A 115,343-nucleotide genomic window follows, 5' to 3' on the forward strand; every position below is an offset into this window, starting at 1 on the left:
TCTCCCGCCCGTGCTGCCTCCTGGCTCACGTAGTCCACGAGGTCGTGCACGTGCAGCACGTTTCCGCAGGCAAAGATGCCCGGGACGCTCGTCATGAGGGAGTCGTCCACCACCGGCCCGCGCGTCGTCGGCGAGAGCTCGACGCCCGCCGCGCGCGAGAGCTCGTTCTCCGGCAGCAGGCCCACCGAGAGCAGCAGCGTGTCGCAGGGGTAGCGCGCCTCGGTCCCGGGAATCGGCCGCCCGGCGCCGTCCACGCGCGAGACCTCGACGGCCTCCACGCGCCGCCGGCCCTCCACGCGCGTCACGGTGTGCGAGAGCAGAAGCGGGATGCCAAAGTCGTCGAGGCACTGGACCACGTTGCGCTTGAGCCCGCTCGAGTACGGCATGAGCTCGGCCACGCACGCCACGTGCGCGCCCTCCAGCGTGAGCCGCCGCGCCATGATGAGCCCGATGTCGCCCGACCCCAGGATCACGACCTCGCGCCCGGGAAGCAGCCCCTCGCAGTTGACCATCCGCTGCGCGCAGCCGGCGGTGTAGACGCCCGCGGGTCGAAAGCCCGGTATCCCCAGCGCCCCGGCCGGACGCTCGCGGCAGCCCATGGCCAGCACCACCGCGCCGGCCTCGAGCCGCTCGACGCCGCGCTCGGCGCTCACGCACGTGACGCCCGGCCCCTCCGGCCCCGCGGACACGTCCAGGACCATGCTGCCGAGAAGGACCTCCACCCCGGCCTCGAGCGCGGCGTCCGCCCAGCGCGCCGCGTACTCCGGGCCCGTGAGCTCCTCGCCAAAGGTGACAAGGCCAAAGCCGTTGTGCACGCACTGGTTGAGTATGCCGCCGAGGGCGTCGTCGCGTTCGACCACGGCCACGGAGCACCGCCCGCCGGCCCGCGCTGCCACCGCCGCGGCGAGGCCCGCCGGGCCGCCGCCCACCACCACGACGTCGTAGCGCCTCATCGCGCCTCCCCCTCTCCGGCGGGCGCCGGTGCCCCGGCCCAGGCGTCCTTGTCCGCGCCGACGGCGAGCTCGCTGCCCGGCCCGGCCAGCGTCACCGCGGCGAGGTCGCAGCCCAGCTCGCGCGCGAGGATCTGCGCCACGCGCGGCGAGCAGAACCCGCCCTGGCACCGGCCCATGCCGGCCTCCACGCGCCGCTTCACGCCGTCGAGCGAGCGCGCGCCGAGGGGGCGTCGGACGGCATCGACGACCTGGCCCTCCGTGACCGTGCGGCAGCGGCAGACCACGCGCCCGTACTCCGGGCGCTCCTCCACGAGCGCCGACCACGCCTCGGGCGAGAGGCGCGCGACGTCCGGGATCGGCGCGGGCCGCGGGAGCAGCTCGTCCTTCTCGGCCGGGTTGCCCAGCAGCTCGCAGACGATGCCGGCCACCATGCGGCCGATCGCGGGCGCGGCCGAGAGCCCCGGGGACTCGATGGCAGCGCAGTCCACGAAGCCCGGCGCGCCCGGGACCTCGCCGATGACGAAGTCGTGCCCCGGCTGGTGGGCGCGCAGCCCGGCGAAGGTACGGATGCGCTCGGAGAACGGGACGTCCCGCACCGTGAGCGCCGCCTTGCGCATCACCTCGGCGAGGCCGTCTGCCGTGGTGTCGACGCCGTCCTTGTCGTCGATGTCCTCGGCCGTGGGGCCCACGAGCAGGTTGCCGCCCGTGGTGGGCGTCACGAGCACGCCCTTGCCCAGGCGCGTGGGCAGCGCAAAGACCGTGTGCCGCACGTGCGCGCCGGCCGTGACGTCGAGCACGTGGTACTGGCCGCGCCGGGGAAAGATCTCCAGACGGTCGTCCGGCGCGCAGACGAGGTTGTGCAGCTCGTCGGCGTGGACGCCCGCGGCGTTGACTACCACGCGGGCCTCGAGCGCGCCGGCGGGCGTGGCAACGTCCCAGAGCCCGTCGGCGCGGCGCGCCACCTCCGTCACGGGCGAGCAGAGCCTGAACTCGACGCCGTTCACGGCCGCCGTCTCCGCCAGCGCGGCGGTGAGCTGGAAGGGGTTCACGATCGCGCCCGTGGGCGCCCAGAGCGCGGCGACGGCGGGCTCCGCGACGTTGGGCTCCAGGCCCCGCAGCTCTTCTCGCTCAACGATGCGCAGGCCGGGGACGCCGTTTGCACGTCCACGGGCGAGAAGGGCGTCGAGCCCGCGGCGCTCCGCCCTGGCGACGCACACCACGAGCGACCCGATGCGCTCGTAGTCCACGCCGAGCTCCTCGCAGAGCGGTCCCATGAGGCGCGAGCCCTCCACGTTGAGGCGCGCCATCAGGGTTCCCGTGGCCGCGTCGAAGCCGGCGTGCACGATCGCGGAGTTTGCCTTGGACGTGCCGCAGCAGACGTCCTCCTCCGCCTCGAGCACGCAGGCGCTGACCCGCCGGCGCGAGAGCTCGCGGGCGATCGCGCACCCCGAGACCCCCGCCCCGATGACGATGACGTCGTAGCAGCTCCCGCCCATGGATCCCCTTTCGCCGTTAGGGTCATCGTTCCCGCGCGCCGGCGCGCTCAGTCATGCCGCGCGGCGAGCGGTCGGGGCGGCAAGCGGACGCGCAGCGCGCTCCTCTCGGAGCCTTTTGTCAAACTGTTCGCGTTGGCGAACAGCTCCTCTGCTATGCTGGCAGCGTCAACGGGAGGTTGTCATGGAGTTCATCACCGCAGGCGAGGCCGCGCGCCGCTGGGGCGTCTCGGAGCGCCGCGTCCAGCACCTCTGCGCCGAGGGTCGCGTCCCGGGCGCCGAGCGCTTCGGCCGCGCGTGGCGCATCCCCGCCGCCGCGCCCAAGCCGGACGACCCGCGCCGCGCCGCCTCCCCGTCCCCCGCGAGCCGTCCCGCGCCGCGCCTCAGCGCCGCCCTCATGCCGCTCACGAGCTCGTCCTTCTCGCCCGGCCATGCCCGCGAGTACGTCGAGTCCCTGGAGGGAGGGCCTCTTCGCGACGTCGCCCTCGCCGAGCTCGCCTACTTCACCGCCCGGCACGGCGACGCCGTTGACCTGGCGGCACCCCACATGGAAGACGACGACCTCGGCGTGCGCCTCTCGGCCTGCCTGATCTGCGCCTATGCCAACCTTCCGCTCGGGCGCATCGACCGCGCGCTCGCCGCGCTCGAGGGCGCCCGCGGAGCGGCCGCGCACGCGGCGGAGCGCGACCCGCGCCTGCGCGCCGCCGAGGGCTTCGTCGCGCAGGCGGCGAGCGTCCTGCTCCACCTCCCCGCGCCCGATGAGGTCCCGGAGCCCCGCGACGTCCTGCCGCTTTTGCCCCCGGGGCTGCGTGCCTTCGCGTGCTACGTGCAGGCGCATGCGATCTACCTGGACGGGGACTATGCCCACAGCCTCGGCATCGCGCAGACCGCGCTCGTGATGCAGGGGCAGACCTACCCCATCCCCACCGTCTACCTGCACCTCGTTGCCATCATGGACCTGATGTCCCTGCGCCGCGCAGACGAGGCCCGCGAGCACCTGCTCGCCGCGTGGGAGCTCGCCCGCCCGGACGACCTCGTCGAGCCCTTCGCCGAGCACCACGGCCTTCTCGGCGGCATGCTCGAGGCGGTGATCAAGCCCGCGTGGCCCGAGGACTTCCGCCGCATCATCGACATCACCTACCGCTTCTCGGCGGGCTGGCGCCGCGTCCACAACCCCGCGACCGGCGAGGACGTGGCGGACAACCTCACCACCACGGAGTTTGCGGCCTCGATGCTCGCCGCGCGCGGCTGGACCAACCAGGAGATCGCCGAGCACCTGGGCGTCTCGGCCCACACCGTGAAGAGCTACCTCTCCTCCGCGTTCTCCAAGCTGGGCGTCACGCGCCGCAGGGACCTCGAGCGGTTCATGCTGGCGTAGGCGGGCGGGGTCGACCGCTCTTCTCGTCTGCGCGATTCTCCGCGAAATTATCGCAGTCCATGGGCTCTGTTAACGTACCCAACTGCGATTTCTTCGAGGAGAACGGAGCGGAGGCGCGTCGCGGGGCGAGAAGAACGTGCCGAGAAGAACGTGCCGAGAAGAACGTGCCGAGAAGGACTTCGCGGGACGAGAAGGGCGCGCCGTCGGTGGGAGTTTTTGGCTCCGCCCCCCGAATTGTCCGTAAATCGGGTGATGTGCTCACCCCCCACCCTCGCCGATACTTTTGGTTGAACAGTTATGCCTGACGGGCGTACGTCGGCCGAGGGGATGGTGGCTTATGAGAAAACGTCTGCTTCTGATGCTGGGTGCCGCCCTGCTGTGTCTGGGCATCATGCCCGCGAGTGCGTATGCCGCGGGTTCGGAGGGGTACGAGGTGTCGACCGACTGGGTCACCGGCACCACGACGTACCGGTTCACCGACCTCGAGAAAGTCGAACATTTCTCAGTGAAGCCGGAGGGTGACGCGATCCTCGACTTCACGAGGTGCATGGAGCCGCCGTCGGGCACGTCGAAGCATCTCATCATTTCACCTGAGGATGGAAAAGCCCATATTACGGTGCGAGGCACGTCGGGCGTCAGCTACGGATTTCTCCACCTGAGCGTGAGCTCCAACATCGCCGGCCTTATGCTCCAAGATTTCCGGACTGAGAGCAGCCTCTTCCTCGACTACGATGAAGACACGTGTGAGATTGTTTACGACGGCGATTGCGCCGTCAATCAGCTCCAGTTCGACGATGCCGCCTACACGGTGCGCGCTGCGGACGACGCGTCCCGCCTCGACCTTGGGTTTGCGTCGCAGGACGAGAAGGGCAGCGTGACGTTCTCGGGCAACCTCTCCGTCGAAAGCTCACTGAGGGCCGCCACCATGACCATCAGGGATGCCTTTGTAAGCTTTGGAAAGACCTATCTTGGCAGCGCAATCGTTTCCCCGCAGCTGACCATCGAGAGCTCCACCATCAACGGCGTCGGGCACATCAACTCGTTCGAATATCCCTCGTACGAAACCGTCACTTTTGACGCCTTTCACGGCTCGTTCATCACGATTGACGACTCCCAGATCTCTTTTGATGCGGACGTGGGGGGAAACGGCAGTGCCACGGTGCTGGGAAACTCGGAGACCATCACGATTAAGGGCAGCGTCGTCTCCGGCATCGAGGTGACCAGCGGCTATGGGTGTCTCGGCGGAATCTTTGAGAGGGTGACCATCGAAGGCTCCGAGGTCTACGCGAAAAGTGACCATGATGCCGCCATCGGTCCCAACGACTCCGCATACGGACAATCCGGTTTCTCGAAGTTCGGCATTACGTCACCGTCCATCACCATCGAGGACAGCGTCGTCGAGGCGGCGAGCACGTACGGCGCGGCCATCGGCATGCCGCGGCTCTCTGAATCGCTTCTGGAAAACTATCGCCCGGCGCTGAGCATCATCATCTCCGGCAAGAGCGACGTCACCGCCACGAGCGTCCGCTCCGCCGCCATCGGCGCGAGCTCAAGCAAGAGTGCCGGCGGTGACGTCGATGGCGTCGAGATCGAGGTGGGCGCGGGCGACATCACCTGGGGTCGCTCGTCCGACGTTGGTCTTCTTGGCACGCTTCTCAACGTGTTGGGGCTCGACAGTGGCTCGGCGCCTGAGCGCGACCTCGCCGACGCCGCCGGGCTGCTGAGCGGCTGCACCGTCACCATCAAGGGCTCCCCCACCATCAGCGCCAAGTCCGGCGTCATGGCCGTCTACGCCGACACCGTGAGCGTGGAGGGCACCAACCTGGTGCAGGACACCATGGTGATCGCGGACGGCAGCGACAAGTACTCCGTCTACCCGATGGAGACGCCGGGTGCCGTGACGATTGGCTCGGAGACCATCGGCGAGCTCGGATACGGCTATGCCTCGGTGGCGAGGACGGGCGTTTCCGAGCAGTCGAGCGCGGCGATGGCTTTCGGTGACTCCCCTCTGACCGACGCCTTGATCGGCGGCACACGGTTCACCGTTTCCCAGGCTGGCGTCCACAGCTTCTTTACCACCCCGAGGCTCACGCTCTCCGGCGCGGTCAGCATCACCGGTGCGAGCAACGGGACAGCCTCGGTAAGCACGGTGCTGAATCTCAACCTGAACGAGCTTGCGCCGGCAAGCGCCGTCACGAACCCCGCTGACAGCCTGACCTTTGCGTGGCAGCGCGACGGTGAGGAAGTCTCCGGTGCCACCTCACGCACCTACCTTCTCACGGACGCCGATAACGGCAAGGTCATCACCTGCGTCGTGTCCGGCGAGAGATTCTTCGAGGGTAGCGTGACGAGTGACGCGGTTCTCGTGAGCTCCTCGAACCCGGTAGCCGCGCCGACCCTTGGCAGCCGTACCAAGAACAGCATCACGCTCAACGAGAAGGGCGTGGACTACGAATACCGTCTCGTCGGAACGGATGAATGGCAGGACGGTACGACGTTTGGGAACCTCGCGCCCGGCACGACCTACGTCTTCCAACAGAAGGATCCCTCTGACAACGTCAGCGCGCCCGCGTCCTTCTCGACGCTGTCCGAGGCGCCCAATTCAAACGACTTTAGAATCGACTACGTGAACGAGACCCTGTCCTTCCCGAGCGGCGTCCACCTCTACAGCGATAGCAACTGCACGGACTGCCTCAACAAGAACTCGTCCAAGACAAGCATCAGCATAAGCGAGTTCATCGACCCGAGCGGCGCTACCCTCTACGCCCGCTTCGCGACGGCTGACCCAACGGACACGGAGTCCGTGACCACGATTACCATCCCGGCGCGCCCGGAGGCCCCCACGCTGACCGACGAGGCGATTACGGTGACGTCTGACAGCGTCAGCTTCGTGGGCACAGAGGGCGTGTCCTACCGCCTGCTCGCGGGCGGGCGCGTGCTCAAGACGGAGACGGGTGACGGGCAAGCCACCATCACGTTTGGCAGCCTCTCCCCCGCTACGAAGTACTCTATCGAGATGCGCGTCGAGGCAAGCAACGAGACGTCCACCTTCCGCTCGGGGGTGGCAGAGCAGAGCGTCACGACCGATTCCGCCGAGCCCATTGCCCCGACCCTCTACGTTCAGGCAAAGCCCGAGGGCGCAGGATACGAGTCCGTGCGCGTCGGCTTCTCCTGGGAGCGGCCCGTGACCAACGGCGCCGACATCACCGGTTACGTGATCTATGCGCAGGCGGACGAGGGCTCGTCGGTCGAGGTCTGGAGCTCCGAAAGTGCTGACGTGACCTCGTGCGAGGTCGTCACGGGCGAGTCGGGTGTTGCGCTGCTGCCCGGCGAGACCTATACCTTCACCCTGCAGGTGAACTGGTCTGCGGGCGAAGAGACTAGCAAGGTGACCTCTGAGGGGGCGCAGGCAATGCTTCCGAGTCTGTCTCCCAATCCTGATGGCTTTACGATTGATTACTTCAATGAGACGCTGACCGTCCCTGAGGGCGTGAACCTCTACAAGGACGAGAGCTGCACTGACCGGATCGTCGTTGCAAACAACAAGCTCAGCATCACGGAGTTCATCTCTGACTATGGCAAGGAGCCGCAGTCGCTGTATGCCTGCTACGCCTCTGCGGGGAATGACGCCGACGCCGTCACGGAGATTCCGATCCCCGCTCGTACGTACGTGGCCACGGTGCGTGAATCGGATATGACCCTGACGCACAACTCTCTTTCGCTGCGAAAAGAACATCTTAAGCTTGATACATACGATTATGAATTGAGGCTGGGCAGCGATCCTATCGATCTTGCGTCTGACAACGGCTCCTATTTGAAATACGAGGGCCTGACGCCCGAAACGGCCTACTCACTCGTCATCACGAAGCGTGCCACCGCGGAGTTGTTCAAATCCTCCATCGTGCAGACGATCACGACCAAGAGGGCGATCGCGAAAAGAGACACCCTGCTGGTGCCTGCGTCGGAGAGCTCCTACGCCAGGGCGATTTCCTATGATATTTCTTCACTGTTGGACGGAGCAAAGATTACGGACGTGAGCGAGGAAAACGACGACGCTGGAATCCTAACGTCTCGTAATTGGAACAACACGGTTGTCAGGCTCGGGTTCCTATCGGCTTCCGTTGGCCAGTCCGCCACGGTCGAGGTCGAGGCGCAGCTCCCGGATGACGGGGACTACCTCGTCCTCACCCTCACGCTCAAGGTCGTCGACGTGATGGCCGAGGGTACGGACGGCACCTATTGGGTGCATGACGAGCTTTCGGAAGATGAGGTTACTTCGGTCGACGCTGCCCTCGAGAATCTTCCTGACGGCTCGCAGCGTCTTGACGCCTTTGACCTCAGCCCTCTCAATTCCGTAGGCGGCACCGCCGCTACCAACGCGGCGTCGGCGAAGGCCACGTGGGAGTTTTCCAAGGATATAGAGACGACGGGCACCTTCGACGTCTATCGCATCGAGAACGGCGCCGCGACTAAGCTCGATGGCGTGACGAAGACGGACACGGGCATTACGTTCGACGTCCAGGGGGCATCCGCCTGCTACGCCGTGGTCTATACGAGCCCGAAGCCCGAGACGTTCCAAGTCACGGCAGCCCCGGCACAAAACGGTTCCGTCGAGACGGACGTGCAGACGGCAAGCGCGAATGATACCGTCACCGTTACGGTCACTCCCAGCCAGGGCTTTAAGCTCGATGCTCTCAACGTCATTCTTGCAACCGGTGATCCCATCACACCGGCACTCCAGACCGACGGCACCTATACCTTCACGATGCCCGCGGCACACGTGACCGTCTCCGCCAAGTTTGTCCCCATCACGCCCGTGTTCTCCACCTTCAGCGCCACGTACAATGGCGACAAGAGCACGGTGGACGTCACCTGGACGCTTGAGAACAACGGCGCGGCCATCACGAAGTACAGCCTTGCGGTCACGCTTGATGGCAAGCCTATCAACGGCTCCCCCTTCTCGCCCAACACGAACGAAACGTCTTACAAGCTGACCGGTCTCAAGCCGGGAACGTACAGTCTCGTGCTGACGGCGACTAACAACGGTATGACTGCGACGTCCGAGGCTGTCACGGTGACAGTGCCCGAGCCCGAGCCGCTCACGTACACCGTGACCGTTGAACCCGCCGAGAACGGGTCCTTCTCGGCATCCCATTCAACCGCCGAGGCGGAAACGACGGTCACCATCACGCCCGATCCCAACGAGGGCTATGAGACGGCGTCGGTCATGGTGAAGGGCGCCAACGGCGAGGTCGTGACTGCGACCCCGAACGAGGACGGCACCTACGCCTTTGAGATGCCCGCCTCCAACGTCACCGTCTCCGGCACCTTCGAGAAGGTCGCGGACGATGACGAGCCGGCCGAGGACGACCTCAACGCCCTTCTCAAGAAGACCTTCGAGGAGAACGATGACTTCGAGGCCGTCATGCTCACCAAGGGCACGTACAGGCTGACCGACGACCTCTCCATCGCCGATCTCAAGAAGGAGAACGGGAGAACCAACCTCAAGACCACGAGCCTCTACATTGGCAACGACGCGGACGGCGCGACGGTCGAGCTCGACCTGCAGGGTCACACGCTGGATGCCGAAGACTGCGCGCTCATCGTGACGGAGGGGTCTACGCTCAACCTCACCGACTCGGTCGGCGGCGGCTCCATCAGCGGCAGGAAGGGCCTCTCCTACACGGACACGACCACCGGCACGAAGTACGCCTACGCGGGCGGCATCGCGGTCTACGGCACGCTCAACATGAGCGGCGGCTCCATCACCGGCAACCAGGCCGCGGGCGAGGGAGTGCTCGGCTACGGCGGGGGCGTCTACGTCTTTGGCGGCGGCACCTTCAACATGTACGACGGGACGATCTCCGGCAACACGGCCTCGACGCGTGGCGGCGGCGTGGCGGTGCGCTCCGCCACGGACGCGACGCCCGTGCCCAACCCACTATATGTGGGAGGCGCCGAAATCACGGACTGGAACGAGGTCGACGGCGGCGACGTTGACGCGGATCTCTCGGTCGGGCTGCTCGGCTCGCGTGTGGGAGAGGCCGCAGGTAGCTCCGCCGGCACGTTCAACCTCTACGGCGGGGCCATCACCGGCAACTCCGCGCCGGTTGCCGGAGGCGTCTACGCGGGCGGCGTTGTGAAGATCGGTGAAGACAGCAACCTGCCCGCGGCCATATCCGTCACCGGCAACACGTCCGGGAACCTGTACGTTCCTTCCGGCGCCACGGTCACGCTCCTGGCGAAGCCCGCTGAGGGGTCGAGGATCGGCGTGACCATGGAGAAGGCGCCGGGCCTGTTCGCGAAGGCGGACGAGAACGCGGCGAGCGACGTCGCGGGCACCTCTCGCGCGAGCTTCACGAGCGACAGCGGCGCGTACTACGTGACCACTCAGCAAGACGGCCTCGCGCTGGCCTACGTGCCTTCGGCGCCCACCTACGAACCCGAGATCGTGGTGCCCGGGGGCGGCGGCACCGTCACGACCGACCCGCGCTATCCCGAGCAGGGCGACGAGGTCACGATCACGCCCGAGCCCGACGAGGGCAAGGTGGTGGACACGGTCGAGGTCACCGACAAGGACGGCGAGCCCGTCGAGGTCACCGACAATGGCGACGGCACCTGGACGTACCGGCAGCCGGCCGGCTCGGTAACGATCACGGTCACCTTCGCCTGCGACGGCGGCGCGCTCTGCCCGAGCGAGCCCTACCCGGACGTGGACCAGTCCCAGTGGTACCACGCGGCCGTGGACTGGGCGATCTCGGGCGGCGTCATGACCGGCTACGGAGACGGGACCTTCGGGCCCGACCGCTTCGTGACGCGCTCCGAGGCCGCGGCGGTGCTCTGGAATGCCGCGGGCAAGCCCGCGCTCGAGGTCGACGAGTCCGCGCTGCCGGCCGACGTGCCCGCCGACGAGTGGTACACCGGGCCCGTGGCCTGGTCGCTGGCGGAGGGGATCTTCAACGGCAACGGCGACGGGTCCTTCGCGCCCGCCGGGGAGCTCACCCGCGAGCAGGCGGCCTGCGTGCTCTACAACCGGGCCGCCGCGGCCGGCGAGGACGTCTCCGCCCGCGCGGACCTCTCGCGCTTCGGCGACGCCGCCTCCGTCTCCGGCTGGGCCGCCGACGCGATGTCCTGGGCCGTCGCCGAGGGCGTCTTCAACGGCAACGGCCAGGGGCTGCTGGAGCCCGGGCGCGCGATCGCCCGCTCCGAGCTCTGCGCCGTCCTCATGAACTGGGAGACCAGGGAGTAGGTCGCGCGATCTTATCGCCCCTCTCGACCAAGGCGGGACGGATGCCCTCGGGTGTCCGTCCCGCTCTCATGCGGAGTGCACTTGACGCGCCCGTGCGCTCAGTGTACCGCGTCCCTCTCGCCTGCCCTCTTCGTCGGGCATGCTGTATGTGACGGTATTGCCAACCACGAGGTGCCGTTCCGTCTCACATGTCATGCTGGGCACTCTATGAAGCTGAGAATAACGTCTGAAATATGCTACATTAACCTACATAGAGACACATAATCAAGACGTTAGGATGATATGAAGCGGCCAATTCCCATGCGCACCATGCTCGCTGCCCAGCAGATAGGCGAGAACCTGGCCACATGGCGCAAGATGCTCGGCCTTACTGCGGAGCAGGTCGCGGTGAAGGCCGCCGTGTCTCGCAGCACGCTCTCGCGCATCGAGAACGCAGACCCCACGGTGAGCTTTGCGACCTTTCTCAACGTGTGTCGCACGCTTGGTATCCTCGATCTTGTGACCGAGGCAACCGACCCGTACGAGACCGAGATCGGCCGCATCCGCGCCGATCGCGCCCTTCCCCAGCGCGTGAGGAGAAGGTCATGATCCCGTCGGTTGACGTCTATCCGATTCATAACACAGATGACCATCTCAGGAACATCGGGCTCGTCCGTATGGGGCATGCTTGGAGGCTTGCCCCCTGCTTTGATGTCAACCCAAACCCTGCGCTCTCGGAGCCTCGCGTCACAGGCGTCTTTGGCGAGGTCGGTTCCGCCGAGGTGGAGGGGCTTCGCGCCTTGGCACCCATATGCGGGCTCTCTGAGCGCGAGGCCGCGGGGTGCGTCTCTCGGGTTCTCCGGGCGCTTGGCGGCTGGAAGACCGCGGCGATGCGGCTGGGCTGCCCGCGGTCAGAAGTCGAGCTGTTCGCCCCCGTCTTTGCGGACCGCTGCGAGGGGCTGACCGCGGCGTTCCGGTAGTGAACTGCGCGTCGGTGCTTGAGCCAGCGACTGCGACCGCCCTTCTCGCCCGCACTCATGAGTGCGGACATCGAGTGCGGGCGGTTTTGGGTCCACTGTGCATCGAGTGCGCGGTCCTTCTCGCCATATGCCGAGAAGTGCGCGCATCCAATGCGCGCCGGCCCGCACTTGATGTGCTGAGGCGAGAAGTGCGGGCTTGCTCCCGGCGTCGCGCGAGAAGTGCGGGCCGGCGCACGCCGCCCCCTACACGTCCAGCCCCAGCCTTTCCGCCAGCTCCAGCCACTCGTCCTCGAGCGCCGCGCGCTCCGCCAGGCACACGTCGAGCGCCTCCTGCGCGGCCATCAGCGCGGCGTAGTCGCTCGCGTCCACAGATCCCATCTCCGCGCGCAGCCGGTCGGGGTCGCCGGCGGTCTTCTCGAGCCGGCGCGCCACCGCGTCGAAGCGCTTCTTGAGCTCGCGTCGCTCCTGGTTGGTGAGCCCGCCGCCCGCAGCGGCCACCGCCCCCGCCTCCGGGCGAGAAGTACCTGCCCCCGCGGCCGCAGGCGCCGAGCCCGCCGACCCTGCGCCCTTCTCGGCCGCCGCGAGCAGCCGCAGGTACTCGTCAACGCCGCCGGGAACGTGGCGCACGTGCCCGTCCAGCAGCGCAAACTGGTCGTCGGTCACGCGCTCCATGAGGTAGCGGTCGTGGGAGACCACCAAGAGCGTCCCCGGCCAGCTGTCGAGCAGGTCCTCCATCACGGCGAGCATGTCGGTGTCGAGGTCGTTGCCCGGCTCGTCGAGCACGAGCACGTTGGGCTCCTCGAGGATCACGCACAGAAGCGCCAGGCGCCGGCGCTGCCCGCCGGAGAGGTCGCGAATGAAGTTCTGCAGCTCGCGCTGCTCGAAGCCCAGACGCTCGATGAGCTGCGTGGGGCTCTGCATCTTGCCGCCCACGAGGTAGCTGCGCTTGTAGCGGCCGAGGACCTCCAGCACGCGCCAGTCGTCCTTCTCGCCCAGCGCGTCGAGGTGCTGGCTCATGAAGCCAAAGCGCACCGACGCGCCGATTTTCACGGTGCCCGACGTGGGCGTGAGCGCGCCCGTCATGAGCGCGAGCAGCGTGGACTTGCCCGCGCCGTTGGCGCCGAGGATGCCGTAGCGGTCGCCGGGGCCGATGAGCCAGTCCACGTCCTCGATCACGCGCGGGCCGTGCCCGTAGGCAAAGCTCACGTGGGACATCTCGATGACCTGCTTGCCCAGGCGGCTCACGGCGAGGCGCTTGAGCTCGAGCGGGTTTCTGAGCGGCGGGTCGTCGGCGATGAGCGCGCGGGCCGCCTCGACGCGGAACTTGGGCTTGCTCGTGCGCGCCTTGGCGCCGTGCGCGAGCCAGTTGAGCTCCTTGCGCAGGGTGTTCTGTCGGCGCTCCTCCATGACGGCCGCCTGGCGCTCGCGCTCGACGCGCTGCTGGATGTAGGCGGAGTAGCCGCCCTCGAAGGGCTCGATGTGGCGGTCGTGGACCTCCCACATCTGCTCGCAGACCTCGTCGAGGAACCATCGGTCGTGCGTTACCACCAGAAGCGCGCCCTCCCCCGCCGGCCAGCGGCGGCGCAGGTGCTCGGCCAGCCACTCGATGGCCGCGAGGTCAAGGTGGTTGGTGGGCTCGTCCATGAGGACGACGTCCCAGGTGTGGCAGAGCACGCGGCAGAGGTCCACGCGGCGACGCTGGCCGCCGGAGAGCTCGCCGACGGCACCGTCGAGGTCGAGGTCGCCCACGAGCTCGTCCAGGATCGCGCGGATGCGAGCGTCCGAGGCCCAGGTGTAGTCCGGCACGTCGCCAAAGATCGCGCGGCGCACGGCGTCGGCGTCGGCGAGGTCGTCCGCCTGGCCGAGGTAGCCCACGGAGAGGTTGCGGCGCCAGGTCACGGCGCCCGCGTCGGGCTCGAGCACGTGGCCCACGATCTCCAGCAGCGTGGACTTGCCGTCGCCGTTGCGCCCGACGATGCCGATGCGATCGCCCTCGTTGATGCCTATGGTCTGGTCCTCGAGCACGCGCTTGCCGGGCCACTCGTGGCCCACGTGCTCAAGGCCGATGAGGATTCCCATGCCGACCTCCCGTGTCTTTCCGTCGATAGTATACGGGCCGCGCGTTATTCTCGCCTGGCGCGCGACCGGCCGGGCCCATGCGATTACCTACTTCAAAACCATGTGGCAACGAGGGTCTCGGCGAGATAATCCGGCGCTGGATGCCCGTTGCCACATGGTTTAGAAGTAGGTAACGCCGCGACCAGCCGAGAGGGGCGTCACGCCGAGAAGGGCGTGCGTCCGCTACTCCCCCGCCGCCAGGCCGCGGAGCAGCGCGATCTCGGCCGCCCAGCCGTCGAGCCCCGCCTGCGGGGTCTCCAGCACCATGGGCAGCCCGGCCAGGCGTGGCTCTCGGACCACGGCCCGGAAGGTGTCGAGGCCGAGCGTCCCCGCGCCGATCCTCTCGTGGCGGTCCTTGTGGCTGCCCAAGGGGTTCTTGGAGTCGTTGAGGTGCAGCGCCTGCAGGCGCTCGAGCCCGATCACGCGGTCGAACTCGTCGAGCACGCCGGCGAGGTCGCCCACGATGTCGTAGCCCGCGTCGGCCACGTGGCAGGTGTCCAGGCACACTCCCAGCAGCTCGTCGTGCTCCACGCCGTCGATGATGCGCGCGAGCTCCTCGAAGCTGCGCCCGACCTCGGTGCCCTTGCCCGCCATGGTCTCGAGCAGCACCGTCGTGGCCTGCCCCGGGACCAGCACCTCGTTGAGCCCCTCGCAGATGAGGCGGATGCCCTCGCCTGTGCCCTGCTTGACGTGGGCGCCGGGGTGGAAGTTGTAGAGGTGGCCGGGCAGGCGCTCCATGCGCGCCAGGTCCTCGCGCATCGCGCGGCGCGCGAACTCGACGGTCTCGGGCTTGGCGGAGCAGAGGTTCATGGTGTAGGGCGCGTGCGCCACGAGCGGCCCGATCCGGTGCTCCTCGAGCGTGGCGAGAAACGCGGCGAGGTCGGCGTCATCGAGCTCGCGCGCGTTGCCGCCGCGCGGGTTGCGCGTGAAGAACGCGAACGTGGTGGCGCCGATGGACACGGCGTCGGCCGCCATCGCGGCATACCCCGCCGACGTCGAGAGGTGGCAGCCAATCCTGAGGTCGGGCATCTTCGCTCCTGTCATTTGGGGACGTGTTATATCGTGCAGACGTTTTGGGACAGGTTATCGGGCAGGTGGGCGGCAACTGAAACGTGACGTCTGCGGCATTCGCCACCACGCAATAACCTGTCCCAAAACGTCTGCACGAAATAACACGTCCCCAATTAGCACCCAATTAGCAGAGCGCGGCGACGCGGTCGAGGATCGCGTCGGCCACGTCCGCCAGCGGCATGGTCTCGAGCTGCTCCACGCCTGCCGCGCTCACCAGCGCCACGCGGTTGGTGTCGGCCCCGAAGGTGGACTCGGGGCGGCTCACGTCGTTGGCGACGATGAGGTCGGCCCCCTTGCGGCGGAGCTTCTCGGTCGCGTGGGCGAGAAGGTCGTTGGTCTCGGCGGCAAAGCCCACGACGACGCGCTCCCCCTTGCGCTCGCAGAGGTCGGCCAGGATGTCCGCCGTCTCCGTGAGCGGCACGCAGTCCAGGTGCTCGCGAGACTTCTTGAGCTTGTGGTCGGCCGGCGCGGCGGGCGTGTAGTCGGCCACGGCGGCGCTGCAGATCGCGGCGTCGGCGCCCTCGAAGGCCGCGACCATCGCGTCGTGCATCTGCGCGGCGCTCTCCACGTCCACGCGGGTCACGCCCGCGGGCGTGGCGAGCGCGGTGGGCCCGGAGACGAGCGTCACCTCCGCCCCGCGGCGGGCCGCAGCCTCCGCCAGCGCGTAGCCCATCTTGCCGGTGGAGCGGTTGGCGATGTAGCGGACCGGGTCAATGGCCTCGTGCGTGGGCCCGGCGTTCACGAGCACGCGCAGCCCGGCGAGGTCGCGCGGTGAAAGAAGCGCGAGCGCCGCGGCCACGATCTCGTCCACGGCCGCGAGCTTGCCCTCGCCCACGTCCCCGCAGGCCAGCCGCCCGCTGTCGGGGCCGGAAAAGCGCACGCCGCGCTCGCGCAGGCGGGCGACGTTGGCCTGCGTGGCGGGGCTTTGCCACATGTGGACGTTCATGCCGGGGGCCACCAGCACCGGGCAGCACCCCCAGCAGGCCAGAAGCGTCGTCGTGAGGCAGTCGTCGGCGATGCCGCAGGCCATCTTGGCCATCACGTTGGCCGTGGCGGGGACCACCACGGCGGCGTCCGCCCACTCGGCGAGCTCGATGTGCGGGATCGGCGAGCCGGGGTTGCCGTAGAGCGAGGTTGCCACCGCAGAGCCGGAGAGCGCCTCGAAGCTTGCCGCGCCCACGAACCGCTCGGCGTCCGCGGTCATGGTCACGCGGACCTCGCAGCCCGCCTTCTGAAGGCCCCGCAGCACCTCGCAGGCCTTGTACGCGGCGATGCCCCCGCACACGGCGAGAAGGACGCGCGGCCGGCGCTCCCCCGCACGCGCGGACCCGCCGCTCACGCCTGACCCTCCTCGGAGGTGATGAGGATGCGGTGGCAGTACGGGCACTCGGTGATCTCGTCGCCGTGGGCGAGGTCGTGGAAGGAGCTCGGCTGCAGCTTCACGCGGCAGACGCTCGGCACGTTGCCCGCCAGGCGCTCCACCGCGAGGCCCTTGAAGCGCTTGCGCGCCTTCTCGTAGGCGGCGAGGTGCTCGGGCGAGACGCCCTCAGCCGCGCGCTCGCGCTCGCGGCTGAGCTCGACGATGCGGGAGCGCAGCGCCTTGGAGCCCTCGGTGAGCGCGGACTCGGTAGTCGCGCGCTCCCCCTCCAGGCGCTCGGCGGTGAGGCGCGCGTTCTTCTCGGCGCGCTCGAGGCGCTCCAGGCGCTCGGTCAGCGGGCCGATCTGGAACTCGCACTTCTCGATGCGCTTGGCGAGCGAGGTGAGCTGCTGCTCGAAGTCGCGGATCTCGCGGTGGGTGTGGCCGCCGGCGTCGGCCAGGGCTTGGACCTCCGCGGTCTTCTCGCGATAGTGCGCGAGGTCGGCGCGGGTGTCGGCGAGCTCGAGCTCGGCGTCCTTGCGCTGGCCGACGATGCCGGTGAGCTCGCTGGCGACCTTCCTGGCGGCCAGGCCGATGGTCTTGAGGCGCGCCTGCTGCGGCATGGATGCGAGCGAGGAGGCGCACTTGAGCAGCTCGAGGTCGAGCTCCTGGAGCCTCATGAGGGCGGTTGCTTCAGTCATCTCTGTCCTTATTCTCTTGGGCGCCGCGCGCGGGCGCCCCCGCGCTCGGCGACGATGGTGATGAGCGTGTCGGCGAAGCGCTCGAGGTCGCCCTCGTCCACGCGCTCGTCGAAGGAGATCCTCAGGGAACCGAGCGCCTCCTCGCGGGGGATGCCCATGGCGAGAAGGACGTGGCTCGCGTCAAGGGAGCCAGAAGAGCAGGCCGAGCCGGCGGAGACCTCAAAGCCCGCCTGGTCGAGGGCCAAGATCATGGTCTCGGAGTCAAGCCCGGGGGCCATGACGCTCACGATGCCGGGCAAGCGGTCGACGCGGGAGGCGACCGTTGCCACGATGCCGGTGCCGGGGGCGCAGAGGCGCCCGACGAGCCTCTCGGCGCGGCCCGCGACGAGCTCGCGCGTGGCGTCGAGCCCCGCGTGGCAGGCCTCGGAGACCGCGGCGAAGGCGAGCGCCCCGCGAACGTCCTGGGTGCCGGCGCGCCGGCCCTGCTCCTGGCCGCCGCCAAAGGAGAGCGGTCGCAGCGGCACGCGCCCGCGGCAGACGAGCGCGCCCACGCCCACGGGGCCGCCGAGCTTGTGGGCGGCCACGCTCACGGCGTCGACGTCGGCGAGCTCCAGCGGCACGTGACCGAGGGCCTGGACGGCGTCGGTGTGGAAGAGCGCGCCGGCGGCGTGGGCCGCCCGCGCGAGCGCGGGGACGGGCTGGATGACGCCGGTCTCGTTGTTGGCGTACATGACCGAGACGAGCGCGCAGTCCCCGTCGAGGACGGCCTCCAGGGCGCCCGCCTCGACGATCCCCTCGCGGCTCGGGCGGACGAGGTCGACCTCGAAGCCGCGCTCGTGCAGGGGCCCCACGAGGTCGAGGACCGAGTCGTGCTCGATCGCGGAGAGCACCACGCGGCGCCTGCGGGACTCGCGCCCGCGCGCGCCCTCGGCGAGCCCGATCACGGCGAGGTTGTTGGACTCGGTCCCGCCGGAGGTGAAGGTCACGTCCGAGGGGCGGAAGCGCCCGCCGAGGACGCCGACGAGCGCGCGGCGCGCCCCGTCGAGCTCGCGGGCCGCGGCGCGCCCGAGCGTGTGCAGCGAGTTGGGGTTGGCCCCCGCGACCTCGCTCTGGTCGTAGGCGCGCTCGGCCGCGAGCGCCTCGGGGCGCAGCGGCGAGGACGCGGCGTGGTCGAGATATACGGCTCTTCCCGTCATGGGCTAGGCCATCTTGGAGACGCCGGACTGGCCGGCGGCGCGCAGGGCGGCGATGGCGGCGGCGCGGTCGGCGGCGCCGAAGACGGCGCTGCCGGAGACCAGCACGTTGGCGCCGGCGGCCGTCACGAGCGGCGCCGTGGCCTCGGTGATGCCGCCATCGACCTCGATGAGCGGGTTCACGCCGTGCTCGTCGCACATGCGGCGCAGGCGACGGAGCTTGCGCGGGGAGCTCTCGATCAGCGCCTGGCCGCCGAAGCCGGGGTCGACGGTCATGACCAGGATCATGTCGAGCTCGCCGAGCAGCGGCTCGAGCAGGCAGACGGGCGTCGCGGGGTTGATGGCCACGGCGGCCTTGGCGCCGCGGTCGTGGATGTAGGAGACGATGCGGTGCGCGTGCGTGGCCGCCTCGTAGTGAAACGAGACCATGTCGGCGCCTGCGTCGAGGTAGCCGCGGACCGCGACCTCGGGGTTGGACACCATGAGGTGGACGTCGACCGGCAGGTCGGTCGAGGCCTTCACGGCGCGCAGCACGTCAGGCCCGAAGCTGATGTTGGGGACGAAGTGCCCGTCCATGACGTCGAAGTGGATGAGGTCTGCCGTGGCGACGTCGGCCACGTCCGCGCCGAGGCGGGCGAAGTCGGCGGCGAGCACCGACGGGGCGATCTTGATCTCCTCGAGCATCAGTTGCTCTCCTTCTCCTGTGTCGAGATTCCGTAGAACTCCTCGCTCGGGCGTCGCCCGAGCAGCATGTCCGTTGCCTCCTGGACGTCCACGCCGTCGTGCAGGACCGCGTGGACGGCGCTCGTGATGGGGACCTCCACGCCGTGGGCGCGCGCGAGGGCGAGCACGCTCTCCGCGGCCCGGACGCCCTCGACGACGACGTGCTCGCGCGCCTCGAAGGCCTCGAGGGTCTCGCCGCGGGCGAGCGCCTCGCCGAAGGTGCGGTTGCGCGAGTGACGGGAGGTGCAGGTGGCCACGAGGTCCCCCATGCCGGCGAGGCCCATCGGGGTGAGCGGGTCGGCGCCGAGCGCGGCGGCCACGCGGCCGATCTCGGCGAGGCCGCGCGTCATGATGACGGCGAGCGTGTTGTCGCCCGCACCAAAGCCCACGGCGGCGCCGCAGGCGATGGCCACGACATTCTTCACGGCGCCGCAGACCTCGACGCCGGTGACGTCCTGCGAGACGTAGACCCTAAAGGACGGGCTCACGAGCAGCCGCTGGAGGCGCAGGGCGACCTCGGGGTCCTCGGAGGCGAGGACCGCCGCCGAGAGCTTGCCGAGGCAGACCTCCTCGGCGTGGTTGGGGCCCGATAGCACGGCGACGCGCCCACGTCCGCCGAGCTCGTCGGCCGCGACGTCGAGCATGAGCTCGTGGGTCCCGAGCTCGACGCCCTTGCTGAGCACCAGGACCGGCGCCTCGGGCGGCACGAGCGAGGCCATGCGCGCGCAGGTGGGGCGCAGGTAGGCAGAGGGCACGGCGAGCACCACGACCTCGGCCCCCTCGAGCGCGTCCGCCGCGTCGTGGGTCGCGCGGACCGGCGCGGGCAGCTCGTAGGAGCTCAGGTGGCGCGGGTTTCTCCGGGTGGCGTTGAGCTCGTCGGCGAGCGCGGCGTCGCGGCACCACAGGGCGACCTCGCCGGCGCGGGCAGCGAGAAGCCCCGCCATGGCGGTGCCCCACGACCCCGAGCCGATGACGGCGACCTTGCCCACGCGCGCGCTCACCTGGCCTCCCTCTCGACGGGGTCGTTCTTCTCGCCCTTCTTGTGGAACGAGAAGCGACGCTCCTCGCCGTGGGCGAGCCGGCGGACGTTGTCGCGGTGCGACCAGATGACGACCACGGCCGCCACGGCGACCGGCGCGATCGAGACGGGCGGGAAGCCAAAGACCGCGCACCACACGGGCAGCGACGCCGCCGCCGCGACCGAGCCGAGCGAGACGTAGCGCGTGGGGATCACGAGCAGAAGGAACAGCGCGAGCAGGCCGGCGCCGATGGGCCAGTAGAGCCCGAGCGCCGCGCCAAAGCCCACCGCGATGCCCTTGCCGCCGCGGAAGCGCAGGTAGGGGCTAAAGACGTGGCCGAGGATGCAGCCGAGGAAGACGCAGGAGAGCGTCGTCCCGAAGACCGTGGTGTGGTCGAGGGAGGCCGCGTCCCCGCCGAGGGCGAGCGCGGCGATGGCCCAGCGCGCCACGAGCATCCAGACGAGGCCCTTGGCGGCGTCGAGCAGCAGCGTGAGGCCCGCGGCCCCCTTGCCCACGGAGCGCGCGACGTTGGTGGTCCCGATGTTGCCCGAGCCCACGGTGCGCACGTCGACGTGGCCCATGGCCATGGCCACGATCAGGCCGAAGGGGATGCCGCAGACGAGGTAGGCGCCCGCCGTGAAGACGACGGTCCAGACGGCGAGCTCGCTCACGCGCGGTCGCCCCCCTCGGACTTGCGGCGGAACTTCAGGCGCACGGGCGTGCCCGTGAGGTCGAAGCGGTCGCGCAGGCGGTTCTCGAGGAAGCGCTCGAAGTTGTCGTCCACGAGGTCGGGGGCGTTGCACCAGAAGGTGAAGACGGGCGGCTTGGAGCCAGTCTGCGTGGCGTACTGGATCTTGAGGCGCCGCCCCTTCTCGGAGCGGGTGTGGCCGCCCTCGCGGATCTGGGCGAGAAGGTCGTTGAGCTCGGAGGTCCTGGTCTGGGAGGCGTGGGCCTCGGCGGCGCGCACGGCGAGCGCGAGGACCTTGTCGGTGGCGCGGCCGGTGAGCGCGGAGACGTTGACGGTGGGGATCCACGGCGCGAAGGCGAGGCGCTTGTTGATCGAGGCCACGATCTCGTCGCGCTGCTGCTCGGTCTCGACGAGGTCCCACTTGTTGAGCACGAGCACCAGGCCGCAGCCGCGGTCGATGGCCATGCCGGCGACCTTCTGGTCCTGCTCGGTGACGCCCACGGTGGCGTCCACGACGAGCAGGCACACGTCGGCGCGGTCGATGGCCTGCAGGCCGCGGACGAGGCTGTAGTACTCGACGTCCTCGTGGACCTGCGTCTTCTTGCGCATGCCGGCCGTGTCGACGAGCTTGATGGGCTGGCCCTTCCACTCGATCACGGTGTCGATGGCGTCGCGCGTGGTGCCGGCGACGTCCGAGACGATCGAGCGCTTCTTGTTGGCGAGGCGGTTGGCGAGGCTGGACTTGCCCACGTTGGGGCGGCCCACGATGGCCAGGGAGAGGATGTCCTCCTCGGGCTCCTCCTCGACCTCCTCGGGGAAGGCGGCGACGATGTCGTCGAGCAGGTCGCCGGTGCCGTGGCCGTGACCGGCCGAGAGCGGGCGCGGCTCGCCGACGCCCAGGGAGTAGAAGTCCCACAGGCCGTCCTGCTCGCGCGAGGGGTCGTCCTTCTTGTTGACGACGAGGAAGACGGGCTTGTCGACGCGACGGACGATGCGGGCGACCTCCTCGTCCTCGTCGGTGACGCCGGTGGTGCCGTCGACCACGAAGACGATGACGTCGGCCTCCTCGCAGGCCATGAGGGCCTGCTCGCGAATGCGCGGGGCGAAGACGTCCTTGGACTTGACGGACTCGATGCCGCCGGTGTCGATGAGGGTGAAGTCGCGTCCGTTCCAGTCGGCGTCGTGGTAGGAGCGGTCGCGCGTGACGCCGCGCGACTCGTGGACGATGGCGTCGCGACTCACCGCGATGCGGTTGACGAGCGTGGACTTGCCGACGTTGGGACGGCCGACCACGGCGACTACGGGCTTGGGCATCTCGCCTCCTTGCTATTCGTTTGACCTGCAAATCTTACCATGAGCGGTTGGTTTTGGCCTGTGAGCGCGAGAAATCCACGGGTCGTCCGCTCGTCGCGGCGCTGCCTGCATCCGGCGCTCGGACAGCTTGGCGAGAAGGACGCTCGCCAAGAACTCGCGGCGGACGCTGGCAGCGCCGCGACGAGCTGCTGTTGCATAATCGGCCGCCCGCGTCGGGCGCGTTACAGATCGAGGGCGGCGAGAAGGGCGTCGAGGTAGTCGCCGGGGTTGGGGACGCTGACGGCCGTGAGGGCCCCGCGGCGGCGGAGCTCCTCGAGGATGCGCCCCTGCGAGTCTCCGTCGAGGGTGAGCCTGTCAAAGTTGAACATCACCTCGGGAAGGACGACGAGCGTGCCCGCGAGGTCGGCCGGGAGCTGGGCGAGCAAGTCCTCGCTCACGATGAGCCCCGTCACGTTGACGTCTCCGCCGAAGTAGTCGTTGCGGATCGCGCGCGTGCGGAGCCGGCCCTCGGGCGAGGCGAGCGCGCAGAGCCCGTCGATGGTCTCGCGGGCGGCCTCGCCGCAGACGAGCTCGGCGACGAGGTCCTTCTCGGCAAGGGTCGCGCCTATGCGGGCGAGGTCGCCGGCGCGCTCGCTCGCCACGAGCGCGGTCTCGTCGAGGAAGCTCCGCAGCATGCCGATGCCGTCGTAGAACTGCGGGTAGCCGTCGTAGGTCTCGGCAGGGGGGACGGGCAGGCGCGCGTCGACGTAGAACTCGTCGGAGAGCTGGAAGCGCGTGATGCCGAGTGTCCTTCTCGCCCGCTCCTGATAGGGCTCGAGCAGGCGGACGACCGCGCGCGACGCCTCGGGGTCGTCCGAGTAGGAGCTCTTGAAGCGGCGGCTGTGCTTGGTGTAGCCGAGCGGGACGATGGCGAGCGAGGTGATGCCCGGGCGCGCCTCGACCCAGTCGAGGGTGGCGCGGAGCTCGTCGCCGTCGTTGATGCCGGGGCACAGGACGATCTGCGCGTGCACCTCGACGCCGCCTGCGAGCAGGCGCTCGAGGACCTCGATGCCGCGGTCGGCGTGCCGGCCGATGAGCGAGCGGCGCACCTCGGGCGTGATGGCGTGGATGGAGACGTTCATCGGCGAGAGGCCGCAGGTCACGATGCGCTCGGCCTCCTCGTCGGAGACGTTGGTGAGCGTCACGAAGTTGCCCTGGAGAAAGGACAGGCGGTAGTCGTCGTCGCGCAGGGTGAGCGTGGCGCGCGCCTCGGGCGGAAGCATCGCCATGAAGCAGAACTGGCAGGCGTTCACGCAGGTGCGGATGCCGTCGAAGAGCACGTCGGTGAAGTCGACACCCCAGTCCTGGCCGGGCTCGCGCCAGAGCTCGCAGGGCGTCGTGGTGCCGTCGCGCGGGTCAAAGACCTCGAGCTCGCAGGTTCCGCCGTCGGCCTCCCAGCGCCAGTCGATGAGGTCGCGCGGAACCACGCCGTTCACGCGCTCGACGCGCATGCCGGGCTCGATGCCGGCCTCCCAGGCGGGGCTGCCCTCCTCGACCGAGGCGACCCAGGCGCCCGTGGCCTGGGGCCTGGTCGACGCGTAGTCGGCGCGCTTCTGCTCAGCCATGAGGTCCTTTCGGGTCGCGTTTCTCTCGCCGCCATTGTGCCACAGGGACGGGCTCGCGCCCTCGCGTCGAGGCGCTTCTCGGCGCGCCCTACTCCCCCGCCAGCTCGGCGATGCGCCCGCGGACGGCCTCGATCTGGCTCGCGGGCGTGGACGCGCCCGCGGTGATGCCGATGACCCGCGCGCCCTCGAACCACGAGGGACAAAGCTCGTCGGCGCCCTCCACGTGGTGCGTCCGCGGGCAGCGGGCGGCGGAGATCTCGGCCAGGCGCGTGGTGTTGGCGGAGTTTCGCCCGCCGATGACGACCATGACGTCGGCCTCGCGGGCGAGCTCGTCGGCCGCGGCCTGGTGCCCCGCCGTGGCCTCGCAGATGGTGTTGACCACGCGCACCTCCTCGGCCACGCCCAGAAGCTCCCCCACGACCTCGGCGAGAAGGGCGCGGCGCGCGGTGGTCTGCACCACCACGCCGACCTTGCGGGCGTGCGGCAGCGCGGCGGCCTCCGCGGCCGACCCGATCACGACGGCCCCCGGCGCGTGGGGCAGGGTCGCCTCCACCTCGGGATGACCCGCCTCCCCCACCACCACGACCTGGTAGCCCTCGGTGGAGAGCCGCTCGGCGGCGAGGTGGACCTTCTTCACGAAGGGGCAGGTGGCGTCGAGCACGCGCGAGCAGAGGGACCGCGCCCGCGCCTCCTCGTCCGGCGTGACGCCGTGGGTGCGCAGCAGGAGGGCGTCGCCGGCCGCCTCTTCGGGCGAGGAGACCACCGTGACGCCGCGCTCCTCGAGGCCGGCCACCACGCGCGGGTTGTGGATGAGCGGGCCGAGCGTGTGGACGCGCCCCGCTCGCTCGTCGGCGGCGGCCTCGACCATCTGGAGCGCGCGCTCCACGCCGTAGCAGGCGCCCGCCTCGCTCGCCACGCGGATCTCGACCATGGCTACTCGACCCCCGGGTGCTCGCGGCGAAGCTCGTCGCGCAGCTCGTAGACGCGTCGCATGCCCTCGCGCTCCATCTCGGCGAGCTGCTCCTTGCGCTTCTCGGAGGAGAGCTCTGACCACTCTATCGGCTCGCCCACGTCGACGAACACCCGGCTGCGCGGGCGCAGGCGCCGGGCGCCGATCATGGCGACGGGCTGCACGGGCGCCTTGGCGAGCTGGGCCATGATGGCGTAGCCGCCGTGGGGCTTCTCGTCGGCGTCGCTCCGGATGCGGGTGCCCTCGGGGTAGATGAGCACGCACTCCCCGCGCATGAGCATCGTGCGGGCGCGGCGCACGGTCCTCATGTCGGCCGTGCCGCGCTCCACGGGAAAGCCGCCGGCGCGCGAGAAGAGCCAGGCGGCCGGGCGAATGCGGTCGAAGTCGCTCTTGTAGACGATGCGCACCGGGACGCCGGCGCGCCACATCGTGACGACCACGATCACCGGGTCGAGCATGGACTGGTGGTTCATGATGACCACGCGGCCGCGGGGGTCGGCGAGCAGGCGCTCGGCGTGCTCGATCCTCCAGGGCCACAGGATGCGCGTGACGACCCACAGGATGTTCACGACGGCGCCGATGAACAGGCGCCCCGGCAGCGGGTGCTCGCTCAGCGCGTGGTCGTAGTAGTCGTCGAGGGTGTTGCCGGCAAAGGCGCGCATGCGGCCCTGGGAGGCGGGGGCGCCCTGGGGCTCGTTCTTCTCGGTCATCGCTGCCCCCTCTCGGCGCGGGCGGAAAGCTCGGGCGAAAGCGCGATCACGGCCCGGACGACCTCCTCGAAGGGAAGCTCCGAGGAGTCGATGCGGGCGGCGTCGGCGGCCGGGCGAAGCGGCGAGGCGGCGCGGGAGGAGTCGTAGGCGTCGCGCCTCACGAGGGCCTCGAGGACGGCGCGCTCCTCCTTTGCGTCGACGTCGGCGCCCACGCCGCGGGCGAGGTCCCCCCCGCCGCGCTGCACCGCACGACGCCGCGCGCGGGCCTCGGGCGAGGCGCTGAGAAAGACCTTGACGTCGGCCGCCGGGAACACGACGGTGCCGATGTCGCGCCCCTCGGCGATGACGTCGCCGGTCTCGCCGAAGCGGCGCTGCGCGGCGACCATGGCCTCGCGCACGGCGGGGTTGGCCGAGACGGGCGAGACGGCGCGCTCGACCTCGGGCGTGCGGATCTGCGCCGTGACGTCCTCGCCGCCCGCGATCACGCGCTGGCCCTCGCCGTCGGGGAGAAACTCGATCGCGAGCCCGCGGGCGACCTCGGCCGTGGCCGCGTCGTCCGCCGGGTCCACGCCGCGCTCCAGGCAGGCGTGGGCCACGGAGCGATACATCGCCCCGGTGTCGAGGTAGGTGAGGCCGCAGCGGCGGGCGACCTCCCGCGCGACGGAGGACTTCCCGGAGCCCGAGGGCCCGTCGATGGCAACGATCATGCGCACTCCTATCTGCTCACGAGCGCCTCGAGCGCGGCTACCTCGGCCTCGTCGAGGTCGCGCCACGCGCCCTCGACGAGACGCGTGAGCCTGAGCGGCCCGAAGGCGTCCCGGTGCAGCCGCAAGACCTTGTGCCCCACGGCCTGCATCATCTTCTTGACCTGGTGCTTGCGCCCCTCGTGGATGGTGAGCCCCACCACGGCGTTGCGCTCTCCCCCGCCGGTCCGCCCCGGCCCGCGCGGCGCCACCACCGAGAAGAGCGGGTCGCCGGGCGAGAGCAGCTCGGCGCGCGCGGGGGCGCTCACGCCCTCGTTCTCGAGCTCGACGCCGCGGCGCAGCCGCTCGAGGTCGCGCTCGTCGGGGGTGCCCGAGACCAGGGCCACGTAGTGCTTGGTCACGTGCCGGGAGGGGTGCAGCAGCGCCTGGCCGAGGTCCCCGCTCGTGGTGAACAGCAAAAGGCCCGTGGTGTCGAGGTCGAGCCTGCCCACCGGGTAGAGACCGGGCGCCTCGTCGCAGGGCACGAGGTCCGCGACGGTGGGGCGTCCGTGGGGGTCGCTCATGGTGGTGAGGCACCCCGCGGGCTTGTAGAGCATGAGGTGGCGCGGGCGCTCCTCGATGCGGGCGGGCCGCCCGTCGACGGTCACCACGTCGCGCGCGGGGTCGACCTTGCTGCCGAGCTCGGTCACCACCTGGCCGTTCACTCGCACGCGCCCGGCGGTCATGAGGCGCTCGGAGCCGCGCCGGCTCGCGACGCCCGCGCGGGCGAGGAAGCGCTGGAGCCGCATGGGGTAGAGCCCGTCCGGGCGGAGGGGGTCACTCATGGGCCTCGCCGTCCTTCTCGGCGGCCTTGACCTCGGCGTCCGCGAAAGTCTCGATCTCGACTTGAGCCCAAGTCTCGACCTCGGCCTCAGCCTCAGGCGAAGCCTCGACCTCAGCCTCAAGCGAGGCCTCGGCGTCGAGGCCGGGCGCGTCCTCTTCCTCGATCAGCGGGCCCACGGAGCGCCCCGAGAGGCGCTCGCGGATGAAGCGGCGCGACTCCTCGTCTGGCGCGAAGTCCTCGAGCGGCGGCAGCTCGCGGATGCTCCTCAGCCCAAAGTGCTCGAGGAACAGGCGCGTGGTGCCCCAGAGCTGCGCCTGCCCGCGGTCCGAGGCGCGCCCGACCTCGCGGACGAGGCCCTTCTCGCGCAGGGAGGCGATCACGCCGTCGGAGTTGACGCCGCGGATCGCGCGGACGCCCTCGCGCGTGACCGGCTGGTGGTAGGCGATGACGGCGAGCGTCTCGAGGGCGGCCTGCGAGAGGCGGCGCGTGTCCCAGCTCATCACGTAGTCGGCCACGCGGTCGTGATGGGCGGGGTGGGTGAACAGGCGCCACCCTCCGGCGACCTCGCGCAGCTGGAAGCCGCGCTCGGCGTCGGCGTACTCGGCGGAGAGCTCGGCGAGGGCCGAGGCGACCTCGCCGGGCGTCGCGTCGCAGGCGCGCGCGAGGTCGGGCGCGCTGACGGCGTCGTCCGAGACGAGCAGCAGGGCCTCGAGCAGGCCCTTGAGAGATCCCGAGTCCAGGCGGTCCAGGTCGGTCATGAGAGGCTTCCTTCCTCCTGCGTCCCGATGTCGAGCGGGTCCTCGCCAAAGTCCTCGCGCAGCTCCGCGAGGACCGAGTCGTCAAGCTCGTAGGGGTCGGCCCCCTCGACGTGCGCGATCTCGATGTCGCCGAAGAGCTCGTCCTGGCGCACGCTCACCAGCCCGCGCTTGTAGAGCTCGAGGATGGCGAGGAAGTTGGCCACCACCGCCTCGGGCGGGTCGTCGTCATCGACGAGGTCCGAGAAGCACAGGCGCCCGCGACCGCGCACGAGGCGGTCGACGGAGGCGATGGTGAGCGCGACGGGGAGCCGCCTGGGCGCCACGTGCTCGGCCTCGAGCAGGAAGGTCTCCCGGCGGCTGTCGATGTCGGCGCAGATGACGGCGAGGCTGCGCAGCGTGATCCCCTCGAGGTAGTCGGGCATGAGGCCGAGGAACTCGGGGTCGGCGCCCACGGTCCTCGGGTGCATGCGCCCCTCTGCCTCTCCGCGCGCGGCGAGCGCCGCGGCGGCGCCGCGGAACTGCTTGTAGGCGATCAGTCGCGCGACGAGCACCTCGCGGGCCTCCTCGGGCGTGAGCCCCTCGAGGTCGAGGTCTTCCTCGTCGTCGACCGAGGGGCGCGCGAGGGGCTCCTCCGGGACGAGCGAGGCCGCCTTGATGTCGAGCAGCGTCGAGGCGACCAGGACGAAGTCGCTCGCCACGTCGAGGTCGATCTCGCCCATGCGGTCGACCTCCTCGAGGTACTGGTTGGCGACCTCCGAGATCGAGATGGACCCGATGGTCACCTTCTGCCTGCTCACGAGCGTGAGGAGCAGGTCGAAGGGCCCCGAGTAGGCCTGGGTGCGGACGCGGTAGGACATCGTCAGAGCACCGCCCCGATCAGGGCCGCGTAGAGCCGCCCGGCCGTGGCGCCCAGGTAGGCGCCGAGCGGGTCCACCCTCAGCAGGCCCGGCAGCACGTAGAGCGCCGCGAGCAGGATGGCCATCGAGTAGTTCTGCAGCTCGTAGTACTTCTGGCGCGCAGGGCCCTTGAGGAAGTAGAGGATCACCTTGGAGCCGTCGAGCGGCGGCAGCGGGATGAGGTTGAAGAAGCACAGCACGAGGTTGACGTAGACGTAGGTGAGAAGGCCGTCGAGCACCCACCACGCGGGGCCGTCGGCATAGGCCGCAGAGCCCAGCCCTCCCGCGAGCAGCGCGCCAAAGACCGCGGTGCCGAGAAGCGCCTGGAGCAGGTTGGACGCCGGGCCCGCGAGCGCCACGAGCAGCTCGTCGCGGCGGGGCTTGCGCAGGCGGTAGGGGTTGTAGGGCACGGGGCGGGCGAAGGCGAAGACCGGTCCGCCGAGAAGCGCCATCATGAGCGGCAGCAGCACCGAGCCGAGCGGGTCGAGGTGGGCGCGCGGGTCGAGCGTGAGGCGCCCGGCCTCCTTGGCGGTGTCGTCGCCGCACAGGTGAGCCACGAAGCCGTGGGCCACCTCGTGGACCATGGCGGAGAGCATGACGAGGGCGACGGTCACGGCGACCGAGACGAGCCCCTCGAGCGTGGTTGGCATACCCCTCCTTCTTCGGGCGCTTCTTAGGCTGACGACGCGGGTTGACAATGTCGTCAGACGCCAGCGTCAACATTGGCAATGTCGTCTGACGCCAGCGTCAACCACGGCGCAGCGAGGCGGACGCGCGGCTCAAGATGCAGTCGAGCACGAGCAACACTATAGCAAGAGCGGCGAAGTCGCCGCGGAAGGCGCCCCCGAGGGGCGTCTGGAAGACGAAGAGGCCCGAGAGCGCCCCCGGCACCAGGCGCGTCACCGCGCCGTTGAGGCCGAGCAGGTAGGTGCGCGCGCCGGCGGGCAGGACGGCGTCGGCCACGACGAGCAGGGCGAGGACCCACGCGGCGACGCTCAGCGCCAGGCCGGCGACGCGCAGGGCGGCCGCGGCCGGGGAGCCCTGCCGCCGTGCGGGGGCGCTACGCATCGAGGGCCCCCTCGATCTTCTCGGTGAGCTCGAGCCACTCCTGCTCGAGCGCGGGAACCTTCTTCGAGAGCGCGGTGTACTCGGTCATGCACTCGTCGAAGCGCCTGGCGTCCGCGTAGAGCTCCTCGGTCGCCATGAGCGCCTCGAGCTCCGCGAGGCGGGCCTGCGCGGGCTCGAGCGCGGCCTCGACCTGCTTGAGGCGGTCGCGCTCGGCCTTGAGGGCGCGGTTCCTGCGGTTGCGCTCCTCGGCCTCGGCACGGCGCTGCTCGCGCGTCTTGACGTTGCGGCCGCCCGGGGCCTGGGGCGCGTCCGCAGCGGGCGCGCCCGGGCGGGCCGGCGCCTGGGCCTGGGCGGCCTGCTGCTCCGCGGCGCGGCCCTCGAGCTCGGCGCGCTTGAAGAGGTAGTAGTCGTAGTCGCCGTCGTAGACGGTGACCTTGTGGTCGCGCACGTCAACGACCTTGTTGGCCACGGCGCGGACGAGGTGCTCGTCGTGGGAGATGAGCACGATCGTGCCGGCAAAGTCCACCAGGGCGCGCTCGAGCACGTCCACCGAGTCGATGTCCAGGTGGTTGGTGGGCTCGTCGAGCAGCAGCAGCGGGTCGGGGGCCACGAGCATCTTGGCGAGCGCCAGGCGCGCCCGCTCGCCGCCGGAGAGCACGCTCACGCGCTTCTCGACGTCGTCACCGTGGAACAGGAAGGCGCCGAGCAGGCGGCGCTCCTCGGAGGTGGTCCAGCCCGCCGCGACGGTGTCCATCTCGCCGAGGACGGTGTTGGCCTCGTTCAGCTGCTCGAGCTGGTGCTGGGCGTAGTAGGCCATCGTGACGCTCTTGCCCAGGGACACGCTGCCCGCGTCGGGCGCGAGCTGGGCGTTCATGAGCTTCATGAGCGTGGACTTGCCCGCGCCGTTGGGGCCCACGAGCACCACGTGGTCGCCGCGGTAGAGCGTGAGGTCGACGTCCGAGTAGACGTGGTTCTCGCCAAAGGACTTGGCGACGCCCTCGAGCTTGATGACCTCGTCTCCGGTGCGCGGCGGCTCGGGGAACGAGAAGTGCACCTTCTTGGTACCCTCCGGCAAGATCACGAGCTCGCTTTTGATCTGCTCGATCTTCTTCATGCGCTCCTGGGCCTGGGCGGCCTTGGTGGGCTTGTAGCGGAACTTGTCGACGAAGACCTGCATGTGCGCGATCTCGCGCTCCTGGGCGGCGCGCTTGGCGCGCATCTGCTCGAGGTTGTCCTCGCGCTGCCTGAGGTAGCTCGAGTAGTTGCCGGCGTAGGTCGTGATGCGGCGGTTCTCGACGGCCGCCACGTGGGAGACGCAGGCGTCCATGAAGGCGCGGTCGTGCGAGACGAGAAGCACGGCGCCGTCGTAGCCCGCGAGGAACTGCTCGAGCCACTTGACGCTCTCGAGGTCGAGGTGGTTGGTGGGCTCGTCCAGAAGCAGCAGGTCGGGGTGACGAAGCAGCAGCTTGGAGAGGGCGATGCGCATCTGCCAGCCGCCGGAGAAGTCGCAGGCGGGCTTGTCGAAGTCCTCGACGGGAAAGCCCAGGCCCGCCAGGATCTGGCGCGCGCGGCTCTCGAGCTCGTAGCCGCCCAGGCGCTCGAAGCGGTCCTGGGCGTGGCCGTAGCGCTCGAGCAGCGCGTCGAGCTCGGGGCCGGGGGCGGTGGACGAGATCTGCCGCTCGAGCTCGGCCACCTGCCGCTCGACCTCCTTCACCTCGTGCGCGGAGTCGACGACCTCGGCAAGGGCGCTCTTCTGCCCGGCGAGGTGGGTCTCCTGCTCGAGGTAGCCGATCGTGGCGTCGCGCGCGAAGCTCACGGTGCCCTCGTCGGCGCTCTCCTCCCCCATGATGATCTTGAGCAGCGTGGTCTTGCCCGCGCCGTTGGGGCCCACGAGGGCCCAGCGCTCGTGGGCGTTGAGCTGCAGCGTGGCGCCCGAGTACAGGACCCGGCCGCCAAAGGACTTGGTGATCTTGTCTGCGAGTGCTATCACGTGCGTCTTCCCTGGCTCTTCTTCGTACAAACCAACTCAGTATAGGCGAGGCGGCGCCCGAGCCCGCGGCCGTTTGGCATCTCACAATCTTCCCAGCTGCCGGCGCCGTCTTGCGCGGGGCTGCCCGGGCGCTCCCCGGCGGGCGGCGGCTCGCTCGTGGTGCGATTGTCAACTTGGCGTTGGCTTGGCGTTCGCGGCCCCCGGGGACGCTAGAATGGGACGAGAAAATCCCGCGGCCGAGCGCCACGACACAACCGAGGTACCACGCAATGCCAACCACCAGGAAGGTCCCCGCCCTTGACGGGCTGAGGCTCATCGCCATCGCTGCCATCGTGATCTACCACGCCAACCCCACGTGGCTCCCGGGCGGCTACTTCGGCGTGACCGTCTTCTTCGTCCTCACGGGCTACCTCACGACGCTCTCCCTCGAGCGCATGATCGCGCGCGACGGCGGTCTCGACTACCCGCGCTACGTCATCGGGCGCGTGCGGAGGCTGCTGCCCTCGATGCTCGTCGTCGTGGGGGCCGTGGCGGTGCTCGCCGCGATCTTCTCGCCCGCGCTGCTCCCCAAGGTGAAAAGCGACGCGGTGCCCGCACTGCTGTTCTTCGAGAACATCTACTACATCGTGCGCAACGTCTCCTACTTTGCCGCGGCGGGCCTCCCCTCCCCGCTCACGCACCTGTGGTTCGTGGGCGTGACGATGCAGTTCTACCTCGTGTGGCCGCTGCTGCTGTTCCTGCTCACGCGCGTGGCGCGCCGGCGCGTCACGGCCGAGCGCGTGGTCGCCGTGCTGGCCGTCGCCTCGGCGGTGGCGATGGCGGTGCTCTACGACCCCGCCGGGGACACCAACCGCATCTACTACGGGCCGGACACGCGCGCCGCGGAGCTGCTCGTGGGAGCGCTCGTCGCGCTCATGACGCGCGGCCGCGGCTGGGAGATCGCGCTGCCCTCCCAGGGTCGGCGCGCCGCGCGGCGCACGGTGCCCGGCTGGGTCTTCGAGCTCGCCGCGCTCGGCTCCGTGGCGGGCCTCGGCGCGATGATGGTGCTCCTGAACGGCTACTCCGAGTTCGCCTATCGCGGGGGGATCTTCCTCGCCGCCGTGCTCTCGGGCATCTTGATCGGCTCGCTCGCGCGCCCCTCGAGCCTGCTTGCCCGGATCGTCGGAGCCCGGCCGCTCGCGCTTGCCGGCGCGCGCGGGTTTGCCGTGTACCTCTGGCACTACCCGCTGCTGCTCATCATGAACCCCGCCACCCGCACGACCGAGCTGCCGTGGTGGGGCTGGGTCCTGGAGCTGCTCGTCATCGTCGTGGTGTCCGAGCTCACGTTCCGCGTGGTCGAGCGCGGCGTGGGCGCGCCGATGCTGCTCGGCCAGGCGCGCCCGGCGCTCGTGGCCGAGGCCGCCGCGCTGCTCGCGGTGATCGTGGTCTCGCTCGCGCCCATCTCAGCGGAGCAGACCGGCGTCCCCACCGCCGAGCAGGGCGCCGAGTCTCAGGTGGTGCAGTTCAACCCCGAGACCGATGGGTATGACGTCTCGGGGACCTATCTCGCGGGGACCGGCTTCGCCTCGGCGGTGGACACGATCAACCGCCTCAACTACGACGTCGACGTCGAGACCGGCGCCACTGACGCCGGCGTGCTGCTCGTCGGCGACTCGGTGTCGCTCGGCGCGGCGACGCAGTTCCAGCGCGTCTTCCCCAACGGCTGGATCGACTCGGCCGTGGGCAGGCAGCTGCCCGTGGGGCTTGAGGTCTACAACCAGTGCGTGGCCGACGGGCACGGCGCCGACGTGGTGGTCTTTGCCCTGGGCAACAACGGCGTGGCGCGCGAGGACCAGGTCCGGGCGCTCATCGACGCGGCGGGCCCGGACAAGAAGGTCTATCTGGTGACGGTGCGCGTGCCGCAGGCGTACCAGGACATGAACAACCAGCTCTTCCGCGACGTCGCGGCAACCTACGACAACGTCCAGATCATCGACTGGTACGGCGAGAGCGCCGGCCACGACGAGTACTTCTGGGCTGACGGCACGCACCTTCGTCCCGAGGGCGGCGAGGCCTACGTCATGATGCTGCGTCGCGCGATCACGGGACGATAGGGTCCCTCGACGGGCGCCGGCGCTTGGCCTTCGCCGCAATCATCCCGGTTTGTCGTGATTTCAAAAAAAGTCGTGCCATGCGGTGCGAGTTCTGATAAGATGCTCTAGCGCAAGCAAGGGCGATTGGCTCAGGGGTAGAGCACTTCCTTCACACGGAAGGGGTCGCTGGTTCGAATCCAGCATCGCCCACCATTGGGGATATAGCTCAGTTGGGAGAGCGCGTGACTGGCAGTCACGAGGTCAGGGGTTCGAACCCCCTTATCTCCACCATGACAGATCAGGCCGTCGGGCAGGTGCCCGACGGCCTTTTTCGTCTCATGCCCCGGCGCCTCGGCGGCAATGTCCATGCGCTCGCGCGGGCTCATCCGCGGTTGTAGGTCGTTTTTGGGAACTCCTCTCGTATGGGCTGCCCGGGCCACGACAAAATGGCAGGTACTGAAATGGCATGTCGCCGGTAGTACTTCGGTGTCCCGCAAAAAACTGCCTACAACGCAACGCGCTCGCGCGGAGGGCGCCGCATCAAGGCCTCGTGCGCGCCACAGAACGCATGCGCCGCCCCCGCCTGCCCCGCGGAAGCGATAAGAGAACGTTCCCACCCCGTCTCCGCCCGCTCGGGGAAAACATCGCCCGCAGCCGGGCGCCGCGTCATAGAATGTGCCCGATATGATAACGTTCCCACACTCCGGGACCTGAGAGAGGGGCCGAGAGGATGCCAAGAAAGAACACCCCGGACGCGACCTCCGCCGACGAGGTCTTTCTCCGTCGCCTGCGTCGTCACCACGACGAGCTTCGCTGGCTCTACATGGAGCTCTACGACAACGCGGACATGTTCGGCGAGCTCGTGAGCCAGCTGCGCCGCTTCTACGACGAGCGCCCCGACGCCCTGCGCGCCCTCGACGCCGAGCGCGAGGCGCAGGGCGCGTGGTATCGCAGCCGCGACCTGCTTGGCATGCAGATGTACGTCGACAACTTCGCCGGCAACCTCAAAGGCGTCGAGGATCGCCTCGACTATCTCGAGCGCGTGGGCGTCAACTACCTGCACCTCATGCCGTTTCTCGACACGCCCGCGGACAGAAGCCGCTCCGACGGCGGATATGCGGTCAGCGACTTTCGCCGCGTGAAGCCCGTGCTCGGCACGATGGAGGACCTCTCCCGCCTCGCGAGGAAGTGCCACGGCCGCGGCATCAGCCTCTGCATGGACTTCGTCATGAACCACACCTCCGACGAGCACGAGTGGGCGCGCCGCGCCCGCGCCGGCGAGGGCGAGTACATGAGCCGCTACTTCTTCGTGAGCGACCAGGGCGTCATCGACCGGTACACGCGCGACGTCCCCCAGGTCTTCCCCACCACCGCGCCCGGCCACTTCACGTACCTCCCCGAGCTCGGCCAGAGCGTGATGACCCAGTTCTATCCCTACCAGTGGGACCTCAACTACCGCAACCCGCGCGTCTTCAACGAGATGATGTACAACTTCCTCTACCTGGCCAACCAGGGCATGGACATCATCCGCATCGACGCCGTCCCCTACATCTGGAAGCAGCTCGGCACCAACTGCCGCAACCTCCCGCAGGTCCACACCATCGTGCGCATGATGCGCATGATCGGCGAGATCGTGTGCCCGGGCATCGTGCTGCTGGGCGAGGTCGTCATGGCGCCCGTCGAGGTGGTCCCTTACTTTGGCACCGTCGAGAAGCCCGAGTGCCACATGCTCTACAACGTGACCACGATGGCGACCACCTGGAACGCCGTGGCCTGCCAGGACACGCGCCTGCTTCGCGGCCAGCTCGAGGCCGTCTGCGGCCTGCCGCGCGAGTACACCTTCCTCAACTACCTGCGCTGCCACGACGACATCGGCTGGGGCCTCGACTACGCGACGCTCTCGACCTGGGGCATGCAGGAGGTCCCGCACAAGGCCTACCTCAACCGCTACTTCCAGGGCCTCGAGCCCGGCAGCACGAGCCGCGGCGAGCTCTACAACGCGGACCCCGTGACGGGCGACGCGCGCTTCTGCGCGACCACGGCCTCCATGTGCGGCGTCGAGGCGGCGGGCTTCGAGGGCGACGAGGCGGCCATGGAGGTGGCCGTGCGCAAGGACGTGACGCTGCACGCCTACCTGCTCGCCCAGTCTGGGCTCCCTATTGTCTACAGCGGTGACGAGGTCGCCCAGGTCAACGACTACTCCTACAAGGACGACCCCGAGCGCGCGGAGGACTCCCGCTACATCCACCGCGGCCGCTTCGACTGGTCGCTCGTCGACCGGGCCGACGAGCCGGGCACGGTGCAGGCGCGCGTCTTCTCCGCGCTCCGCGCGCTCGAGGCCGTCCGTCGCGCGCAGGAGGTCTTCGACGCCGGCGCGGAGGTCACGATCGTCGACTACAGCGACCCGGCCGTCCTGTGGATCCGCCGCCGCGCGGGCGAGAAGACCCTCGACGCCGTCTTCAACTTCTCGGGCGAGGACCGGACGCTCTGGATGCCCACGCGGGCCATGTACGAGGACCTCGTCGCCGGCGCCGCGGCCGAGTTCCAGACCTTCGAGCTCGCCGCCTGGGACTTCCGCTGGTACCTGAGCGCCTAGCCGCCGTCCGCGCGCGGTCCGCCGCCGCGCCTCACGCCAGGCCGTACCGCTCCATCTGGGCGAGGACCAGCTCCGCGCGGGCCCACGCGAGCGCGGGGTCCGCGGAGAGCGCGCTCGGCGCGTTGGGCAGCCCTGCCATCAGGGCGCACTCGCCCTCGGTCATCTGGGACGGCTCCTTGCCCAGGTACCCGCGGGCGGCCGGCCCGATGCCCGTGCGGCCGTCGCCGAAGTACGAGGTGTTGACGTAGAGCTCCAGGATCTCGCCCTTCTCGTACGACGCCTCGAGGTCGAGGGCGAGAAGGACCTCCGCCACCTTGCGGCTGAAGTCCTTCTCCTGCGTGAGGAAGAGGTTCTTTGCGAGCTGCTGGGTGATCGTGGAGCCGCCCTGCTCGAGCGAGAGCGTGGTGAGGTCGTGCCAGGCGGCGCGGCAGATGGCTATGACGTCGAAGCCGGGGTGCTCGTAGAAGCGGTGGTCCTCGATGGCCACGACCGCCCTCAGGTAGAAGTCGGGGAGCTCCTCGACGCGGACGTAGCCCTCCGCCGAGCGCGCCTCCTCGACCGCCTCCTCGACAGGCCGCTCGGCAAGGACGTCTCGATAGAGCGCATAGCCCCGCACGGCCACGATGGCGGCCGCGACGGCGCCGATGGCGACAAGGACGAGAAGAACGCGCCGAACGACCCTCAGAACCGCTCTCATGGCCTCGCACCTCCCTTTGCTTGTTCCATTGTACGGTGCCGAAGGCGCGGCCGACAGGGCTCGCCCTTATCGGCAGGTGACGATTTCGCAAGGCGCCGCGCACGCGGCGACGTCGTGACGCGCAAAAAAGCTCAGAGACCCGAATGGCCTCTGAGCTGGTCTTTTGGTGGGCCCAGCAGGATTCGAACCTGCAACCCAGGGATTATGAGTCCCCTGCGCTAACCGTTGCGCCATGAGCCCGTGATATGAAAAAGGCGGCGACCGAAGCCGCCGCCAGCAATTTCATGGTGGAGATAAGGGGGTTCGAACCCCTGACCTCGTGACTGCCAGTCACGCGCTCTCCCAACTGAGCTATATCCCCGTGCGTTGGTGCGAAGAGAATATTACCAGAGTGAGCGATGCGGTCAACCCCCAATTTTGATTTTGTCGCGGCGTCGCCGGGCGCCCGCGCCTCCCCTACCCCCAGAGCATCTCGCGCGAGATCCGTGCCACGGAGGACGCGCCGCACATCTCCATGGCGTCGGCGAGCTCGGAGCGCAGCTCGCGGAGGTAGGCGCGCACGCCGTCCTCTCCCCCGCCAAAGGTGGCCACCACGAAGGGGCGGCAGACGAGGCAGCCGCGGGCGCCCAGCGCGAGCGCGCGGAAGACGTCGAGGCCGCTGCGGATTCCGCCGTCCACGAGCACCTCGACCCCCTCGCCCGCGGCGTCGACGATGCCCGCAAGGACCTCGGCCGTGGCGGGCGTGCCGTCCAGGACGCGGCCGCCGTGGTTGGAGACCACGATCGCGTCCACGCCGGCATCCGCCGCCCGGAGCGCGGCACGCTCAGTCATGACGCCCTTGAGCACGAAGCGCGCGCCCGCGTCGTGGCAGCGCGCGGCGACCCGCGCGATCTGGTCGGCCGACTTGGCGCCCGCTGGCGGCTGCTGGCCGCGCAGGAAGGGCAGGCCCGCGGCGTCGATGTCCATGGCGACGGCGGCGGGGCGCGCCGAGAGCGCCTCGTCGAGCTTGCGCGAGAGCGTGGCGTCGTCCCAGGGCTTGACCGTGGGGACGCCGGCGCCGCCAAGCGAGCCCACCAAGCCGCACGCCTCGGTCATGATGGAGGCGTCGAGGCCGTCGCCGGTCCAGGCGAGCGTGCCCTCGGCGGCCGCCGCCTCGAGCACGCAGCGGTTGTAGCCCACGGTGTCGTACCTCTCGCCATAGTGGCGCTGGACGTCGCCCACGGGGCCGACCATCACCGGCAGCGAGAGCTCGCGCCCGAGCACCGTGGCGCGCGTATCCGCGGAGAAGGTCTCGTGCAGCGTGTCCATGTTCACGCGCAGGGCCTGCCAGGCCTCCCAGTTGCGGTGCGCCACGCGCCCGACGCCCTTGTCGCCAGGTCCTGGCATGACGCCGGCGCACGCGCGCCCGTCGCAGACGGGGCACGCGCGGCAGTGGGGCCCGATGTTGCCGCGCGCGGCGGCCGCGAGCTCTGAGTAGGTCATGGGACGTCCTTTCGATACAAGAGTGCCCCGGCGAGAGGGGCCGGGGCACGCGGGGTCACGGCTTAGGCGCGGGCGGGGACGACGCGCTCGGAGATCCAGGAGACGAGCTCGTCCATCGGCACGTCGAGGCGCTCGCCGGTCTCGCGGACCTTGACCTCGGCCATGCCAGCGGCGACGCCTCGCTTGCCCAGGATCACCTGGTACGGGATGCCGATGAGGTCGGCGTCGGCGAACTTGACGCCCGGGCGCTCCTTGCGGTCGTCGAGAAGCACCTCGATCTCGGCGGCGGAGAGCTCCTCCACGACCTTCTCGGCCACCGGGGCCACCACGTCGTCGCCCACGGCCAGCGGCACGACCTCGACCTCGTAGGGCGCCACGCAGACGGGCCAGCAGATGCCGTGCTCGTCGTTGTGCTGCTCCACGACGGCGGCCAGCGTGCGGGAGACGCCGATGCCGTAGCAGCCCATGAGGAAGGGACGCTCGACGCCGTCCTCGTCGGCGAAGGTGGCTCCCATGGACTCGGAGTACTTGGTGCCGAGCTGGAAGACCTGCGAGATCTCGATGCCGCGGGCGCTCTTGAGGGCCGCGCCGCAGTGCGGGCAGGGGTCGCCGGCCTTCACGCTCACGAGGTCGGCCCACTCGTCGACCTCAAAGTCGCGGCCCGGACGGGCGCCCGTGAAGTGGTAGTCGACCTCGTTGGCGCCGCAGGTCCACGACACGCTCTCGCGCAGCGACTCGTCGCAGACCAGGCGCACGCCCACAGGCAGGCCCACGGGCCCGATGAAGCCCTTGTGCAGGCCGGCGAGCTCGAGCTCCTCGTCGCTCATGAGGTGGTAGGCGCCAAAGAGCTTGCCCGCCTTGATCTCGTTGAGCTCGTGGTCGCCGGGGACGATGGCGACGACGCTCGTGCCGTCCTCGGCCACGAGCGCGAGCGACTTGCGCGTGCCGTTCTCGGGGAAGCCGAAGAACGCGGCCACGTCCTCGATGCTGCCGAGGCCCGGGGTGTGGACCTTCTCGAGCGTGCCGTCGCCGGGACCCTCGGTCACGGGGACCTTGGTCGCGGCGGCCTCGACGTCGGCCGCGAAGCCGCAGTCGCAGTAGACGAGCTCGGCCTCGCCGGAGTCGGCGAGCGCCATGAACTCGACGGAGGTGTCGCCGCCGATCTGGCCGGAGTCGGCCACGACGGGCAGCGCGTAGATGCCGCAGCGCTCGGCGATGCGGGCGTAGGCGGCCTTCTCCTGCTCGTAGCACTCCTGCAGCGACTCCTGCGTCGCGGAGAAGCTGTAGGCGTCCTTCATGATGAACTCACGGCCGCGCATGAGGCCAAAGCGCGGGCGCATCTCGTCACGGAACTTGTCCTGGATCTGGTAGAGCGTGCAGGGCAGCTGCTTGTAGGAGCGCAGCTCGTTCTTCACGAGGTCGGTGAAGGTCTCCTCGTGCGTGGGGCCGAGGGCGAACTCGCGGCCGTGGCGGTCGGCGATGCGCATGAGCTCGGGGCCGTAGGCGTCCCAGCGCCCGGACTCGTGCCAGAGCTCGGCGGGCGTGAGGATGGGCACCATCATCTCCTGGGCGCCGATGCCCTCCATCTCGTCGCGGATGACTGCCTCGATCTTGCGGATCGAGCGCCAGGCGAGCGGCAGGTAGCTGTAGAGGCCGGCGGCCGTCTTGCGGATCATGCCGGCGCGCAGCAGCAGGCGATGGCTCGCGAGCTCGGCCTCGGCGGGGTCCTCCTTGAGCGTGGGGGCGTAGAGCTGGGACATCTTCTGATAACGCTTCACGTGCGTATCCCTTCTGTTCAACGTGCAACGCCCATGATTCTACGACATACGGCCGAGAAGAACGGTCGAGGCCGCAACTCAACCTCCGCCTGCCCGGCGGGGCCAACCCCCGGCGCTCGGACAGTCCTCGCTCGCTGCGGAACTCGCGGCGGGGGTTGGCCCCGCCGGGCAGGCGGCCAAGACGTCACGCCATCGATAGTTGCGCTCGGTTGACGTAGGCCCAGCGGCGACCGCATATGTCCCGCCGCGAGTTCTTGCCGAGCGTCCTTCTCGGCAAGCTGTCTGAGCGCCGGGGCATATGCGGCCACCGCTGGGCCGGGCGTTCTAGGTGAAGCGCCGCTCGATCTCGGCGAAGAGCTCGTCGACGGCGTCCGCCTCATCGACGGTGCGGATCTTCTCGCCCGCGGCGAACAGCACCGCCTTCCCGCGGCCGCCCGCGAGGCCGATGTCGGCGCCCTTGGCCTCGCCGGGGCCGTTCACCACGCAGCCCATGACGGCCACGGTGATGGGCGCGCGCACGCCGGCCAGGCGCCGCTCGACCTCGGCGGCGACGCCCATGAGGTCCCACTGGCAGCGGCCGCAGGTGGGGCAGCTCACGAGCTCGGGGCGCAGGCGGCGCAGCCCCACGGCGGAGAGCAGGTCCCAGGCCACGTGGACCTCCTCGACCGGGTCGGCCGTGAGCGAGAGGCGCATGGTGTCGCCGATGCCCTCCATGAGCAGGGCTCCGACGGCGGCGGCGTTCTTGACGGTGCCCTGGCGGGCGGTGCCGGCCTCGGTGACGCCGATGTGGAGCGGGACGTCGGGCAACTCGCGGGAGAGGGCGCGGTTGACCTCGACGGTCGTGGGGACGCCGTGGGCCTTGGCGGAGAGCACGATGTCGCGGAAGCCGCGCTCGCGGAAGTGCGCGACGAACGAGGAGGCGGAGCCCACGAGCTTCTCGACCTGCGTGAGGTCGGGCCGCTCGGCGTAGGCGGGGTCGAGCGAGCCGGCGTTGACGCCGATGCGGATGGGGATGCCCGCCTGCCCCGCCTCGTCGATGACCGCGTCGACGCGGTCCCAGCTGCCGATGTTGCCGGGGTTGACGCGCAGCGCCGCGGCCCCGCGCCGGCAGGCCTCGATGGCGAGGAGATGGTCGAAGTGGATGTCGGCGACCACGGGCAGCGGGGAGTCGGCGCAGATGCGCTCGAAGCCGTCGAGCGCGCCGGCGTCGGGGACGGCCACGCGCACGATCTCGCAGCCCGCCTCCGCGAGCCGGCCGATCTGCTCGAGCGTGGCCTGGGCGTCGGAGGTGGGCGTCGTGCACATGGACTGGACCGAGACGGGGGCGCCCCCGCCCACGGGGACCTCCCCCACCATGACCCGGCGCGTCAGCTCGCGCGGCGCGGGGCGCGCATTGTTCTCGCTCATGGAATCACCTAGCCGATCACAAAGCGGACGAGGTCGTTTTTGAGGACGACGACAAAGACGAAGAGCATGAAGGCCACGCCGACGTAGCTCAGGCCGAGCTGGACGCGCTGGGGCAGCGGGCGCCTGATGACGAGCTGGATGAGCTCGATCAAGATCTTGCCCCCGTCGAAGGGCGGCACGGGGATGAGGTTCATGAAGCCGAGCGACATCGAGAGCGCCGCGGCGAGGATCAAAAGCGAGGAGAGGCTCTCGGAGGCCGCCTCGGAGGCCATCGCCGAGATGCCGACGACCGAGCTCGACTGGTCGAGGACCTCCATCGTGTGGCTCGGGTTGAGCAGCTGCGCCACGTAGGAGGCGACCTGGCCGGTGTAGTCGAAGGTGGCCTGGACGGCCTGGGCGGGCGTCAGGCGATAGCTCGCCACCGAGGAGAGGATGCCAAAGAGCTCGGTCGCCTCGCCGTCCGGCAGGTCGACGAGGGTCGTGCGCTGCTGGCCGTCGCGCTCGAAGGTGAGCTCGAAGTCGGTGCCGCTCGAAAGATAGGGCTCGAGCGCCTCGACGAGACCGTTCCAGGTACTGACCTCGGTGTCGCCGACGGCGGTGATCTGGTCGCCGGCGGCAAGGCCGGCGGCCTCGGCGGGGGTGCCCTGCTCGACGCCGCCGATGACGCTCACGTCGGGAACGTAGCTGAACTCGCGCACCATGTACGAGCAGGTGATGATCGCAAAGGCGAGGACGATGTTGACGAGCGGGCCGGCCACCAGCATGACGATGCGCTTGAGCGCGCCCACGCCGAGGTAGGTGCGCGAGCGCTCGTGGGCGAGGAACTCCTCCGGCGTCATGCCGGTGTCGTGGGGCTGGCCGGCGGCGGTGGAGCCGGGCAGCGCGAAGTCGTGGCCCCGGTCGTACTCGGTGAGGTGGGCGCCGTCGCGCGGGGTCGTCTCGAAGGCGGCGGGCCAGGTGCTCTGGGAGGGCTTCTCGCCGAGCTCGGCGTCGTAGTAGGGGCGGATCGCGGCCCAGTCGCTCAGGGTGGCGAGCAGGTCGTAGGCGCGGTCGACGTCGCAGCCGAGCTCCTCGGCGACCTCTTCGGCGCGCACGCGGCCCCGCCTGGTGACGAGGTCGAGGGCGGGCGCGAGCAGCTCGTCGTCTGTGCCCTCCATGCCGCAGATGCGGGTGTAGCCGCCAAGAAGGATAGGCGTCACGCCAAACTCGGTGCCCACCGAGCGGCTCTTGCGAGAGAGCTTGAGCGGGCAGGGCAGGCCGAGGAAGAACTCGGTCGCGCGCACGCGCAGGGCGCGGGCGGCGAGGTAGTGGCCGCCCTCGTGGACGAAGACGAGGGCGGAGAGGACCAGAAGCCCCCAGAAGACGGCTGAGAGAAAGCCGATGAGCGCGGTCAAATGCGAACCTCCATGAGCTCGGCGCGGGCCAGCTCTCGGGCGCGTGCGTCCACCTCGTCGAGCTGCGAGACCGACTCTACCCGCTCGACGGGCGTGCGTCCCATGACGGCGGCGACGACGCGCTCGATGTCGAGGAAAGAGCACAAACCTTCGCGGAAGGCGGCGTTGGCGACCTCGTTGGCGGCGTTCATCGCGCAGGGCAGCGTGCCGCCGGCACGCCCCGCCTCGCGGGCGAGCGCGAGGCAGCCAAAGGCCCGCTCGTCGGCCTCGCCAAACGTGAAGGGGTCCTCCGCGCACCAGTCCACGCGGCGCGCCGTGGCCTCCCAGCGCTCGGGGTAGCTGAGCGCGTACTGGATCGGCGCGCGCATGTCCGAGCTGCCGAGCTGGGCCTTGACGACCCCGTCGACGAACTCGACCATCGAGTGGATCTTGCTCTGGCGGTGCACGAGGACGCGGATGGCGTCGACTGGCTGGTCGAAGAGGTGGTGCGCCTCGATGACCTCGAGGCCCTTGTTCATGAGGGTCGAGCAGTCGATCGTGATTTTGGCGCCCATGGTCCAGGTGGGGTGCGCGAGCGCCTCGGCGGCCGTGACGCGGGCGAGCTCGTCTCTGGTGCGGCCGTAGAAGGGGCCGCCCGAGCAGGTGAGCCAGATGCGCGCGACGTCCTCGGGCTTCTCCCCCACCAGGCACTGGAAGATGGCGCTGTGCTCGGAGTCGACGGGCAGCAGCCTGCCCGGGCGCGCGAGCGGCATGAGCAGGTCGCCCCCGCACACGATCGACTCCTTGTTGGCGTAGGCGAGCGACTTGCCGGCGAGAAGGGCGGCGTGGCCGGCGTGGATGCCGGCAAATCCCACGAGGGCGTTCACCACCACGTCGACGTCGGGCAGCGTCGCGAGCTCGGTGACGGCCTCGGGTCCGCTGCCGAGCGCGCAGCCCGCGGGAAGCTCCCCGAGCACGGGGTCGGCCGCGTGGGCGGGGTCGGCGACGGCCACGTGGGCCGCGCCGAACTCCCGGGCGGCGGCGACGAGCGCGCCTGTCGAGGAGCTCACGGAGAGCGCGACCACGCGGAGCCTGTCGGGGTGGCGGCGGCAGACGTCGAGGGTCTGGGTGCCGATGGAGCCGGAGCAGCCGAGAACGGCCACGCGCAGCGGCTCGCCGTGGCGCGCCGGCTCGCCGGCGCGGCTCATCTCTGTCACAGGATGCCTCCAAAGCGAAGCAGGAAGAACGCGGCCATGCCGCCGAAGAGCATGGAGTCGCTGCGGTCGAGCAGCCCGCCGTGCCCGGGGATGAGGTTGCCGGAGTCCTTGACGCCCGCGCCGCGCTTGATGCGCGACTCGAAGAGGTCGCCAAAGACGGCGGCGATGCCGACGACCAGACCGCATCCCGCGGCGAGCGCGACGTCGAGGGTCGGCACCAAGAACAGCGCCACCAGCACCCACACGAGCACCGAGCCCACGAGGCCGCCGACGAAGCCCTCGACGCTCTTGCTGGGCGAGATGCGCGGAGCGAGCTTGTGCGCGCCGATCGCCGAGCCCACGAAGTAGGCCATGGCGTCGTTGCCCCAGATGGAGAGCATGACGGTGAGGGCGAGCAGCGCGCCGGTGAGGCCGGCGTCGGAGGCGCGGATGAGCACGACGCTCGAGAAGGCGAGCGAGGTGTAGACGGGGCCGAACGCGGTGACCGCGACGTCGGCGATGTTGGCGCGCGGCGTGAGGACGTACCAGACCGCGCAGGCCATGAGCAGCATGAAGATCACAAGCGTGAGGGCGAGAAGCCCGTTGGCGTAGGCGGCCAGCGGGAACAGCAGCGCCGCGGCGAGGCCCACGACCTCGTTGGGCATGCGGCCGCCCATGCGGCAGATGCGGAAGAACTCGGAGCAGCACAGCCACGCCTCGGCGGCGATGAGGACCGTGGTCGTGAACGGTCCCACGAACAGGCACACGAGGGTGGCCAGGGCGTAGATCGCGCCCGACATGGTGCGGGTGAGCAGGCGCTCGGCCGAGCTCCTGGCCTTCTGCCCCTTGAGGTCCCCGGCGGCGCGCGCCTCCTCCTTCGAGGCGCGGCGGTCCTCGAGGCGCTCGATCTGGCGGTCGAGGCCGGCGGAGGCGTTCTTGTCGGCTCTCTTGGTCATGAGGCCACCACTCCCCCGAAGCGGCGCGAGCGCCCCTGGAAGGCGGCGACGGCCCTCAGGAACTCCCAGCGGTCGAAGTCGGGCCAGAGGGTGGGCGTCACGTAGAACTCGGTGTAGGCGAGCTGCCACAGGAGGTAGTTGGAGAGGCGCATCTCGCCGGAGGTGCGGATGAGCAGGTCCGGGTCGGGCAGGCCTGCGGTGTAGAGGCGCTCCGACACCGCGCGCTCGTCGACGCCCGCGGGGTCGATCAGGCCCTGGGCCGCCTCGAGGGCGATCTGGCGCGCGGCGCGGGCGATCTCGGCACGCGAGCCGTAGTTGACCGCGAGCGCGAAGGTCATGCCGTCGTGGTCGGCTGTCTCGTCGAGGCCGCGCTGGAAGACCGTGCGCGTGCGCTCGGGGAGCGCGTCGATGTCGCCGAGGAAGCGCAGGCGGACGTTCTCCTGGTGGAAGAGCGGGAGCTCCTTCACCAGCGTCGTCGCGAACAGGTGCATCAGCAGGTCGACCTCGTGCTGGGGGCGCCTCCAGTTCTCGGTCGAGAAGGCGTAGACGGAGAGCGCGTCGAGCCCGAGCCGCACGCTCGTGGTCACGGCCTCCCGCAGCGAGTCGACGCCGGCGACGTGCCCGCGCGAGCGGTCGAGCCCGCGGGCCGTGGCCCAGCGTCCGTTGCCGTCCATGATGATCGAGACGTGCGCGGGGATGCGGTCGAGGTCGATGTCGCCGAGGGAGATGTCCTCGGGCGCGTCGGAGTAGTAGGCGCGGAGCTTTTCGGTGTCGAGGCGCACTAGATCTCCATCACCTCGGCGCTCTTGGCCTTGAGCAGCTCGTCGATCTTGGCGACGTAGGAGTCGGTGACCTTCTGGACAGCCTTCTTCTCGCGGGACTGCTCGTCGTCGGAGAGCTCCTCGTCGCGCTCGATCTTGCCGTTGACGTCGCGACGGACGTTGCGGACGGAGACGCGGGCCTCCTCGGCGAGCTCCTTGCACTCCTTGACGAGCTCGCGGCGGCGCTCCTCGGTGGGCTTGGGGAACGGCAGGCGGATCGAGACGCCGTCGTTGGAAGGCGTGATGCCGAGGTCAGAGCTCTCGATGGCCTTCTCGATGGCGCGCAGGGCGCTCTTGTCCCACGGCTCCACCACGAGCATGGAGGCCTCGGGGACCTTGATGCCGGCGAGCTGGGTGATCGGCGTGGGCTGGCCATAGTAGTCGACCATGATCGGGGCGAGGATCTGCGCGTTGGCGCGGCCGGTGCGGACGCGTGCGAAGTTGGCCTTGAGCGTGTCGAGGCACTTGGCCATGTTCTTCTCGGCGCGGTCGGTGTAGGTGCTCATTGTCTAGTCCTCCTCGACGACGGTGGTTCCGACGTTGTCTCCGCTGACGGCCTTCATGAAGACGCCGGGCTGCTTGATGTCAAAGACCATGATGGGCATCTTGTTGTCGTGGCACAGCGCCGTGGCGGTGGCGTCCATTACCTTGAGGTCGCGGTTGAGGACCTCGCGGTACGAGATGGTGTCGAAGCGCCTGGCGTCGGGGTTGGTGCGCGGGTCGGCGTCGTAGATGCCGTCGACGTTGGTGGCCTTCATGAGCACCTCGGCGTTGATCTCGCAGGCGCGCAGAGCCGCGGCGGTGTCGGTGGTGAAGTAGGGGTTGCCGGTGCCGGCGGCGTAGATGGTGATGCGGCCCTTCTCGAGGTGGCGGATCGCGCGGCGGCGGATGTAGGGCTCGGCGATCTGGCGCATCTCGATGGCGCTCATGACGCGGCAGTCCATGCCGTTGCGCTCGAAGCAGTCCTGGAGCGAGAGCGAGTTGATGACCGTGGCGAGCATGCCCATGTTGTCACCCTGGGCGCGGTCCATGCCGGCCGCGGCGCCGGCCAGGCCGCGGAAGATGTTGCCGCCGCCCACGACGATGGCGACCTGCACGCCCGCCTCCCAGACGGGCTTGATCTCCTCAGCGAGGCGCTGCGGGACCGCCGGGTCGATGCCGTAGGCCTGGTCCCCCATGAGGGCCTCGCCCGAGAGCTTGAGAAGAACGCGCTGATACTTGATGTTTGCGTCAGACAAGCCGACCTCCACTCCTCGTTGTGCGCTCCCGTGATTCTACCAGAGCGCGCGGGCCGTGCCGCCGGTGCGTGCGCGACCGCTCTCGCTTCTCACGCGAGCGGGCGCGGGCGAGAAGGACCTGCGGCAGCAAAAGGGGCCGGCGATCGTTCGCCGGCCCCCGCAAGAGCTCTGGGTTGCGCGCTACTCGCCGAAGGTGTAGCGGACGAAGCTCATGACCTCGACGTCGTCGCCGAGGGACTTGCTCACGTTCTTGGCGAGCTGGCCGATGGTGAGGGAGCTGTCCTTGACGAACTCCTGCTCGGTGAGGACGCTCTCCTTGAAGTACTTCTCGAGACGGCCCTGGGCCATCTTCTCCTGGATGGCCTCCGGCTTGCCGGACTCGGCGGCCTGAGCCTTGTAGATGGAGAGCTCGTGCTCGATGACGTCGGCGGGGACGTCGTCGCGGCGGGCGGCCACGGGAGCGGCGGCGGCGACCTGCATCGCGACGTCGTGCGCGAAGGTCTTGAACTCGTCGGCCTGGGCGGTCTCGGCCTTGCCGAGCTTGAAGGTCACGATGTCGGCGAGCTTGCCGCCCAGGTGGACGTAGCTGCCGAGGGCGCCCTCGTCGGCGGTGACGCGCTGGAAGCGGGCGATCTTCATGTTCTCGCCGATGACGTGGATCATCTCGGTGAGCTCGGCGTCGACGGTGGAGGCGCCCATCGCGCAGGCCTTGAGGGCGTCGACGTCGGCGGGGTCGTTCTCGGCGACGACCTTGGCGAGCTCGAGCGCGAAGCCGGTGAACTTAGGGTTGGTGCCCACGAAGTCGGTCTCGCAGGTGAGCTCGAGGATGGCGCCGAGCTTGGAGTCCTCGGAGACGTAGGTGGCGATGGTGCCCTCGTTGGTGTCGCGGCCGGCGCGCTTGACGGCCTTGGCGACGCCCATGGTGCGGAGGATGTCGACGGCCTTGTCGATGTCGCCATCGGCCTCGACGAGGGCCTTCTTGCACTCCATCATCGGGGAGTCGGTCATCTCGCGGAGCTGCTTGACGAGGGCGGCGGTAACCTGTGCCATGGTGGTTCTCCTCTTGGTCGTGGGTTCGTTACTCGGCGGCGGGAGCCTCGGCCTCGGCCGGGGCAGCCTCGACGGCGGGCTCGGTGGTGCCGGCGGCCATCTCCTCGGCCGTGATCTGCTCCTTGCCGGAGCCGGCGAGGACGGCGTCGGCGGCGAGCTCGCACATGAGGGAGACGGAGCGGATGGCGTCGTCGTTGGCGGGGATGCCGTAGTCGATGACGTCGGGGTCGGAGTTGGTGTCGAGCAGGCTCACGACGGGGATGTGGAGGCGGTTGGCCTCACGGATGGCGATCTCCTCGCGCTTGGAGTCGACGACGAAGATGGCCTGCGGAAGGGCGGTCATGGTGCGGGCGCCGCCGAGGTTGGCCTGCAGCTTGTCGAGCTCCTTGCCGAGCACCGCCTGCTCCTTCTTGGGGAGAAGGGCCATGCGGCCGTCCTCGACCATGGCCTCGAGCTCCTCCATGCGCTGGATGCGGGAGCGGATGGTCACGAAGTTGGTGAGCATGCCGCCGAGCCAGCGCTGGTTGATGTAGGGCATGCCGCAGCGCTCGGCCTGGGCCGCGATGGGCTCCTGGGCCTGCTTCTTGGTGCCGACGAACAGCACGGTGCCGCCCTTGGCCGCGGTCTCCTTGAGGAAGGTGTAGGCCTTGTCGGCCCCGAGCATGGTCTGCTTGAGGTCGAGGATGTAGATGCCGTTGCGCTCGCCGAAGATGTAGGACTTCATCTTCGGGTTCCAGCGACGGGTCTGGTGGCCGTAGTGGCAGCCGGCGTCGAGCAGGGTCTGGATAGTGATCTTAGCCATGGTAACCTCCTGTGGTTGGTCCTCCGCGCGAGTCATCCCCGCTTCGCCACCCAGGACCTGGCTGAGAGCCCTGGGCACCACGGCGGGCGGGTCGTCGCGCGTGCGAGATGGTGCCGCGCGGTCACGCGACATGCCGTGCTTGTGCACAACGAATAGGTAGTATAGCGGGCGGCCTGCGCCTTGTCGAGGGCTTCACGCGCCGCTCACAGGCTCTTCTCTGCGACCCAAATCCTCGATTGGGTCGGCGCCGCGCCCGCACTCGATGCCCGCACTCGTGGGTGCGCTCATCGAGTGCGGGCGGTTTAGGGCCCGAGGCGCATCGAGTGCGCGGCCCTTCTAGGCCACTGTCGCCAAGTGCGCGGATCCAGTGCGCCCCGGCCCGCACTGGATGCGCCGGGCGAGAAGTGCGGGCGCGCTCCCGGCGGACGTCGCCGAGTGAGGTTGAGCCCGTCCGTCAGGACGGGCGGCGCGTCAGGCGCGCGGGTGGGCACGGGCAGCGGCCTCGCGGAGGCGCTCGACGGAGAGGTGCGTGTAGACCTGGGTCGTGGAGAGGCTCTCGTGGCCGAGAAGCTCCTGGACGCTCCTCAGGTCAGCGCCGCCGCCGAGCAGCTCGGTGGCGAAGGTGTGCCGCATCGCGTGGGGCGAGAGCGCGCCGTCGAGCCCGGCCTGCCGCACGCGCCGCTCGAAGACGGTGCGCAGCGCGTCGGCGCTCATGGGGTTTCCCCGCGTCGAGAGGAAAAGCGCCTCCCCCGCCGCGTCCCCGCGGGCCGCGAGGTCCGGTCGGCCCTCGTCGAGGTAGCGCCGGGCCCAGTCGAGGGCGCTCTCGTAGACGGGGACGATGCGCTCCTTGGAGCCCTTGCCAAACAGGCGCGCCTGGCCGCGGGCGAAGTCGAGGTCGCCCACGCGAAGCGACGCCATCTCCGAGACGCGCGCGCCGGTCGCGTAGAGCAGCTCGAGGAAGGCGCGGTCGCGAAGGCCCACGGGGCCGTCCGCGAGGCAGGAGTCGAGAAGGGCGCCCGCGTCCGCGTCGCTCATAGTCCTCGGGAGCGACCGGGGCACCTTGGGGCTCGCGAGCGCGGCGACGGTCCCGTCGTCGCAGAGCCCCTCGCGCGCCATCCAGCGGAAGAGCCCGCGCAGCGACGAGAGGTGGCGGTTGACGGTCCGCGGCGAGTAGCCGGCGCGCGTCAGCTCGGCGAGGTAGGCGCGCAGCTCGCGGTGGGACGCCGTCAGGGGGGCGACGCCGCGCCGCCGCGCCCAGGCGAGGTAGGCCTCGAGGTCGCAACGGTAGCCCCGGACGGTGTGCGGCGAGAGGTTGCGGACCGCCGCGAGGTGGTCGCAAAACGCCGGGATCGCGCGCTCGAGCGCGCGCTGCTCCGACTCGGCGCGCCCGCCCTGCCCGGCCGCCCCCATCAGGCGCCCGCGAGCAGGTCGGGGCGGCTCGCGAGGTAGGCGTCGAGGTCGGCCCTGGCGCGGGCGGCGAGCGCCTCGCGGCGGGCCGCCTTGTTGCGCGGGGGGTCCGCGAGCGGCGGCACGAGCCCGAAGTTGACGTGCATGGGCTGGTAGTCGGAGGTCGCCGGGTCGGTCGCGTAGGCCACGAGCGCGCCGAGGGCGCCCGTGGCGGGGAGCCTCACGGGCTCTTTTCCGGAGAGCTCGGCGGCGGTGTTGAGCGCGGCGAGCAGGCCGGAGGCGATGGCCTCGACGTACCCCTCGGTCCCCGTGATCTGGCCGGCGAGCCTGACGGAGGTTCCGGGGACGGCGAAGGTGGCGTCGAGCGCGCGGGGGGCGTCGACGAAGGAGTTGCGGTGCATGACGCCGTAGCGCAAAAACTCCGCCTCCCCCAGGCCGGGGATCATGCGAAAGACGCGGCGCTGCTCCGGCCAGGTGAGGTTGGTCTGGAACCCCACGAGGTTGTAGGCGGTGCGGGAGGCGTTCTCCGCCCGGAGCTGGACGGCGGCCCAGGGGCGCCGGCCCGTGCGCGGGTCGGTGAGGCCCACGGGCTTGAGCGCGCCGAAGCGCAGCGAGTCGTGCCCCGTGCGGGCGACCTCCTCGACCGGCTGGCACGCGCAGAAGAGGTCCGCCTGCTCGAAGTCGCGGGCGATCACGCGCTCGGCGCCCAGGAGCGCCCCCATGAAGGCGTCGTACTCCTCGCGGGTCATCGGGCAGTTGAGGTAGTCGCCGCTCCCCTCCTCGCCGTAGCGCGACTGCTCGAAGACGAGCGAGCGGTCGAGGCTCTCGGCGTCGACGATCGGGGCGGCGGCGTCGAAGAAGCTCATGCGCTCGCCGCCCACGACCTCGGCGATGGCCGAGAAGAGCGCGTCTGAGCACAGCGGCCCCGCGGCGATGACGCAGGGGCCCTCGGGGATCGTCGTGACCTCCTCGCGGACGAGCTCGATCAGCGGGTCCGCGGCCACGCGCTCGGTGACGGCGCGCGAGAAGAGCTCGCGGTCGACGGCGAGCGCCCCGCCCGCCGGGACCGAGCACTCCCGCGCGATGCGCAAAAGCTCGCTTCCCAGCCGCTCGAGCTCCCACTTGAGCAGCCCCGCCGCGGTGTCGGGCTTGGTGGACTTGAGCGAGTTGGAGCAGACGAGCTCGGCGAGCCCGGCGCCGTGGTGGGCGGGCGAGGGCCTGGTCGGGCGCTGCTCGAAGAGCCTCACGCGAACGCCCCTGCGGGCGAGCTGCAGGGCGCACTCGCTGCCGGCGAGCCCGCCCCCCACCACCGTCACGACCTGTTCCATGTGCGTCCCTTCCGGCGCCCGGGCGCCAACGCGTCAACTCATCCCATTGTGCCCCAAGACGTAGGCCCGCGTGACGGAGTATCTTCCGTCGGGGAGCCGCTCGACCTGTCCGCGGGCCTCATAGTCCGTGAGGGTCCTCAGGACGGTGAGCACGCTCTCGCCCAGGCGCGCGGCGAGCTCGTCGGGCCGCGACGGCGAGGCCAGAAGCGCCCCGAGCACAGGTCCCGCCGCCTCCCTCCCCCACGCCTCCCGGAGCTCCGCGTACCCGTAGTCGAGCGACAGGGCCACCGAGAGCGACTGCTCGTCGGGGATGACGCGCGCCCCCTCCGCTATGAGCCGGTTGGTCCCCGCGGAGTTGGGCGAGAGGATCGACCCGGGGATGGCGTAGACGACCCTGCCGAGCTCCGCCGCGGCCTCGGCGGTGGAGAGCGTGCCCGAGCCGATGCCCGCCTCGGTCACCACCAGGACGCGCGAGAGGGCGGCTATGAGGGCGTTTCTCTTGGGGAAGACCCAGCGCCTCGGCCCCGCGCCCCAGCGCTCCGCGGAGACGACCGCCCCCGCGCGCACCGCGCCCTCGTAGACGTCGGCCGAGGAGAGCGGGTACACGACGTCCGCCCCGCACCCGGAGACCACGACGGTCCTCCCGCCGGCCGCGAGCGCGGCCGCCCCCGCGGCATGGTCGCACCCCATGGCGCCGCCGGAGACCACCGTCACCCCGTGGCGCGCGCCGGCGCGGGCGGCCATCTCGGCGATGGCGAGCCCGTAGGGCGTCGCTCGGCGCGCGCCAACTACCGAGAGGCACGGGCCCTCGAGCGCCGCGGGGTCTCCCCTGCCATAGAGCACCTCGGGCGGCCGCTCGAGGTCGAGAAGAGCCGCCGGGTAGCCGCTCTCACCCGGGCGAAGCTCCCATCCGTCGTCAGGTCGCGCCATGCTGCCTCACCTCATCCCATCGACCTCGACCGAAAGCCGAGCGCCTCGACGACGTCCTCCTCGCTCACGCGGTCGCGCCCCTCGAGGTCTGCGATCGTGCGCGCCACGCGTGCGACGCGCGCGATCGCGCGCCCTCCGAGTGCGAGCCCCTCGGCGAGCCCCTCGAAGGTCGCGCGGGCGCGGTGGTCGAGGGCGGCCTCGGCGATCGGGTCGGCCGCCCGGCGCGAGCGCGCCTCCCTCTGCTCGCGGAACTCCCGCGCCGCGGCGACGGCCTCGGCCATCTCGCTCGAGCCCAGGCCGCGCCGCCCCTCAATCACGCGCGACGAGCTCGGGCGGGCCACGTCGACCACCACGTCGATGCGGTCCATGAGCGGGCCGCCGATGCGCCCCTGGTACGCGGACACGCGGGCGGCGGAGCACGTGCACTCGTGGCCCGGGTCGCCGAGGTGGCCGCAGGGGCAGGGGTTGGCCGCCGCGACGAGCTGGAAGTCGCAGGGAAACGTGCAGACGCCGTCTGCCCGGGCGATCCTCACCGTCTTGTCCTCCATGGGCTGGCGCAGCGCCTGGAGCGACCCCCGGGGGAACTCGGGGAGCTCGTCGAGGAACAGCACCCCCTCGTGCGCGAGCGAGATCTCGCCCGGGGTCACCGGCCTGCCCCCGCCCACGAGCCCGGCGCTCGATATCGAGTGGTGCGGGGCCCGAAACGGCCGCTCCCCCCGAGAGAGCGCCTCGAGGTCCTGTCCCGCCACCGAGTGCACGAGCAGCGCCTCCGCCTGCTCGTCGTCGGTGAGCGGAGGCAAGATCGTGGGGAGGCGGCGGGCGAGCATCGTCTTGCCTGCCCCGGGAGGCCCCACCATGAGGAGCCCGTGGCGCCCCGCGGCCGCGATGGCCATCGCGCGCTTGGCGAGCTCCTGGTCGATCACCTCCGAGAAGTCCGGCGTCGCGTGCGGCTCGTCGTCCGCCGTGGGGCGGGCCTGCGCCCTGATCGCGGGGAGGTCCCCCACGCCGCCCCTGAGCTGCCAGAGGCCCCCCACGCCCCGCGCGACCGCCTCCCACCCGCCGGCAAGCCGGCTCTCGTCGGAGGCGACGAGGGTCAGGTCCAGGTTTCTGGCGAGCAGGGCGTAGGCCATCTCCCCGCGCACGGGGCAGACCGACCCGTCGAGGCCGAGCTCGCCGACGAACAGGGTGTCGCGCGCGAGCTCCGGCGAGAGCTGGCCCGTGGCGATGAGGATCGCCACGGCGATGGGAAGGTCGAACCCGGTCCCCGACTTTCTCACCTCGCCGGGGGCGAGGTTGATGGTCACGTGGAGGCGGGGCAGCTCGAACCCGCAGGAGCGCAGCGCGCAGCGGACGCGCGAGCGCGCCTCGAGCACCGCGTGGTCCGGCATGCCCACGACGTCGAGGCCGGGGATGCCTCCGGAGGTGCTGACCTCGACCGTGACCGGGGTCGCGTGCACGCCGCTCAGGTTCGCCGCCCGCACGAAGGCGCCCCCGGGGCCCATCAGCTGTCCATCGAGTAGGCGCCGAAGAGGTGGCGCAGCCGCGCGCCGCCCTCGCCCATCACGTTCAGGGCGATGACGTCGAAGCGTATCGAGCGCACCTCGCCGTGCTGCATGAGGTATGCGAGCGCGCACATCCGGTAGCGCTCGCGCTTGGCCTCGTCGACGGCGAGCTCGGGCATCCCCTCGCGCCCGCCCAGCGCGAGCCTCGTCTTGACCTCCACGAGCACGACGGTGTCGGAGAACTCCTCCTCGCGCGCGATGATGTCGACCTCGCCAAAGCCGCAGCGCCAGTTGCGCTCGAGCAGCTCCCAGCCCTTCCGCTCGAGGTAGTTCGCCGCCATCTCCTCCCCTCTCGCGCCGAGCTCCTGCGGCGTCATGTCGCGCACGGAGCAGGGCCGCGCCGGCCGCCCCTCGCCCGTCTCGCCCCGCCGCGGGTCATCGGCGCGCATGGCGTCGTCGCGGTCCCGCCCAAGCTCCTGAAGCTCCCTCTCCATGTGCCCCTCCGTTCGTCGCCCGTGATGGCAAGAGCATGGCAGGGGCGGCTTTCGGCGAGCGAAGGCCAAGCTGACGCGCCGCAGACGGACGGCAGACGCCTCAAACTCCCGAGGCACCCGCGCCCGCGACGGCCTTGGGGCGCGTCATGGGTGACGAAATGGGTTCAAAAGCCGGGGATCTAGAAAAGGGTGAGATTCTCCACGAAGTTGCCACAGAAGGAGACGCGATGGATCGGCGAGAGGCCCTTCTCGCGAATGGCGGCGATGTGCTCGGCGGAGCCGTAGCCCTTGCACTCCGCGAGATGGTAGCCGGGATACTCCTCGTCGAGGGCGACCATGAGGGCGTCGCGCGTCACCTTGGCGACGATCGAGGCGGCGGCGATGGCGGCGATGCGGGCGTCGCCTTTGACCAGGCACTTCTCGGCGGGATGCGCATGCACGGGATTGCCGTCGATGAGGACGCAGTCCGGGTCGAGTCCCGTGTCGGCGACGGCGCGCGCCATGGCGAGGCGTAAGGAGGCGGCCATCCCCACGGCGTCGATGGAGGCGGGCTCGACGTGCGCGATGCCCACGGCGACGGCGACCTCGGCGATGCGCGCGGCGAGCGCCTCCCTGCGGGCGGGGGTGAGCTGCTTGGAGTCGTTAATGCCCCAGACGACGGGCTCCCGGGGCAGGCAGACAGCGGCGACGGTGAGCGGCCCGGCGATCGCCCCGCGGCCCACCTCGTCGACGCCCACGACGACGCCGGAGCCCCCGAGCTCGAGCTGCAGGGCATACATGCCCTCGACGCGCTCACGCTCGCGCTCCTCGCGCTCGATGCGCCTGCGCGCCGCGCGCACCGCCGCCGCGACCTGCTTGCGCGGGTCGTCCGCGTAGCGCTCCACGAGCGCTCTGGCCTCCTCGAGCGGGGCGTCGGCGAGGGTCGCGGCGACCTCCCTTGCCGTGACGGGGCGCGTGGCGGACATGGCACCTCCCGATACAAGAAGGCCGCCCCCGAAGGGGCGGCCGTGACGTGCGTGGATGCGAGGCTAGTCGCGCTTCTCGCGGATGCGGGCGGCCTTGCCGACGCGGTCGCGCAGGTAGTAGAGCTTGGCGCGACGGACGTCACCGTGACGGACGACCTCGAGCTTGGCGATCTTGGGGCTGTGCAGCGGGAAGGTGCGCTCGACGCCCACGGAGAAGCTGATCTTGCGGACGGTGAAGGTCTCGCGGGAGCCCTCGCCGCTCATGCGGATGACGTCGCCCTCGAAGACCTGCTCACGGGTGCGATCGCCCTCGACGATGCGGTAGTGGACCTTGACGTGGTCGCCAACCTTGACCGCGGGGATGTCCTCGCGGATCTGCTGACGCTCGATGGCGCGGATGTAGTCCATGCTCAAACCTCATTCTTCCTAGAGGTGCCGACGCTCCTGCGAACGACACATAGCTTTACACACAGCGAGTGATTATAAGCCAGCCACTACCTCTAGACAAGAAGCACACAACATTTTGTGCCTGCTCGCCGCAGTACGCGCCCCGGCTAGAGGCACATGCCCACGACCACGCCCGCCTCGTCAGTCGCGAGCGCCGTCACGCACGGGTACCCCGAGGCCATGACCTGGTAGAAATACGAGGCGTCCTGCCCGGTGTAGCTGTAGGGATAGGCCGTCCGGTACCACCAGGCGACCTCCGTGCCCCCATACGAGAGCGAGAGGACGCCCGCGGGGTCGGACGAGCCGCTCACCCCGGCCAGGGCAAAGTACTCGTACTGGGCGCCCTCGGCGGCGAGCAGCGCGTCATAGACGGAGAAGTCGACGTAGCCGGTGTAGGGGTTGGGATCTTCCCCGTACTCCGCGACGAACCAGCCCGGCGCTCCGCAGACCTCCGATGCCGAGAAGAGCCACAGCTCGTCGGCCGTCTGCGTCACGGAGGCGGCGTCCGTAGTGACCCCGGCGTTGTTGGTGGACTTGGACACGGCCAGAAGCGAGCTCGCGAGGCCCTCGGGCAGAAGGGAGCGCCCCTCGCCCGCGAGCCAGGCACGCAGCGAGCAGGCCTCCCAGCCGCCGGCGTTGGTCAGGGCGTCGTTCACGGGCCGCAGGGAGATCGGCGAGCTCATGAGCGTGAGTCCCGCGACGCCCGTGCCGTCGGCGCGCCGGTCCGCGCGGATGCCCACGACGGTGAGCGTCGCCGCGCGCCCGTCGTCGAGCGGCAGCGCCCGCGTGTCGCCCACGGCGACGCCGTAGCTCTCGGCGACCGCGCGGCCCTCGTCGTCGGTCGACGCCGCCGCGATGAGCCGGGCCACCTCGGCGAGCTCCTCCCACGAGTACTCGTCGAACGACCTGGGCTCGAGCGCGCCCTCGACCTGCGTCTGGGTCGTCTCCGTCACCTCTGGCGCCGTCGCTTCCCCGCCCGTGAGGACGAGCCACAGCGCCGTCGCCCCCAGCGCGCACACCGCCAGAGACAGCACGAGCGCGACGACCGTCAAACCACCGTCTTTGCTTCTACTCAAATACGTTCCCCCCAAGCTCGACGTGGCGAGTCTACCAGAGTGGGGCACGACGAGCCCAGGCCCGCCGTCCTTCTCCGGCGCTCAGACAGTCCTCGCCTCGCTGCGCTCGGCTGCGGAACTCGCGGCGGAGAAGGACGGCGGGCCGAGGCAGGACCCGTTACCCCCTCCTCCAGGAGCGAGGCACCTTGAGGTCCTCGTAGACGCGCACGGCATAGCGGTCCGTCATGCCGGAGATGAAGTCTGCGACCTGGACCTCGGGCTTGTCGCCGTCGTGGAGGCGATACTCGTCGGGCACCTCGTCGAGATGCTTGACGTAGTGGTCGAACAGCTCGCCGATCATCACGTAGGCCTTGGGCTCCTCCCACTTTGCGTCGCCGGTGGAGTACAGGTTGGCAAAGAGGAAGGAGCGCATCGCCATCATGGCGTCCCAGACGGGCTCGGACATGCTGACGTCGCCGGTTGCGGAGCTTCTCGTCACGACGTCGTGGACCATGGTCTCGATGCGCTCCGAGGAGCTTGCGCCAAGGATGCCGCGGGCGTCGGCGGGGAGGTCGCCCTCGTGCAGCAGGCCGGCGCGCTCCGCGTCATCGATGTCGTGGCAAACGTAGGCGATGCGGTCCGAGAGGGCGACGACCCTGCCCTCGAGCGTCTGCGCTCTCAGGGACCCGGTGTGGTTGCGTATGCCGTCCACGACCTCACGGGTGAGGTTGAGCCCGTGCCCGTCACGCTCCAGAAGATCCACGATGCGCGCGCTCTGCTCGTTGTGCGCAAAGAGCCCGTCGCCGGAGTCCTGAGCGCGATAGCGCGCTATGGCGTGGGAGAGGGCCCGCTCGCCGACGTGCCCGAAGGGGGTGTGGCCGAGGTCGTGGCCGAGGGCGATCGCCTCGGTGAGGTCCTCGTTGAGGCCGAGGGGCCGCGCGATGGAGCGCGCCACCTGCGAGACCTCGAGGGTGTGTATGAGGCGCGTGCGGTAGTGGTCCCCCTCGGGGGCGAGAAAGACCTGCGTCTTGTGGGCGAGGCGCCGGAAACTCTTGCTGTGGAGGATGCGGTCGCGGTCACACTGGTAGCAGGTGCGCAGGGGGTCGGGCGCCTCGGGCGTCAGGCGGCCGAGCGAGGCGTCGGAGAAGGCGGCGTCCGGGGAGAGCCGGGCGCGCTCGGCGAGCTCAAGGTCTGCCCTCGTGGAAACCCTCATTCTTCGACCTCCCCGGCCCATCAGGGCATCTGTGAATTGGGGACAGTCCCCGATTCACAGGTCGCGGCGGGGACCTGCACGTTGGGGACTGTCCCCATTTTACAGAAAAAGGGAGGGAGACGAAGCCCCCTCCCCCAGCAAACAGGCGTTATGCCGGCTTACTTGGCGACCTTGGCAGCGCCGCCGTTGGACTCGATCTTGGCCTGGGCAGCCGCGAGGCGCGCGATGGGCACGCGGTACGGCGAGCAGGACACGTAGTCGAGGCCGAGGTCGTAGTACATGTGGATGGACTCGGGGTCGCCACCGGTCTCGCCGCAGACGCCGCAGACGATGTCCGGGTTGCCGGCGTGGCCGCCCTCGACGCCCATCTTGACGAGCTTCGCGACGCCCTTGTCGAGCGTGGCGAACGGGTTCGTCTTGCAGATCTTCTTGTCGAGGTAGAGCGGCATGAAGGCAGCCTCAACGTCGTCACGGGAGAAGCCGAGGCCCATCTGCGTGAGGTCGTTAGTGCCGAAGGAGAAGAAGTCGGCGTGCTTGGCGATGTCCTCGGAGGTGATGGCAGCGCGCGGGATCTCGATCATGGTGCCGACCGGGATGTCGAGCTCGACGCCGTACTCCTCGGCGACGGCCTTGATGTTCTCCTCGACGACCTCGCGGACGAGGGCGAGCTCCTCCTCGAAGGCCACGAGCGGGATCATGATCTCCGGCTTGGGGTTGAGGCCCTGCTTCTGGAGCTCGGCGGTGGCGGAGGCGATGGCCTTCACCTGCATGACGTTGAGCTCGGGGTAGACCAGGCCGAGGCGGCAGCCGCGCAGGCCGAGCATCGGGTTGGCCTCCTGGAAGGAGTCGAGCTTGGCGAGAAGGGCCTTCTTCTCGGAGACGTCCTTGCCGGCAGCCTCCTCCTTGGCGATCTCGACGTCGAGGTCGCGCGGGTCCTCGAGGAACTCGTGCAGGGGCGGGTCGAGCAGGCGCACGATGACGGGCATGCCGTCCATGGCCTTGAACATCTCGAGGAAGTCGCCCTTCTGGGCGGCGCCGAGCTTCTCGACGGCGTCGGCCTTGACGGCCTCGTCGTCGGCGAGGATGAAGTTCTGGATGAGCTGCTTGCGCTCGCCGAGGAACATGTGCTCGGTGCGGCAGAGTCCGATGCCGGAGGCGCCGTTGTCCTTGGAGAGCTGGGCGTCGGCCGGGTTGTCGGCGTTGGCGCGGACGCCGATCACGCGACCGCGGTCAGCGTCGAGACGGACCTCGTCGGCCCAGTCGAGGATGGTCTGGAGGTCGCCGCCGAGCTCCGGACGGACGAGGGCAACCTCGCCGAGGATGACGTCGCCGGTGGTGCCGTCGATGGAGATGACGTCGCCCTCGTGGAGGGTGATGTCGGTGCCGGCGACGGTGCAGACCTTGTTGACCGCGTCGATCTGGAGGGCGTCGACGCCGCAGACGCAGGGGGCGCCCATGCCGCGGGCGATGACGGCCGCGTGGGAGGTCTTTCCACCGTGAGAGGTCAGGATGCCCTCGGCGGCGACCATGCCGTGGAGGTCGTCGGGCGTGGTCTCCCAGCGCACGAGGATGCAGGGCTTGCCGGCCTCTGCGTAGGCCTCGGCGTCAGCGGAGGAGAACACGACGGCGCCGACGGCAGCGCCCGGGGAGGCGTTGAGGCCCTTGGCGATGACCTTGTAGTCGGCCTTGGGGTCGAACTGCGGGTGGAGGAGCTGGTCGAGCTGCTCGGGGGCAACGCGCATGACCGCCTCCTCCTTGGAGATGCGGCCCTCCTCGTACATCTGGATGGCGACCTTGAGGGCGGAGAGGGCGGTGCGCTTGCCCACACGGGTCTGGAGCATCCAGAGCTTGCCCTGCTCGATGGTGAACTCGAGGTCCATCATGTCAGCGTAGTGGTCCTCGAGGATCTCGAAGACGCGGAAGAGCTCCTTGCCAGCCTCCTCGAGGCCCGGGACCTTGGGCAGGTCGGCGATCGGCTCGGTGTTGCGGATGCCGGCCACGACGTCCTCGCCCTGGGCGTTGACCAGGAAGTCGCCGTAGCGCTCGTTGGTGCCGTCGGCGGGGTTGCGCGTGAAGGCGACGCCGGTGGCGGAGGTGTTGCCCTTGTTGCCGAAGGCCATCACCTGGACGTTGACGGCGGTGCCGAGCTCGTCGGGGATCTTGTTCTGCTTGCGGTACAGGATGGCGCGGTCGGTGTTCCAGGAGCCGAAGACGGCCTGCTCGGCGAGGCGCAGCTGCACCAGCGGGTCGTGCGGGAAGGCCACCTTGCCGTCAACGACGACCTCGGGGTACTTCTCGGCGTCGACGTTGTCGACGAAGATCTGCTTGAAGGTGGCGACGAGGTCCTTGAGGTCGTCGGCGTCGAGCTCGGTGTCGAGCTTCACGCCCTTCTCGGCCTTCTTGGCGGAGATGGCGTCCTCGAAGAGCTGGCCGGAGACGCCCATGACCACGTCGGAGAACATCTGGATGAAGCGACGGTAGGAGTCGTAGGCGAAGCGCGGGTTGTCGGTCTGCTTGGCGAGGCCCTGGACGGAGTCGTCGTTGAGGCCGAGGTTGAGGACGGTGTCCATCATGCCCGGCATGGAGAAGGGGGCGCCGGAGCGGACGGAGACGAGCAGCGGATCCTCGGAGTCGCCGAGCTTCTTGCCCATGCGCTCCTCGAGGTCCTTGCGGTACTCGTCGATCTCGTCGAGGACGCCCTCGGGCCAGACGTTACCGGCGCTGGAGTAGGCGACGCAGGTCTGGCAGGTGATGGTGAATCCGGGAGGGACGGGAAGGCCGATGTTGGCCATCTCGGCAAGGTTGGCGCCCTTGCCACCGGTGATCCACTTGGCCTCCGCAACGGACTCGCCCGCGACCTCGGTCACGTTGTTGCCGTTGGCGTCGAAGCCGAAGCGGTAGACGTGCTTTTCTGCCATGTTTACCCCTTGCTTTCCTTGGGTTCCTAACGCCGGGCCCTCGGCCTGGCGCACTGACTTGGTCGCGCACGGCACTCTCGCGACCATTGGTCAGTTTAGCAACCTCTCGTGAGAAGGAAAAGGCATTCCGCCATTCGGTCAGCGTCGCTAGGTAAGCGGTGAGCGGCAACAAAATATGGGGCCGTGCCCCGCGGCACGACCCCAAAGATAGTATCATCAGAGACGAATTGGCCGTTTTGGCCGACCATCCCCTCCTACTTGTACAGAGCGCCGATCTCTCGCGTGGGCTCCTCGCCCGTGAGCGTCGAGAGGACCGTCACGGCCGGGCCGAGAAGGTCGATCGAGGGGATCCCGCGGCGGTCGAGCTCGCGACGGATCTCGCGGCGCAGGGTGCCGTTGGCGAAGGTGTGGAACACGGCGCAGGGGCGGCTCTCGTCGTAGTTCTCGTCGAGGAAGGCGCGGACGGTGTCCACGTCCTTGACGTTGGAGAGACGCTCGATGTCGACGGAGCCCTCGCCGAACTGGGCGGCGGCGGCCATGACGACCGTGTTGGCGGTCTCGCCGCGGGCGTCGGACAACACGAAGATGAGGGGGACGACCTGACCGAAGATGTCGTCATCCAAATCGAGCTTGGCCATCACGAGACCTCCTATGCTTCTCGGCTCTTTCGGGGATGGTACCCGCTGTCGTACGTATCTTACTTCTTTTTCGAGAGCGCGCCGATGTCCGCGACGCCGGCAAAGACGCTGACGAAGCGATTGAGCAGGCGAAGGCGGTTCTCTCTTACCGCAGTATCCTCGTCCATGACAAGAACGTCATCGAAGAATCGGTCGATGGGCGCCCTGAGTTCGGCAAGGGCGGTGACGGCGCCCGCGTAGTCGTCGCGCCCGAGCGCCTCGTCCACGCAAACGCGACCCTGCTCGCAGGCATCAAAGAGGCTCTTCTCGGCAGGTCCGAGAAGGGCGGTGTCGACCTCGGAGCCCAGCTCCGGGTCGCCCAGGTGGGCGGCGCGGGCGTAGGCGACGGCGAGGTCCTCGAAGAGCTCGGGGCTCTGGGAGCGGGCGTCCTCGAGGGCGTGCGCGCGGGCCATGAACTCGGTCGGGTCGATGACGCCGACGGCGGAGACGGCCTCGATGGTGTCGGGGCGCAGGCCCTCGTCGCGGGCGATGCCGACGAGGCGGCCCTGGAAGAAGCGCACGACCGCGCAGGCGACGGACTCGAGGTCGAACTCGAGGCCCTGCGCCTGGTAGGCGCCCAGCGAGAGCCCGACGAGCTGGCGCAGGTCGGTGCCGGGCATCGTGCGCAGCATGGCGATGATGCCGATGGCCGCGCGGCGCACGGCGTAGGGGTCGGAGGAGCCGGTGGGCGGCTCGTCGATGGCGAAGATGCCGCAGACGGTGTCGAGCTTGTCGGCCACCGCGACGCAGCGCCCGCAGACGCCCGACGGCAGCTCGTCGCCGGCGAAGCGCGGGCGATAGTGCTCGCGGATCGCGTCGCAGACCTCCGGCGCCTCGCCGGCGGCCGCGGCGTAGTAGCCGCCCATGACGCCCTGCTGGTTGGTGAACTCCACGACGGCCTGGGAGACGAGGTCGGCCTTGGCGAGGTGCGCCGCGCGGGCCGCGGCGGCCACGCCCGCCTCGCTCTCCCCCGCCTGCCTGGCGACGGCGGCGGCGAGGCCCTCCATGCGCTCGACCTTCTGGAGCACCGTGCCCAGGCGCTCCTGGAAGGTCACGGTGCCGAGGCGCTCGACGAACTCCTCCATCGGGCGCTTGAGGTCCTCGTCATAGAAGAACTTGGCGTCGTCGAGGCGCGCGCGCACCACGCGCTCGTTGCCCGAGACGACGGTGTCAGAGACGCGCGGGTCGGCGTTGGAGACCACGATGAACTCGCGGGTGAGCTCGCCGGCGGCGTCGTAGATCGGGAAGTAGCGCTGGTTGGAGAGCATCGACTCGCAGATGATCTCGTGCGGGACCTCGAGGAAGGACTCGTCGAAGGTGCCCACGAGCACCGTCGGCCACTCGCAGAGGTTGACGACCTCGTCGAAGATTTTCTTGGGGGTGTCGACGTGGGCGCCGCCGCGCTGTCGCTCGACCTCGGCGATGCCGGCGCGGATCTTCTCGGCGCGACGCTCGGCCGAGAGGACGAAGGCCCGCTCGAGCGTGGCCTCGTAGTCGGCCGGGGAGCTCACGACGTGGTCGCCGGGCGCCAGGACGCGGTGGCCGCGCGTGGTGTTGCCGGAGGTGACGTCGGCGTAGGTCACGGGGACGACCTCGGTTCCGAGAAGCGCGCAGATCCAGCGGATCGGGCGCACGAAGGTGGCGTGCTCGGAGCCCCAGCGCTGGCTGCGGTAGTTGGGCCACTGGAGCCCGCCGATGACCTCGGCGCCGAGCTCGGAGAGGATGGGGGCCGCCGGGCGCGAGGGGACGTTGCGCTCCGCGAAGACGTACTCGTTGCCGTCGGAGTCGACGCGGCGCACGAGGCTCGCGGCGTCGGCGCCGAGCTTGCGCGCGAAGCCGAGCGCGGCCTTGGTGGGCTGGCCGGACTCGTCGAAGGCGATGGCCGCCTTGGGGCCGCGCCTCACCTCGTGGACCTCGTCGGTGGCGACGGCGACGTCTGCCACCAGGGCGGCGAGGCGCCTGGGGGTGGAGATGACGCGAACCTCGCCGCGGGAGAGCCCGGCGGCGTCGAGGCCCTTGGCCACGAGCCCGCCGAGCTGCTGGGCGGCGTTCATGAGCGGCGCGGAGGGCATCTCCTCGCAGCCGATCTCGAGCAGGAAGTCACGGGTCTCGGCCATCTAGGCCACCTCCCCCTTCTTGGCATCGTCGTCCGTCTTGGAGGCCACCTCCGCGAGGTAGGACTCGCAGCAGAGCTTGGCGATGGTGCGGACTCGCAGGATGTAGTTGGCGCGCTCGGTGGCCGAGATGGCGCCGCGGGCGTCGAGCAGGTTGAAGGCGTGGGAGCACTTCATCACGCAGTCGTAGGCGGGAAGCGGCAGGTGCGCGTCGAGGCAGGCGTGGCACTCGCGCTCGTAGTCGTCAAACTTCTGGCGCATCATCTCGACGTTGGCGACCTCGAAGTTGTAGGTCGAGAACTCGTACTCGTTCTCATGGAAGACGTCGCCGTAGGTCATCGGGGTGCCGTCGGGCAGGTAGGACCAGATGACGTCATAGACCGAGTCGACGCCCTGGGCGTACATGGCGATGCGCTCGAGGCCGTAGGTGATCTCGACGGGCACCGGGTCGACCTCGATGCCGCCCACCTGCTGGAAGTAGGTGTACTGGGTGACCTCCATGCCGTCCATCCAGACCTCCCAGCCAAGCCCCCAGGCGCCCAGCGTGGGGCTCTCCCAGTCGTCCTCGACGAAGCGGACGTCATGCTCGGCCGGGTCGAGGCCGATGGCCGCGAGCGAGCCCAGGTAGAGCTCCTGGGAGTCGGCCGGGCACGGCTTGAGGATGACCTGGAACTGGTAGTAGTGCTGCATGCGGTTGGGGTTCTCTCCGTAGCGGCCGTCCGCGGGGCGGCGGCAGGGCTGCGGGTAGCAGGTGCGCCAGGCGCCGGGCCCGAGCGAGCGCAGCGTCGTGGCGGTGTGGAACGTGCCGGCGCCGACCTCGGAGTCATAGGGCTGCATGACGGTGCAGCCCTGGTCCGCCCAGTAGCGCTCGAGCGCGAGGATCATGTCCTGGAACGTAAGCGCGTCTTCCCTCATGTGTCCTTTGCCCTTCCTTCTTGCCTCGACGGGGCTAGAGCGCCCCGACGTGGTCCAGCGGCCAGTAGATGAAAAGCGCCCTCGATGTTACGTCATCGAGGCTCACGGCGCCAAAGTAGCGCGAGTCCTTGGAGTCGGTGCGGTTGTCCCCCATCACCCAGACGCACCCCTCGGGGACCACGTAGGGGTAGGTGACGCCCGCGGAGCCCGGGAGGTCCGAGAGCGAGTAGGTGGGGCGGCCCTCGACGTAGGGCTCGTCGAGCGGCTCGCCGTCCACGTGGACGGCGCCGTCCACGAGCTCGATCGTCTGCCCGCCCACCGCGACGACGCGCTTGATGAGCGTCTCGCCGTCGAGGGGGCTGTCGAAGGTGACGACGTCGCCGACCTCGGGATCGCCGAAGTAGAGGCTCACGCGCTCGCCGAGGAGCACGTCCCCCTCCATGATGGTGTCCCGCATCGAGCCGGTGGGCACGACGTAGGGGGTGACGACGAAGGTCTTGACGACAAGCCCGACCGCCACGGCGGCGACGAGCCACAGGGCGAACCAGCCCCAGCCGGAGCGCTCGCGCCTCTCGGTCGCGTCCGGCGCCTCATGCCTGGCCATGGCAGGCCCCCTCTCCCTCTGCGTCCGCGCGGCGCGGGGACGGCCCCCTCGCCGCGATCTCGCGGGCGAACGCGCGCTCCTCGTCGCTCAGGTCCGCGCCCTCGATGAGGTCAGGGCGCCACAGCGCGGTCCGCTCGAGCGCGCTTCGCCTGCGCCAGGCGTCGACGCGCGCGTGGTCGCCCGAGAGCAGCACCTCGGGCACGTCCATGCCCCGGAAGCTCGCGGGCCTCGTGTACTGGGCGTACTCGAGCAGCCCGGCGGACGAGAAGGACTCGTCGACCGCGCTCATCTCGTCGCCGAGCGCTCCGGGCAGAAGGCGGCAGACCGCGTCGATCACGACGAGCGCGGCGAGCTCCCCGCCCGTCAGGACGTAGTCGCCGAGGGAGAGGACCTCGTCGGCGAGCGCGTAGGCCCGCTCGTCCATCCCCTCGTAGCGACCGCAGACGAGCAGCAGCCGCTCCATGCCGGAGAGGCGCTCGGCGAGGCGCTGGTCGAAGCGACGTCCGCAGGGCGAGAAGAACACGACGTGTGGCCTCGGCCCGGAGCCGGCGATGTCCTCGACCGCCTCGAAGATGGGCTCGGGCTTCATGAGCATGCCCTGGCCGCCCCCGAACGGGGCGTCGTCGACCGTGCGGTGACGGTCGTGGGTCCAGTCGCGCAGGTCGTGGGCGCAAAAGTCGAACACGCCCGCGCGGCGCGCCCGCCCGAGGACCGAGACGCCCAGGTAGGGCTCGAAGACCTCGGGAAAGACGGAGAGCGTCTCACAGAGCATCTTTGGCCCCCTTAGGCTCGAGGCCGGCGGGCACGCGGACCGTGACGGGCCCGCTCTCCCCCACCTCGCCCACGACGTCGTCGATGACGGGCAGAAGCGTCTCGCCCGCGGCGCCCCGCACGACCCAGACGTCGTTGGCGGGCCCGCGCATGACCTCCTCGATCGAGCCGAGCGCCCCGAGGCGCTCGTCCACGACCTCGCGGCCGATGAGGGAGCGGGGGTCGTGGAGCTCGAGGTCCTCCGGAAGGTCCGATCGGCGCGCGAGCAGGGTCTTTCCGACGAGCAGCTCCGCCTGGGAGATGTCGTCGACCCCCGAGAGCGCGACGAGCTGGCCGCCCCGGTCGTCGGACGTGCACGAGACGACGGTGCGCCAGCGCGGCCCGGTGAGCTCCGGGGGCAGGGGCGCCACCTCGAGGCCCTCGCGCACAAGAGAGGGAAGGCCGTGGACGGAAACCGTCACGACCTCCCCTCGCCTCCCGTGGGCCTTCGCCACACGGGCTATGGTTCTGTAGCGCTCGCGCATGAGCCTAGCCCACGACCTCGACCTCGACCGAGGTGCCCACGCGCTGTCCGAGCGCGCGGGCGAGCGTCCTGATGGCCTTGATCGTACGACCCTTGCGGCCGATGACCCGGCCCGCGTCCTCCTCGGAGCAGCTGACCTCGATCAGCGAGGAGCCCTCGCTGTCGGTCACGTCGAGGGAGACGGAGTCCTCGTCGTCCACGAGGCCGCAGACGATGTACTCGACCAGGTCCGCAACGCGGTCAGAGGGGAGCTCGGTCTCGTCGACCGTGGCGAGCGTGCCCTTCTCGGCCTCCATGGGACGCCTACTCGGCGTCGGCCTCGGCCTCGGCGGCCTCAGCGGCGGCCTCAGCGGCGGCCTCGGCGGCAGCGGCGGCCTTGGCAGCGGCCTTCTTCGAAATCTTGGCCTTCTTCTCGACGACGGGCTGACCGTTGCGGACGACGTCGATGAGGTGGGCGACGGCGTTGGTGGGCTGGGCGCCCTTGGCGATCCACTCGTCGACCTTCTCGAGGTTGATGTCGATGACCTTGGGGTTGGTCAGCGGGTTGTAGCGGCCGACGAGCTCGATGTAGCGGCCGTCGCGGGGCATGCGGCCGTCAGCGACGACGACGCGGTAGTACGGACGCTTCTTGGCACCGTGACGGGCCAGGCGAATCTTGACTGCCAATGAAAACTCCTCCGTTCGGGCGGTGCGCGGGGTAGTTGGGTTGGCCGCACCGCAGAGCCACAAAACGACTATTCATCATACGACTCTTGCTCGTGGCCGCAAGGTGCAGTTTTTGTGAACGTGCATTGTCAACTTCCTGAATGGGCCCCTGTTCAGGAGATATTCAGGGCCGGTGGGTAGGATAGGCGTCGAGGCGGCCCTCCTGCCGCCCGCGACCGCAAGGGAGTCCACCCATGAACATTCTGGTTGTCGAGGACGAGCGCAACCTCGCCGACGCCATCGTCCACATTCTCGAGAACGCCTCGTGCCACGCGGAGGCCTGCTACGACGGAAGGGTCGGCCTGAGGTCGGCCCTGTCCGGCGCGTTCGACGCCGTCGTCCTGGACGTCATGCTTCCGGGTATGGACGGCCGGGAGGTCGTCCACGAGCTCCGTCGCCGCGGCAGCTCGGTGCCCGTGCTCATGCTCACGGCCCGCACCTCCACGCAGGACAAGGTCGAGGGCCTCGACGCCGGCGCCGACGACTACATGACCAAGCCCTTCGAGGCGCCCGAGCTGCTCGCTCGCCTGCGCGCGCTGACCAGGCGAAGGGGCGACGTGATGCTCGACGAGGTGACCTTCGCCGACGTGAGGCTCGACCTCGCCACGCACGACCTCTCCTGCGGCGAGGCCTCGGTCCACCTGTCGGGCAAGGAGTTCGAGGTCATGAGCATCCTCATGGGCTCGAGCTCGCGCGTGGTCTCCAAGCAGGACCTGCTCTCGCGCGTCTGGGGCGGCTCGGAGGCCTCCGAGAACTCGGTCGAGGCCTACGTCTCGTTCCTCCGCAAGAAGCTCGCCCACATCGGCTCCAAGGTCCAGATCACAACGCTGAGGATGCTCGGGTACCGCCTCGAGGTGTTCTCCGAGTAGGGGGCGCCCATGCTCAGGCGGCTCCGCCGACAGTTCATCGCCATCACGATGCTGCTCGTGGGACTGGTCCTCGCGGGCGTGCTCGGCTCGTCGTTCTTCTCGAGCGCCCTGACCCAGCGCGGCATCGTCACGCAGATCCTCGAGCGCGCCCTCTCCGACGGGGTCGCCGCCGCCACCATCGGCGACTCGTCGGGCGAGCAGAGCGCCGAGCTCATGCTGGCCGTCGTCGTCGACGTCTCGCCGGACGGGGCCGTCTACGACCGCACGAGCCTGTTTGCCAGCGTCTCCGACGAGACCCTTCGGGCCGTCGTCAGCGACGCGCTCTCGAGCGGGGACAGTTCGGGCCGCTGCGCCGACTACCCCATCGCCTGGATGAGGACGCAGACCGCCTGGGGCTGGCGCATCGCCTTCGTGGACACCTACCTCAGGGGCGCGACCCTGAGGGCGCAGGCGCTGAGCAGCCTGCTGATCTTCGCCATCTCGATGGGGGCACTCTTCGTCGTGTCCTACGTTCTCTCCGGCTGGGCGCTGCGCCCCGTGCAGCGCGCCTGGGAGCAGCAGCGCCGCTTCGTGTCCGACGCCTCCCACGAGCTCAAGACGCCGCTCGCGGTGATCTTGGCCAACGCGCAGATCCTCGAGGACGAGAGGGACCTCCCCGAGGGGGCGCGGCGCTGGGTCGAGAGCACCTCGGACGAGGCGCGCCACATGAAGGAGCTCGTCGAGGACCTGCTGACCCTCGCCCGCGCCGACGAGCAGGAGGCGACGGGCGGGCCGGGAGCCGTGGCGCTCTCGCCCGTCGAGCTCTCCGGCCTGGTCTCGGGGTGCGCCCTCGAGTTCGACGCCGTGGCCTTCGAGCGGGGATGCTCGCTTTCGTGCGAGCTCGAGGGGGACGTGCGCGTGATGGCAGAGCCCGACCGCACGCGCCGCGTGGTGCGGACGCTGCTCGACAACGCGACCAAGTACGCCGAGGAGGGCACCGAGGTCCGCGTCCTTCTCGCCCGCGAGGGGAAGCTGGCGAGGCTCGCCGTGACCAACCGCGGGGAGGTCATCTCCCCCGAGGCGCTCGAGCACCTCTTCGACCGCTTCTATCGCACCGACGACGCGCGCGAGCGGCAGGCCTCGGGCGGCTTTGGCCTGGGGCTCGCCATTGCCAAGAGCCTCGTGGAGTCCATGGGCGGCACGATCGGCGCCGCCTCCTCGGAGCGAGACGGGACTACCTTCACGGTGAGCCTGCCGCTCGCCGGCAGGGCCTCCGAGCCCCCGCGCCTCCCCCAGCCTTGACAATGTCGTCAGGTTATATTGTCAACCCGCCTGCTTGACAATCTCGTCAGGTCGTTGCGCCAACCAAGAGACCCGCTCACGCGTCCTTGTGCATCGGGGCGGTGTCCGAGGTCCTGTCCTTGAAGCGAAGATCACGCCCGTATCCCACGGCGTCGTCCCCAAAGCGCTCGCGCAGTGCGTCGGCGACCCGCCCGAGGGCCGAGCGGTCGCGCCCCTCCCCTGCCTCGTCCGCCCCGCCGCCGAAGAGGCTCATCTGCGCCGGGCGGTCGTCGTCGAAGCCCGAGACGCCCACGCCGAGCAGGCGCACGCGCATGCCCGGCTGCCACAGCTCGTCGAGAAGCGCCAACGCGACGCGCCCGAAGACGCGCTCGTCGTCTGTGGGCTCCGCAAGGGGGCGCTGAGCGGTGCGCGCGTGGGTCGCGTCGTACTTGACCTTGAGCGTCACCGTGCGCCCGCGCAGGCCCTTGCGCCGCAGGCGCCGGCCCACCATCTCCGAGACGTGCGCCACGCCGGCGCGGACCTGGTCGCGCTCCGTGAGGTCCTCTGAGAACGTGCGCTCGTTGGAGACGGACTTCACGTCCTCCGGGGCGGCGGCCTCCGCCACGGAGCTGCGCTCGAGCCCGGCCGCTCGCAGCGCCATCCGCGGCCCCAGCACCCCGAAGGTCCGCTCAAGCTCGGCGGCGTCCGCGCGCGAGAGCTCCCCGAGCGTGCGTATTCCCATCCTCCTCAGGCGCTCCTGCGTCGCGGGCCCCACCCCGCTCATCGCGCCGACCGGCAGCGGGGCGAGAAACGCGCGCTCCGTGCCCGGGAGCACGGCGGTAAGCCCGCGGGGCTTCTCGCGCTCCGAGGCGATCTTTGCCACGGTCTTGTTGACGCCGAGGCCGATCGAGCAGGTCACGCCGAGCTCCGCCACGCGCCGCTGGACGCGCCGGCAGATCTCGATGGGGCTCTCGCGCGAGTAGCGGCCCGGCGTCACGTCGAAGAACGCCTCGTCGATGGAGACCTGCTCCACGAGCGGCGTCTCGTCGCCGAGGATGGCCATCACCTGCGCGCTCATCTCGCGGTAGCGCGCGAAGTTGCCCCTGGTCCAGATGGCGTCGGGGCAGAGGCGCCGCGCCGTCGCCGAGGGCATGGCGGAGTGCACGCCATAGCGGCGCGCCTCGTAGGAAGCCGTCGAGACCACGCCGCGACGGTCGGCCGAGCCGCCCACGATCACGGGGCGCCCGCGCCACTCCGGATGGTCGAGCTGCTCGACCGAGGCGAAGAAGGCGTCGAGGTCGAGAAGTCCCACGGCCGGTCCGTCCCACGCGAGCGGGTCGGGACTCTGTAAGTTGGGGACTGTCCCCAATTTACAGACGTCGGACATGCTAGGGCTCGAGGTCGAGCTCGACGCGGGGCGCGTCCCCCCAGAGCGCCTCGAGGCGGTAGAAGTCCCTGGTCTCGGGCTTGAAGACGTGCACGACGACGCTGCCGTAGTCAATGAGGACCCACGAGAGCCCCTCGCGCCCCTCGCAGGACAGCGGGGAGACGCCGCAGTTGGCGCCGACCTTCTCGCGAATCTCGTCGACGATCGCGTCGACCTGGCGCGGGTTGGCGCCCGTGCAGATGAGGAAGTAGTCGCAGACGTCGGTCTTGGACGAGAGGTCGAGAAGAACGAGGTCGGTGGCCTTCTTGTCGTCGGCCGCGTAGGCGGCGACCTTTGCGAGCTCGAGCGGGGTTACGGTCATGCTTTCTCCTTAGCTGCGCGCCTGGCGCGCCGTGCCGCGAGGGCGTTGTAGACGTCGATGGTGCCGGGATAGAGGTAGCGGCCCCCCTCCAGCACATAGGTTATACCCCCGACGAACGACTCCCAGAACAGGTCGTCGAGGGAGGCCTTGCCCACGAGCGAGCGGCTGCGCTCGATGCCGGGGGTGCGGGGGCGCAAAGGCTCGATTCCGTCGGCGACGAAGAGGACCTCGTCGAGGGCGCTCATGTCGGCGCAGGCGGAGGTGTGGACGGCGATGGCGTGCCACACGGCGGGCGGGAGCTCCGGGTAGCGCGCCGGGAGCTCCCGGGCCGCGATCATGCCGTGCAGGAGCGAGTGCACGAGCTCGAGCTCGACGCCGAGGTCGATGCCGAGCTCGCGGGCGCGGGCGAGCTGCTCGGAGGTCGAGCGGGCCTTCTCCCAGTCGTGGAGGATGCCGGCGGCGCGCGCGAGGAAGGGGTCCGCCCCGTAGGTCAGCGCGAGCCGCTCGGCCGTCCGCGCGACCGAGAGCGAGTGCGCCAGGCGCTTGGGCTTGGCGCTGAGCTGGACCGCGAGGTCCGCCTCGAGCTTGCCGAGAAGGACCTCCTGCTCGGGCGTGTAGGAGGCCTTTGCCTCGCGCTCCCTCTTCCTGCCCATCTAGTCGACCGCCTCCCCCGTCTGCCCGTAACGGCTTCTGCGCGCCCCGTAGAGCCCGTGCTTGTGGAGGTAGCCCGTCACCTGGTCGGGCGTGAGGTAGCGCAGGCTCTGGCCCGCCTCCACGCGCTCGCGCAGGTAGCTCGAGGAGATTGCGAGCGCGGGGACGGAGAGGTAGGTGACGTCGAAGTCTATGCCCGACGAGTCGATGATGTCCCAGGCGCGGTCGAGGTCGTAGCCGGGTCGCGTCGCCGCGACGAGGTGCGCGAGGCGGGCGATGTCGGCGGCGTCTCGCCAGGTCACGATCTCGGTGATGGCGTCGGCGCCGGTGATGAAGTAGAACTCGACGTTGTCAGGGTAGAGCGAGTGCAGCAGGCGCAGGGTGTCGGCGGTGTAGGTGACGCCCTCGCGGTCGATCTCGAATCGGGAGGTCACGAAGTGGGGGTTGTCCGCCGTCGCGAGCAGCGTCATCGCGAAGCGCTCCTCCCCCGAGGTGACGCGCTTGTCCTGCTTGAAGGCCGGTCGCCCGGCGGGCATGAAGACGACGAGGTCAAGGCCCAGGTCGTCGAAGGCCTGCTCCGCCGCCACGAGGTGCCCGTTGTGGATGGGATCGAAGGTGCCGCCCATGATGCCCAGGCGATAGGTGCGCGACGGGTCCGCTCCGAGCGGCGGGAGGTCGTGTTCCCTCAGGGCGTCGAGGTCCATGCCTACCTCACCTGCCCGCTCCCGCGCACCACGTACTTGACCGAGGTGAGCTCGCCGGCCCCCATGGGCCCGCGGGCGTGGAGCTTCTGCGTGGAGATGCCGATCTCGGCGCCCAGCCCGAAGACCCCCCCGTCGGTGAAGCGCGTCGAGGCGTTGGCGTAGACCACCGCGGCGTCGACGCCGGCGAGAAACGTCTCGCAGGCGTCATAGGAGTCGGCGACGATGGCCTCGGAGTGACCGGTGCCGTAGCGGTTGACGTGCGCGATGGCCTCGTCGAGCCCCGAGACCACGCGGACGCTCATCTCGAGGGCGAGATACTCCGTGCCCCAGTCACGCTCGGTGGCCGCGACGGCGCTGCCGTCGGGAAGCCCTCCCGCGAGCGCGAGGGACTCCTCGTCGCAGTGGAGAAGGACGCCGGCCCCGGCGAGCTCGGCGAGCATGACGGGGAGAAACGCGGGCGCCACCGCGCGGTCCACGAGCAGCGACTCCGCCGCGTTGCAGACGCCGACGCGCTGGGTCTTGGCGTTCATGACGATGGCGCGCGCCCGGTCGAGGTCGGCGGACTCGTGGACGTAGACGTGGCAGTTGCCGGTGCCCGTCTCGATGACCGGGACCTTGGCTCCCTCGACGCAGGCGCGGATCAGGGCCGCCCCGCCGCGGGGGATGAGCACGTCGACCAGCCCGGTCGCCTCGAGGAGCTCGGCGGTCTGGGCGTGGACGGCGTCGTCGTCCACGTACTGGAGCGCGTCCTCGGGAAGCCCCGCCTCCCTGAGCGCCTCGCGGCACGCTCCGACGATGGCCAGGCACGACTCGCGCGCGGCGGAGCCGCCCTTGAGCACGCAGGCGTTGCCGGAGCGCACGCACAGGCCGAAGGCGTCGGCGGTGACGTTGGGGCGCGCCTCGTAGACCATGGCGACGACGCCGAGCGGCACGGTGACCTTATCGATGCGAAGCCCGTTTCCGAGCGTCGAGCCGCCCACGACGCGACCAAGCGGGTCGTCCTGGCGGGCGATGTCCTCGAGCGACCCCGCGATGGCGCAGAGGCGCGCGTCGTCGAGCAGGAGGCGGTCCTGAAGCGGCGCGCTCATGCCCGCCTCGCGCGCTCGGGCGAGGTCCCGCGCGTTGGCCTCGAGGATCTGGTCCGCCCGGGACCGGACGGACTCGGCGGCGAGCAGAAGCGCCCGCTCCCGCTGCCCGCGCGAGGCGGCGGCGAGCGCGGGCGCGGCGGCCTTGGCGAGCGATGCCTTCGTTCGTGCCTCACCCATGGTGTCCCCTTTCCTCAAAGACTAGAAGACGAGAAGGTCGTCGCGGTGCACGGCGGGCTGGGCGCGGTCCTGCCCGAGGAAGCGCGCCACGACGTCGAGGTGCACCCCCCGGACGCGGGCCATGTCGTCGGAGGAGTAGCGCGCGATGCCGCGCCCGATGACGTCGCCCGTCGACGCCCTGACGTTCACGACGTCGCCGGCGGCGTAGGTGCCCGTGGTCGAGATGACGCCCACGGGAAGGATGGAGGCCCCTCGCTCGAGGACGGCGCGCGTGGCGCCCTCGTCGAGCGCGATGGTCCCGCGCGGGACCTCGGCGAGGCCGATCCAGAGCTTGCGCCCTCCCTCGTGCGCCGCGCCCGCCGGGGCCTCGAAGCGCGTGCCCACCGCCTCGCCGTGCGCGACGTCGAGAAGGACGCGCTCCCGCCGCCCCCTGCAGATGGCCGTGGGGATGCCGGCGGCGAGCATCGCCCGGGCGGCGCGCAGCTTGGAGGACATGCCCCCGGTCCCGAAGGAGGTGCCGGCACCTCCCGCCATGGCGGACAGGCGCGCGTCGACCTCGCTCACGCGCTCGATGAGGCGCGCGTCCGGGTCCTCCTGGGGGTTGGCGGTGAAGAGCCCGTCCACGTCCGAGCAGATCACGTAGAGGTCGGCTCCGGCGAGGGCGGCCACGAGGGCGCCGAGCATGTCGTTGTCGCCGAAGGCGAACTCGGCGGTCGATACGGTGTCGTTCTCGTTGACCACGGGCACGGCGCCGAGCTCGAGCAGGCGTGCGAGCGTGGTGCGGGCGTTCAGGAAGCCGTCCCGGTCCATGACGTCGCGGCGGGTGAGCAGGACCTGGGCGCAGGGGATGCCGCGCTCCGCGAGGACGTCGGCGTAGGCCTGCGTGAGGCGGGCCTGCCCGGCCGCGGCGCAGGCCTGCAGCGTCGCGATGTCGGAGGGGCGCTCGGTGAAGCCGAGTATGTCGCGGCCGGCGGCCGCGGCGCCGGAGGAGACCACGATGACCCGCGTCCCCTCGGAGACGAGCTGGGCCACCTGGTCGCAGAGGCTCCGGATGAAGCGGCGGTCGAGGGCCCCCTCGCCGTCGACGAGGGTCGAGGAGCCGATCTTGGCAACGAGGAGCCTCGGCGGGGTCATGTCAGGACTCCCCTCCCTCGTCGAGGATGACGCCGTCCTTCTCGACCTCGTCGACCTCATCGAAGTCGGGGGCGTCGTCTGTGCCCTCGAAGGTGAAGGCGAGCTCGAGGATGCGGACCTCGTCCCCGTTGACGGCGCCGGCCTTGGCGAGCGCGTCGTCGAGGCCGCAGCGGTCAAAGCGGTGCTGGAGGTAGGCCACGGCCTCGTCGTTGTCCCAGTCGGTCTGGATGACCATGCGCTCGACCTGGGCGCCGGTGACGCGCCAGGCGTGGCGCTCCTCGCGCCTCACGGAGATCTTGCGGTCGCGGCGCTCGCGCTCGCGCTCCCAGCGCTCGGTGAGGTCGAGGGCGGGCCCTGCCTCGACCGCCTCGGCGCGCAGGCGCGCGACCTCGGCCGCGCAGGTCGAGACGAGCGCGTCGAGCCCCAGGCCCGTCGCCGCTGAGACGGCGAAGAACTCGTGCCCGTCGGCCTCGGCGGCCGCGCGCAGGCGCTCGACGGCGTAGGCGGTGTCGGGCAGGTCGCACTTGTTGGCGACGACGATCTGCGGGCGCTCGGCGAGCTCGGATGCGTAGGCGGCGAGCTCGGCGTTGATGGTCCGGTAGTCCTCGACGGCGTCGCGGCCCTCGTAGCCTCCCGTCACGTCGACGACGTGCAGGATGAGGGCCGTGCGCTCGATGTGGCGCAGGAACTGGTGCCCGAGGCCCCTGCCCTCGCTCGCGCCCTCGATCAGCCCCGGGACGTCGGCGGCGACGAACGACTGACCGCTCGCGGCGCGGGCGACGCCGAGGTTGGGCACGAGCGTCGTGAAGGGGTAGTCGGCGATCTTGGGCCGTGCGGCGCTGATGCGGGCGATGATCGAGCTCTTGCCCACAGACGGCATGCCCACGAGCGCGGCGTCCGCCATGAGCTTCATCTCGAGCTCGATCCAGTGCTCCCGGGCGGGCTCGCCCTTCTCGGCAAACGCCGGCGCGCGGCGCACCGAGGTCACGAAGTGGATGTTTCCGCGGCCGCCCGCCCCTCCCGGCGCCACCACGACGCGCTCCCCGGGCTGGGTGAGGTCGGCGATGTCATAGGCGGGCGTCTGGGTCTCGGGGTCGAGCTCGCGGATGACCGTGCCCACCGGCACGCGCAGCACGAGGTCGGCGCCGTCCTTGCCGTGACGCCGCGCGCCCTGGCCGTGCGTGCCGCGCTCCGCGCGGAAGTGATGCTTGTAGCGATAGTCGATGAGCGACGAAAGCTGGGGGTCTGCCTCGACGATGACGCTGCCGCCCCGGCCGCCGTCGCCGCCGTCAGGCCCGCCCTTGGGGACGAAGGCCTCGCGCCGAAACGACATGCACCCCGCGCCGCCGTCACCGCCGCGGACGTTGATGTGGGAAAGGTCGGTGAACGTGTTCTCCACGCGTGTCTCCTTTATCTCGGGCTTCCATGGTACGGCAACCGCGCGGGCCCGTCCAACCTCGCGCGGGCGTGCGTAACAGCGGCGTCAAGACACAAAAAGAGCCCCGGTCGAAACCGGGGCCCGAATCGTGCGAGTTGTGGGACGAGACCGAGCGGTTACGCCTCGCGGACGTGAACGCGGTGCTTGACGCCCTTGGTGAACTCGACGGTGCCGGCGGTGAGGGCGAAGAGGGTGTCGTCCTTGCCGATGCCGACGTTGTCGCCGGGGTGGATGTGCGTGCCGCGCTGGCGGACGAGAATCTCGCCGGCCTTGACGGTCTGGCCGCCGTAACGCTTGGTGCCGAGACGCTGGGCGTTGGAGTCACGACCGTTTCGGGACGAGCCGAGGCCCTTCTTGTGTGCCATGGTGGTACCTGCCTTCTGTATGCCGAGAGAGGGGAACTACGCGGGAAGCTCGACGACCTTGATCTTCGTCAGGCTCTGACGGTGGCCGTTGGCGCGGTGATAGCGCTTGCGCTTCTTGAGCTTGAAGACGAGGACCTTCTCGCCCCTGAACTGCTCGAGAACCTCGGCGGTGACGGTCTTGTCCTGAAGCGGGGCAGAGCCAACGATGGTCTTGTCGCCGTCGTTGAGGAGAAGGACGGGGAGCTGGACCTTGTCGCCAGGCTGCGCGTCGAGCTTCTCGACGTCGATGACGTCGCCCTTGGCAACCTTATACTGCTTGCCACCAGTTGCTACGATTGCGTACATGTGCGAAACCCTTCATTGCTGGCGTGAATGCAACAGTTGCTTATATTACTAGCAGCGCCTTGGCTCGTCAACAGGATAGTTGCCGTGACCTGCGGATTCCGCAAGGGAAAAGACGGATCGCAGGCCGCGCCGAGGTGATGCGACCTTGCTCAGGATAATGGTGTCCCGTCCTTCTCGCAAAAGGGTCCAAAAGGTTCCACAAGACGCCCATTTTCCTCGTGCGCCTGGCGCACGCGACGCACGCGCAGCGCCGACGCGCGGGGCAGGCCCAGGGCGTCGGTCGCGGCGTCGAGAAGGACCTGGGGGCGCAGCGCGCAGCCGGCGAGGCGCGTCTCGAGGCAGACCTCGACGCCGCCCTCGACGTCGCGGGCCTCGAACCCCACGAGCGTGGAGGCCACGTCGACGCGCTTGGCCTTCTCCCCTCTCATATACGTGAGCTCCCCTCGCTCGCGCACCGCCTCGACGCCCCGCGCGATCTGCGCCGCGTCAAGGCCCGCGCCCGGGACGAGAAGCTCCCAGCTCGAGCGGTCGAGCCACGCCTCGAGCGCGGGGAGCCGGCCGGGGACGTAGGCGGCGCGGACGGGCCTGAGGGCGGAAGGCGTGGCGCCGCGCAGGGCGCAGAGCGCCTCGTTGGGGTCCACGTGCTCGGTGAGACGCAGGTCAAAGTACTCGCACGCGGAGCTCGCGCCCACGGGAAGGGCGCTCGTGAACTGAATGCGCACGCGGCGGGCGAAGCCGTTTCCCACCGAGAAGGGCAGGCCCGCGCGCCGGATGCAGCGCTCGACGGTGGCGATGAGGTCCAGATGGCCGAGAAACGCGAGCCGGCTGTCCTTGACGTACTCCACGCGCAGGCGCGGGAGCTCCGCCTTGACGGGTAGGTCCTGGGGCCTGGCGTCGGTGGGCTGAGGCCGCGATCCGCTCATGAGCGCACCCCCTGGATGACGTTGTGGACGCGAAGCGCCGGGCAGACGCCGCAGTCGGCGCAGGTGTCGCGCGTGCAGTCGGGGGTCGTGACGCCCTCGGCCGCGCGGAGCCACTCGCGCTGCAGATATCCCTTGGAGACGCCCGGGGAGGTGTGGTCCCAGGGCAGGGCCGCGGCGAGCGGGAAGTGCTCGCAGGCGACGTCGGCGAGGTCGAGTCCGCACTCGGCGGCGGCGCGCTCCCAGAGGTCGAACCTGAACTCGCTCGTCCAGGCGTCGAAGGAGCACCCGAGCTCCCAGGCGCGCCGCACGAGCGAAAAGCCCGCGCGCCCCATCTTGGAGAGCGCCCCCTCGACGAGCGAGACGCTGGCATCGTGGTAGGAGACGCGGATGGCGCGGTCGCGGATCTCGGAGAGCAGGAGCTGCTGGCGGCGGCGCACCTCGTCGGGGTCGAGCTGGCCGCACCACTGGAAGGGGGTGAAGGCCTTGGGCACGAGCACGGCGACGGATATCGAGACCGAGACGCCGCTCTTTGGCCCGCGGCCCACGACCTCTCGGCCGATCTCGAGCACGTGCTTGGCCATGCGCGCGATGCCGACGACGTCCTCGTCGGTCTCGGTGGGAAGGCCCATCATGAAGTAGAGCTTCATCCGGCGCCACCCCGCCTCGAAGGCGTTGCGCGCGGCGGCCTCGAGGTCCTGCTCGGTCACGTTCTTGTTGATGACGTCGCGAAGCCGCTGGCTGCCGGCCTCGGGGGCAAAGGTGAGGCCGCCGCGCTTGCCGCCCGCCACGGCGGCCGCCATCTCGACGCCAAAGGAGTCGAGCCGCTGCGAGGGTATGGAGACGCGGATGCCCTTGCCCTCGAGCTCGGAGTTCATGCGATTCAAGATCTGGGCGCACTGTGAGTGGTCGGTCGTGGAGAGCGAGGTGAGCGAGATCTCGTTGTGACCGCTGGCTAGAAGCCCCTCCACGCTGCAGCGAACGACCTGGTCGGCGGGGCGCTCGCGCACGGGGCGGTAGGTCATGCCCGCCTGGCAGAAGCGGCACCCCCGCGCGCAGCCGCGCAGGACCTCGACGGAGAGGCGGTCCTGGACGATGCCCATGTACGGGACGATGCGCTGCGCCACGGCCGGGGTGGCCGCGAAGTCATTCACGCAGCGCTTGAGGACGACCTCGGGGACGTCCTCCCCCGCGCGCGGGACGGCGCGACCCCAGCGCGTGGTCGACTCGTCGACCACGACGTCGTAGAGGGAGGGGACGTAGGTGCCCGGGACGCGCGCGAGCCGTCGCAGGGTCTCGAGGCGCGTGAGCCCGCGGGCGCGGGCGTCGCGTATGCAGGCGCAGGCCTCGACGATCGACTCCTCACCGTCGCCGAGAAGGACGGCGTCGAAGACCGGGGCGAGCGGCTCGCAGTTCCAGGCCGAGGGGCCGCCTGCGAGGATGATGGGGTCGTCCTCGTCGCGCTCGGCCGAGGTGAGGGCGATGCCGGCGAGGTCGAGGGTCTCGAGGACGTTGGTGGCGATCAGCTCGTGGGCGAGCGTGAACCCGATGGCGTCAAAGGAGGCGAGCGGCGAGGCCGACTCGAGGGAGAGCAGCGGCACTTCGTTCTCGCGCATGAGGGCGGCCATGTCCTTCCACGGCAGGTAGCAGCGCTCGCAGCTCATGCCCTCCTGGGCGTTCACCTGGTTGTAGAGGATGGCGACGCCGAGGTTGGGCTGGCCGACCTCGTAGACGTCGGCATAGACCATGCAGAGGTGGAAGGGACCGTCCTGCTCCTGGACGGAGCCCCACTCGTGATCGAGGTAGCGGGCGGGGTGCTCCACGTGGGCGAGCAGCGGCTCGAGCAGGTGGAAGAGGCTCTCGCGTCTCGCCCTCATGCGCGCCCCCCGCCGATGGTGACGTAGTCGTCGGCGGGTGCCGGGGCGCCGAGGCCGGCTGCCGGGCGGCGCTCGGGCGCCGGCGAGGCCGCGCGGTCGGGCGCGGGACGGTCCTCGAGCTCAAAGCGCAGGCGCAGCGCGTTTCCGATGGCGATGGTGCCCCCGTAGCCAATGCCCGCCTTGAGCAGCGCGCCGACGCCCGGGACCGCGCCCGCCGCCGCGCGGGCGATCGCGCGCCAGCCGAGCCCGCCCGCCACGACGCCGCAGAGCTCGAGCGCGCGGGCGGGGTCGAGATCGCGCCCGTAGGCGGCGGCGAGGTCGAGGGCGAGCTTCGCCTGGTTGGCGGTCATGATCGGAAAGTCGGAGCCGGGGATGAGGCTCACGGCGCCGACGACGGCGTTCTCGGTCGCGCAGCGGGAGATGAGCGCCTGGGCGACGGCCGCGCGGCAGAAGGGCAGGCCCGCCGCGAGGGCGAGCGACTTGTCGCTGGACGAGGCGAGCCAGGCGGCGAGCCGGTCCGGGACGTCCCCGGCGTCGGCGCAGGCCACGACGCCGACGAGCCGCTCGGCCTGCTCCGGCAGATCGAGCCGGGGCGCGTCGAGGGCCCCCTCGACGACCAGGCAGACGGAGACTCCCGCGCGGGCGTAGGACTCGACCAGCGCGGCGCAGCTCGCGGGACCCACGAGCACGACGGCGACGTCGGGGAGCTCCCCGGCGGGCGCCTGCTGGCGGAGCCCGAGCACCTCGACGACGACGCCGGGGCGCTCGGGGACGAGCGCGCCCTTGACGGCGAGGGCGACCTCGCGCGGGCAGTCCGGGTCAACGTGGACGCGGACGACGACCCGCTCGTCCCTGCCGCGCAGGGCGCTTCTTCCCGAGGCGAGCACCTCGAGGATGCGCCCGGCGGATACGTTTCTCGAAGCCATGGCGGCCTCCTCCTCGCGGCGAGCGCCGCGCTAAGCGACCTTCTGACGATGATGCCACACGGACTGTACCACGCCGACGGCCGCGAGCTGGGTGACCATCGAGGAGGAGCCGTAGGTCATGAACGGGAGCGGGATGCCGGTGATGGGCATGATGCCGATGCACATGCCCACGCTCTCGAGCACCTGGAAGGTCCAGAGGGCAGCGCATCCCACCAGCACGAGCTTCGAGAAGGTCGACTCGACCTTCATCGCGAGCAGGATCGTGGCGATGATCATCCACGCAAACAGCGCGAGCAGGACGACGGACCCGAGAAAGCCAAACTGCTCGGCAAAGGTGGCAAAGATGAAGTCGGTCTGGGCGGCGGGCAGAAACCCCGAGAGCGCCTGGGAGGCGTTCCCGAAGCCCTTGCCGAGCAGGCCGCCCGAGCCGATGGCGATCATGGCCTGCTGGAGGTTGTAGCCGTCCTCGGAGGCCGTGCCCTCGGGGTCGAGAAAGACCGTGAGTCGGTTGAGCTGGTACTCCTGGAGGATGTGCGGGAGCCCCTCGATCTGCGAGGTGATGATCACGAGGGCCGCGACGCCCACGATCAAGGCTATGGTCGCCAAGATCCAGGAGCGGGGCGCGCCGCTGCAGATGATGATCGTGGCCCCGGTGAAAAAGATCATGAGGCCGGTGCCGAGGTCGGTGACCAGGATGATGAGCAGCGGCACGAGCAGCGTCGCGCACAGGCGGGCATAGTCCCTGAAGGTCTCGATCTTGCCGTTGTACTGGCCGCAGGCCGACGCCATGAGCGCGATCACGACGAGCTTGGCGGGCTCGGAGGGCTGGAAGCGGAACGGCCCGATGCGCGCCCAGCCGAGTCCTCCCAGGCCGCCCTCGACGCCGATGCCCGGGATGAGAGGCAGGGCGAGAAGGACGCAGGCCAGCACGAACAGCGCCGTGGTGAGGTTCGCGAGGTTGCGATGGTCGTAGCGCCACACCACGACGCCCGCGGCGATGCCGATCACGATGCCGGCGAGGTGGCTCGTGAAGCTGACCGCGTCGAGTGCGAGGGCGCAGGACCACATCGTGATGACGCTCAGGATGAGGATGAGCAGGGTCGGGATGAGCTGCGTGAGGTAGACGCCCTCGAGCGGACCCTTCTTTCCGACGTGCGAGCCCCCGGAGGATGTCCCGGTGACGCGCTGCGCGATGCCTGCGAGTGGCCCCTGGGCGGTGCCGGGGCCGGTCATCTCACGTGCCAAGCCTGCTCCTCCCTAGTCGACGGATGTCGAGACGCCCGTTGCGGTGTCGGGCTGGTCGTAGATGGCTCCAAAGACGTCGCGGACCACGAGCAGCGACGAGGAGCCGCCGGAGACGACGCCGTCCATGTTCGCAACGACGACGTAGCGCGGGGTCTCACCCTCCCCTGCCGGCCCGTACGCGCCGAACCAGCCGATGGCGCGGTCCAGGCTGATCTGCTCGCCGGTTCCGGTCTTTCCGCGGACGGTGACGTCGAGGTTGGTCCAGTGCTGCGTCTGGGTGGGGTCCTCCTCGTAGACGACGCCCCACATGCCCCGTGCGACAATGTCGCGGTAGGCCTCGTCCTCCTCGACGTCGCGGATCTGCTCGCAGCGGTACTCGGAGACGTAGCCGTCGCCCATGCGGGAGCGCACACCGCGCATCACGTGTGGGCGCCAGACGGGGCCCTTGTTGGCGAGGCTGCAGTAGGCGCAGGCCATCTGGATGCAGGTCACGAGCAGGTCGCCCTGGCCGATGGCGAGGTTGCAGTTCTCGCCGCCCTGCCAGACGGCGTCCTCCTCGGAATAGCCCATGCTCTTGTAGTACTCGCGCTTCCAGGCGGCGTCGGGGACGCGTCCCACCTCCTCGCCGGGAAGGTCGATCCCGGTGGCGGAGCCGAGCCCGTAGCGGCGGAAGGTCTCCTGCATGCCCTCGGAGTTCTGGTTGTAGAACCCCTTTCCGATCTCGTAGAACACGACGTCGCAGGAATAGGTGATGCCGCTCACGAGGTCCACGTCGTAGTGCGTGCTCCAGCAGCCCATGCCGTTACGGTCGTTCTGGTCCCCCGACCAGCTCCACCAGCCGCTGCAGTACCAGGAGTCGGAGGCGGTGGCGATGCCGTAGTCGAGCGCCGCCATCGTGGTGAGCGGCTTGATGATCGAGCCTGAGGGGTACTGTCCCGAGATGGCGCGATTGAGCATGGGGAAGTTGGCGTCCTCGGCCTGGAGGGCGTCCCAGTCGGCCGTGGAGATGCCGCCGACGAACGAGCTCGGCGTGAACGTGGGGTAGCTCGCCATGGCGATGACCTCGCCGTTGGTGCAGTCGAGCGCGACTACCGAGGCGCCGGCGGCCACCTTGCCGAGGTCGCGCTGCTGCTGGATGACCTTCACGAGCGACTCCTCGGCGGCGCGCTGGACCTTGATGTCGAGCGTGAGCTCGAGGTCCGAGCCGCTCTGGGGCTCGAAGCCGGAGGACTGCTGGCCGGTCACGTTGCCGTGGGCGTCGACGTAGACGACCTGCTCGCCGCGCACGCCCTGCAGCACGCTCTCATAGCGCTTCTCCACGCCCGTCTGACCGACGATGTCGCCGGAGCGGTAGGTGATCTGCCCGTCCTCGGCGTTCTCGCTCTCCTCGAGCTGCTCCTGGGTCACGGTGCCGGTGTAGCCGACCACGTGGGCCGCGAGCGAGCCGTGCGGGTAGGAGCGCTGGGCGCGGGTCTCGACGGAGACGCCCGGGAACACCTCGGGGTGCTCCCCGATGTAGGCCACGACGCGGCGCGAGACGTCGACCGAGACGGTCCTCAGGCTCTGGTAGCCCTGTGTGGTGTCCTGGAGCTTCCTGCGGACGGCCTGGGGGGGCATGCCGATGAGGTTGGCGAGCAGCGTGACCTCGACCTCGTCGTCAAGGACGTCGGCCTGGCCGGTGACGGTGAGGCTGCTGCGGTTGGTCACGATCTCGTCGCCGTTGCGGTCGAGGATGCGCCCGCGCGGGGCCTGGGTGTAGATCGTGCTCGTGCGGTTTGACTCGGCCTGCTCGGCGTACTCCTCGCTCGAGACGAGCTGCATCGTCCAGAGGCGCGCGACCAGAAGCGAGAAGATGCCTCCCACCGCGGCGGCGAAGCCGATGAGGCGCGAGGAGAGGGTCTTCTCGGACGAGGAGTCGGAGCCGCCCGAGGCGCGCGGCGAGGCTCCGCCGATGTCGAGCGTGAAGGCGCCCTCGGAGCGGCCGAAGACGATGAAGACCACGATGAGCGCAACGGCGAGCACCGCGCAGACGATGACGATGATCAGGGAGAGGTCCATGGCGCCACCCTAGAGGCCGCGCCTGGTGAAGTGCGTGCCGCCGTGGCCGCTGCCGCGCGTGAGCGTGCCCGGGCCGCCGATCCCCGCCCCCGTCGCGCGGACGCGCGAGTAGTAGTAGGCGAAGGGGACGAAGAAGACGATGGTGAGGAAGGCGGTGGGCAGGGTGCGGAAGACGATGACGTCGATCAGCGACCCGCCCTGGCCCACGAGCAGCATGGCGAGGTGGTAGACGAGCGAGACGGCAAGCGCCGAGGCGCAGAAGTGGGCCATGGATGAGGCGAGGTCGCCGGCCATGCGGTTGCGCTGCTCGATGCCGAGCACAAACGACGAGACCGTGAGGCAGAAGGCCATGAGGCCGACGGGAGAGGTCGCGGAGAGATCAAAGACCAGCCCGGCGAGAAAGCCCGCGACGACGCCGCGCGAGCCGCCCGTCTGAAGCGCGACGCACGCGGAGAAGATCATGGCGAAGTTGGCGTGACCGTTTCCGAGGGCGACGTTGGGGGCGACGGCAAGCTGGAGCACGAGGCAGACGGCGGCCAGAATGACCGTGCCGCGAACGTCCCTGCCCTTGTCTGCGACCTGCATGCTCTCCCCTCCCTACTCGCTCGTTCCGTCGGTCTGGTCGGTCTCTCCGGTATCGCTCGCGTCGTCGGCGGAGCCGTCGTCTTGCCCCTGCTGGTCCTGGGCGTCGGCCGCGGCGATGTCCTCGGCGGTCGCGCGCTGCTCCTCGGTGAGCGAGGTGATGACGAGCACCTCCTCGTAGTTCTCGGCGTGCGAGAAGGGCTCCACGACGATGTCGAGGAAAAGCGCCCCCGGCGCGCTCTCGACGCTCGTGACCTCGCCGAGCGGCAGGCCCTTGGGAAACACGCCGCCCAGCCCGCTCGTGACCACGACGTCACCGACGTTGACCTCCTGCTCGGTGCCGATGAGCGTGAGGTTGAGCTGGCCGGTGACAGATCCCGTCAGCATGCCCTGGACCCGGCTCGACTGAATCATCGCCGATATGGAGGAGTTCTCGTCGGTCAGCATGCGCACGGTGGAGGTGGTGGCGCCGCTGTCGATGACCTGCCCCACCACGCCGCTCGACGCGGTGACGGGCATGCCCGCGGTGACCCCCGACGAGGTGCCCTTGTCGATGGTGACCGTGGTGCTCCACGAGTCGGAGGCCCCCGAGATGATGCGGGCGGCCGTGGACTGGAGGTCGTTGGCGTCCTGCAGGTCGAGCAGTCCCTGGAGGCGCTCGGCGGTCTGCGCCGCCTCCTCGAGCTCGACGTTTCTGGCGCGCAGCTCGTCGTTTTCCGCGCGCAGCTCCGAGAGGGTCTGCTGGTCGGCGGTGAGGTTGGTCACGACGTTGCCGATGCCGCGAAACGGCGCCGCGACCGTGGCCCCGAGGTAGCGGACCGGCGAGGTGACCGTCTGGAAGGCGCCGCGCACGGCGCCGAGCGGGCCCTCGTCGCCCATCCTGCTGCTCGCGGTGAACAGGGCGATCGAGATGATGACGCAGGCGACGAGGGCGCGGCCGCCGCTCGACTGCCTGCTTGTTGAGAGTGCCGACCTCGGCTGTCGGCGCGAAGGGGTGAGCGGCATGCTCGCTAGTTCGCCGTCTGGACGAAGCCGCCGGAGAGCGCGTTGGCCTCGAGGACCTTGGCGCAGCCGTTGACGACGTTTTCCAGCGCGGTGGGGCTCACGTTGACCGGGACGCCGGTCTCCTCGCGCAGGCGCTGGTCGAGGCCGCGGAGCAGGCCACCGCCACCGGTGAGGAGGATGCCGTAGTACATGAGGTCGGAGGCGAGGTCGGGGGGCGTCACGTCGAGCGCGTCCTTGACGGCCTTGGTCACCTCGTCGAGCGGGCGGTCGAGGGCGCGGCGGATCTCCTCGCTCTCGATGCGCACGGACTTGGGCAGGCCGCTCATGACGTCGCGGCCGTTGACCTCGACGTCGAGCTCCTCGGCGAGCGGCGCCGCGGAGCCGACCTTGATCTTGATGTCCTCGGCCGTCCTCTCGCCGATGGAGAGGTTGTAGGCGTCACGGACGTGCTGGAGGATGGTCTGGTCGAACTCGTCGCCGGCGGTCCTGATGGACTGGGAGACGACGATGCCGCCCATCGAGATGACGGCGACCTCGGTGGTGCCGCCGCCGATGTCGACGACCATCGAGCCCGTCGGGTCCTCGATGGGCAGGTCGGCGCCGATGGCCGCGGCCATCGGCTCCTCGATGAGGTAGGCCTGGCGGGCGCCGGCCGAGATCGTGGCCTCGAAGACCGCGCGCTTCTCGACGGAGGTCACGCCCGAGGGGACGCACACGACGACGCGCGGGCGCGGGGACCAGGGGTAGTGGTTGCCGCGAGCCTTCTCGATGAAGTAGCGCAGCATCACCTCGGTCACGTCGAAGTCGGCGATGACGCCGTCCTTGAGCGGGCGCTCGGCGATGATCGAGCCGGGCGTGCGGCCGATCATGCGCTTGGCGTCGGCGCCTACGGCCAGGACGCGGCTCTCGCTCTTGTCGATGGCGACGACGGAGGGCTCGTTGATGACGATGCCCTGACCGCGCACGGCGACGAGCGTGTTGGCGGTGCCGAGGTCGATGGCGAGGTCGCCGCCATACTCCCCGAACAGTGAGTCAAAAAGTGACATGGGACACCCTAGTTCTGAGTGGTGGTATCGGCCAGGTCCTGCGAGCGGTACTCGGGCGTGACGTCGACGACCTTCCAGCCGATGCCGTCACGACGCATGGTGATGGTGTAGTCCACCTCCCCGCCGGCGGAGAGCTTGGCGGTGAGGTAGACGGTGGACTCGCTCATCGAGCGGTCGCAGGCGTTGACCTGGATGGTGGCGTCGGTCGGCAGGACGTCGGAGATCTCCTGGATGACGGCGTCAGAGGTGCCCTCGACGAGGTACTCGGAGAGGTCGACGCCGTCGCCCTTGGCGTCGAAGAGGCGCTCGGCGACGGTCTCCTGCGTGGGCCAGCCGTAGCCGCGGACGTAGGCGAAGACGCCGGCGCCGACGACGAGGATGAGCACCACGAGGATGGCGATGAAGACCTTGAGGCCGGTGTGGCGGTGCTTGCGGCGCACCTTGCGCTCCTGCTTGTCCGCCTCCATGAGGTCGGCCTCGGTGACGGAGAAAAAGCCCGTGTCCTCGGGCGAGGGCATGAGCTCGCCGGACTCGCCGGTGGGGTCGAGCGGGTCGTAGCCGCCGTAGCCGGCCGCGGCGAGCAGCGCGTCGGTCTCGGAGGGGCGACGCTCGGCGAGGGTCGCCATGGCCTTGCGGGCGGCGTCGTAGGAGGCCTGGGCCTCGGGGGAAAGGACGTAGGTCCCGTCCGCGGTGGCGTGCGCGAAGGCGTCGACGGCCTCGCCCATGCGGTTGGCGGCGACGTAGGCGAGGCCCAGGTCGCACCAGATCCTGTTCTGGCTCTCGAGCGGGGTCGTGAAGTCGAGGGCCGTGCGGTAGGCCTCGACGGCGTCGACGGCGCGGCCGAGCCTCATGAAGCAGCTCCCGAGGTTCGAGAGGGCGACCGACGGGGCCGGGTTGGACTCGTCGATGGCGGCGCTGCGATACGCCATGCCGGCGCGCCTGATGTCGCCGAGCTGCTCGTAGGCTGAGCCGAGCGCCATGTAGGCCTTGTAGGGGGTGGAGTAGTCGGGGTCGCCGGCGGCGTCGGAGAGCGCCTGGGCGGCGTCCTGGGGCTTGCCGGCGGCGAGCAGGGCGCGGCCGCGGTTGCACTGCAGGGCTCCGCGCTTTCCGTAGGCGGCGTCGGCGAGCGCGCCCTCGTAGGCACGGGCGGCGGCGTCGAACTGGCCGAGCTTCATGTACGCGTTGCCGCGCAGGTGGTCGACCTCGCCCGAGACCTCGCCGGGGGCGAGGGCGTCGGAGAGCTGCGTGACGGCGCCGAGCCAATCGGAGTTCTGGTATGCGAGCTTGCCCGCGTCAAAAGCCTGCTGGTTCACTGTGCTCCTCCAAGAGTCCGCGGATGGGCGGCTAGTTGCCGGAGTGCTCTATCCTGACCGAGTTGATGACGTCCCCCGCACGGAGCTCGCCGATGACGTCGGCGCCCTCGAGGGTGGTTCCAAAGACCGTGTAGCCGGAGTCGAGGCCGTGCTGCGGGCCGAGGCAGAAGTAGAACTGCGACCCGGCGGAGTCGGGGTCGGCAGAGCGCGCCATCGCGAGCGCGCGATCAACGTGAGCGTTGTTGGGGTTGGTGGTGAACTCCTGACGGATCCGGTAGCCGGGGCCTCCCGTGCCCGGGCGGCCGGTGGGCCCCACGCGGCCGGCGGCGACCTCGGCGGGGGTCATGTCGCGCGTGTTGGGGCAGCCGCCCTGGATCACGAAACCCGGGACGTAGCGGTGAAACTTCAGCCCGTCATAGAAGCCGGAGGAGGCCAGCTCGCAGAAGTTGGCCACGTGCACGGGGGCTCCCGCGCCGTCAAGTTGGACCCTGATGGTCCCCTTGGCGGTGTCGAACACGGCGACCTCGTCGCCCACGACCTGATAGGACGGGGTGTAGAGCGGGTCCGCGATGAAGCCCATGTGCCCTCCAAACTCACGTTCCGACGCAAAGGTCGGCTTCCTACAACTCAATGATTTTAGCAGGAAGCGTTCCGTTTCACATATTCGGCAGAGAAGGAGGCCCTAATCCTGAGGTTGTGACCCCTCGGGCGTCCAGAGGTCGTATTGCTGCTCGAAACGACGGGCGTAGTCGCGCGACGAGCTCAGCTCGGAGACGATCGCGGCGGCGTCGGACTCGATGTCGTCAGAGGCGGCCGCGAGCTCCCACGCCGACGTCAGGATGTCGCAGCGGTTTCTCAGCCAGCTCCCGAGGGTCACGAGGGAGTCGACCGCCTCCGTGTTGGTGCCGTCATCAAGCGAGCTCACCTCGGAGATGAGGTTCGAGACCTCGATCGAGACCTCCTCGGCCTCGTCGAGCCACTCGGCGCGCTGCTCGTCGGTCGACTCCGCGGAGACGCCGTCGGACTTGAGGAGCTCCTCGCTCTCCCCCACGCTCTCGGCGAGCTCGCCGAGCCGCTCGTGCTCCTGGGAGAGCAGCTCGGCGGCAGAGGTGACCTCGCCGCCGCCCGCGCTGTCCTGTCCCGTCAGGCTCTCGAGAAAGCCGGGGAAGCCCTGCATGGAGGTGTCGGCCGGCGTCGTCGCCGAGATGCGCGTGGCCTCCGGGTTCCAGGGGTGCGTGATCAGGAGGGCCGCGCCGCCCACGACGACCACGGCGAGAAGGGCGGCGAGGACGATGGCCCGGGTGCGCGGGAGCCGGTCGACCCTCCTCGTCCCGAGCGCGGCGTCGTCCTCGGGGGGAATGGCGCTCTCGATGCGGGTCATGGCCCCGGTCTCCCCCGGCGCCCCGAGCGCGTCCATCATGCCGGTGTTGCCGATGTCCGGGAGGTCGATCTCGCGACGCCTGCGCTCGGGGCGCTGCTCGCGGACCGTGGTCCCGCACTTGGGGCACTCGCTCACCCCGGGCGCGACGAGCGCCCCGCAGGCGGGGCACCAGGTCGCCCCCGTGAGGGAGAGCTTGCGCGTCACGTCGAGCGAGGCGTGGCACGAGGGGCAGGTGATGGCTTCGTCGGGCACGCGGCGACCGCAGGAGGGGCAGATCATGCGCGACCCTCGCCCGAGCGCCCGATGAGGCTCTCGAGGACGTACGGGAGGATGCCCCCCTGCGCGAGGAAGCTCCCCTCCATCGGGGTGTCGACGCGGACGACGCACGTGAAGCGGACCTCGGTGCCGTCGGCGCGCGTGGCGGTGACGCGGGCCCGGCGGGGGGTAGGAAGCCCGCCCGAGAGGTCGATGGGCTCGACTTCGAAGGTCTCCTCGCCCGTGAGGCCGAGGGTCTCGGCGCTCTCGCCCTCCGCGAACTGCAGCGGCAGCACGCCCATCTGAACGAGGTTCGAGCGGTGGATGCGCTCGAAGCTCTCGGCGATGACCGCGCGGACCCCCAGCAGCAGCGGGCCCTTGCCCGCCCAGTCGCGGCTGGAGCCCGAGCCGTAGAGCTTGCCGGCCACAACCACGAGCGGCACGCCCGCAGCGCGATAGGCCTCGGCGGCGTCGAAGATGGGCTCGACCTCGCCGGTCAGGAGGTTCTTGGTCCACCCGCCGACGCGGCCGCCGGCGAGCGCGTTTCTCAGCTTCACGTTGGCGAAGGTGCCGCGCGCCATGACCTCGTGGTTGCCGCGGCGCGCGCCGTAGGTGTTGAAGTCTTCGCGGGCCACGCCGCGCTCCTCGAGGTAGCGCGCCGCCGGGGAGCTTGCGGCGATCGAGCCTGCCGGAGAGATGTGGTCGGTCGTCACGAAGTCGCCGAGCAGGGCGAGCGCACGGGCGCCGGAGACGCCAAAGGTCGCGCTCGGGCGGGCGATCTCGAAGTAGGGCGCGCGGCGCACGTAGGTGGAGTCAGGGTCCCAGGCAAAGGTCGAGGAGCTCGAGGACTCGATGGCCTGCCAGGTCTTGGAGCCCTCGAGCAGGCCCTCGGAGCCCTCGGTAAACAGGCTCGCGTCGCAGTGGGCGGCGAGAAGCGCCTCGATCTCGGCGTCGTCGGGCATGATGTCGGCGAGCATGACGGGCGTGCCGTCGGCGGCCAGGCCGACGGGCTCGGTCGTGAGGTCGACGTCCATGGTGCCGACGAGCGAGTACGCGACGACGAGCGCGGGCTGGCAGAGGTAGTTCTGGCTGACGTCGGGCGAGATGCGCCCCTCGAAGTTGCGGTTTCCGGAGAGGACGCTCGTCAGCTCGAGCTCGCTGGCGTGCGGCTTGAGGCAGGACTTGATCTCTCCGGAGTTGCCGATGCAGCTCATGCAGCCGAAGCCGCACGTGAAGAAGCCGAGCTGGCGGAGCGGCTCGGCGAGGCCGCAGCGCTCGAGCAGAAGCTGAGTGGCGTGGCTGCCCGGGGCGAGGACCTTCTTGACCCAGGGGCGCGGAGCGAGTCCGCGCTCGACCGCGTGGCGGGCGACGAGGCCGGCGGCGACCATCATGGCAGGGTCCGTGGCGGTGGTGCAGCTCGTGATCGCGGCGATGGCTATGGCGCCGTGGCGCAGCGCGCCGACACCCTCGACCTCGACGGCCTGCGCGAGGTTGCGCCCGGCCTCGCGGGCGCTGGACTCGAACCGCTCCTTGAGGCCGGAGACGGGCACGCGGTCGTGCGGCCGCGAGGGGCCGGCGAGCGAGGGCTCGACGGAGCCGAGGTCGAGCTCGAGCGTGCGCGCGTAGGCGCGGCCGTCGGTCGCGCCAAAGACGCCCTGGGCCTCGAGGTAGGCGCGGGCGAAGGCGAGCTCGCCGCCGTCGCGGCCCGCGAGCGCGAGGTAGCCGAGCGTCTCGTCGTCAACGGGGAAGAGGGTCGCCGTCGCGCCGTACTCGGGCGTCATGTTGGCGACGCAGGCGCGCTGCGTGGCGCTGAGGCCCGCGACGCCCGCACCCGTCACCTCGACGATGGTCCCGACGACGCCCTCGCGGCGCAGGAGCTGCGCCACGGTCAGGGCGAGGTCCATGCCCGAGACGCCCGCGCGGAGCGCGCCGGAGAGGCGCAGCTCGACGACGGGGGGCACGAGCATCGAGATGGGCTGACCGAGCGCGGCGGCCTCGGCCTCGATGCCGCCCACGCCCCAGCCGAGCACGCCCACGCCGTTGGCCGTCGTGGTGTGCGAGTCGGTCCCGACGAGCGTGTCGAAGCAGGCATGGGCGCCTTCCGCACAGAGCGCGTCGGTGGTCACGACGTCGCAGAAGCGCTCGATGTTGAGCTGGTGGCAGATGCCGCCGCCGGGGGGCACGATCTCGACGTTTTGGAAGGAGCGGCTCGCCCACTTGAGGAAGGCGAAGCGCTCGCGGTTGCGCGCGGCCTCGATCTGCTGGTTCTTCTCGACCGCGCAGGGGGTCTCCGCCTCGTCGGCGATGACCGAGTGGTCGACGACGAGGGTGCAGGGGATCTGGGGGTTCACGAGCATGGGGTCGCCGCCGCGCTCGACCATCGCGTCGCGCATCGCGGCGAAGTCGACGAACACGGGAACGCCCGTGAAGTCCTGGAAGAGCACGCGCGCGGGCATGAACTCGATCTCGTCGCCCGCGCGGCCCGCGAGGCCCGCCTCGACGACGGCGGACGCCATGCGCACGGCGTCGTCGTCGGTCGCCGCGCGGCGCACGACGTTCTCGAGCAGCGTCACGAGGGCGCGGGGCAGGCGCTCGGCGCCGGGGATGCCGGAGACGACGGTCGCGAGGCGGCTCACGCCGTTTGCCTCGAGGGTGACGGGGCGGCGCGCGTGGGCGACGGCGCTCCGGAAGTCAGCGGTCACGGTCATGCTTTCCCTCCACTAGTCGCACGAGACGGGAGAAGCGCTCGCTGTTCTCATAGGTGGCGAGCGAGCGCCGATAGAGCAGGTTGAACGCCGCGACCGCGAGAAGGCCCGCCGCGACGATCACGACACCCATGCTAGCGTCAAAGGACACGATCTCGAAGAAAGAACCAAAGACCGTACACCCAAGCGCAACAATGCCGATGACGACGACGAGCAGCGCGGCTCGAAGTGGCGTCAGGGGCTGCGAGATCCTCCAGATGAGCGCGATGCCCACGAAGGCGACGAGCGCGGTGCAGACCGTGGAGATCTCGTCGAAGGAGTGGCCGAGCGCCCGGCCGACGATCAGCTCCGCGAGAAGCGCCGCGACGATCGCGGCGGAGGCGGGCAGCGACCGGGCGAGCACGTTGGCGAGGAAGCTCCCGCGGACGAGGTCGTGGTTGGGCTCGAGCGCGAGCACAAACGACGGGATCCCGATGATCGCCGTGGAGAGCAGCGACATCTGGATCGGGATGAAGGGGTACGGCGGCATGACGATGCACACGAGCGCGAGCACCGCCGTGAAGACGGTCTTGACGAGGAAGAGCGAGGCGGAGCGCTGGAGGTTGTTGATGGAGCGCCGGCCCTCGGCCACGACCTCGGGCATGTGGGAGAAGTCGTTGTCCGCGAGCACGATCTCCGAGACGTTGCGCGCCGCGGCCGACCCCGACGCCATCGCGACCGAGCAGTCGGCCTCGCGCAGGGCGAGCACGTCGTTCACGCCGTCGCCGGTCATGGCCACCGTGCGGCCGCGACGATGCAGGGCGCGGACGAGCTCGCGCTTCTGCTGCGGCGTGACGCGCCCGAAGACGCGCGCCTCGTCGACGGCGGCGTCGAGCTTCTCGGGCGTGTCGAGGGTCGCGGCGTCGACGTAGCGCTCGGCGAGCGGGACGCCGGCACGCGCGGCGATGGCCGACACGGTGCGGGGGTCGTCGCCGGAGATGACGCGCAGCTCGACGCCCTGCTCGAGGAAGAAGCGCATGGTGTCGGGGGCGGTCGCGCGGATCTCGTCTCGGATGGCCACGCACCCGATCAGGCGGACGTCGCCGAGAAGGGCGTTCTCCTCGTCAAACCCCGCGGCCTGGCCCACCACCAGCACGCGCTCCGTGGCGTCGAAGGCGACGGCGAGGGCGTCGGCCTCCCGGGCGCGATCGCGGCCCAGGACGAAGGCGGCCGCGCCCATCACGAGGGCCCGCCCGTCCGCGGTGACGCAGCCGGAGTACTTGCGGGCCGAGTCGAAGGGCACCGCGCGGGCCGTCTCCCCGGGCGTCACGCCGACGTCGCGGGCGTGGCGCAGCAGCGCGAGCGCGGTCTCGTTGGCGTCCTGCGCGTTGGCGGCCGCGATGGCGGCCATGGCGGCCTCGACGTCGCCCGGCGAGAAACCGGGCGCGGCGGCGACTGAGGAGAGCTCCATCTCGCCGGAGGTGATGGTGCCGGTCTTGTCGAGGCACAGCGTGTCCACGCGCGCAAGCGTCTCGACGCAGTAGGCCTGCTGCACGAGCACCATGCGTCTGCCCAGACGGAAGGTCGCGATCGCGAGCACCGACGAGGTGAGCAGGACGAGGCCCTGTGGGATCATGCCGATGACCGCGGCGACGGAGGTGAGGATCGCGTCGTCGAGCGTGCCTCCGTCCATGAGGAGGCTTCGCAGGAACAGCCCCAGCCCGAGCGGCACGAGGACGACCGTGCCCAGGCGGATGATCGCCTTGAGGGTGGTCTGGATCTCGGAGCGGACGGCCTTGACGTACTTGGCCTCGGCGTTGATGCGCGCCGCGTAGCCCTCCGCGCCCACGCACCTCACGCGCGCGACGAGGCTGCCCGCGTCGACGAAGCTCCCCGAGAGCAGCTCGTCTCCCGGGCCCTTGGAGACGGGCTTCGCCTCGCCGGTGAGCAGGCTCTCGTTCATGGAGACGTTGCCGGAGACGATGACGGCGTCGGCGGGGACCTGGTCTCCGTGGGCGAGCCGCATGAGGTCGTCGACGACGAGCTCGGAGGGCGGAAGCGTGCGCTCCCCCGAGACGCGGATGACCGTGACCTCCTTCTGCGTGAGGATCGTGAGCTTGTCCACCATGCGCTTGGCGCGGATCTCCTGCGTCACGCCGATCACGAGGTTGGCGCCCACCACGCACATGAAGAGCATGTTGCGGTACTGGCCCGTGAGCAGCACCAGGAGCGCGAGCGCGAGGTTCACGCCGTTGAAGAGGGTGAGGGCGTGCTCGGCCAGGATCTGGCCCACGGACTTGGTCTTGACGTCGGTGTTGGCGTTGGTGAGGCCCGCGGCGACGCGCTCGGCGACCTCCGCGTCCGTGAGCCCGCGCGTCCCCGCGTCCTTCTCGTCTTGCGTCATCGCTCCCCTCCCGGCGGTGAGTCATACGTTGGTCATTGTGCCACGGGGGCGCGACCCGTATTCAAACCTTACGAAAAAGTGAGAAGCGCCCTGCGGGCCCGCCGCAGCCGTCGCGCGCGTTTTGCTATACTGTCCCGTGCGCGCGCCCATAGCTCAGTGGATGAGAGCGTCTGCCTCCGGAGCAGAAGGTCGTGGGTTCGAATCCCCCTGGGCGCACCATCGCACGTCCGGCCCGGCCCGCCCCATGGCGGCCGGGCCTTATTCATGAGCGGGCGTAACCGTCCGGTCACACGCCCGTGGTATCATCACGCGACCTTTTTCGCACCGACGGACCTCACGGGAGGCCAGCATGATAGCGGTAGTCAAGAGCTCAGCCACCACCGAGCAGCTCGACCACTTCGTCAAGTGGATCGAGGACCGGGGCTTCAGGACCAACGTCTCCCAGGGAGACAACGAGACGCTCGTCGGCATCATCGGCGACACCACGCGGATCGACCCCTTCATCCTCGAGAGCATGGACCTCGTCGAGCGCGTCCAGCGCGTCTCCGAGCCCTTCAAGCTCGCCAACCGCAAGTTCCACCCCGAGGACACGGTCGTCGACTGCGGTCACGGCGTCCTCGTGGGCGGGGGCAACTTCCAGGTCATCGCCGGGCCCTGCTCGGTGGAGGGCGAGAACCTCATCGGGATCGCCCGCGCGGTCAAGGCCGCCGGCGCCACGATGCTGCGCGGCGGCGCCTTCAAGCCCCGCACCTCCCCCTACTCATACCAGGGCATGGGCGAGAAGGGCCTCGACCTGCTCATGGAGGCCGGCGGCGAGCTCGACATGCCGGTCGTGACCGAGGTCATGGACCCGCGCGACGTGGAGTTGTTCGTGAGCCGCGGCGTCGACGTGATGCAGGTCGGCGCGAGAAACGCGCAGAACTTCCCGCTGCTGCGCGAGCTCGGCCGCACGCAGACCCCGGTGCTGCTCAAGCGCGGCATGTCCCAGACCATCGACGAGCTCGTCATGAGCGCCGAGTACGTGATGAGCGAGGGCAACGCCAACGTGATGCTGTGCGAGCGCGGGATCCGCACCTTCGAGACCCGCACGAGAAACACCTTCGACGTGAACGCGCTGCCGGTCCTGCGCCACCTCACGCACCTGCCGGTCGTCGCCGACCCGAGCCACTCCACCGGCTACACCCGCTACGTGCGCGCAGCCGCCTACGCCGCCACCGCCGCCGGCGCGGACGCGCTCGAGATCGAGGTCCACGACTGCCCGTCGCAGGCCTGGTCCGACGGCGCCCAGGCCCTCACGCCCGAGCAGTTCGGCGACGCCATGCGCCGCATCGCCCTCATCCGCGACGCCGTCACGGCACCGATCGAGGAGGCGTAGATGGCAGACGAGAAGGACGTGGCCCCCGAGTCGACCTTCGTCCCCGGACGCTGCGGCGTCGTGAGCCTCGGCCTCATGGGCGGCTCGTTCGCGAAGGCGTTCGCCGCGGCGGGCGCCGAGGTCTTCGCCTGGAACCGCACGCGCTCGACGCTCGAGCTCGCCATGATCGAGACCGTCACCGGCGAGCTCGAAGAGTCCACGATCCCCACCTGCGAGCTCATCGTTCTCGCCGGATACCCCGCCTCCACGATCGATTGGCTCGAGCGCTACGCGCCGCTCGTATCCCCCGGCGCCATCGTCATCGACACCGTGGGCGTCAAGCGCGTCATCTGCGAGCGCTGCGAGGCGCTCTGCGCGGGCCTTCCCTTCACCTTCGTGGGCTGCCACCCGATGGCGGGCACGCAGTTCTCGGGCTTCGCCCACGCGCGCGCCACGATGTTCAAGGGCGCCCCGATGGTCGTGGTGCCGCCCAAGATGGACGACCTCGCGCGCGCGAGCGTCCTCGAGCGCCTCAAGGAGCTGCTCGCCCCCTGCGGCTTTGGCAGCTTCACGCTCGCCACGGCCGCCGAGCACGACCGCGTCATCGCCTACACCTCCCAGCTCGCGCACGTGGTCTCCAACGCCTACGTCAAGAGCCCCACGGCCCGCAGCCACAAGGGCTTCTCGGCCGGGTCCTACAAGGACCTCACCCGCGTGGCGCGGCTGAACGCCCCCATGTGGACCGAGCTCTTCCTGGACAACGCCGACAACCTGAGCGCCGAGCTCGGCTGCGTCATCGAGAGCCTCCAGGCCTACAAGGACGCGATCGACGCCGCCGACGCCGACCGGCTCGAGGCCCTGCTCGCCGAGGGGGACCGCATCAAGAGGGAGGTCGAGGGCAGATGAGCGAGAAGGACCGTGAGGTCGCGACGCGCGTCGTGCGCGTGAGTGCCGCCTCGGGCGCCTACGACGTGCACGTGGGCGCCGGCATCCTCGGGCGGGTGGGCGCCGTGGCGCGCGCGGCCGCGGGCGGCGGGCGCTGCTGCGTCATCACCGAGACCAACGTCGGGCCCCTTTATGCGGAGGGCGTCGAGGCGTCGCTCGCCTCGGCCGGCTATCACGTGGCCGAGCGCCTGGTCTTTCCCGCGGGCGAGGAGCATAAGACGCTTGAGACGCTCGGGACCCTGCTCGAGGGCCTCGCCGAGCGCGAGCTCACGCGCGACGACGTCGTGGTGGCGCTCGGCGGCGGCGTCACCGGCGACATGGGCGGCCTCGCCGCCGCGCTCTACCTGCGCGGCTGCCCCGTCGTCCAGGTGCCCACGTCGCTGCTCGCCATGGTGGACTCCTCCGTCGGCGGCAAGACCGCCGTCGACCTGGCCGCGGGCAAGAACCTCGTCGGGGCCTTCTGGCAGCCCGCCGCCGTCGTGGCGGACGTCCGCTGCCTGCGCACGGTCCCGCGCGAGCAGCTCAGCGACTCCGTCGGTGAGGTCGTCAAGCACGCCGTGCTCGCCGACCCGGCCATGCTCGAGGAGCTCACGCGCGAGCCGGTCGCCGACGGGACCCTCGACGACGCGCGCCTGGTCGGCGTCGTCGCGAGAAACGTCGAGATCAAGCGCGACGTCGTGAACGCCGACGAGCGCGAGTCCGGGCTCAGGCAGACCCTCAACCTCGGTCACACGATCGGCCACGCAATCGAGGCCGCGAGCGACTTTTCGCTCGGGCACGGCTCGTGCGTCGCCGCCGGCCTGTGCATCGTCGCCCGCGCGTGCGCCCGAGCGGGCTGGTGCTCCGCGGAGACCGCCGCGCGCATCGAAGCGGCGGTGCGGGCGCAGGGCCTGCCCACCGGCACCGAGCTCGGCGCCGACGAGCTGATGGGGTTCGTCGCCCATGACAAGAAGCGCCACGACGACGCCGTCAACCTCGTCGTGCCGGAGGCCCTGGGGTCGGCCGTCGTGAGGCGCGTCCCGCTCGCCGACCTTCGCTCGCTTATCGAGCGCGACCTCGTGGGGAGGCCCTCGTGAACGTGATCGTAGAGCCCGGCGCGCTCTCCGGGGAGATCGCCGCCCCCTCCTCGAAGTCCGAGGCCCATCGCCTGCTCATCTGTGCCGCCCTCGCCCCCGGGACGACCGACGTGGACTGCACCACCTCCTCGGACGACATCGACGCGACCATCGCCTGCCTCGAGGCGCTCGGGGCCCGCGTGGCGCGCACGCGGCGCGGCTTTCGCGTGCGCCCCGTCCCCGGAACCTCGGCGAGCGACAACGTGCCCGAGCCTCGGCCGGGTGCCGTCCTCGCGTGCGGCGAGTCCGGCTCGACGCTGCGCTTTCTGCTTCCCGTCGTCTGCGCCCTTGGCTGCGGCGGGCGGTTCGAGATGCTCGGGCGGCTGCCCGAGCGCCCGCTCTCCCCGCTCTACGAGGAGCTCGTCGCGCACGGCGCGGTCCTCGGGCCCCAGGGGCGCTCGCCGCTCGAGGTCTCGGGTCGGCTCGAGGCCGGCCGCTACGCCCTGCCCGGCAACGTGTCCTCTCAGTACGTGAGCGGCCTGCTCATGGCCGCCCCGCTGCTCGGCGGCCCCGTCGAGGTGCTCGTCAGCGAGCCGGTCGAGTCGCGACCCTACATCGACCTCACGATCGCCGCGCTCTCGCGCTTTGGCGTCTCGGTCTCGGAGGCACCCGCCCGGACCGAGGACGGGGCGCCGGCCGTCTCGTTCGTCGTCGCGCCCGGATGCCTCAGGTCCCCGGGGACGGTCGCCGTGGGCGGCGACTGGTCCGGCGCGGCCTTCTGGCTCGCGGCGGGCGCGCTCAGCCCCGAGGGCGTCTCTGTGTCCGGGCTCGACCTCGCGAGCACGCAGGGCGACCGACAGGTGCTCGCCGCGCTCGCCCTCCTCGGCGCCCGCGTCCTCAGGAGGCCGGGCGGGGCCGCGTGTGTGCGCGACGCCTCCCGCGGCACCACGCTCTCGGTCGAGAGCTGCCCCGACCTCGTCCCGCCGCTCGCCGCCGTCGCCTCGCTCGCCGAGGGGACGACCAGGATAACCGGCGCCGCACGCCTGCGCCTCAAGGAGTCGGACCGCCTCGCCACCGTCTCGGCCGCCATATGCGCCCTCGGGGGCTCCGCCCGCGTGGAGGGCGACGACCTCGTCATCGACGGGTCCCGCTCGCTGGCCGGCGGCACGGTCGACGCCGCGGGCGACCACCGCATCGCGATGATGGCCGCCGTGCTCGCCGCCCGCTGCGAGGCCCCCGTGAAGATCCTCGGCGCAGAGTGCGTCTCCAAGTCCTACCCCGCATTCTTCGAGGACCTCGCCGCGCTCGGCGGCGTCGTCAGAGAGGAGTCCTGATGCCCTCGTCGTTTGGAAGCGCCCTCAGGGTGAGCGTCTTCGGCCAGTCCCACTCCCCCGCCGTCGGCTGCGTCGTCGAGGGGCTGCCCGCGGGACTTTCGCTCGACCTCGACGAGCTGCGCGCCTTCGTCGCCCGCCGCGCCCCGGGCAACGACCCCTGGTCGACGCCGCGCAGGGAGCCCGACGAGCCGCGCATCGTCTCGGGGCTCAACGTCCGCGGCGAGACCTGCGGCGCCCCGCTCGCCGCGATCATCGAGAACACCAACACGCGCTCGGCCGATTACGACAACCTCACCGGCGTGCCCCGCCCGGGCCACGCCGACTTCACCGCCTGGGCCAAGTGGCACGGTGCCCAGGACGTCCCCGGCGGCGGCCACTTCTCCGGCCGGCTCACCGGCCCGCTCTGCGTCGCGGGCGGCGTCGCCCTGCAGTGGCTGCGCACGCGCGGCGTCACCGTGCGCGCGCACGTGGCCGAGCTCGCCGGCATCCCCGACGAGCCGCTCTGCGCCCTCGACAACACTCCCGAGGCGGCCGAGCGGCTCTCCGCCCAGATGGCCGCCCTCGCCGACGGCCGCCGCGTGCCCGTCATCGACGAGGCGGCCGGCGAGCGCATGGTCGAGGCGGTCATGGCGGCGCGGGCCCAGAAGGACACCGTCGGCGGTATCGTCGAGTGCGTCGCCTGCGGCCTGCCCGCGGGCGCGGGCTCGCCGATGTTCGACGGCATCGAGAACGTCATGGCGCGCGCCCTGTTTGGCGTGCCCGCGGTCAAGGGCGTCGAGTTCGGCCGCGGCTTCGAGGTCGCCCGCCTGCGCGGCACCGAGAACAACGACCCCTACGAGGTCCGCGACGGAGCCTGCGTCCCCGTGACCAACAACGCCGGCGGCATCCTCGGCGGCATCACGACGGGGGCGCCGGTCCTCGTCCGCTGCGCGGTCAAGCCCATATCGAGCGTCATGGTGGAGCAGGACTCCGTCGACCTCGACCGCATGGAGCCCGCCCGCCTCAAGGTCCACGGCCGCCACGACACCACGGCCGTGATCCGCGCGGTCCCCGTCGTCGAGGCCGTCTGCGCCCTCTCCCTCGCCGACGCCCTCCTCGCCTGGCCGGCGCAGTGAGGTAGCCAGGGTCGGTGGCTGAGGGGCGAGAAAGTCCGGCGCTCAGACAGTCCTCGCGCGCAGAGGACGCGCGCTGCGGAACTCGCGGCGGACCTTCACGCCCCTCAGCCACCGACGTGCACGCCATCTCCCATTCAGGTGAGAAATGGCGACGGGAGCGCGCGGGTCGTGAGGTCCGCCGCGAGTTCTTGCCGAGCGTTCTTCTCGGCAAGCTGTCTGAGCGCCGGACCTCACGACCCGCGCGCCCGGTACCATAGCGTCTGGACGACGGAGCAACCACAAGGAGGAAGCCATGGCCGAGCTCTCGGAGCTGAGGCAAGAGATTGACAGGATCGACCGCGAGATCTTCGCGCTCTTCTCCGAGCGGGCGAAGGTCTCCGAGGGGGTCGCGGCGTACAAGCGCGAGCATGGGATGCGCGTCTTCGACCCGGCGCGGGAGCGCGCGAAGGTCGCGGCGGCCGCCGAGGCGGCGCCGGAGGACCTCGCCACGTACGCGCAGGTCCTGATGGAGCTGCTCATGGAGGCCTCCCGCTCGCGCCAGCACGCGCTTCTCGGCGACGCGTCGGACGACGGGCTGCTTGCCGGCATTCGCCGCGCGCGCGAGGCCACGCCCGAGGTCTTCCCCCGCTCGGCGCACGTGAGCTGCCAGGGCGTCGAGGGCGCCTACTCGCAGATCGCGGCCGAGAAGATCTTCCGTCGGCCCACGATCGCCTACTCACCCACCTTCGACGGCGTGTTCCGCACCGTCGAGCAGGGGCTCGCCGACTACGGGGTGCTCCCGCTCGAGAACTCCACGGCGGGCTCGGTCAACCAGGTCTTCGACCTGATGATGGAGCACTCCTTCTATGTCGTGCGCACCACGCGCGTGAAGGTCGACCACAGCCTGCTCGCCCTTCCCGGCGCCGAGCTCTCCGGCATTCGTGACATCTACAGCCACCAGCAGGCCATCAGTCAGTGCGCCGAGTTCCTCTCCGGGCTGCCCGACGTGCGCGTGCACGTCTGCGAGAACACGGCCGCCGCGGCCCGCAGCGTCGCCGAGTCCGGGCGCACCGACGTCGCGGCGCTCGCCTCCCACGCCTGCGCCGCGCTCTACGGCCTCGCCGCGCTCTCCTCGGGCGTGCAGGACCGTGACAACAACTACACGCGCTTCGCCTGCATCTCCCGCAGCCTCGAGGTCTACCCCGGCGCCGACCGGGCCTCCTTCATGGCCGTGCTCCCGCACCAGCCCGGCTCCCTCTACAAGCTGCTCGCGAAGCTCTACGCGCTCGACGTCAACCTCCTCAAGCTCGAGAGCCGCCCGATCCCCGAGCGCGACTTCGAGTTCATGTTCTACTTCGACATCGAGTGCCCCGCGGCCTCGCCGGAGTTTGCCTCGCTCGTCACGACGCTCGGGAGCCTCTGCCAGGAGCTGCGCTACCTCGGCAGCTACTCGGAGGTGCTCTAGTGGCGGGCGAGAGGGGCGCGGCGGCGACCGCTCCCTACGGGCTCGTGGGGCACCCGCTCGGGCACAGCTGGTCGCCGAAGATTCACGAGCGTCTGGGATCTTTCCCCTACGCCCTGCACGACCTCGACCGGGACGAGGTCGAGCCGTTCGTCCGTGACGGCGCGTGGCGCGGCCTCAACGTCACCATCCCCTACAAGCGGCTCGCGGCCGAGCTCGCCGACGTGCGCTCGCCCGCCGTGGAGCGGCTCGGGGCCGCCAACACGCTCGTGAGGGACCGGGACGGCCGCATCGTCGCCGAGAACACCGACGTGCTGGGGTTTGCCTGGATGCTCGCGCGCTTCTGCCGCGAGCGGCTGAGCGAGTCGCCGCGCGGTCTGCTCGAGGGTAGGAAGGCGCTCGTGCTTGGGAGCGGCGGCGCGGCCGCGGCGGTCCGCGACGCCCTGGAGCACGCGGCCGGGGCGCGCGTCGTCACCATCTCGCGCTCCGGCGACGAGACCTATGCGACCCTCGCCGAGCGGCACGCCGACGCCGTTCTTCTCGTCAACACCACGCCGGTGGGCATGTTCCCGCGCTGCCCGGACTCCCCCGTCGACGAGGGCACGCTTTCTCGGCTCACGGGGCTGCGCGGCGTGCTCGACGTCGTCTACAACCCCACGCGCACGGGGCTGTGCCTTTCCGCCGAGCGCCTGGGGCTGCCCACCGAGAGCGGCCTTGCCATGCTCGTGGCGCAGGCGCTCTTTGCGAGCGGGCTCTTCCAGGGGCGCGACCTCGACGACGCCCTCGTGGGCACAATCGAGCGCGAGATTTACTTTCAGACGGAAAACGTCGTGCTCATCGGCATGCCCGGCGCCGGCAAGACCACCTGCGGGCGGGCGCTCGCGCGCGTGCTCGGCCGGCCCTTCGTCGACCTCGACGAGGCGATCGCGCTCGAGACCGGCCGCGGCGCGGCGCAGATCATCCGCGAGGACGGGGAGGACGCCTTCCGCGCGGTCGAGACGCGCGTCACCGCCGACTACGCCGCGCGCTCGGGACTCGTCATCGCCTGCGGCGGCGGCGTGGTCACGAGGCCGGAGAACCGCGACCTGCTGCGCCAGAACGGCCGCGTCGTCTTTCTCGATCGCCCCGTCTCCGAGCTCAGCTCTGCGGGTCGCCCGGTCTCCCAGGCCAAGGGCGTCGAGCGGATCGCCGCGGAGCGCATGGGGCTCTACCGCGCCTGGGCGGACGTGACGCTGCCCTGCACCGGCTCCGCCGCAGGGGACGCGGAGCTCGCGCGCGAGCTCCTCGGGCTCTAGGACCTCCCCGTCCGCCGACGCTCCCGTCCCCACGGGCGTCGGGGGACGCAGCGGGTCAACAAGTCTCGCGAGCGTCGCCGCTCAAGGTGAAAACATGGGCGTTTGCTGGAAGGTCCCGCCGTCCGCGGCGCCGCTCGGCGGAATGGGCCGCACCGGCTTGCGCGCCCCGTATACTGTGCTTTCGATTACACGGCAGTCGGCAGATGATGAGTGTGGAGACGGGGCTCCAGCTCGCGATTCGACGACGGGAAGGGTCGCGAAGTGGACAGAGATCAGATCGCGCAGGAGGTTCTCGCCGCAGTGGGCGGCAAGGGCAACGTCACCGCGAACGACATCTGCATGACCCGCCTGAGGATTCTCACCGAGGACCCCTCGCTCGTCGACACCGACCAGCTCTCCTCCGCCCGCGGCGTGCTCGGCTTCGTGAAGCGCGGCGCCAACGGCATCGAGGTCGTCTTTGGCCCCGGCAAGGTCGAGGCCGTGCACGAGGCGCTGGTTCGCCTCACGGGCATCGAGGGCAACGAGGAGGCCTTCGACGAGGCCTCGGCCATGCCCTCCCCCATTCACGTGCACATCTCCCGCAACCCGCTTCGCAGCGCCGCACTCGCGCAGAGCGAGGGCGACGTCGACGCCGCGCCCGAGGGACCCTCCGAGGAGGATGCCGAGGACGCGTCGGTCGAGGACCTCGTGAGCCTGCTCGACGTCATGGAGCCCGCGGACGCTTCGCCCGACGAGACGACGGACGTCGACGTCGACGTCGAGGACCAGCTCCCGGAGAGCCCCGTGCGCGCGCTCGTCATCAACGGGCCCAACATCAACATGCTGGGCATCCGCGAGCCCGACATCTACGGGCACGACTCGTACCGCGCGATGCTGCGCATCTGCCACGACGCCGCGCTCGAGGCCGGCTTTGCTGACTGCACCTGCTTCCAGTCCAACCACGAGGGCGACCTCATCGACGCCATCCAGGACGCGTACGGCACCTATGCCGGCATCATCATCAACCCCGGCGCCTACACGCACACCTCTATCGCAATCCTCGACGCCGCCAAGGCCGTGGGCCTGCCCATGATCGAGGTGCACATCTCCAAGCTCGAGGATCGCGAGGACTTCCGCCAGGTGTCCTACATCCGCGCCGCCTGCTTCGAGACCATCACGGGCCTGGGCGTCGAGGGCTATCGCAAGGCGCTGTTCGACATGGCCGCGCACCTGGGCCTGTAGCGCCGTCGGCTGGCACGAACCCAAGCTCTCGTTTGGGTGCGCGCGGGCCCTGCCCGCACTTCTCAGCATTCTTCGGGATCCCGCCCGCACTTCTCGGCTGTCGCTTCCGGTGCGGGCTGGAGCGCACTCGATGCGCGCACTCCGGGGCATTGGCCGAGAAGGACCGCGCACTCGATGCAGTCTATGCCCAAAACCGCCCGCACCTGTTGCCCGCACTCACGAGTGCGGGCGCCGAGCGCAGATGCGCCAGGTCAGGGCCTGATGGCGGATGCCCGTCGTCATGCGCCGCGGCGCCGCGCCCTGAGCGCCCTCACGCCCGCACCGAACCCAAAGCCCACGGCCGAGACGGCACCGCCAAAGGCGAGCGCCGTCAGGTCGGGCGGGTGGACGTTGCCAAACGTCAGCGTGTTGGCCAAAAGAAACGTCAGGCTCGGGAGCAGCATGGACAGGACGGCCGCCACCGGGATGATGAGCCAGCTCCTCGTTCCGTAGGGCCTGAGAAGGCCCGCCGTGAGCGAGGTTCCCAGGACCGTCGCGGGCATGAGCCCGTAGAAGAAGATCAGCGCATAGCCCAGGGCGTCCGAGGGACCGATAACGCACCAGAAGACGAGAAGCGACAGGAGCCAGACGGCGAGAAGAACGGCGGGCACGGCGATCTTTGCGGTGCTTGCGGCGCGCTTCATGGCAGCCTCCTTCCGAAGGGGTTGCCACAATGGTACCCAGTGCGGCGCGGGGCGTCTGTCAACCCCGGGGATGCGCGTCGGCTCAGCCTGTCAACCCGGCCCGACCCTCGAGGTATTCTCGCAGCTCGACGGCATTGTGGATGCCGAGCGCCCGATAGCAGCGCGTCCGCGCGGACTTGACCGTCCCTGGGGCCACGTGCAGGCGCTCGCAGATGGCACGCTCGCCCTCGCCGAGCGAGAGGAGCAGCGCGACGTTGGCCTGAAGCTCGCTCAGGCCGGCCCTTCTCAGGATGGCGACCTGCTCCTCGCGGTCATCGCGGGCGGCGGGGCGGAAGGCCACGCCAAAGACGAGCGCGCCGAGCGCCGCCACGAGGCACCACAGGCCCTCGACCACGCCGGGAAAAACCTCGAGAGGCGCGGTCAGGCAGGAGCCGAGCAGCAGGGAGAGCCCCGCGAGGGCCGTGACCTCACGTCCGCGGCACGCAAGCTCTCGCAGGCCGGAGACGGTCGAGCGCCGAAGCCACGTGCGGACGTCGATGCCCGGGTCCGCGCTGACCGGCCGCGCCCCGAGATACAGGACGCCGAGCGCAAGGACCAGCGCGGCGAGCGAGCGGCGCCCGGGGACGAGGGGCCATGAGGAGACGAAGAGCGGGGGCACGGCGACGGAGCAGAGCAGGCAGACGACGCCGCGCTCCCAGGAGGGGCGCACGCCCGTCCGTTCCCGGAGCGCGCGACGGCCCCCGGTGTCGGGCGCAAGGACGAGAAAGGCGACGAGGGCGACGCACGAGAGCACGTCGCCCGCGAGGCAGGCCACGACGGGGCGGACCGGCCCCGCCCAGGGCGCGAGCAGCAGGGCGAGCAGCGCGGCGCCGAGAAGGGCGCGCGCCCACGATGGGACGCGACGGTGCCCGGAGCCGTCGGGGCGCAGACTGCCGGCGTCGCTCGTCCAGGAGCTCACGCGCGAGACGAGCTCGACCTTGGAGGACACGCCGAGCTTCTCGTAGCCGCGCGTGCGGTTGGTGCCGACGGTCGACTCCGAGACGTCGAGCGCCTGCGCGATGACGCGGCGCGGCTCTCCGCAGAGCGTCCGGACGAGGACCTCGCGCTCGCGGTCGCTGAGCTCGCGCTCCGCGAGGTCGTCGAGGGCGCGGCGCATCGTCGCCGCATAGTCCCCCTCGCCGCCGTCTGAGGCGAGCGAGGCGAGCAGCGGCACGCCGCAGGCGCTTAAGGCCACGAGCGAGGCCGTCGCAAGAACCACGAGCCCGGACTCGCCCGCCGCCATCGAGCAGCTAAGCAGCGCCGCGGGCGCGAGGGCGGCGAAGAGCTCGGGCTCCGAGAGCGAGCGTCCCGCGCGCGCCCTGGTGAGGACGGCAAGGGCAAAGAGCGCGCCGAGAAAGACGGCGGAGGCTACCCGGGGCACGGGAAGCAGCCATGCGGCGGCGAGCAGGGCGAGGACGGCGACGAGCTCGCCCGCCAGGGCGCCGGAGCGCGCGGCGCGTCGCTCGTCCTTCTCGCCAAGCGAGAGGCACACCCATCCGGCGAGCGCGAGCGCCCCGGGGATCGCGATGAGCCCGGGGGCGATCGCCCAAACGAGGGCGAGCGCGGGCGTGACCAGGAGGCCGACCACGGCTACGACCCTTCGGCACCGCTCCGCCGAGACGCGGTCCGCGGCGCCGAGGATCCTGCCGGCCATGAGGGCGGAGCCGGCGAGGAGGTAGGCGACGGGCGAGAGCCCGAGCGCGACGAGCCCCGCGAGCACGCCCGTCCAGAGCGGCCAGGCGACCGTTCGGCGGCGCTCGATAAGGGCGTAGGCGCGCAGCATGGCGTCAGAGGTTCTGGCTGCAGCCCCAGACGGTCCCCTCACTCACGAGGAAGTCGACCGGGACGTCGTGCCCCCCCACCGGGAGCGGGTTGGACGAAAGCTGCGTCACGCGGGCGAGGCCGATCTTGTTGCCGGGGTAGAACGCGAGGAAGCGGTCGTAGTAGCCGCCGCCGTAGCCCACGCGGTGCCCCGCGCCGTCAAAGACGAGGCCGGGCACGAGGCAGGCGGTGCGCACCATCTCGGGCACCGTGAGGGCCGGCGTGTCGCCGGGGGGCTCGAGGATGCCCATCGTTCCGGGGACGAGCCCCTCGAGCGACTCGATCTCGTGGAAGGCCATCTTGTGCGCCGCGCGGTCGACGCGCGGGACGGCGACGCGGCGGCCCTCGTCGAGCAGCTCCTCGATCAGGGCGCGTGTGTCGACCTCGGCGCCAAAGGAGACGTAGGTGAGCACGATGGGCGCGCGCCGGAAGACGTCGAAGGAGCGCAGCGCGCGGCGAATGGCCTCGTCCGAGGAGATTCGCAGGCGCGCGGGGACGGTGCGGCGAACGCGCAGGTAGTTGCTCCTGAGTGAGCTCTTGTCGGCGTCCGTGCCGTATGAGCTTGCCACCGCTCCTCCTCTTCTCGACCTCGACCAGATTATTCTAACAGGCTTTTGCGAGGACCCCGCGCACGAGGCCGCCGTTTGCCGTACCATAGGATGCCGTTGACCACATACGCGGGGGACCGCAAACGCGAGGAGGAACCATGCCCAACGAGGGAAGCTACGAGGCGGCCAAGCGCAGGAGCGACGAGGTCCACGCCGACCTTCTCGTCCACCCCGAGAACTACACCATGCTCACCGGCGACCGCCCGACCGGCAGGCTCCACCTCGGCCACTACTTCGGCACGCTCGTGGACCGCGTGCGCCTGCAGGACATGGGCGTGCGCACCAACGTCATCATCGCTGACTATCAGGTGATCACCGACCGCGACACGACCGAGCACATCAAGGACAACGTCTACAACATGGTCATCGACTATCTGGCCTGCGGGCTCGACCCGGCCAAGACGATGATCTTCACGCACTCCGCGGTGCCCGAGCTCAACCAGCTCATGCTGCCGTTCCTCAGCCTCGTCACCGAGGCCGAAATGGAGCGCAACCCCACGGTCAAGGCCGAGCAGGAGGCCTCCGGCCACGCCCTCACGGGACTTCTGCTCACCTACCCCGTGCACCAGGCGTGCGACATCCTCTTCTGCAAGGGCAACATCGTGCCCGTGGGCCGCGACCAGCTGCCGCACATCGAGATCACCTCGAAGATCGCGCGTCGCTTCAACGAGCGCTACGGCCACGTCTTCCCGGACGTCACGGGGCTTCTCACCTCCACGCCGCTGCTTCCCGGCCTCGACGGCCGCAAGATGAGCAAGTCCTACGGCAATGCGATCTCCATCTCCATGACCGCCGAGGAGACCGCCAAGCTCATCAAGAAGTCCAAGAGCGACTCCGAGCGCAACATCACCTTTGACCCCGAGAACCGCCCGGAGATCTCCGGTCTTCTCACCACGGCAGGCATCTGCACCGGCCGCGACCCGCGCGAGATCGCTGAGGAGATCGGCATGGGAGGCGCGGGCCAGCTCAAGAAGGTCGTGACCGAGGCCGTCAACGGCTACTTCGCCCCCATCCGCGAGCGCCGCGAGAAGATCGCCCAGGACATGGGATATGTCGCCGACGTCCTGCACGAGGGCAACCGCCGCGCTCGCGAGATCGCCGCGGCCACCCTCGACGAGGTGCGCGAGGCGATGGGGATGGTGTACTAGCAGGCACTACGCACCCCTGTGGGGGCGATAAGGTCCGGCGCTCAGACAGCTTCGCGCGCAAGGGACGCGCGCTGCAGAACTCGCGCGGACCCTGTCCCCTCGCTCGACTTGCGCGTCGAATCCCTCGATATGGAAGTGCTTAGCGCAGCGTCGCGTACATCACCGCCTTGATCGAGTGCAGGCGGTTCTCGGCCTCGTCGAAGACGCGGCTGCGCGGACCCTCGAAGACCTCGTCGGTGACCTCGAGCTCGGCGAGGCCAAACTGCTGGTAGACCTCCTCGCCGATCGTGGTCTTGCGGTCGTGGAAGCTCGGCAGGCAGTGCATGAAGATCGCGTCTTTGGCCGCGAGCTTCATGAGCTCGGCGTTGACCTGGTAGGGAGACAGCAGGCGGATGCGCTCGCCCCAGAGCTCGGCGGGCTCGCCCATGGAGACCCAGATGTCGGTGTAGATCACGCTCGCGCCGGCGGCTCCCTCGGCGACGTCCGCCGTGAGCGTGATCGTGGCTCCCGTCTCGGCCGCGATCTCACGGCAGGTCTTTACGAGCTCGGCGTCGGGCATCTGCTCGGCGGGGCCGCACGCACAGAAGTCGATGCCCAGCTTTGCGCAGACCACCATGAGCGAGTTGCCCACGTTGTTGCCCGCGTCGCCCATGAAGGTGACCTTGCGCCCGGCCATGCCGCCGCGGCCGAACTCCTCCTCCATCGTGAGGACGTCCGCGATCATCTGCGTGGGGTGGAACTCGGTCGTGAGGCCGTTCCACACGGGCACGCCCGCGTACGCGGCGAGCTCCTCGACGCGCTCCTGGCCAAACCCGCGGTACTCGATGCCGTCGAACATGCGGCCGAGCACGCGCGCGGTGTCGGCGATGGACTCCTTCTTCCCGATCTGGGAGGCGCTCGGGTCAAGGTAGACCGCGTGCATGCCGAGGTCGGCCGCGCCCACCTCGAAGGCGCAGCGCGTGCGCGTGGAGGTCTTCTCGAAGATGAGCGCCACGTTTTTGCCCTCGAGGTAGCGGTGGGGCTCTCCCGCGCGCTTCTTGGCCTTGAGCTCGGCGGAGAGGTCGAGCAGGTGGCGGATCTCCTCGGGCGTGAAGTCGAGGAGCTTGAGGAAGTTGCGTCCGGAAAGGCTGACGGCCATGGGGCTCTCCTTTCGTGACCGGCGGGAACGCCGGGTTCTTCTCGGTGCTTTGAAAGCTGCATCGTAGCATGAGCCCGGGACGGTCCGCGGCCGCGCGGCCCCCGCTGGCCCGGCTCTTTTCACAACCTTAACCAACAGGGCCCGGCGGCCGGTCACGCGGCTGCTATCATCGTGGAGACATGCACCGCGGCACACGCTGCCGCACCTTCGTGAAAGGCTTTCGCGATGAGCAAGGACAAGACCAAGGACGCCGTCGAGGAAGAGGCGCGCGGCAAGAAGGACGCCAAGGAGTCCCGCAAGGAGCAGGCCCTCAAGAAGGCAGCCGCCAAGTACGCGGGCGAGAAGGACGGCGAGGACAAGAAGCCCGAGCGCGACTTCTCCTACACCCAGAACCGCGAGCTGAGCTGGCTGCGCTTCGACGACCGCATCCTCGACGAGGCATACGACCCCGAGGTTCCCGCGTTCGAGCGCCTCAAGTTCTGCGAGATCGTCGAGTCCAACCTCGACGAGTGGTTCATGATCCGCGTGGGCGGCCTCTCCGACCTCGCCTCCCTCAAGAACCAGCCCAAGGACAACAAGTCCAACATGACGCCCGCCGAGCAGCTCACCGCGATCTTCGACGCCCTGCCCGCGCTCGTCGAGCGCCACGAGAAGGGCCTCGCCGAGGTCGAGGCGCTTCTCGCCGGGCACGGCCTTGTCCGCGTCTCCCCCGCCGACTACACCGAGGAGGACCGCGCCGCCGTCCAGCGCCACTTCGAGCGCCGCCTCGCGCCGATCATCTCGCCGCTCATCGTGGACCCGCGCCACCCCTTCCCCAACCTGCGCAACGGGCGCCTGTTCGTGGCCTGCTCGCTCGACGGGGCCGAGGAGACCGGGCTTCTCGGCATCATCGAGGTGCCGCGCACCGAGCAGCGCGTCGTCGCGCTGCCCGCCACGGCCAAGGCCTGGCGCTACACCCTGCTCGAGGACGTGCTCGAGACCTGCCTCGACCAGTGCTTCGGCGAGTACGCCCCCAAGCGCTCGGCCGTGCTGCGCGTGACGCGCAACGCCGACATCGACCCCGACGGCGAGGGCGTCGAGGAGGAGGAGGACTACCGCCAGCACATGAAGAAGGTCCTCAAGCTCCGCCAGCGCCTCCAGCCGGTGCGCCTCGAGATCCGCGGCAAGCTCGGCAAGACGCTCGAGACGCTCATCGCCGAGGAGCTCTCCCTCGAGCCGCGCCGCGTCTTCCGCCTCAACCGCCCGATCGACCTCGGCTACGTCTACGGGCTCGAGTCCCACATCCCCGACCACGAGCACGCCGCGTGCGTGTTCCGTCGCTTCGAGCCGCAGATCTCGCCGATGGTCGACCTGAGCCTGCCCATGCGCGGCCAGGTCGAGGACCACGACGTCCTTCTCACCTACCCGTACGAGTCCATGACGCCGCTGCTGCGCCTCGTGCGCGAGGCCTCCGCCGACGACGCGTGCATCTCGATCAAGATCACCCTCTACCGCGTGGCCAAGTCGAGCCACCTCTGCGAGAGCCTCATCAGCGCCGCGGAGGCGGGCAAGGACGTCACCGTCCTCATGGAGCTGCGCGCGCGCTTCGACGAGGCCAACAACATCGCCTGGGCCGAGCGCCTCGAGGACGCCGGCTGCACCGTCATCTACGGCTCCGAGGGCTTCAAGTGCCACTCCAAGATCTGCCAGATCACCTATCACGACCGCGACGGCATCCGCCGCATCACGTGTCTGGGCACGGGCAACTTCAACGAGAAGACCGCCACGCTCTACTCCGACTTCATGCTGCTCACGGCCGACGAGGGCATCGGCGCGGACGGCAACACCTTCTTCCGCAACCTCTCGCTCGGCAACCTCCGCGGCACCTATCGCCAGCTCGGCGTTGCCCCGGTCGGCCTCAAGCCGCTCGTGATGCGCGGGCTCGACCGAGAGATCGCCCGCGCGCGCGAGGGCGCACCGGCGCGCGTATTCTTCAAGATGAACTCGCTCACCGACCGCGACGTCATCGACAAGATCTCCGAGGCCTGCGAGGCGGGCGTCAAGGTCGTCATGATCGTCCGCGGCATCTGCTGCATCAAGGCGGGCGTGCCGGGCAAGACCGACGGCCTCGTGATCCGCCAGATCGCCGGGCGCTTCCTCGAGCACGCCCGCATCTACGCCTTTGGCGAGTACGCGGACACGATCTACCTCTCGAGCGCCGACATGATGACGCGCAACACCGAGCGCCGCGTCGAGATCGCCTACCCCGTGCGCGACTCCGCCTGCTGCGAGATCGTGCGCCACTTCATCGACCTCCAGCTCGCCGACAACGTCAAGGCGCGCCAGCTCACCGCCGAGGGCACCTGGGCCCGCGTCGAGACCGAGGAGGGCGCGCCGCGCGTCAACTGCCAGGAGGTGCTCCTGCGCGAGGCGTACGAGCGCGCCCGCGAGGCCGTCGAGGAGCGCGCGCGTGCCGCCAAGGCGCCGCGCGTCGAGCCGGCCCCCGAGGCAGTTCCCGAGCTCGCCGCAGAGGACATTGCCGAGAGGGACGAGGCCCCGGTCGCCGAGCCCGCGCCGGCGCCCGAGCCCGTCCCGACCCCGGCCCCCGCTCCGGCGCCCCAGCCGACTGCCGACCCCGCGCCCAGGAAGGCCGACCCGCGCCCCAAGCGCGGCCGCGTCTCCCGTGCGCTCGGCCTCTTTGGCCAGGCCTTCGGCACCCTCTTCGGCGGGGGTGACGAGTGAGCGGGACGCGTGAGATCGAGCTGACCTGCGAGCGCATGAGCTACGGCCCGGACGCCGTGGCCCGCGACGAGGGCGGGAAGACCGTCTTCGTCGCGGGCGGCGTGACCGGTGACCGCGTGCGCGCCGTCGTCGACCGCGAGGAGGACCGCTGGGCGCACGCGCGCGTGGCGGAGGTGCTCGAGCCCTCCGCGGACCGCGTGGTCCCCGCCTGCCCGTTCGCCGGCGCCTGCGGCGGCTGCCCCTGGGCGGCGCTCTCCTACCCTGCCCAGGCCGCCGCAAAGCGCGCCGGGGTCGTCGACGCGCTCACGCGCATCGGGCACTTCTCGCCCGAGCGAGCGGAGGGGCTCGTGGCGCCGCTCGTCACCCCGAGCGATCAGTGGGGCTACCGCAACAAGGTCGAGCTCGCGGTGACCCGACAGAACGGCCGCGCGGTTCTCGGCATGCACGGGCGCGGCGAGGCCGACGTCGTCCGCGTGAAGAGCTGCATGCTGCTCGACAAGGCGCACGCAGGGGCGGTCAAGTCCGTCTCGGGCGCCCTCGCCTATCTCTCGAACAGCCACGACCTCGACCTCGAGCGCGTGGGCATCCGCGTGTCGCGGCGCACCAAGGACGTCGAGGTCGCCCTCTGGGACCGTCCCGGCGCCTTCCCGCGCGCCCAGGCGGCCAAGGTGCTCGCTGACGCGCTGAGGCCCACCTCCGTCGTCCGCGTGATGCAGAAGGGCCCCGCCAAGGCCCGCCGCATCGCCGGCGTGGAGTGCCTCTCGGGGGCCGGCTCCTGGGGCGAGCTGGTGGGCGACGAGCGCATGCGCGTCTCGGCACCCTCCTTCTTCCAGGTCAACACCAAGGGGGCCGAGAAGCTCGTTGAGCTCGTGATGGAGGAGCTGAGCCCTCAGGAGGACGAGGAGGCCATGGACCTCTACTGCGGGGCCGGCACCTTCACGCTGCCGCTCGCGCGCCGCGCGGGCTTTGTCTCGGCCGTGGAGTCCTACGGGCCCGCCGTGCGCGACCTGCGGCGCAACCTCGAGTCCGCGGGCCTCGACAACGTGGACCCCATCGGGGGCGACGCGGGTAGAGAGTTCCCGGACACCGACGCCGACGTCATCGTCGTGGACCCGCCGCGCGCGGGGCTTGCCGAGGACGTGGTGCGCAGGCTCTCCGAGCAGCCTGCCCGAGCGATCGCTTACGTGAGCTGCGACCCCGCGACGCTCGCGCGCGACCTCGCTCGCTTCGAGGCGGCGGGGACGTTCTCGCCCGCGCGCGTGACGCCCGTCGACCTCTTCCCGCAGACCTTCCACGTCGAGACCGTCACCCTCCTCCGGCGTCTGTGAATTGGGGACGTGTTATTTCGTGCAGACTTTTTGGGACAGGCCTTTGACGGCCTGTCCCAAAAAGTCTGCACGAAATAACACGTCCCCAATTCACAGACGCTGACCCTACGGTAATCCCCCTGAGCTGCTAGGAATAAACCGCAGCTCAGCACGGTGACCGACAATTTGGAACATATTGCCGCGACGGTTGCGCGCTCGCCGCGAAACGTGTACAAAGATAGGCAACTTGGGCGAAGGGCCCGAGCAAGAGAGAGGATTTCACCATGAAGGCTACGGTCAACGAGGATTGCATCGGCTGCGGGCTCTGCGAGGGCACCTGCCCCGACGTCTTCTCCATCTCTGACGACGGCGTCGCCGTCGCCATCGAGGAGGACGTGCCGGAGGAGGCCGAGGACGCCGCCCAGGAGGCTGCCGACAACTGCCCCGTCTCCGCCATCGTGGTCGAGTAGCACGCTCGACAACGCGTCACCAGACGTTGAGCGGGAGTCGCTAGAGGCGGCTCCCGCTTTTCTGTAAATTGGGGACTGTCCCCAATTCACAGAACCCGCTCGATCCAGGAAGGACACGAATGATTCTCGCCTCGCAATCGCCGCGTCGACGCGAGCTGCTCTCAGAGACCGGCTTCGACCTCGACATCCGCCCCGCCGACATCGACGAGGCCCGCCTGCCTGGCGAGTCCCCCATGGAGCTCGTGGCGCGCCTCGCCGCCGAGAAGGCGGAGGCGGCCCGCGCCACGCTCGACGCCTCCCCCTCCGACGGGCTGCTCGTCGCCGCGGACACCATCGTCTGGATGGGCGACGAGGCCCTCGGCAAGCCGGAGGGCCCCGAGGACGCCGCCCGCATGCTC

The 115,343-nt window shown here is 70.2% G+C and carries 98 protein-coding genes and 5 tRNA genes (1 of these 103 running past the window's edge); 24 read left to right on the forward strand and 79 right to left on the reverse strand.

The genetic code is table 11. The features are described 5' to 3' along the window. The coding region (locus B5F85_RS05000) for an FAD-dependent oxidoreductase (RefSeq protein WP_087315004.1) at positions 1–953 on the reverse strand (953 nt) is incomplete at its 3' end. Beyond that, a complete protein-coding gene (locus tag B5F85_RS05005) occupies positions 950–2,449 on the reverse strand; it encodes an NAD(P)/FAD-dependent oxidoreductase (RefSeq protein WP_087315006.1) in 1,500 nt (499 codons plus the stop codon). The genes B5F85_RS05000 and B5F85_RS05005, both read right to left, overlap by 4 nt. Positions 2,450–2,630: 181 nt before the next feature. Between B5F85_RS05005 and B5F85_RS05010 the strand changes: the two genes are divergently transcribed. The 4 genes from B5F85_RS05010 (at position 2,631) to B5F85_RS05025 (ending at position 12,032) form a co-directional block, all read left to right on the forward strand. Then, entirely contained in the window at positions 2,631–3,824 is a 1,194-nt protein-coding gene (locus B5F85_RS05010) for a helix-turn-helix domain-containing protein (RefSeq protein WP_087315008.1), read from the forward strand. Positions 3,825–4,161: 337 nt separating this feature from the next. After that, on the forward strand, positions 4,162–11,073 hold the full coding sequence (locus B5F85_RS05015; RefSeq protein WP_087315010.1) for an S-layer homology domain-containing protein: 6,912 nt from the start codon (positions 4,162–4,164) through the stop codon (positions 11,071–11,073). Positions 11,074–11,355: 282 nt separating this feature from the next. Beyond that, positions 11,356–11,661 (forward strand): helix-turn-helix transcriptional regulator, encoded by a 306-nt coding sequence (locus B5F85_RS05020; RefSeq protein WP_087315012.1) that lies wholly within the window; start codon positions 11,356–11,358, stop codon positions 11,659–11,661. Then, positions 11,658–12,032, forward strand: coding sequence for a HipA domain-containing protein (locus B5F85_RS05025; protein ID WP_087315015.1), 375 nt, complete (start codon positions 11,658–11,660; stop codon positions 12,030–12,032). Before B5F85_RS05020 ends, B5F85_RS05025 begins: the two co-directional genes overlap by 4 nt. 243 nt (positions 12,033–12,275) lie before the next feature. Here B5F85_RS05025 and B5F85_RS05030 read toward each other — a convergent pair whose 3' ends face one another. The 19 genes from B5F85_RS05030 to B5F85_RS05120 form a co-directional block, all read right to left on the reverse strand. Then, positions 12,276–14,111 carry an ABC-F family ATP-binding cassette domain-containing protein gene (locus tag B5F85_RS05030; RefSeq protein WP_087315017.1) on the reverse strand — a complete coding sequence of 612 codons (1,836 nt, stop codon included), beginning with the start codon at positions 14,109–14,111 and terminating at the stop codon, positions 12,276–12,278. Positions 14,112–14,333: 222 nt separating this feature from the next. Next, entirely contained in the window at positions 14,334–15,179 is an 846-nt protein-coding gene (locus B5F85_RS05035) for a deoxyribonuclease IV (protein WP_087315019.1), read from the reverse strand. A 166-nt stretch (positions 15,180–15,345) separates the two neighbouring features. After that, positions 15,346–16,560, reverse strand: coding sequence for a bifunctional phosphopantothenoylcysteine decarboxylase/phosphopantothenate--cysteine ligase CoaBC (coaBC, locus tag B5F85_RS05040; RefSeq protein ID WP_087315021.1), 1,215 nt, complete (start codon positions 16,558–16,560; stop codon positions 15,346–15,348). Continuing rightward, positions 16,557–17,279 carry a C4-type zinc ribbon domain-containing protein gene (locus B5F85_RS05045; RefSeq protein WP_087315023.1) on the reverse strand — a complete coding sequence of 241 codons (723 nt, stop codon included), beginning with the start codon at positions 17,277–17,279 and terminating at the stop codon, positions 16,557–16,559. Before B5F85_RS05045 ends, coaBC begins: the two co-directional genes overlap by 4 nt. An 8-nt stretch (positions 17,280–17,287) precedes the next feature. Continuing rightward, positions 17,288–18,475 carry a cysteine desulfurase family protein gene (locus B5F85_RS05050; RefSeq protein WP_087315025.1) on the reverse strand — a complete coding sequence of 396 codons (1,188 nt, stop codon included), beginning with the start codon at positions 18,473–18,475 and terminating at the stop codon, positions 17,288–17,290. Between the two features lie 3 nt (positions 18,476–18,478). After that, positions 18,479–19,156 (reverse strand): ribulose-phosphate 3-epimerase, encoded by a 678-nt coding sequence (rpe, locus tag B5F85_RS05055; RefSeq protein ID WP_087315027.1) that lies wholly within the window; start codon positions 19,154–19,156, stop codon positions 18,479–18,481. Next, on the reverse strand, positions 19,156–20,196 hold the full coding sequence (locus B5F85_RS05060; protein WP_255373641.1) for an NAD(P)H-dependent glycerol-3-phosphate dehydrogenase: 1,041 nt from the start codon (positions 20,194–20,196) through the stop codon (positions 19,156–19,158). Before B5F85_RS05060 ends, rpe begins: the two co-directional genes overlap by 1 nt. Next, entirely contained in the window at positions 20,193–20,885 is a 693-nt protein-coding gene (locus B5F85_RS05065) for a glycerol-3-phosphate acyltransferase (protein ID WP_239386706.1), read from the reverse strand. Before B5F85_RS05065 ends, B5F85_RS05060 begins: the two co-directional genes overlap by 4 nt. After that, positions 20,882–22,216, reverse strand: a complete 1,335-nt coding sequence (gene der / locus B5F85_RS05070; protein ID WP_087315029.1) for a ribosome biogenesis GTPase Der — start codon at positions 22,214–22,216, stop codon at positions 20,882–20,884. Before der ends, B5F85_RS05065 begins: the two co-directional genes overlap by 4 nt. 221 nt (positions 22,217–22,437) lie before the next feature. Beyond that, positions 22,438–23,820 (reverse strand): DUF512 domain-containing protein, encoded by a 1,383-nt coding sequence (locus B5F85_RS05075; protein WP_087315031.1) that lies wholly within the window; start codon positions 23,818–23,820, stop codon positions 22,438–22,440. An 88-nt stretch (positions 23,821–23,908) separates the two neighbouring features. After that, complete coding sequence (ispH, locus tag B5F85_RS05080) at positions 23,909–24,751, reverse strand: 4-hydroxy-3-methylbut-2-enyl diphosphate reductase (protein WP_087315033.1); 843 nt, start codon at positions 24,749–24,751, stop codon at positions 23,909–23,911. 2 nt (positions 24,752–24,753) lie between these two features. After that, a complete protein-coding gene (locus tag B5F85_RS05085) occupies positions 24,754–25,500 on the reverse strand; it encodes a lysophospholipid acyltransferase family protein (protein WP_087315035.1) in 747 nt (248 codons plus the stop codon). After that, positions 25,497–26,207: a (d)CMP kinase gene (cmk, locus tag B5F85_RS05090; RefSeq protein ID WP_087315037.1), complete on the reverse strand. Its 711-nt coding sequence runs from the start codon at positions 26,205–26,207 to the stop codon at positions 25,497–25,499. Before cmk ends, B5F85_RS05085 begins: the two co-directional genes overlap by 4 nt. An 8-nt stretch (positions 26,208–26,215) precedes the next feature. Next, positions 26,216–27,028, reverse strand: coding sequence for a pseudouridine synthase (locus B5F85_RS05095; RefSeq protein ID WP_087315039.1), 813 nt, complete (start codon positions 27,026–27,028; stop codon positions 26,216–26,218). Beyond that, on the reverse strand, positions 27,021–27,785 hold the full coding sequence (gene scpB, locus B5F85_RS05100) for an SMC-Scp complex subunit ScpB (RefSeq protein ID WP_087315041.1): 765 nt from the start codon (positions 27,783–27,785) through the stop codon (positions 27,021–27,023). Before scpB ends, B5F85_RS05095 begins: the two co-directional genes overlap by 8 nt. After that, positions 27,782–28,642: a ScpA family protein gene (locus B5F85_RS05105; protein ID WP_087315043.1), complete on the reverse strand. Its 861-nt coding sequence runs from the start codon at positions 28,640–28,642 to the stop codon at positions 27,782–27,784. Before B5F85_RS05105 ends, scpB begins: the two co-directional genes overlap by 4 nt. Positions 28,643–28,644: 2 nt before the next feature. After that, entirely contained in the window at positions 28,645–29,331 is a 687-nt protein-coding gene (locus B5F85_RS05110) for a site-2 protease family protein (RefSeq protein ID WP_087315045.1), read from the reverse strand. A gap of 97 nt (positions 29,332–29,428) precedes the next feature. Further along, the gene (locus tag B5F85_RS05115) at positions 29,429–29,749 is read right to left on the reverse strand and encodes a hypothetical protein (RefSeq protein WP_087315047.1); all 321 of its coding nucleotides are present in this window, start codon (positions 29,747–29,749) and stop codon (positions 29,429–29,431) included. Further along, complete coding sequence (locus tag B5F85_RS05120) at positions 29,742–31,739, reverse strand: ABC-F family ATP-binding cassette domain-containing protein (protein ID WP_087315049.1); 1,998 nt, start codon at positions 31,737–31,739, stop codon at positions 29,742–29,744. Before B5F85_RS05120 ends, B5F85_RS05115 begins: the two co-directional genes overlap by 8 nt. Before the next feature lie 269 nt (positions 31,740–32,008). On the opposite strand from B5F85_RS05120, the gene B5F85_RS05125 reads away from it, so the two are divergent. From B5F85_RS05125 to B5F85_RS05140, 4 genes are all read left to right on the forward strand, one after another. After that, positions 32,009–33,832 (forward strand): acyltransferase family protein, encoded by a 1,824-nt coding sequence (locus tag B5F85_RS05125; protein ID WP_087315051.1) that lies wholly within the window; start codon positions 32,009–32,011, stop codon positions 33,830–33,832. Positions 33,833–33,949: 117 nt separating this feature from the next. After that, positions 33,950–34,024, forward strand: a tRNA-Val gene (locus B5F85_RS05130). 2 nt (positions 34,025–34,026) lie between these two features. Continuing rightward, a tRNA-Ala gene (locus B5F85_RS05135) sits at positions 34,027–34,102 on the forward strand. A 439-nt stretch (positions 34,103–34,541) separates the two neighbouring features. Beyond that, positions 34,542–36,407 (forward strand): alpha-amylase family protein, encoded by a 1,866-nt coding sequence (locus tag B5F85_RS05140; protein WP_087315053.1) that lies wholly within the window; start codon positions 34,542–34,544, stop codon positions 36,405–36,407. A 31-nt stretch (positions 36,408–36,438) separates the two neighbouring features. Here B5F85_RS05140 and B5F85_RS05145 read toward each other — a convergent pair whose 3' ends face one another. The 32 genes from B5F85_RS05145 to rpsP form a co-directional block, all read right to left on the reverse strand. After that, the gene (locus B5F85_RS05145) at positions 36,439–37,104 is read right to left on the reverse strand and encodes a biosynthetic peptidoglycan transglycosylase (RefSeq protein WP_087315055.1); all 666 of its coding nucleotides are present in this window, start codon (positions 37,102–37,104) and stop codon (positions 36,439–36,441) included. A gap of 164 nt (positions 37,105–37,268) precedes the next feature. Continuing rightward, positions 37,269–37,344: transfer RNA gene (locus B5F85_RS05150), tRNA-Ile, on the reverse strand. Positions 37,345–37,389: 45 nt separating this feature from the next. Then, positions 37,390–37,465 (reverse strand) — tRNA-Ala (locus tag B5F85_RS05155). A 95-nt stretch (positions 37,466–37,560) separates the two neighbouring features. Beyond that, positions 37,561–38,586 carry an alpha-hydroxy-acid oxidizing protein gene (locus B5F85_RS05160; protein ID WP_087315057.1) on the reverse strand — a complete coding sequence of 342 codons (1,026 nt, stop codon included), beginning with the start codon at positions 38,584–38,586 and terminating at the stop codon, positions 37,561–37,563. A 62-nt stretch (positions 38,587–38,648) separates the two neighbouring features. Further along, a complete protein-coding gene (locus B5F85_RS05165; RefSeq protein ID WP_087315251.1) occupies positions 38,649–40,346 on the reverse strand; it encodes a proline--tRNA ligase in 1,698 nt (565 codons plus the stop codon). A gap of 342 nt (positions 40,347–40,688) precedes the next feature. Then, positions 40,689–41,771, reverse strand: coding sequence for a flavodoxin-dependent (E)-4-hydroxy-3-methylbut-2-enyl-diphosphate synthase (gene ispG / locus B5F85_RS05170; protein WP_087315059.1), 1,083 nt, complete (start codon positions 41,769–41,771; stop codon positions 40,689–40,691). An 8-nt stretch (positions 41,772–41,779) separates the two neighbouring features. Beyond that, the gene (locus tag B5F85_RS05175; RefSeq protein ID WP_087315061.1) at positions 41,780–43,165 is read right to left on the reverse strand and encodes a site-2 protease family protein; all 1,386 of its coding nucleotides are present in this window, start codon (positions 43,163–43,165) and stop codon (positions 41,780–41,782) included. After that, positions 43,162–44,352 (reverse strand): 1-deoxy-D-xylulose-5-phosphate reductoisomerase, encoded by a 1,191-nt coding sequence (gene dxr, locus B5F85_RS05180; RefSeq protein ID WP_087315253.1) that lies wholly within the window; start codon positions 44,350–44,352, stop codon positions 43,162–43,164. The genes B5F85_RS05175 and dxr overlap by 4 nt, the downstream gene beginning before the upstream one ends. A gap of 5 nt (positions 44,353–44,357) precedes the next feature. Further along, positions 44,358–45,296, reverse strand: a complete 939-nt coding sequence (locus B5F85_RS05185) for a phosphatidate cytidylyltransferase (protein WP_087315062.1) — start codon at positions 45,294–45,296, stop codon at positions 44,358–44,360. Continuing rightward, positions 45,293–46,078, reverse strand: a complete 786-nt coding sequence (uppS, locus tag B5F85_RS05190; RefSeq protein ID WP_087315064.1) for a polyprenyl diphosphate synthase — start codon at positions 46,076–46,078, stop codon at positions 45,293–45,295. Before uppS ends, B5F85_RS05185 begins: the two co-directional genes overlap by 4 nt. Next, a complete protein-coding gene (frr, locus tag B5F85_RS05195; protein WP_087315066.1) occupies positions 46,078–46,623 on the reverse strand; it encodes a ribosome recycling factor in 546 nt (181 codons plus the stop codon). Before frr ends, uppS begins: the two co-directional genes overlap by 1 nt. Positions 46,624–46,626: 3 nt before the next feature. Further along, on the reverse strand, positions 46,627–47,355 hold the full coding sequence (gene pyrH / locus B5F85_RS05200) for a UMP kinase (protein ID WP_087315068.1): 729 nt from the start codon (positions 47,353–47,355) through the stop codon (positions 46,627–46,629). Between the two features lie 180 nt (positions 47,356–47,535). Next, positions 47,536–48,405: a translation elongation factor Ts gene (gene tsf / locus B5F85_RS05205; protein WP_087315070.1), complete on the reverse strand. Its 870-nt coding sequence runs from the start codon at positions 48,403–48,405 to the stop codon at positions 47,536–47,538. A gap of 28 nt (positions 48,406–48,433) precedes the next feature. Continuing rightward, positions 48,434–49,207, reverse strand: coding sequence for a 30S ribosomal protein S2 (rpsB, locus tag B5F85_RS05210; RefSeq protein ID WP_087315072.1), 774 nt, complete (start codon positions 49,205–49,207; stop codon positions 48,434–48,436). 471 nt (positions 49,208–49,678) lie between these two features. Then, a complete protein-coding gene (locus tag B5F85_RS05215) occupies positions 49,679–50,617 on the reverse strand; it encodes a tyrosine recombinase XerC (RefSeq protein WP_087315074.1) in 939 nt (312 codons plus the stop codon). Next, complete coding sequence (trmFO, locus tag B5F85_RS05220) at positions 50,617–51,942, reverse strand: methylenetetrahydrofolate--tRNA-(uracil(54)-C(5))-methyltransferase (FADH(2)-oxidizing) TrmFO (protein WP_087315076.1); 1,326 nt, start codon at positions 51,940–51,942, stop codon at positions 50,617–50,619. The genes B5F85_RS05215 and trmFO overlap by 1 nt, the downstream gene beginning before the upstream one ends. A 33-nt stretch (positions 51,943–51,975) precedes the next feature. Next, positions 51,976–52,872, reverse strand: a complete 897-nt coding sequence (locus B5F85_RS05225; RefSeq protein ID WP_087315079.1) for a DNA-processing protein DprA — start codon at positions 52,870–52,872, stop codon at positions 51,976–51,978. 11 nt (positions 52,873–52,883) lie between these two features. Further along, the gene (locus B5F85_RS05230) at positions 52,884–54,374 is read right to left on the reverse strand and encodes a YifB family Mg chelatase-like AAA ATPase (protein ID WP_087315081.1); all 1,491 of its coding nucleotides are present in this window, start codon (positions 54,372–54,374) and stop codon (positions 52,884–52,886) included. Further along, on the reverse strand, positions 54,374–54,868 hold the full coding sequence (locus B5F85_RS05235) for a YraN family protein (protein WP_239386708.1): 495 nt from the start codon (positions 54,866–54,868) through the stop codon (positions 54,374–54,376). Before B5F85_RS05235 ends, B5F85_RS05230 begins: the two co-directional genes overlap by 1 nt. Before the next feature lie 179 nt (positions 54,869–55,047). Then, positions 55,048–55,833 carry a ribonuclease HII gene (locus B5F85_RS05240; RefSeq protein WP_087315083.1) on the reverse strand — a complete coding sequence of 262 codons (786 nt, stop codon included), beginning with the start codon at positions 55,831–55,833 and terminating at the stop codon, positions 55,048–55,050. Between the two features lie 63 nt (positions 55,834–55,896). Next, a complete protein-coding gene (gene rplS, locus B5F85_RS05245) occupies positions 55,897–56,241 on the reverse strand; it encodes a 50S ribosomal protein L19 (protein ID WP_087315085.1) in 345 nt (114 codons plus the stop codon). 146 nt (positions 56,242–56,387) lie between these two features. Beyond that, positions 56,388–57,356, reverse strand: a complete 969-nt coding sequence (locus tag B5F85_RS05250) for a DUF6273 domain-containing protein (RefSeq protein ID WP_143786137.1) — start codon at positions 57,354–57,356, stop codon at positions 56,388–56,390. Between the two features lie 157 nt (positions 57,357–57,513). Continuing rightward, a complete protein-coding gene (locus B5F85_RS05255; RefSeq protein ID WP_087315089.1) occupies positions 57,514–58,548 on the reverse strand; it encodes a deoxyguanosinetriphosphate triphosphohydrolase in 1,035 nt (344 codons plus the stop codon). A 158-nt stretch (positions 58,549–58,706) separates the two neighbouring features. Continuing rightward, positions 58,707–61,466, reverse strand: coding sequence for a pyruvate, phosphate dikinase (gene ppdK / locus B5F85_RS05260; protein WP_087315091.1), 2,760 nt, complete (start codon positions 61,464–61,466; stop codon positions 58,707–58,709). A 254-nt stretch (positions 61,467–61,720) separates the two neighbouring features. Then, on the reverse strand, positions 61,721–62,104 hold the full coding sequence (locus B5F85_RS05265) for a kinase/pyrophosphorylase (protein WP_087315093.1): 384 nt from the start codon (positions 62,102–62,104) through the stop codon (positions 61,721–61,723). Positions 62,105–62,163: 59 nt separating this feature from the next. Continuing rightward, entirely contained in the window at positions 62,164–64,260 is a 2,097-nt protein-coding gene (glyS, locus tag B5F85_RS05270; RefSeq protein ID WP_087315095.1) for a glycine--tRNA ligase subunit beta, read from the reverse strand. Then, on the reverse strand, positions 64,261–65,172 hold the full coding sequence (locus B5F85_RS05275) for a glycine--tRNA ligase subunit alpha (protein WP_087315097.1): 912 nt from the start codon (positions 65,170–65,172) through the stop codon (positions 64,261–64,263). 34 nt (positions 65,173–65,206) lie between these two features. Continuing rightward, complete coding sequence (lepB, locus tag B5F85_RS05280; protein ID WP_087315099.1) at positions 65,207–65,776, reverse strand: signal peptidase I; 570 nt, start codon at positions 65,774–65,776, stop codon at positions 65,207–65,209. Continuing rightward, a complete protein-coding gene (gene trmD / locus B5F85_RS05285; protein ID WP_087315101.1) occupies positions 65,763–66,548 on the reverse strand; it encodes a tRNA (guanosine(37)-N1)-methyltransferase TrmD in 786 nt (261 codons plus the stop codon). The genes lepB and trmD overlap by 14 nt, the downstream gene beginning before the upstream one ends. Beyond that, complete coding sequence (locus B5F85_RS05290; RefSeq protein ID WP_087315103.1) at positions 66,538–67,071, reverse strand: 16S rRNA processing protein RimM; 534 nt, start codon at positions 67,069–67,071, stop codon at positions 66,538–66,540. Before B5F85_RS05290 ends, trmD begins: the two co-directional genes overlap by 11 nt. Positions 67,072–67,075: 4 nt before the next feature. Beyond that, on the reverse strand, positions 67,076–67,366 hold the full coding sequence (locus B5F85_RS05295) for a KH domain-containing protein (RefSeq protein WP_087315105.1): 291 nt from the start codon (positions 67,364–67,366) through the stop codon (positions 67,076–67,078). 7 nt (positions 67,367–67,373) lie between these two features. Further along, a complete protein-coding gene (rpsP, locus tag B5F85_RS05300; RefSeq protein WP_087315107.1) occupies positions 67,374–67,736 on the reverse strand; it encodes a 30S ribosomal protein S16 in 363 nt (120 codons plus the stop codon). 233 nt (positions 67,737–67,969) lie between these two features. Here rpsP and B5F85_RS05305 point away from each other — a divergent pair, with 233 nt between their 5' ends. Both B5F85_RS05305 and B5F85_RS05310 read left to right on the forward strand, forming a co-directional pair. Further along, the gene (locus tag B5F85_RS05305; protein WP_087315109.1) at positions 67,970–68,644 is read left to right on the forward strand and encodes a response regulator transcription factor; all 675 of its coding nucleotides are present in this window, start codon (positions 67,970–67,972) and stop codon (positions 68,642–68,644) included. A 9-nt stretch (positions 68,645–68,653) separates the two neighbouring features. Next, on the forward strand, positions 68,654–69,925 hold the full coding sequence (locus B5F85_RS05310) for a HAMP domain-containing sensor histidine kinase (protein WP_087315111.1): 1,272 nt from the start codon (positions 68,654–68,656) through the stop codon (positions 69,923–69,925). A gap of 76 nt (positions 69,926–70,001) precedes the next feature. On the opposite strand, the gene dinB is transcribed toward B5F85_RS05310, so the two are convergent. The 22 genes from dinB to B5F85_RS05420 form a co-directional block, all read right to left on the reverse strand. Beyond that, positions 70,002–71,291: a DNA polymerase IV gene (gene dinB / locus B5F85_RS05315; protein WP_087315113.1), complete on the reverse strand. Its 1,290-nt coding sequence runs from the start codon at positions 71,289–71,291 to the stop codon at positions 70,002–70,004. A 1-nt stretch (position 71,292) separates the two neighbouring features. Continuing rightward, the gene (gene rsfS, locus B5F85_RS05320) at positions 71,293–71,652 is read right to left on the reverse strand and encodes a ribosome silencing factor (RefSeq protein WP_087315115.1); all 360 of its coding nucleotides are present in this window, start codon (positions 71,650–71,652) and stop codon (positions 71,293–71,295) included. Continuing rightward, complete coding sequence (yqeK, locus tag B5F85_RS05325) at positions 71,649–72,305, reverse strand: bis(5'-nucleosyl)-tetraphosphatase (symmetrical) YqeK (protein WP_087315117.1); 657 nt, start codon at positions 72,303–72,305, stop codon at positions 71,649–71,651. Before yqeK ends, rsfS begins: the two co-directional genes overlap by 4 nt. Next, positions 72,306–73,007, reverse strand: a complete 702-nt coding sequence (gene nadD, locus B5F85_RS05330; protein WP_087315119.1) for a nicotinate-nucleotide adenylyltransferase — start codon at positions 73,005–73,007, stop codon at positions 72,306–72,308. It abuts the gene before it with no gap. Between the two features lie 2 nt (positions 73,008–73,009). Continuing rightward, positions 73,010–74,272 (reverse strand): glutamate-5-semialdehyde dehydrogenase, encoded by a 1,263-nt coding sequence (locus tag B5F85_RS05335; RefSeq protein WP_087315121.1) that lies wholly within the window; start codon positions 74,270–74,272, stop codon positions 73,010–73,012. A 21-nt stretch (positions 74,273–74,293) separates the two neighbouring features. Further along, on the reverse strand, positions 74,294–75,406 hold the full coding sequence (gene proB / locus B5F85_RS05340) for a glutamate 5-kinase (RefSeq protein WP_087315123.1): 1,113 nt from the start codon (positions 75,404–75,406) through the stop codon (positions 74,294–74,296). Between the two features lies 1 nt (position 75,407). Further along, complete coding sequence (gene obgE, locus B5F85_RS05345; protein WP_087315125.1) at positions 75,408–76,805, reverse strand: GTPase ObgE; 1,398 nt, start codon at positions 76,803–76,805, stop codon at positions 75,408–75,410. A gap of 155 nt (positions 76,806–76,960) precedes the next feature. After that, positions 76,961–77,209, reverse strand: a complete 249-nt coding sequence (rpmA, locus tag B5F85_RS05350; protein ID WP_087315127.1) for a 50S ribosomal protein L27 — start codon at positions 77,207–77,209, stop codon at positions 76,961–76,963. A gap of 36 nt (positions 77,210–77,245) precedes the next feature. Beyond that, complete coding sequence (gene rplU / locus B5F85_RS05355) at positions 77,246–77,554, reverse strand: 50S ribosomal protein L21 (protein ID WP_087315129.1); 309 nt, start codon at positions 77,552–77,554, stop codon at positions 77,246–77,248. A gap of 149 nt (positions 77,555–77,703) precedes the next feature. Next, entirely contained in the window at positions 77,704–78,477 is a 774-nt protein-coding gene (locus B5F85_RS05360; protein ID WP_087315131.1) for a TIGR03936 family radical SAM-associated protein, read from the reverse strand. Beyond that, a complete protein-coding gene (locus tag B5F85_RS05365; protein WP_087315133.1) occupies positions 78,474–80,351 on the reverse strand; it encodes a TIGR03960 family B12-binding radical SAM protein in 1,878 nt (625 codons plus the stop codon). The genes B5F85_RS05360 and B5F85_RS05365 overlap by 4 nt, the downstream gene beginning before the upstream one ends. Further along, entirely contained in the window at positions 80,348–81,277 is a 930-nt protein-coding gene (locus tag B5F85_RS05370; protein WP_087315135.1) for a DUF697 domain-containing protein, read from the reverse strand. Before B5F85_RS05370 ends, B5F85_RS05365 begins: the two co-directional genes overlap by 4 nt. Before the next feature lie 30 nt (positions 81,278–81,307). Then, positions 81,308–82,522 carry an FtsW/RodA/SpoVE family cell cycle protein gene (locus B5F85_RS05375; RefSeq protein ID WP_239386712.1) on the reverse strand — a complete coding sequence of 405 codons (1,215 nt, stop codon included), beginning with the start codon at positions 82,520–82,522 and terminating at the stop codon, positions 81,308–81,310. A gap of 12 nt (positions 82,523–82,534) precedes the next feature. Continuing rightward, entirely contained in the window at positions 82,535–84,580 is a 2,046-nt protein-coding gene (gene mrdA, locus B5F85_RS05380) for a penicillin-binding protein 2 (protein ID WP_087315139.1), read from the reverse strand. Positions 84,581–84,589: 9 nt separating this feature from the next. Further along, positions 84,590–85,165, reverse strand: a complete 576-nt coding sequence (mreD, locus tag B5F85_RS05385; protein WP_087315141.1) for a rod shape-determining protein MreD — start codon at positions 85,163–85,165, stop codon at positions 84,590–84,592. 12 nt (positions 85,166–85,177) lie between these two features. Beyond that, complete coding sequence (gene mreC, locus B5F85_RS05390; protein WP_087315143.1) at positions 85,178–86,167, reverse strand: rod shape-determining protein MreC; 990 nt, start codon at positions 86,165–86,167, stop codon at positions 85,178–85,180. A 5-nt stretch (positions 86,168–86,172) separates the two neighbouring features. Further along, positions 86,173–87,213: a rod shape-determining protein gene (locus B5F85_RS05395; protein WP_087315145.1), complete on the reverse strand. Its 1,041-nt coding sequence runs from the start codon at positions 87,211–87,213 to the stop codon at positions 86,173–86,175. Between the two features lie 8 nt (positions 87,214–87,221). After that, on the reverse strand, positions 87,222–88,526 hold the full coding sequence (locus B5F85_RS05400) for a tetratricopeptide repeat protein (protein WP_087315147.1): 1,305 nt from the start codon (positions 88,524–88,526) through the stop codon (positions 87,222–87,224). A gap of 31 nt (positions 88,527–88,557) precedes the next feature. Then, positions 88,558–89,106: a peptidylprolyl isomerase gene (locus B5F85_RS05405; protein ID WP_087315149.1), complete on the reverse strand. Its 549-nt coding sequence runs from the start codon at positions 89,104–89,106 to the stop codon at positions 88,558–88,560. A gap of 102 nt (positions 89,107–89,208) precedes the next feature. Next, positions 89,209–90,186: a zinc ribbon domain-containing protein gene (locus tag B5F85_RS05410; protein ID WP_087315150.1), complete on the reverse strand. Its 978-nt coding sequence runs from the start codon at positions 90,184–90,186 to the stop codon at positions 89,209–89,211. Further along, positions 90,183–92,870 (reverse strand): aconitate hydratase AcnA, encoded by a 2,688-nt coding sequence (acnA, locus tag B5F85_RS05415; RefSeq protein WP_087315152.1) that lies wholly within the window; start codon positions 92,868–92,870, stop codon positions 90,183–90,185. Before acnA ends, B5F85_RS05410 begins: the two co-directional genes overlap by 4 nt. Beyond that, on the reverse strand, positions 92,854–95,250 hold the full coding sequence (locus B5F85_RS05420) for an HAD-IC family P-type ATPase (protein WP_087315154.1): 2,397 nt from the start codon (positions 95,248–95,250) through the stop codon (positions 92,854–92,856). Before B5F85_RS05420 ends, acnA begins: the two co-directional genes overlap by 17 nt. A gap of 142 nt (positions 95,251–95,392) precedes the next feature. Here B5F85_RS05420 and B5F85_RS05425 point away from each other — a divergent pair. From B5F85_RS05425 to B5F85_RS05465, 9 genes are all read left to right on the forward strand, one after another. Beyond that, a tRNA-Arg gene (locus tag B5F85_RS05425) sits at positions 95,393–95,469 on the forward strand. A gap of 130 nt (positions 95,470–95,599) precedes the next feature. Next, positions 95,600–96,625, forward strand: a complete 1,026-nt coding sequence (aroF, locus tag B5F85_RS05430; protein ID WP_087315156.1) for a 3-deoxy-7-phosphoheptulonate synthase — start codon at positions 95,600–95,602, stop codon at positions 96,623–96,625. Then, entirely contained in the window at positions 96,626–97,510 is an 885-nt protein-coding gene (locus B5F85_RS05435) for a prephenate dehydrogenase (protein ID WP_087315158.1), read from the forward strand. It begins immediately after the preceding gene. Next, a complete protein-coding gene (aroB, locus tag B5F85_RS05440; protein WP_087315160.1) occupies positions 97,507–98,625 on the forward strand; it encodes a 3-dehydroquinate synthase in 1,119 nt (372 codons plus the stop codon). Before B5F85_RS05435 ends, aroB begins: the two co-directional genes overlap by 4 nt. Next, positions 98,622–99,938: a 3-phosphoshikimate 1-carboxyvinyltransferase gene (gene aroA / locus B5F85_RS05445; protein ID WP_087315162.1), complete on the forward strand. Its 1,317-nt coding sequence runs from the start codon at positions 98,622–98,624 to the stop codon at positions 99,936–99,938. The genes aroB and aroA overlap by 4 nt, the downstream gene beginning before the upstream one ends. Further along, positions 99,938–101,053 carry a chorismate synthase gene (gene aroC, locus B5F85_RS05450; RefSeq protein ID WP_087315164.1) on the forward strand — a complete coding sequence of 372 codons (1,116 nt, stop codon included), beginning with the start codon at positions 99,938–99,940 and terminating at the stop codon, positions 101,051–101,053. Before aroA ends, aroC begins: the two co-directional genes overlap by 1 nt. 292 nt (positions 101,054–101,345) lie before the next feature. After that, positions 101,346–102,497: a bifunctional chorismate mutase/prephenate dehydratase gene (locus B5F85_RS05455; protein ID WP_087315166.1), complete on the forward strand. Its 1,152-nt coding sequence runs from the start codon at positions 101,346–101,348 to the stop codon at positions 102,495–102,497. Next, a complete protein-coding gene (locus B5F85_RS05460) occupies positions 102,497–103,789 on the forward strand; it encodes a shikimate kinase (protein WP_087315168.1) in 1,293 nt (430 codons plus the stop codon). The genes B5F85_RS05455 and B5F85_RS05460 overlap by 1 nt, the downstream gene beginning before the upstream one ends. A gap of 261 nt (positions 103,790–104,050) precedes the next feature. Beyond that, on the forward strand, positions 104,051–105,010 hold the full coding sequence (locus B5F85_RS05465) for a type II 3-dehydroquinate dehydratase (RefSeq protein ID WP_087315170.1): 960 nt from the start codon (positions 104,051–104,053) through the stop codon (positions 105,008–105,010). 278 nt (positions 105,011–105,288) lie between these two features. On the opposite strand, the gene B5F85_RS05470 is transcribed toward B5F85_RS05465, so the two are convergent. From B5F85_RS05470 to B5F85_RS05480, 3 genes are all read right to left on the reverse strand, one after another. Beyond that, on the reverse strand, positions 105,289–105,693 hold the full coding sequence (locus B5F85_RS05470; protein ID WP_087315171.1) for a hypothetical protein: 405 nt from the start codon (positions 105,691–105,693) through the stop codon (positions 105,289–105,291). 82 nt (positions 105,694–105,775) lie between these two features. Continuing rightward, positions 105,776–107,515 carry a LuxR C-terminal-related transcriptional regulator gene (locus tag B5F85_RS05475; protein WP_087315173.1) on the reverse strand — a complete coding sequence of 580 codons (1,740 nt, stop codon included), beginning with the start codon at positions 107,513–107,515 and terminating at the stop codon, positions 105,776–105,778. A 4-nt stretch (positions 107,516–107,519) separates the two neighbouring features. Then, positions 107,520–108,122 carry a 5-formyltetrahydrofolate cyclo-ligase gene (locus B5F85_RS05480; protein ID WP_087315175.1) on the reverse strand — a complete coding sequence of 201 codons (603 nt, stop codon included), beginning with the start codon at positions 108,120–108,122 and terminating at the stop codon, positions 107,520–107,522. Positions 108,123–108,259: 137 nt separating this feature from the next. On the opposite strand from B5F85_RS05480, the gene trpS reads away from it, so the two are divergent. Next, positions 108,260–109,309, forward strand: coding sequence for a tryptophan--tRNA ligase (gene trpS, locus B5F85_RS05485; protein ID WP_087315177.1), 1,050 nt, complete (start codon positions 108,260–108,262; stop codon positions 109,307–109,309). Positions 109,310–109,448: 139 nt separating this feature from the next. Here trpS and argF read toward each other — a convergent pair whose 3' ends face one another. Continuing rightward, positions 109,449–110,447 carry an ornithine carbamoyltransferase gene (gene argF / locus B5F85_RS05490; RefSeq protein WP_087315179.1) on the reverse strand — a complete coding sequence of 333 codons (999 nt, stop codon included), beginning with the start codon at positions 110,445–110,447 and terminating at the stop codon, positions 109,449–109,451. Between the two features lie 225 nt (positions 110,448–110,672). On the opposite strand from argF, the gene ppk1 reads away from it, so the two are divergent. The 4 genes from ppk1 to B5F85_RS05510 form a co-directional block, all read left to right on the forward strand. Beyond that, complete coding sequence (gene ppk1 / locus B5F85_RS05495; protein ID WP_087315181.1) at positions 110,673–113,168, forward strand: polyphosphate kinase 1; 2,496 nt, start codon at positions 110,673–110,675, stop codon at positions 113,166–113,168. Positions 113,169–113,182: 14 nt separating this feature from the next. Next, positions 113,183–114,496 carry a 23S rRNA (uracil(1939)-C(5))-methyltransferase RlmD gene (rlmD, locus tag B5F85_RS05500; RefSeq protein WP_087315257.1) on the forward strand — a complete coding sequence of 438 codons (1,314 nt, stop codon included), beginning with the start codon at positions 113,183–113,185 and terminating at the stop codon, positions 114,494–114,496. 263 nt (positions 114,497–114,759) lie between these two features. Beyond that, entirely contained in the window at positions 114,760–114,945 is a 186-nt protein-coding gene (locus B5F85_RS05505) for a ferredoxin (protein WP_087220644.1), read from the forward strand. Between the two features lie 119 nt (positions 114,946–115,064). Beyond that, positions 115,065–115,343, forward strand: the beginning of a protein-coding gene (locus B5F85_RS05510) for a Maf family protein (protein WP_087315183.1). It continues 354 nt past the right edge of the window; 279 of the gene's 633 nt are visible here — the first part of the coding sequence; it begins with the start codon at positions 115,065–115,067; the stop codon falls past the right edge of the window.

The organism is Olsenella sp. An293 (genome assembly GCF_002159495.1).
Taxonomy (GTDB): domain Bacteria; phylum Actinomycetota; class Coriobacteriia; order Coriobacteriales; family Atopobiaceae; genus Thermophilibacter.

Coding starts and splice junctions, on each gene's coding strand:
- B5F85_RS05395 (WP_087315145.1), bottom strand. CDS start 87,213: ATGTCACTTTTTGACTCACTGTTCGGGGAGTATGGCGGCGACCTCGCC.
- yqeK (WP_087315117.1), bottom strand. CDS start 72,305: ATGGGCAGGAAGAGGGAGCGCGAGGCAAAGGCCTCCTACACGCCCGAG.
- trpS (WP_087315177.1), top strand. CDS start 108,260: ATGCCCAACGAGGGAAGCTACGAGGCGGCCAAGCGCAGGAGCGACGAG.
- mreD (WP_087315141.1), bottom strand. CDS start 85,165: ATGCAGGTCGCAGACAAGGGCAGGGACGTTCGCGGCACGGTCATTCTG.
- B5F85_RS05435 (WP_087315158.1), top strand. CDS start 96,626: ATGGCAGACGAGAAGGACGTGGCCCCCGAGTCGACCTTCGTCCCCGGA.
- B5F85_RS05015 (WP_087315010.1), top strand. CDS start 4,162: ATGAGAAAACGTCTGCTTCTGATGCTGGGTGCCGCCCTGCTGTGTCTG.
- ispH (WP_087315033.1), bottom strand. CDS start 24,751: ATGGTCGAGATCCGCGTGGCGAGCGAGGCGGGCGCCTGCTACGGCGTG.
- B5F85_RS05240 (WP_087315083.1), bottom strand. CDS start 55,833: ATGTCCGCCACGCGCCCCGTCACGGCAAGGGAGGTCGCCGCGACCCTC.
- scpB (WP_087315041.1), bottom strand. CDS start 27,785: ATGACCGACCTGGACCGCCTGGACTCGGGATCTCTCAAGGGCCTGCTC.
- B5F85_RS05410 (WP_087315150.1), bottom strand. CDS start 90,186: ATGATCTGCCCCTCCTGCGGTCGCCGCGTGCCCGACGAAGCCATCACC.
- rsfS (WP_087315115.1), bottom strand. CDS start 71,652: ATGACCGTAACCCCGCTCGAGCTCGCAAAGGTCGCCGCCTACGCGGCC.
- B5F85_RS05095 (WP_087315039.1), bottom strand. CDS start 27,028: ATGAGTGACCCCCTCCGCCCGGACGGGCTCTACCCCATGCGGCTCCAG.
- B5F85_RS05110 (WP_087315045.1), bottom strand. CDS start 29,331: ATGCCAACCACGCTCGAGGGGCTCGTCTCGGTCGCCGTGACCGTCGCC.
- acnA (WP_087315152.1), bottom strand. CDS start 92,870: ATGACCGTGACCGCTGACTTCCGGAGCGCCGTCGCCCACGCGCGCCGC.
- B5F85_RS05145 (WP_087315055.1), bottom strand. CDS start 37,104: ATGAGAGCGGTTCTGAGGGTCGTTCGGCGCGTTCTTCTCGTCCTTGTC.
- tsf (WP_087315070.1), bottom strand. CDS start 48,405: ATGGCACAGGTTACCGCCGCCCTCGTCAAGCAGCTCCGCGAGATGACC.
- B5F85_RS05265 (WP_087315093.1), bottom strand. CDS start 62,104: ATGGCCAAGCTCGATTTGGATGACGACATCTTCGGTCAGGTCGTCCCC.
- rpsB (WP_087315072.1), bottom strand. CDS start 49,207: ATGGCTAAGATCACTATCCAGACCCTGCTCGACGCCGGCTGCCACTAC.
- lepB (WP_087315099.1), bottom strand. CDS start 65,776: ATGGCCAGGCATGAGGCGCCGGACGCGACCGAGAGGCGCGAGCGCTCC.
- B5F85_RS05185 (WP_087315062.1), bottom strand. CDS start 45,296: ATGACCAAGAGAGCCGACAAGAACGCCTCCGCCGGCCTCGACCGCCAG.
- glyS (WP_087315095.1), bottom strand. CDS start 64,260: ATGGCCGAGACCCGTGACTTCCTGCTCGAGATCGGCTGCGAGGAGATG.
- B5F85_RS05420 (WP_087315154.1), bottom strand. CDS start 95,250: ATGACGCAAGACGAGAAGGACGCGGGGACGCGCGGGCTCACGGACGCG.
- mrdA (WP_087315139.1), bottom strand. CDS start 84,580: ATGGACCTCTCCCTGATCATCGTCATCGTCTGCGCGGTGCTCGCCGTT.
- der (WP_087315029.1), bottom strand. CDS start 22,216: ATGCCCAAGCCCGTAGTCGCCGTGGTCGGCCGTCCCAACGTCGGCAAG.
- argF (WP_087315179.1), bottom strand. CDS start 110,447: ATGGCCGTCAGCCTTTCCGGACGCAACTTCCTCAAGCTCCTCGACTTC.
- B5F85_RS05075 (WP_087315031.1), bottom strand. CDS start 23,820: ATGGCTGAGCAGAAGCGCGCCGACTACGCGTCGACCAGGCCCCAGGCC.
- mreC (WP_087315143.1), bottom strand. CDS start 86,167: ATGCCGCTCACCCCTTCGCGCCGACAGCCGAGGTCGGCACTCTCAACA.
- frr (WP_087315066.1), bottom strand. CDS start 46,623: ATGAGCACCTACACCGACCGCGCCGAGAAGAACATGGCCAAGTGCCTC.
- B5F85_RS05230 (WP_087315081.1), bottom strand. CDS start 54,374: ATGGGCCCCGGGGGCGCCTTCGTGCGGGCGGCGAACCTGAGCGGCGTG.
- B5F85_RS05360 (WP_087315131.1), bottom strand. CDS start 78,477: ATGAGCGGATCGCGGCCTCAGCCCACCGACGCCAGGCCCCAGGACCTA.
- rpe (WP_087315027.1), bottom strand. CDS start 19,156: ATGCTCGAGGAGATCAAGATCGCCCCGTCGGTGCTCGCCGCCGACTTC.
- aroF (WP_087315156.1), top strand. CDS start 95,600: ATGATAGCGGTAGTCAAGAGCTCAGCCACCACCGAGCAGCTCGACCAC.
- B5F85_RS05275 (WP_087315097.1), bottom strand. CDS start 65,172: ATGAGGGAAGACGCGCTTACGTTCCAGGACATGATCCTCGCGCTCGAG.
- B5F85_RS05115 (WP_087315047.1), bottom strand. CDS start 29,749: ATGCGTAGCGCCCCCGCACGGCGGCAGGGCTCCCCGGCCGCGGCCGCC.
- B5F85_RS05225 (WP_087315079.1), bottom strand. CDS start 52,872: ATGGCGCGACCTGACGACGGATGGGAGCTTCGCCCGGGTGAGAGCGGC.
- ppdK (WP_087315091.1), bottom strand. CDS start 61,466: ATGGCAGAAAAGCACGTCTACCGCTTCGGCTTCGACGCCAACGGCAAC.
- aroB (WP_087315160.1), top strand. CDS start 97,507: ATGAGCGAGAAGGACCGTGAGGTCGCGACGCGCGTCGTGCGCGTGAGT.
- ispG (WP_087315059.1), bottom strand. CDS start 41,771: ATGAGCGAGAACAATGCGCGCCCCGCGCCGCGCGAGCTGACGCGCCGG.
- B5F85_RS05035 (WP_087315019.1), bottom strand. CDS start 15,179: ATGCCCGACCTCAGGATTGGCTGCCACCTCTCGACGTCGGCGGGGTAT.
- B5F85_RS05305 (WP_087315109.1), top strand. CDS start 67,970: ATGAACATTCTGGTTGTCGAGGACGAGCGCAACCTCGCCGACGCCATC.
- B5F85_RS05050 (WP_087315025.1), bottom strand. CDS start 18,475: ATGACGGGAAGAGCCGTATATCTCGACCACGCCGCGTCCTCGCCGCTG.
- B5F85_RS05470 (WP_087315171.1), bottom strand. CDS start 105,693: ATGAAGCGCGCCGCAAGCACCGCAAAGATCGCCGTGCCCGCCGTTCTT.
- B5F85_RS05295 (WP_087315105.1), bottom strand. CDS start 67,366: ATGGAGGCCGAGAAGGGCACGCTCGCCACGGTCGACGAGACCGAGCTC.
- B5F85_RS05505 (WP_087220644.1), top strand. CDS start 114,760: ATGAAGGCTACGGTCAACGAGGATTGCATCGGCTGCGGGCTCTGCGAG.
- B5F85_RS05370 (WP_087315135.1), bottom strand. CDS start 81,277: ATGGCTTCGAGAAACGTATCCGCCGGGCGCATCCTCGAGGTGCTCGCC.
- trmFO (WP_087315076.1), bottom strand. CDS start 51,942: ATGGAACAGGTCGTGACGGTGGTGGGGGGCGGGCTCGCCGGCAGCGAG.
- B5F85_RS05455 (WP_087315166.1), top strand. CDS start 101,346: ATGGCCGAGCTCTCGGAGCTGAGGCAAGAGATTGACAGGATCGACCGC.
- B5F85_RS05255 (WP_087315089.1), bottom strand. CDS start 58,548: ATGAGGGTTTCCACGAGGGCAGACCTTGAGCTCGCCGAGCGCGCCCGG.
- cmk (WP_087315037.1), bottom strand. CDS start 26,207: ATGATCGTTGCCATCGACGGGCCCTCGGGCTCCGGGAAGTCCTCCGTC.
- B5F85_RS05030 (WP_087315017.1), bottom strand. CDS start 14,111: ATGGGAATCCTCATCGGCCTTGAGCACGTGGGCCACGAGTGGCCCGGC.
- ppk1 (WP_087315181.1), top strand. CDS start 110,673: ATGAGCAAGGACAAGACCAAGGACGCCGTCGAGGAAGAGGCGCGCGGC.
- trmD (WP_087315101.1), bottom strand. CDS start 66,548: ATGCTCTGTGAGACGCTCTCCGTCTTTCCCGAGGTCTTCGAGCCCTAC.
- proB (WP_087315123.1), bottom strand. CDS start 75,406: ATGACCCCGCCGAGGCTCCTCGTTGCCAAGATCGGCTCCTCGACCCTC.
- dxr (WP_087315253.1), bottom strand. CDS start 44,352: ATGAGCCGCGCCGGCGAGCCGGCGCGCCACGGCGAGCCGCTGCGCGTG.
- B5F85_RS05140 (WP_087315053.1), top strand. CDS start 34,542: ATGCCAAGAAAGAACACCCCGGACGCGACCTCCGCCGACGAGGTCTTT.
- B5F85_RS05105 (WP_087315043.1), bottom strand. CDS start 28,642: ATGTCCTACCGCGTCCGCACCCAGGCCTACTCGGGGCCCTTCGACCTG.
- B5F85_RS05310 (WP_087315111.1), top strand. CDS start 68,654: ATGCTCAGGCGGCTCCGCCGACAGTTCATCGCCATCACGATGCTGCTC.
- B5F85_RS05365 (WP_087315133.1), bottom strand. CDS start 80,351: ATGAGGGCGAGACGCGAGAGCCTCTTCCACCTGCTCGAGCCGCTGCTC.
- B5F85_RS05165 (WP_087315251.1), bottom strand. CDS start 40,346: ATGTCCCAGCTCTACGCCCCCACGCTCAAGGAGGACCCCGCCGAGGCC.
- B5F85_RS05125 (WP_087315051.1), top strand. CDS start 32,009: ATGCCAACCACCAGGAAGGTCCCCGCCCTTGACGGGCTGAGGCTCATC.
- B5F85_RS05160 (WP_087315057.1), bottom strand. CDS start 38,586: ATGACCTACTCAGAGCTCGCGGCCGCCGCGCGCGGCAACATCGGGCCC.
- B5F85_RS05290 (WP_087315103.1), bottom strand. CDS start 67,071: ATGCGCGAGCGCTACAGAACCATAGCCCGTGTGGCGAAGGCCCACGGG.
- rpmA (WP_087315127.1), bottom strand. CDS start 77,209: ATGGCACACAAGAAGGGCCTCGGCTCGTCCCGAAACGGTCGTGACTCC.
- B5F85_RS05025 (WP_087315015.1), top strand. CDS start 11,658: ATGATCCCGTCGGTTGACGTCTATCCGATTCATAACACAGATGACCAT.
- B5F85_RS05005 (WP_087315006.1), bottom strand. CDS start 2,449: ATGGGCGGGAGCTGCTACGACGTCATCGTCATCGGGGCGGGGGTCTCG.
- B5F85_RS05215 (WP_087315074.1), bottom strand. CDS start 50,617: ATGGGGGCGGCCGGGCAGGGCGGGCGCGCCGAGTCGGAGCAGCGCGCG.
- B5F85_RS05405 (WP_087315149.1), bottom strand. CDS start 89,106: ATGGGCTTCATCGCGGACCCGCTCTACACCCCGTCCTATCAGGTCGTG.
- B5F85_RS05235 (WP_239386708.1), bottom strand. CDS start 54,868: ATGGAGAGGGAGCTTCAGGAGCTTGGGCGGGACCGCGACGACGCCATG.
- B5F85_RS05335 (WP_087315121.1), bottom strand. CDS start 74,272: ATGGGTGAGGCACGAACGAAGGCATCGCTCGCCAAGGCCGCCGCGCCC.
- B5F85_RS05085 (WP_087315035.1), bottom strand. CDS start 25,500: ATGACCGAGAAGAACGAGCCCCAGGGCGCCCCCGCCTCCCAGGGCCGC.
- nadD (WP_087315119.1), bottom strand. CDS start 73,007: ATGGACCTCGACGCCCTGAGGGAACACGACCTCCCGCCGCTCGGAGCG.
- dinB (WP_087315113.1), bottom strand. CDS start 71,291: ATGTCCGACGTCTGTAAATTGGGGACAGTCCCCAACTTACAGAGTCCC.
- rplU (WP_087315129.1), bottom strand. CDS start 77,554: ATGTACGCAATCGTAGCAACTGGTGGCAAGCAGTATAAGGTTGCCAAG.
- B5F85_RS05020 (WP_087315012.1), top strand. CDS start 11,356: ATGAAGCGGCCAATTCCCATGCGCACCATGCTCGCTGCCCAGCAGATA.
- B5F85_RS05475 (WP_087315173.1), bottom strand. CDS start 107,515: ATGCTGCGCGCCTACGCCCTTATCGAGCGCCGCCGAACGGTCGCCTGG.
- rplS (WP_087315085.1), bottom strand. CDS start 56,241: ATGGACTACATCCGCGCCATCGAGCGTCAGCAGATCCGCGAGGACATC.
- B5F85_RS05045 (WP_087315023.1), bottom strand. CDS start 17,279: ATGACTGAAGCAACCGCCCTCATGAGGCTCCAGGAGCTCGACCTCGAG.
- B5F85_RS05010 (WP_087315008.1), top strand. CDS start 2,631: ATGGAGTTCATCACCGCAGGCGAGGCCGCGCGCCGCTGGGGCGTCTCG.
- aroC (WP_087315164.1), top strand. CDS start 99,938: ATGCCCTCGTCGTTTGGAAGCGCCCTCAGGGTGAGCGTCTTCGGCCAG.